This window comes from Tritonibacter multivorans (assembly GCF_001458415.1).
GTDB classification, from domain to species: Bacteria; Pseudomonadota; Alphaproteobacteria; order Rhodobacterales; family Rhodobacteraceae; genus Epibacterium; species Epibacterium multivorans.
Window position 1 is genome coordinate 2501 of record NZ_CYSD01000037.1, and the last position, 114129, is coordinate 116629.

The 114129-nt window shown below is 60.9% G+C and carries 104 protein-coding genes, 1 tRNA gene and 1 rRNA gene (2 of these 106 only partly in view); 46 read left to right on the forward strand and 60 right to left on the reverse strand.

The window, feature by feature from the left end:
- The 4 genes from TRM7557_RS11075 to TRM7557_RS11090 form a co-directional block, all read right to left on the reverse strand.
- Positions 1-7 (reverse strand): 16S ribosomal RNA (locus TRM7557_RS11075); it reaches 1451 nt to the left of the window's first position.
- 720 nt (positions 8-727) lie between these two features.
- The gene (gene msrQ / locus TRM7557_RS11080) at positions 728-1363 is read right to left on the reverse strand and encodes a protein-methionine-sulfoxide reductase heme-binding subunit MsrQ (RefSeq protein WP_058290284.1); all 636 of its coding nucleotides are present in this window, start codon (positions 1361-1363) and stop codon (positions 728-730) included.
- 1 nt (position 1364) lies between these two features.
- Positions 1365-2267 carry a protein-methionine-sulfoxide reductase catalytic subunit MsrP gene (msrP, locus tag TRM7557_RS11085; protein WP_058290285.1) on the reverse strand — a complete coding sequence of 301 codons (903 nt, stop codon included), beginning with the start codon at positions 2265-2267 and terminating at the stop codon, positions 1365-1367.
- A 104-nt stretch (positions 2268-2371) separates the two neighbouring features.
- Complete coding sequence (locus TRM7557_RS11090; RefSeq protein WP_074941789.1) at positions 2372-2872, reverse strand: winged helix-turn-helix transcriptional regulator; 501 nt, start codon at positions 2870-2872, stop codon at positions 2372-2374.
- Positions 2873-2942: 70 nt separating this feature from the next.
- Here TRM7557_RS11090 and TRM7557_RS11095 point away from each other — a divergent pair, with 70 nt between their 5' ends.
- Complete coding sequence (locus tag TRM7557_RS11095; protein ID WP_058290287.1) at positions 2943-3344, forward strand: hypothetical protein; 402 nt, start codon at positions 2943-2945, stop codon at positions 3342-3344.
- On the opposite strand, the gene TRM7557_RS11100 is transcribed toward TRM7557_RS11095, so the two are convergent.
- The gene (locus TRM7557_RS11100; protein ID WP_058290288.1) at positions 3317-4810 is read right to left on the reverse strand and encodes an FMN-binding glutamate synthase family protein; all 1494 of its coding nucleotides are present in this window, start codon (positions 4808-4810) and stop codon (positions 3317-3319) included. The genes TRM7557_RS11095 and TRM7557_RS11100 overlap by 28 nt on opposite strands.
- Before the next feature lie 246 nt (positions 4811-5056).
- On the opposite strand from TRM7557_RS11100, the gene TRM7557_RS11105 reads away from it, so the two are divergent.
- Positions 5057-5539, forward strand: coding sequence for a fasciclin domain-containing protein (locus TRM7557_RS11105; protein WP_058290289.1), 483 nt, complete (start codon positions 5057-5059; stop codon positions 5537-5539).
- A gap of 104 nt (positions 5540-5643) precedes the next feature.
- Here the strand turns inward: TRM7557_RS11105 and clpB are convergent, their stop codons facing one another.
- Positions 5644-8262 (reverse strand): ATP-dependent chaperone ClpB, encoded by a 2619-nt coding sequence (gene clpB, locus TRM7557_RS11110; RefSeq protein WP_058290290.1) that lies wholly within the window; start codon positions 8260-8262, stop codon positions 5644-5646.
- 220 nt (positions 8263-8482) lie between these two features.
- On the opposite strand from clpB, the gene pyrF reads away from it, so the two are divergent.
- Positions 8483-9193 carry an orotidine-5'-phosphate decarboxylase gene (pyrF, locus tag TRM7557_RS11115; RefSeq protein WP_058290707.1) on the forward strand — a complete coding sequence of 237 codons (711 nt, stop codon included), beginning with the start codon at positions 8483-8485 and terminating at the stop codon, positions 9191-9193.
- A 468-nt stretch (positions 9194-9661) separates the two neighbouring features.
- Here pyrF and TRM7557_RS11120 read toward each other — a convergent pair whose 3' ends face one another.
- Complete coding sequence (locus tag TRM7557_RS11120; RefSeq protein ID WP_058290291.1) at positions 9662-10072, reverse strand: NUDIX hydrolase; 411 nt, start codon at positions 10070-10072, stop codon at positions 9662-9664.
- Positions 10073-10178: 106 nt separating this feature from the next.
- On the opposite strand from TRM7557_RS11120, the gene TRM7557_RS11125 reads away from it, so the two are divergent.
- Positions 10179-11441 carry a DNA polymerase IV gene (locus TRM7557_RS11125; RefSeq protein ID WP_058290292.1) on the forward strand — a complete coding sequence of 421 codons (1263 nt, stop codon included), beginning with the start codon at positions 10179-10181 and terminating at the stop codon, positions 11439-11441.
- 6 nt (positions 11442-11447) lie between these two features.
- Here TRM7557_RS11125 and TRM7557_RS11130 read toward each other — a convergent pair whose 3' ends face one another.
- Positions 11448-12317, reverse strand: a complete 870-nt coding sequence (locus tag TRM7557_RS11130) for an N-formylglutamate amidohydrolase (RefSeq protein ID WP_058290293.1) — start codon at positions 12315-12317, stop codon at positions 11448-11450.
- 157 nt (positions 12318-12474) lie between these two features.
- Between TRM7557_RS11130 and TRM7557_RS11135 the strand changes: the two genes are divergently transcribed.
- The 5 genes from TRM7557_RS11135 to TRM7557_RS11155 all read left to right on the forward strand — a co-directional run bounded on the left by TRM7557_RS11135 (position 12475) and on the right by TRM7557_RS11155 (position 15640).
- Positions 12475-12549 (forward strand) — tRNA-Val (locus TRM7557_RS11135).
- 81 nt (positions 12550-12630) lie between these two features.
- Positions 12631-12756: a type B 50S ribosomal protein L36 gene (gene ykgO / locus TRM7557_RS11140; protein WP_008562923.1), complete on the forward strand. Its 126-nt coding sequence runs from the start codon at positions 12631-12633 to the stop codon at positions 12754-12756.
- Positions 12757-12940: 184 nt separating this feature from the next.
- The gene (locus tag TRM7557_RS11145) at positions 12941-13954 is read left to right on the forward strand and encodes an extracellular solute-binding protein (RefSeq protein ID WP_058290294.1); all 1014 of its coding nucleotides are present in this window, start codon (positions 12941-12943) and stop codon (positions 13952-13954) included.
- Between the two features lie 130 nt (positions 13955-14084).
- Positions 14085-14618: a GNAT family N-acetyltransferase gene (locus tag TRM7557_RS11150; RefSeq protein WP_058290295.1), complete on the forward strand. Its 534-nt coding sequence runs from the start codon at positions 14085-14087 to the stop codon at positions 14616-14618.
- Positions 14619-14779: 161 nt separating this feature from the next.
- Positions 14780-15640, forward strand: a complete 861-nt coding sequence (locus tag TRM7557_RS11155) for a CobW family GTP-binding protein (RefSeq protein ID WP_207382655.1) — start codon at positions 14780-14782, stop codon at positions 15638-15640.
- Between the two features lie 39 nt (positions 15641-15679).
- On the opposite strand, the gene TRM7557_RS11160 is transcribed toward TRM7557_RS11155, so the two are convergent.
- The 6 genes from TRM7557_RS11160 to TRM7557_RS11185 all read right to left on the reverse strand — a co-directional run bounded on the left by TRM7557_RS11160 (position 15680) and on the right by TRM7557_RS11185 (position 22455).
- On the reverse strand, positions 15680-17371 hold the full coding sequence (locus TRM7557_RS11160; RefSeq protein WP_058290297.1) for an ABC transporter permease: 1692 nt from the start codon (positions 17369-17371) through the stop codon (positions 15680-15682).
- 166 nt (positions 17372-17537) lie between these two features.
- Positions 17538-18755, reverse strand: coding sequence for a phenylacetate--CoA ligase family protein (locus TRM7557_RS11165; RefSeq protein ID WP_058290298.1), 1218 nt, complete (start codon positions 18753-18755; stop codon positions 17538-17540).
- A 15-nt stretch (positions 18756-18770) separates the two neighbouring features.
- Positions 18771-19610 carry an ABC transporter ATP-binding protein gene (locus TRM7557_RS11170; RefSeq protein ID WP_058290299.1) on the reverse strand — a complete coding sequence of 280 codons (840 nt, stop codon included), beginning with the start codon at positions 19608-19610 and terminating at the stop codon, positions 18771-18773.
- A gap of 66 nt (positions 19611-19676) precedes the next feature.
- On the reverse strand, positions 19677-20960 hold the full coding sequence (locus TRM7557_RS11175; RefSeq protein WP_058290300.1) for an ABC transporter substrate-binding protein: 1284 nt from the start codon (positions 20958-20960) through the stop codon (positions 19677-19679).
- A gap of 126 nt (positions 20961-21086) precedes the next feature.
- Positions 21087-22163, reverse strand: a complete 1077-nt coding sequence (locus tag TRM7557_RS11180) for a branched-chain amino acid ABC transporter permease (RefSeq protein ID WP_058290301.1) — start codon at positions 22161-22163, stop codon at positions 21087-21089.
- A 1-nt stretch (position 22164) separates the two neighbouring features.
- On the reverse strand, positions 22165-22455 hold the full coding sequence (locus tag TRM7557_RS11185; RefSeq protein WP_058290302.1) for a hypothetical protein: 291 nt from the start codon (positions 22453-22455) through the stop codon (positions 22165-22167).
- Between the two features lie 120 nt (positions 22456-22575).
- Between TRM7557_RS11185 and TRM7557_RS11190 the strand changes: the two genes are divergently transcribed.
- Positions 22576-23109: a hypothetical protein gene (locus TRM7557_RS11190; RefSeq protein ID WP_074941788.1), complete on the forward strand. Its 534-nt coding sequence runs from the start codon at positions 22576-22578 to the stop codon at positions 23107-23109.
- A gap of 18 nt (positions 23110-23127) precedes the next feature.
- Here the strand turns inward: TRM7557_RS11190 and TRM7557_RS11195 are convergent, their stop codons facing one another.
- The 3 genes from TRM7557_RS11195 to TRM7557_RS11205 form a co-directional block, all read right to left on the reverse strand.
- On the reverse strand, positions 23128-24114 hold the full coding sequence (locus TRM7557_RS11195; RefSeq protein WP_058290304.1) for a branched-chain amino acid ABC transporter permease: 987 nt from the start codon (positions 24112-24114) through the stop codon (positions 23128-23130).
- Between the two features lie 26 nt (positions 24115-24140).
- Complete coding sequence (locus TRM7557_RS11200) at positions 24141-24959, reverse strand: ABC transporter ATP-binding protein (protein ID WP_058290305.1); 819 nt, start codon at positions 24957-24959, stop codon at positions 24141-24143.
- Between the two features lie 75 nt (positions 24960-25034).
- Positions 25035-26999 carry an AMP-binding protein gene (locus tag TRM7557_RS11205; protein WP_058290306.1) on the reverse strand — a complete coding sequence of 655 codons (1965 nt, stop codon included), beginning with the start codon at positions 26997-26999 and terminating at the stop codon, positions 25035-25037.
- A 259-nt stretch (positions 27000-27258) separates the two neighbouring features.
- Here TRM7557_RS11205 and TRM7557_RS11210 point away from each other — a divergent pair, with 259 nt between their 5' ends.
- The gene (locus TRM7557_RS11210) at positions 27259-29172 is read left to right on the forward strand and encodes a hybrid sensor histidine kinase/response regulator (protein WP_058290307.1); all 1914 of its coding nucleotides are present in this window, start codon (positions 27259-27261) and stop codon (positions 29170-29172) included.
- A complete protein-coding gene (locus tag TRM7557_RS11215) occupies positions 29169-29885 on the forward strand; it encodes a response regulator transcription factor (protein ID WP_058290308.1) in 717 nt (238 codons plus the stop codon). Before TRM7557_RS11210 ends, TRM7557_RS11215 begins: the two co-directional genes overlap by 4 nt.
- 9 nt (positions 29886-29894) lie before the next feature.
- On the opposite strand, the gene TRM7557_RS11220 is transcribed toward TRM7557_RS11215, so the two are convergent.
- Complete coding sequence (locus TRM7557_RS11220) at positions 29895-30338, reverse strand: Lrp/AsnC family transcriptional regulator (RefSeq protein ID WP_058290309.1); 444 nt, start codon at positions 30336-30338, stop codon at positions 29895-29897.
- 105 nt (positions 30339-30443) lie between these two features.
- Here TRM7557_RS11220 and TRM7557_RS11225 point away from each other — a divergent pair, with 105 nt between their 5' ends.
- From TRM7557_RS11225 to TRM7557_RS11240, 4 genes are all read left to right on the forward strand, one after another.
- Positions 30444-31103 carry a LysE family translocator gene (locus tag TRM7557_RS11225; RefSeq protein ID WP_235811462.1) on the forward strand — a complete coding sequence of 220 codons (660 nt, stop codon included), beginning with the start codon at positions 30444-30446 and terminating at the stop codon, positions 31101-31103.
- A gap of 123 nt (positions 31104-31226) precedes the next feature.
- Entirely contained in the window at positions 31227-31454 is a 228-nt protein-coding gene (locus TRM7557_RS11230) for a WGR domain-containing protein (protein WP_058290310.1), read from the forward strand.
- A gap of 150 nt (positions 31455-31604) precedes the next feature.
- Complete coding sequence (locus TRM7557_RS11235) at positions 31605-32258, forward strand: histidine phosphatase family protein (protein WP_058290311.1); 654 nt, start codon at positions 31605-31607, stop codon at positions 32256-32258.
- Positions 32259-32275: 17 nt separating this feature from the next.
- Positions 32276-32887 carry a glutathione S-transferase family protein gene (locus TRM7557_RS11240; RefSeq protein ID WP_058290312.1) on the forward strand — a complete coding sequence of 204 codons (612 nt, stop codon included), beginning with the start codon at positions 32276-32278 and terminating at the stop codon, positions 32885-32887.
- Between the two features lie 325 nt (positions 32888-33212).
- Here TRM7557_RS11240 and TRM7557_RS11245 read toward each other — a convergent pair whose 3' ends face one another.
- The 7 genes from TRM7557_RS11245 to TRM7557_RS11275 all read right to left on the reverse strand — a co-directional run bounded on the left by TRM7557_RS11245 (position 33213) and on the right by TRM7557_RS11275 (position 41098).
- Positions 33213-33545 carry a DUF3775 domain-containing protein gene (locus tag TRM7557_RS11245; protein ID WP_235811463.1) on the reverse strand — a complete coding sequence of 111 codons (333 nt, stop codon included), beginning with the start codon at positions 33543-33545 and terminating at the stop codon, positions 33213-33215.
- Positions 33546-33727: 182 nt separating this feature from the next.
- Positions 33728-35143 carry a DNA recombination protein RmuC gene (locus TRM7557_RS11250; RefSeq protein WP_082626598.1) on the reverse strand — a complete coding sequence of 472 codons (1416 nt, stop codon included), beginning with the start codon at positions 35141-35143 and terminating at the stop codon, positions 33728-33730.
- A gap of 26 nt (positions 35144-35169) precedes the next feature.
- A complete protein-coding gene (gene mutL, locus TRM7557_RS11255) occupies positions 35170-37125 on the reverse strand; it encodes a DNA mismatch repair endonuclease MutL (protein ID WP_058290313.1) in 1956 nt (651 codons plus the stop codon).
- 77 nt (positions 37126-37202) lie between these two features.
- Positions 37203-38132: a metal ABC transporter permease gene (locus tag TRM7557_RS11260; RefSeq protein ID WP_058290314.1), complete on the reverse strand. Its 930-nt coding sequence runs from the start codon at positions 38130-38132 to the stop codon at positions 37203-37205.
- A complete protein-coding gene (locus TRM7557_RS11265; RefSeq protein ID WP_058290315.1) occupies positions 38129-39331 on the reverse strand; it encodes a metal ABC transporter permease in 1203 nt (400 codons plus the stop codon). The genes TRM7557_RS11260 and TRM7557_RS11265 overlap by 4 nt, the downstream gene beginning before the upstream one ends.
- A gap of 3 nt (positions 39332-39334) precedes the next feature.
- Positions 39335-40132: a metal ABC transporter ATP-binding protein gene (locus TRM7557_RS11270; RefSeq protein ID WP_058290316.1), complete on the reverse strand. Its 798-nt coding sequence runs from the start codon at positions 40130-40132 to the stop codon at positions 39335-39337.
- Positions 40133-40135: 3 nt separating this feature from the next.
- Entirely contained in the window at positions 40136-41098 is a 963-nt protein-coding gene (locus tag TRM7557_RS11275) for a metal ABC transporter solute-binding protein, Zn/Mn family (RefSeq protein WP_058290317.1), read from the reverse strand.
- 220 nt (positions 41099-41318) lie between these two features.
- On the opposite strand from TRM7557_RS11275, the gene deoC reads away from it, so the two are divergent.
- Positions 41319-42305, forward strand: coding sequence for a deoxyribose-phosphate aldolase (deoC, locus tag TRM7557_RS11280; RefSeq protein WP_058290318.1), 987 nt, complete (start codon positions 41319-41321; stop codon positions 42303-42305).
- A gap of 16 nt (positions 42306-42321) precedes the next feature.
- Positions 42322-44661: an aldehyde dehydrogenase family protein gene (locus TRM7557_RS11285; protein ID WP_058290319.1), complete on the forward strand. Its 2340-nt coding sequence runs from the start codon at positions 42322-42324 to the stop codon at positions 44659-44661.
- Between the two features lie 391 nt (positions 44662-45052).
- Here TRM7557_RS11285 and TRM7557_RS11295 read toward each other — a convergent pair whose 3' ends face one another.
- The 7 genes from TRM7557_RS11295 to TRM7557_RS11325 form a co-directional block, all read right to left on the reverse strand.
- Positions 45053-46357, reverse strand: coding sequence for a M16 family metallopeptidase (locus TRM7557_RS11295; RefSeq protein ID WP_058290710.1), 1305 nt, complete (start codon positions 46355-46357; stop codon positions 45053-45055).
- Positions 46358-46422: 65 nt separating this feature from the next.
- Positions 46423-47847 (reverse strand): M16 family metallopeptidase, encoded by a 1425-nt coding sequence (locus TRM7557_RS11300; RefSeq protein WP_110590797.1) that lies wholly within the window; start codon positions 47845-47847, stop codon positions 46423-46425.
- A gap of 226 nt (positions 47848-48073) precedes the next feature.
- Positions 48074-48583 carry a DUF3035 domain-containing protein gene (locus TRM7557_RS11305; RefSeq protein ID WP_058290321.1) on the reverse strand — a complete coding sequence of 170 codons (510 nt, stop codon included), beginning with the start codon at positions 48581-48583 and terminating at the stop codon, positions 48074-48076.
- A gap of 52 nt (positions 48584-48635) precedes the next feature.
- Positions 48636-49112, reverse strand: coding sequence for a signal peptidase II (lspA, locus tag TRM7557_RS11310; RefSeq protein ID WP_058290322.1), 477 nt, complete (start codon positions 49110-49112; stop codon positions 48636-48638).
- A gap of 10 nt (positions 49113-49122) precedes the next feature.
- Positions 49123-50712: a bifunctional phosphoribosylaminoimidazolecarboxamide formyltransferase/IMP cyclohydrolase gene (gene purH / locus TRM7557_RS11315; RefSeq protein ID WP_058290323.1), complete on the reverse strand. Its 1590-nt coding sequence runs from the start codon at positions 50710-50712 to the stop codon at positions 49123-49125.
- Between the two features lie 20 nt (positions 50713-50732).
- Entirely contained in the window at positions 50733-52490 is a 1758-nt protein-coding gene (locus tag TRM7557_RS11320) for a heparinase II/III family protein (RefSeq protein WP_058290324.1), read from the reverse strand.
- A 197-nt stretch (positions 52491-52687) separates the two neighbouring features.
- On the reverse strand, positions 52688-53962 hold the full coding sequence (locus tag TRM7557_RS11325) for an RsmB/NOP family class I SAM-dependent RNA methyltransferase (protein ID WP_058290325.1): 1275 nt from the start codon (positions 53960-53962) through the stop codon (positions 52688-52690).
- Positions 53963-54045: 83 nt separating this feature from the next.
- Between TRM7557_RS11325 and TRM7557_RS11330 the strand changes: the two genes are divergently transcribed.
- The gene (locus tag TRM7557_RS11330; protein WP_058290326.1) at positions 54046-54225 is read left to right on the forward strand and encodes a DUF1674 domain-containing protein; all 180 of its coding nucleotides are present in this window, start codon (positions 54046-54048) and stop codon (positions 54223-54225) included.
- A 43-nt stretch (positions 54226-54268) separates the two neighbouring features.
- On the forward strand, positions 54269-55072 hold the full coding sequence (locus TRM7557_RS11335; RefSeq protein ID WP_058290327.1) for a hypothetical protein: 804 nt from the start codon (positions 54269-54271) through the stop codon (positions 55070-55072).
- 162 nt (positions 55073-55234) lie between these two features.
- Here the strand turns inward: TRM7557_RS11335 and dapB are convergent, their stop codons facing one another.
- Positions 55235-56044: a 4-hydroxy-tetrahydrodipicolinate reductase gene (dapB, locus tag TRM7557_RS11340; RefSeq protein WP_058290328.1), complete on the reverse strand. Its 810-nt coding sequence runs from the start codon at positions 56042-56044 to the stop codon at positions 55235-55237.
- A 92-nt stretch (positions 56045-56136) separates the two neighbouring features.
- On the opposite strand from dapB, the gene rbfA reads away from it, so the two are divergent.
- The 7 genes from rbfA to TRM7557_RS11375 all read left to right on the forward strand — a co-directional run bounded on the left by rbfA (position 56137) and on the right by TRM7557_RS11375 (position 62041).
- Positions 56137-56583, forward strand: a complete 447-nt coding sequence (gene rbfA, locus TRM7557_RS11345; RefSeq protein ID WP_058290329.1) for a 30S ribosome-binding factor RbfA — start codon at positions 56137-56139, stop codon at positions 56581-56583.
- Positions 56580-57356, forward strand: coding sequence for a phosphodiester glycosidase family protein (locus TRM7557_RS11350; protein ID WP_058290330.1), 777 nt, complete (start codon positions 56580-56582; stop codon positions 57354-57356). Before rbfA ends, TRM7557_RS11350 begins: the two co-directional genes overlap by 4 nt.
- A gap of 81 nt (positions 57357-57437) precedes the next feature.
- Positions 57438-58352 carry a tRNA pseudouridine(55) synthase TruB gene (truB, locus tag TRM7557_RS11355; RefSeq protein ID WP_058290331.1) on the forward strand — a complete coding sequence of 305 codons (915 nt, stop codon included), beginning with the start codon at positions 57438-57440 and terminating at the stop codon, positions 58350-58352.
- Positions 58353-58422: 70 nt separating this feature from the next.
- On the forward strand, positions 58423-58926 hold the full coding sequence (locus TRM7557_RS11360) for a DUF1643 domain-containing protein (protein WP_058290332.1): 504 nt from the start codon (positions 58423-58425) through the stop codon (positions 58924-58926).
- A 116-nt stretch (positions 58927-59042) separates the two neighbouring features.
- Positions 59043-60179 (forward strand): calcium-binding protein, encoded by a 1137-nt coding sequence (locus TRM7557_RS11365; protein WP_058290333.1) that lies wholly within the window; start codon positions 59043-59045, stop codon positions 60177-60179.
- Between the two features lie 121 nt (positions 60180-60300).
- On the forward strand, positions 60301-61515 hold the full coding sequence (locus tag TRM7557_RS11370) for a helix-turn-helix domain-containing protein (protein WP_058290334.1): 1215 nt from the start codon (positions 60301-60303) through the stop codon (positions 61513-61515).
- Between the two features lie 169 nt (positions 61516-61684).
- Positions 61685-62041 (forward strand): hypothetical protein, encoded by a 357-nt coding sequence (locus TRM7557_RS11375; RefSeq protein WP_058290335.1) that lies wholly within the window; start codon positions 61685-61687, stop codon positions 62039-62041.
- Positions 62042-62054: 13 nt separating this feature from the next.
- On the opposite strand, the gene TRM7557_RS11380 is transcribed toward TRM7557_RS11375, so the two are convergent.
- Complete coding sequence (locus tag TRM7557_RS11380; protein WP_058290336.1) at positions 62055-63065, reverse strand: LacI family DNA-binding transcriptional regulator; 1011 nt, start codon at positions 63063-63065, stop codon at positions 62055-62057.
- A 155-nt stretch (positions 63066-63220) separates the two neighbouring features.
- Here TRM7557_RS11380 and TRM7557_RS11385 point away from each other — a divergent pair, with 155 nt between their 5' ends.
- Genes TRM7557_RS11385 through TRM7557_RS11400 form a run of 4 tightly spaced genes read left to right on the forward strand, consistent with a single transcriptional unit; the run spans position 63221 to position 69451 of the window.
- Complete coding sequence (locus tag TRM7557_RS11385; protein WP_058290337.1) at positions 63221-65533, forward strand: DUF1989 domain-containing protein; 2313 nt, start codon at positions 63221-63223, stop codon at positions 65531-65533.
- Positions 65534-65569: 36 nt separating this feature from the next.
- Positions 65570-66625 carry a quaternary amine ABC transporter ATP-binding protein gene (locus tag TRM7557_RS11390; protein WP_058290338.1) on the forward strand — a complete coding sequence of 352 codons (1056 nt, stop codon included), beginning with the start codon at positions 65570-65572 and terminating at the stop codon, positions 66623-66625.
- Positions 66622-68448, forward strand: a complete 1827-nt coding sequence (locus TRM7557_RS11395) for an ABC transporter permease (RefSeq protein WP_058290339.1) — start codon at positions 66622-66624, stop codon at positions 68446-68448. Before TRM7557_RS11390 ends, TRM7557_RS11395 begins: the two co-directional genes overlap by 4 nt.
- 49 nt (positions 68449-68497) lie before the next feature.
- Positions 68498-69451, forward strand: coding sequence for an ABC transporter substrate-binding protein (locus TRM7557_RS11400; RefSeq protein WP_058290340.1), 954 nt, complete (start codon positions 68498-68500; stop codon positions 69449-69451).
- A gap of 95 nt (positions 69452-69546) precedes the next feature.
- On the opposite strand, the gene TRM7557_RS11405 is transcribed toward TRM7557_RS11400, so the two are convergent.
- From TRM7557_RS11405 to TRM7557_RS11415, 3 genes are all read right to left on the reverse strand, one after another.
- Positions 69547-70554, reverse strand: coding sequence for an ABC transporter permease (locus TRM7557_RS11405; protein ID WP_058290341.1), 1008 nt, complete (start codon positions 70552-70554; stop codon positions 69547-69549).
- A 14-nt stretch (positions 70555-70568) separates the two neighbouring features.
- Entirely contained in the window at positions 70569-72074 is a 1506-nt protein-coding gene (locus TRM7557_RS11410) for a sugar ABC transporter ATP-binding protein (RefSeq protein ID WP_235811465.1), read from the reverse strand.
- Positions 72075-72164: 90 nt separating this feature from the next.
- Entirely contained in the window at positions 72165-73085 is a 921-nt protein-coding gene (locus tag TRM7557_RS11415; protein ID WP_058290343.1) for a sugar ABC transporter substrate-binding protein, read from the reverse strand.
- Between the two features lie 276 nt (positions 73086-73361).
- Here TRM7557_RS11415 and TRM7557_RS11420 point away from each other — a divergent pair, with 276 nt between their 5' ends.
- Entirely contained in the window at positions 73362-73832 is a 471-nt protein-coding gene (locus TRM7557_RS11420) for an RbsD/FucU family protein (protein ID WP_058290344.1), read from the forward strand.
- On the opposite strand, the gene TRM7557_RS11425 is transcribed toward TRM7557_RS11420, so the two are convergent.
- Positions 73822-74820 (reverse strand): LacI family DNA-binding transcriptional regulator, encoded by a 999-nt coding sequence (locus TRM7557_RS11425; protein WP_058290345.1) that lies wholly within the window; start codon positions 74818-74820, stop codon positions 73822-73824. The two genes, TRM7557_RS11420 and TRM7557_RS11425, sit on opposite strands and share 11 nt — an antisense overlap.
- A gap of 312 nt (positions 74821-75132) precedes the next feature.
- Between TRM7557_RS11425 and rpsO the strand changes: the two genes are divergently transcribed.
- The 3 genes from rpsO (at position 75133) to TRM7557_RS11440 (ending at position 77125) form a co-directional block, all read left to right on the forward strand.
- Entirely contained in the window at positions 75133-75402 is a 270-nt protein-coding gene (rpsO, locus tag TRM7557_RS11430) for a 30S ribosomal protein S15 (protein ID WP_058290346.1), read from the forward strand.
- A gap of 238 nt (positions 75403-75640) precedes the next feature.
- Positions 75641-76855 carry a GTP-binding protein gene (locus TRM7557_RS11435; RefSeq protein WP_058290347.1) on the forward strand — a complete coding sequence of 405 codons (1215 nt, stop codon included), beginning with the start codon at positions 75641-75643 and terminating at the stop codon, positions 76853-76855.
- A gap of 3 nt (positions 76856-76858) precedes the next feature.
- A complete protein-coding gene (locus TRM7557_RS11440) occupies positions 76859-77125 on the forward strand; it encodes a DUF6525 family protein (RefSeq protein ID WP_235811466.1) in 267 nt (88 codons plus the stop codon).
- 83 nt (positions 77126-77208) lie between these two features.
- Here the strand turns inward: TRM7557_RS11440 and TRM7557_RS11445 are convergent, their stop codons facing one another.
- Complete coding sequence (locus tag TRM7557_RS11445) at positions 77209-77676, reverse strand: BLUF domain-containing protein (RefSeq protein WP_058290349.1); 468 nt, start codon at positions 77674-77676, stop codon at positions 77209-77211.
- Between the two features lie 143 nt (positions 77677-77819).
- Positions 77820-79409 carry a BCCT family transporter gene (locus TRM7557_RS11450; protein WP_058290350.1) on the reverse strand — a complete coding sequence of 530 codons (1590 nt, stop codon included), beginning with the start codon at positions 79407-79409 and terminating at the stop codon, positions 77820-77822.
- 367 nt (positions 79410-79776) lie between these two features.
- On the opposite strand from TRM7557_RS11450, the gene pnp reads away from it, so the two are divergent.
- Positions 79777-81909, forward strand: a complete 2133-nt coding sequence (gene pnp / locus TRM7557_RS11455) for a polyribonucleotide nucleotidyltransferase (protein WP_058290351.1) — start codon at positions 79777-79779, stop codon at positions 81907-81909.
- A gap of 77 nt (positions 81910-81986) precedes the next feature.
- Here the strand turns inward: pnp and TRM7557_RS11460 are convergent, their stop codons facing one another.
- A complete protein-coding gene (locus TRM7557_RS11460; RefSeq protein ID WP_082626600.1) occupies positions 81987-82982 on the reverse strand; it encodes a polysaccharide pyruvyl transferase family protein in 996 nt (331 codons plus the stop codon).
- A gap of 91 nt (positions 82983-83073) precedes the next feature.
- Positions 83074-83892: a hypothetical protein gene (locus tag TRM7557_RS11465; protein ID WP_074941784.1), complete on the reverse strand. Its 819-nt coding sequence runs from the start codon at positions 83890-83892 to the stop codon at positions 83074-83076.
- 123 nt (positions 83893-84015) lie between these two features.
- On the opposite strand from TRM7557_RS11465, the gene TRM7557_RS11470 reads away from it, so the two are divergent.
- Entirely contained in the window at positions 84016-84765 is a 750-nt protein-coding gene (locus tag TRM7557_RS11470; RefSeq protein ID WP_235811467.1) for a hypothetical protein, read from the forward strand.
- A gap of 1 nt (position 84766) precedes the next feature.
- Positions 84767-85591: a hypothetical protein gene (locus tag TRM7557_RS11475; RefSeq protein ID WP_058290355.1), complete on the forward strand. Its 825-nt coding sequence runs from the start codon at positions 84767-84769 to the stop codon at positions 85589-85591.
- Between the two features lie 27 nt (positions 85592-85618).
- Here TRM7557_RS11475 and TRM7557_RS11480 read toward each other — a convergent pair whose 3' ends face one another.
- Positions 85619-86269 (reverse strand): peroxiredoxin, encoded by a 651-nt coding sequence (locus tag TRM7557_RS11480; protein WP_058290356.1) that lies wholly within the window; start codon positions 86267-86269, stop codon positions 85619-85621.
- Positions 86270-86542: 273 nt separating this feature from the next.
- On the opposite strand from TRM7557_RS11480, the gene TRM7557_RS11485 reads away from it, so the two are divergent.
- Both TRM7557_RS11485 and TRM7557_RS11490 read left to right on the forward strand, forming a co-directional pair.
- On the forward strand, positions 86543-87982 hold the full coding sequence (locus TRM7557_RS11485) for an aldehyde dehydrogenase family protein (RefSeq protein WP_058290357.1): 1440 nt from the start codon (positions 86543-86545) through the stop codon (positions 87980-87982).
- A 201-nt stretch (positions 87983-88183) separates the two neighbouring features.
- Positions 88184-88939, forward strand: a complete 756-nt coding sequence (locus TRM7557_RS11490; protein WP_058290358.1) for a helix-turn-helix transcriptional regulator — start codon at positions 88184-88186, stop codon at positions 88937-88939.
- A gap of 5 nt (positions 88940-88944) precedes the next feature.
- On the opposite strand, the gene TRM7557_RS11495 is transcribed toward TRM7557_RS11490, so the two are convergent.
- Both TRM7557_RS11495 and TRM7557_RS11500 read right to left on the reverse strand, forming a co-directional pair.
- Entirely contained in the window at positions 88945-89610 is a 666-nt protein-coding gene (locus tag TRM7557_RS11495) for an RluA family pseudouridine synthase (RefSeq protein WP_058290359.1), read from the reverse strand.
- A gap of 10 nt (positions 89611-89620) precedes the next feature.
- Positions 89621-90037: a winged helix-turn-helix transcriptional regulator gene (locus tag TRM7557_RS11500; protein ID WP_082626601.1), complete on the reverse strand. Its 417-nt coding sequence runs from the start codon at positions 90035-90037 to the stop codon at positions 89621-89623.
- Positions 90038-90133: 96 nt separating this feature from the next.
- Between TRM7557_RS11500 and TRM7557_RS11505 the strand changes: the two genes are divergently transcribed.
- On the forward strand, positions 90134-90739 hold the full coding sequence (locus TRM7557_RS11505) for an NAD(P)H-dependent oxidoreductase (protein ID WP_058290360.1): 606 nt from the start codon (positions 90134-90136) through the stop codon (positions 90737-90739).
- Positions 90740-90743: 4 nt separating this feature from the next.
- On the opposite strand, the gene rarD is transcribed toward TRM7557_RS11505, so the two are convergent.
- The 8 genes from rarD to TRM7557_RS11545 form a co-directional block, all read right to left on the reverse strand.
- Positions 90744-91655, reverse strand: coding sequence for an EamA family transporter RarD (gene rarD / locus TRM7557_RS11510; protein WP_058290361.1), 912 nt, complete (start codon positions 91653-91655; stop codon positions 90744-90746).
- 113 nt (positions 91656-91768) lie between these two features.
- Positions 91769-94222: a GcvT family protein gene (locus TRM7557_RS11515; protein WP_058290362.1), complete on the reverse strand. Its 2454-nt coding sequence runs from the start codon at positions 94220-94222 to the stop codon at positions 91769-91771.
- An 83-nt stretch (positions 94223-94305) separates the two neighbouring features.
- Positions 94306-95289 (reverse strand): GlxA family transcriptional regulator, encoded by a 984-nt coding sequence (locus TRM7557_RS11520; protein ID WP_058290363.1) that lies wholly within the window; start codon positions 95287-95289, stop codon positions 94306-94308.
- A gap of 5 nt (positions 95290-95294) precedes the next feature.
- The gene (locus tag TRM7557_RS11525) at positions 95295-96356 is read right to left on the reverse strand and encodes a zinc-binding dehydrogenase (protein WP_058290364.1); all 1062 of its coding nucleotides are present in this window, start codon (positions 96354-96356) and stop codon (positions 95295-95297) included.
- Positions 96353-98800: a GcvT family protein gene (locus tag TRM7557_RS11530; RefSeq protein WP_058290365.1), complete on the reverse strand. Its 2448-nt coding sequence runs from the start codon at positions 98798-98800 to the stop codon at positions 96353-96355. Before TRM7557_RS11530 ends, TRM7557_RS11525 begins: the two co-directional genes overlap by 4 nt.
- A gap of 153 nt (positions 98801-98953) precedes the next feature.
- Positions 98954-99523, reverse strand: a complete 570-nt coding sequence (locus TRM7557_RS11535) for a helix-turn-helix domain-containing protein (protein WP_058290366.1) — start codon at positions 99521-99523, stop codon at positions 98954-98956.
- A 112-nt stretch (positions 99524-99635) separates the two neighbouring features.
- A complete protein-coding gene (locus TRM7557_RS11540) occupies positions 99636-100088 on the reverse strand; it encodes a GAF domain-containing protein (RefSeq protein ID WP_058290367.1) in 453 nt (150 codons plus the stop codon).
- A gap of 97 nt (positions 100089-100185) precedes the next feature.
- Positions 100186-101358: a thiolase family protein gene (locus tag TRM7557_RS11545; protein ID WP_058290368.1), complete on the reverse strand. Its 1173-nt coding sequence runs from the start codon at positions 101356-101358 to the stop codon at positions 100186-100188.
- A gap of 96 nt (positions 101359-101454) precedes the next feature.
- On the opposite strand from TRM7557_RS11545, the gene TRM7557_RS11550 reads away from it, so the two are divergent.
- The 3 genes from TRM7557_RS11550 (at position 101455) to TRM7557_RS11560 (ending at position 104218) form a co-directional block, all read left to right on the forward strand.
- On the forward strand, positions 101455-101799 hold the full coding sequence (locus TRM7557_RS11550) for an STAS domain-containing protein (RefSeq protein ID WP_058290369.1): 345 nt from the start codon (positions 101455-101457) through the stop codon (positions 101797-101799).
- A gap of 31 nt (positions 101800-101830) precedes the next feature.
- Positions 101831-102283 carry an ATP-binding protein gene (locus TRM7557_RS11555; protein ID WP_058290370.1) on the forward strand — a complete coding sequence of 151 codons (453 nt, stop codon included), beginning with the start codon at positions 101831-101833 and terminating at the stop codon, positions 102281-102283.
- A gap of 396 nt (positions 102284-102679) precedes the next feature.
- Positions 102680-104218 (forward strand): gamma-glutamyltransferase family protein, encoded by a 1539-nt coding sequence (locus tag TRM7557_RS11560; RefSeq protein ID WP_058290371.1) that lies wholly within the window; start codon positions 102680-102682, stop codon positions 104216-104218.
- Positions 104219-104235: 17 nt separating this feature from the next.
- On the opposite strand, the gene hspQ is transcribed toward TRM7557_RS11560, so the two are convergent.
- Entirely contained in the window at positions 104236-104562 is a 327-nt protein-coding gene (gene hspQ, locus TRM7557_RS11565; RefSeq protein ID WP_058290372.1) for a heat shock protein HspQ, read from the reverse strand.
- A 222-nt stretch (positions 104563-104784) separates the two neighbouring features.
- Between hspQ and TRM7557_RS11570 the strand changes: the two genes are divergently transcribed.
- Complete coding sequence (locus TRM7557_RS11570) at positions 104785-105372, forward strand: transglycosylase SLT domain-containing protein (protein WP_058290373.1); 588 nt, start codon at positions 104785-104787, stop codon at positions 105370-105372.
- A 51-nt stretch (positions 105373-105423) separates the two neighbouring features.
- On the opposite strand, the gene TRM7557_RS11575 is transcribed toward TRM7557_RS11570, so the two are convergent.
- The 4 genes from TRM7557_RS11575 to TRM7557_RS11590 all read right to left on the reverse strand — a co-directional run bounded on the left by TRM7557_RS11575 (position 105424) and on the right by TRM7557_RS11590 (position 111995).
- The gene (locus tag TRM7557_RS11575) at positions 105424-106023 is read right to left on the reverse strand and encodes a LolA family protein (RefSeq protein WP_058290374.1); all 600 of its coding nucleotides are present in this window, start codon (positions 106021-106023) and stop codon (positions 105424-105426) included.
- A gap of 67 nt (positions 106024-106090) precedes the next feature.
- Positions 106091-109264, reverse strand: a complete 3174-nt coding sequence (locus tag TRM7557_RS11580; RefSeq protein WP_058290375.1) for a DNA translocase FtsK — start codon at positions 109262-109264, stop codon at positions 106091-106093.
- Between the two features lie 115 nt (positions 109265-109379).
- A complete protein-coding gene (locus TRM7557_RS11585; RefSeq protein ID WP_058290376.1) occupies positions 109380-110558 on the reverse strand; it encodes an aminotransferase class I/II-fold pyridoxal phosphate-dependent enzyme in 1179 nt (392 codons plus the stop codon).
- Between the two features lie 108 nt (positions 110559-110666).
- On the reverse strand, positions 110667-111995 hold the full coding sequence (locus TRM7557_RS11590; RefSeq protein ID WP_058290377.1) for an amidase: 1329 nt from the start codon (positions 111993-111995) through the stop codon (positions 110667-110669).
- 168 nt (positions 111996-112163) lie between these two features.
- Between TRM7557_RS11590 and TRM7557_RS11595 the strand changes: the two genes are divergently transcribed.
- Positions 112164-113390: a UbiH/UbiF/VisC/COQ6 family ubiquinone biosynthesis hydroxylase gene (locus TRM7557_RS11595; RefSeq protein ID WP_058290713.1), complete on the forward strand. Its 1227-nt coding sequence runs from the start codon at positions 112164-112166 to the stop codon at positions 113388-113390.
- A gap of 23 nt (positions 113391-113413) precedes the next feature.
- Here TRM7557_RS11595 and TRM7557_RS11600 read toward each other — a convergent pair whose 3' ends face one another.
- A complete protein-coding gene (locus tag TRM7557_RS11600; protein WP_058290378.1) occupies positions 113414-113611 on the reverse strand; it encodes a Trm112 family protein in 198 nt (65 codons plus the stop codon).
- Positions 113608-114129, reverse strand: partial view of an LON peptidase substrate-binding domain-containing protein gene (locus tag TRM7557_RS11605; RefSeq protein WP_058290379.1) — the 3' portion only. 108 nt of this gene lie beyond the right edge of the window; 522 of the gene's 630 nt are visible here — the last part of the coding sequence; its start codon lies off the right edge, out of view — the gene reads right to left on this strand; the stop codon is at positions 113608-113610. The genes TRM7557_RS11600 and TRM7557_RS11605 overlap by 4 nt, the downstream gene beginning before the upstream one ends.

A 114129-nucleotide genomic window follows, 5' to 3' on the forward strand; every position in this document is an offset into this window, starting at 1 on the left:
CAAGTTGAAATGCTCTTACAAGCATATCCTTGACGTTCGAACCTCTGCACATTTTTGAATGTCCTACCGCTTTCGCCACTTGAGGACGGGCCTCGCATAGCACGGCTTCGAACCCGGCTAGGAACTCGAAACGAACATTCATATTTCTCTGTCTGTTTGTGCTTGGTTTCAAAAGAAACCGAAGCCGAACAAGACAGTGAAGCTGACACTCTATCATCGAAACCCTAAGGCCTCTAAGAGCGCGATATGTACAGACGTTGATCCATCGAAATGAACCAAACCGCCCACATATCTCTTCAGTCATCCAACAATGTCAAAGAGCAACACCTTCAACGCCGACCTCCAGAGGTCAAAAACAGGACCGTAACGCCAATCTCTCAGCGCACCGCCTGCCATACATCAAAGATGCCCCAGTCTCTCCTGAGCGTCTGCAGTCTTTCCTGCCGTCACGATCGTCTTTCCGACCCGTCATCACCGTCTCTCCGATGTGTCCGCCTTGCGGCCAGTGCAGCGTCGCCGCCGCGCCCCGTAGCGCCTCAGCGCCGCCGGTGAAGGGGGTTCTAAGGTTATACCCCAATAGCCGCAAGCGGTTTCTGCACAAAAACGCAAACTTTCTTCCAAAAACCTATAAAGACAAACAAAAACAACAGCTTACATCGATGATTTTTTGATCTTTTTGATTTCAGACGCTCAAAATCCAGTCCGAACAGCCAATTCAGGCGCGCGATCACGGGTTTTGCAGGGAATCTCTGCGTGCATTGGCCCGGTCAGAGCGGATCAGGCAGGCTTTCCAATCCACGCGCGCAAGAACGAGGCCCAAGATCACAGCGAAATAAAGAAGCGGCTCTAGCTGAAAGCCTTTGGCCAGCATCACATAGTGCAGCCCCGCCAGAAGACCGACCCCATAGGTCAGGCGGTGGAGAACGCGCCAGCGTGCTCCAAGCCTGCGGATCGACCAATTGTTGGAGGTCACAGCCAGCGGCAGCATCAGGGCAAAGCCCAGCATGCCAATTGTAATATAGGGACGCTTCAGAACGTCAGCCACGATCTGCGTGACAATTTGCACATCCAGCACCAGCCACACCAGAAGGTGGCACAGCACCAGCCCAAAGGCCGTCAGCCCCAGCGCCCGGCGAAACCGCATCAGGTTCAGCCCGAAAAACCGCCGCAATGGTGTGACCGCAAGGCCCGCTATCAGCAGCTGCAGCGCGCGTTCGCCATAGGTATGTTCCAGCACCTTGACCGGATCCACGCCCAAATGCCCCTGAAGCCCTTGCCAGAACATCCACAGGACCCATGCCGCGACCAGGATATAGAGAGACCACGGCGGGATGCGGCGCAGGGCGCGGTTCACGGGTTCCATCTTAGAAGTGTTTCGCCAGATCCATCCCCTCGTAGAGGGATGCCACCTCGGCCTCATAGCCATTGAACATCAGGGTCGGCTGGCGTTTGGCAAAGAGCCCGCCACCAATCTTGCGTTCAGAGGCCTGGCTCCAGCGGGGATGGTTCACGTTAGGGTTCACATTGGAATAGAACCCGTATTCCCTCGCATTGGCCATATTCCAGCTGGTGGGCGGCTCCTGATCGGTCAGCGTGATCTTCACCACCGATTTGATCGACTTGAACCCGTATTTCCACGGCACCACCAGTCGCAGGGGCGCGCCGTTCTGATTGGGCAGCGGTTTGCCAAAGATCCCGGTGGCCATAATCGTCAGCGGGTTCATCGCCTCGTCCAGACGCAGCCCTTCGCGGTAGGGCCAGTCAATCACAGGATAACGCACGCCGGGCATCTCATCGGGGCGCAGCAGCGTTTCAAAAGCCACGTATTTCGCACCGTCCTGCACGCCTGCAAGGGCCAGCAGATCCGCCAGTTCGAACCCCTGCCACGGGATCACCATCGACCAGGCCTCGACACAGCGGAAGCGGTAGATGCGCTCCTCAAGCGTCATCGCCTCGAGGATCTGTTCAAACCCATAGGAACCGGGATTGTCGACCAGCCCGTCGATCTCCACCGACCAGGGCGAGGTGGTCATTGCCCCGGCATAGTAAGACGGATCTTCCTTGCCGGTGCCGAATTCGTAGAAATTGCAGTAGCTGGTGACCTCTTCCCAGGTGTTGGTCGCAAGCCCCTCTTCGGCCACAGCGCCCCCGGCGATGGAGCCCAGCCCAGCGCCTGCCATGCCAGCCAGCAGCTTGCGGCGGTTCCAGAACAGGGCTTCGGGGGTTACATCGGCAGCAGTAAGGTCATTGGTCCAGCGCTTGGCCATTGGGGAAAACTCCTATTGGTCTTGCACTGAACCTAGTTCGCGCGCGTTAACAGGAAAACCAAAGCTTTATAACAATGCCGTGCCGGACCTGTAACATGGCGCGCTCAGTTCGCGGGGGTGCGGGTCAACTTCACCTGCGTCAGGTCGGCGCGTTCGCCGGTTTCCGCATCCACCAGCATCAGCTTCAACCGCCGCCGTGTGGTGGCATCCACCGGGTGAATTGGGTCGAAATCTTCGGGAAAGTATTTGTTCCCCCACCCAAGAAGCGCCAGGAACGACAACCCCAGCCCTTCGCCCGCCGTGGACAGGTAATAGGCCTTGCGGGTGCGGCTGCCTGCCTCGCGGTAATCGCGGGTCTCAACCAGACCGGCCTCGATCAGCGCAGACAGCCGTGTGGACAGCACGGATTTCGGGATCTTCAGCGCCTCGCGCATTTCTTCAAAGCGGTGCGCGCCGTAAAACAGCTGCCGCAGGATCAGCAGCATCCAGCGGTCGCCCAGAAGCCGCGCCGCCCGCGCCAGACCGCAATCGGCCACAGGGAAATCGCTGTCGGCAATAACGGTTTCAGGAACAGAGGGCGACGCATGTGATTCTGAGTTTGACATGTGAACCCAGATAGCGCACCGTGAGCTAAGTTCAAAATTCAAACCTAGAATCATCAAACAGGGGACCATCATGGCTGATGTCTCAATGAACCCGCTTGCCCTGATCTTGGGGCTGAAGATCCTTGTCACGCTGGGGCTGACCCATCTGTTTCTGTTCGCGCCGCAAAAGCGGCTGAACGGTCTGATGGCGCAATATGGCGACAGCCCGCTGACCTATCGGCTCTATGGGCTGACGCTTTTGGTCTTGATCGGCATGTATATGTCAGGGCTGGTCGCGGCCCTTGGGGGCGCGGTCAGCCACGAGGTTCTGGCCCTTGGCATCCTGTCCAATGGGGGCGCTGCCGTATTGATGCAAACCTGGAGCGGCCACCCCACCCTGCGCCGGGCGTCCTGGGTGTTCGCCGCCATTGCACTGGCGCTGCTGGCCGCCCTGCTGTTCCCCAATCAGGCATTACTGCCGCTGCTGCCATAAGAGGGCTGGCGCACATTCATCGGCACCGAGACCCCGTCTTCGCCCATAATCCGCACATGGCGGCGACGCATCAGGCGGGGCTCGGTCACGCCAACCGAATGGGCAATGGTCTCCACCTCGTGGATCACACCATTGGCATAGGCCGCCACGCGGTGGCATTTCTCGGTCACCACCAGCCCCTGCTGGAATCGCGGGTCATGGGTGGTGATACCAGTGGGGCAGGTGTTCTTGTTGCATTTGAGCGCCTGAATACAGCCAAGCGAGAACATGAACCCGCGCGCCGAGGTGACAAAATCCGCCCCCGCCGCCAGCGCCCAGGCCACATCGCCGGGATTGACCAGCTTGCCGCTGGCAATCAGGCGGATCCGCTCCTTCAGCCCGTATTCATCGCGCAGGTCACAGACCAGTGGCAGCGCCTCGCGCACCGACATGCCCACCAGATCCATCAGCGGCATCGGCGACGCACCCGTACCGCCCTCGCCGCCATCCACGGTGACAAAATCCGGCACATCCTCGGGGCGCGCGGCAAAGTTCATGAACATCTCGCGCATGGCGGTCTCTGACCCTGCGACCGTCTTGATGCCCACCGGCTTGCCGGTCACCTCGCGGATATGGGCCACCATATCCAACAGCTGGTCATAATCGGCAATCTCCGGATGGCGGTTGGGCGAGATACTGGCCTCCCCTTCCTTGATCCCCCGGATCGCGGCGATCTCGGCATTCACCTTGGCCGCCGGAAGAATGCCGCCTTTACCGGGCTTTGCGCCCTGCGCGAGCTTCAGCTCAAACATCCGCACCTGCGGGTGGGCGCTGACGTCGCGCAGTTTGTCATCGCTCAAGCGCCCGTCTTCATCGCGCACCCCGTATTTCGCGGTGCCAATCTGGAAAACAATGTCGCAGCCGCCGTCCAGATGAAACGGGCTGAGCCCCCCTTCGCCGGTGTTCAGCCACACGCCCGCATCGCGCGCACCGCGACTAAGGGCCGTGACCGCAGGCCGCGACAGCGCCCCATAGCTCATGCCCGAGATATTAAAGAACGACGGCGCCATATAAGGCACCCGCGCGGTTGGCCCGATCTGCATCGGCGCAGTTTTGGCAGCCTGATTATCAAGCGGCGGAAAGGGCGAATTGACAAAGATCGGCGTGCCCGGCACGGACAGATTGCGGGTCGATCCAAAAGCAATCGTATTGCTTTCGCCCTCAGCGGCGCGTTCGATCCAATGCCGCTGTGCACGGTTGAACGGCAGCTCTTCCCGGTCCATGGCAAAGAAATACTGGCGAAAGAATTCGCCCAGCGCGCTGAACAGATGGCGGAACCGCCCAATCACCGGGTAATTCCGGCGGATCGCATCATGGGTCTGGGTCAGGTCCGCGACAAACATGATCACCGCAGCCAGCACCAGCAGCCCAATCGCAATGACAAAAACCACGGCCAGCCCCGACAACGCCTGCATTGCAAATCCCATCTTCCCGCTCCCTCTCCAGTGGCTGGCTCCTATCTAAGGCCTCGGTGCCGGAAACCTGCGGGGAACTCTGCGCGCAAAACATCACAAAATCGTGTGTGGAAATCTGATCGCGCCCGAGCTTAGGGCGAAAGGCCGCGATTTCCAGACAAATGATTGGGCGCAGAAGGTGAACCAGCCGGTTCTTTGGCGCGTAAGTCCCCTGAAGTTCCGGCACAACGCCGGGACCAGAACGGGAGGACCAAACCCATGAAACGCCGCTTTTTTCTGAGCCTGAGCGCCGCTGCCCTGACCCTCAGCGCCTGTGCCACTATGACCAAAGAACCCGATATTGTCGATATTGCCGCAGGCAACAGTGACTTTTCGACCCTTGTGGCTGCCGTAAGCGCCGCAGGTCTGGTCGACACGCTCAAAAGCGATGGGCCTTTCACCGTCTTTGCCCCCACCAACGCCGCCTTCGCCGCCCTGCCCGCAGGCACGGTCGACACGCTGTTGATGCCCGAAACCAAGGATCAACTGGTGAAGGTTCTGACCTATCACGTGGTGCCCGGTGCCGTGACCTCGGACCAGCTGGCAGGCCAGCGCCTATCGGTGGCCACCGTTCAGGGCCAGAATGTGCACGTCAACGGCACCCATGGTGTGAAGGTCAACGATGCCACAGTGACCAGCGCCGACATCATCGCCTCTAACGGGGTGATCCATGTGATCGACAAAGTGCTGCTGCCCAAGTAACGCCCCCCCCGCGAAATAGAAAAAGCCCCCCGCCGATCCACGGCGAGGGGCCACTCTATATATATGTGCGTGCGGCACGGTCCGTGCAGCGGGCAAGCGCGCGCTTAGTGCACAACCGCATCCTCCGGCCGCGGCCGATCCGAGGCGCCAACCCGGTCCCCGATCAACAGACCCTCAGCTCCGGCCCCGACGGACACACTGTCGCCTTCGCGAATGTCACCCGCCAAAAGCGCCTCGGCCAGCGGGTTCTGCAGCGCGCGCTGGATCACCCGCTTCAGGGGGCGGGCACCAAACACCGGGTCATAGCCTTCGTCGGCGAGCCAGGTCTTGGCGGCCTCATCCAGCTCCAGCGTGATCTTGCGACCCGCCAGACGCTTGAGCAGCCGCGCCAGCTGGATATCAACGATCCCGTCCATGTCCTCGCGCGCCAGACGATCAAAGATCACGGTCTCATCCAGACGGTTCAGGAACTCAGGCCGGAAATGCGCCCGCACCGCGTCCATCACATCGCGCTTGGCATCGCCGCTATCGGCGCCTTCCGGCAGCTGGCTCAGCGCCTGCGCGCCAAGGTTCGACGTCAGGATGATCAGCGTCTGCTTGAAATCCACCGTGCGCCCCTGCCCATCGGTCAGCTGACCATCATCGAGCACCTGCAACAACACGTTGAACACATCCGGGTGGGCCTTTTCGACCTCGTCAAACAGCACCACCTGATAGGGGCGGCGACGGACAGCCTCGGTCAGAACCCCGCCTTCGTCATAGCCCACATAGCCCGGAGGCGCGCCAATCAGACGGGCCACCGCGTGTTTCTCCATGAACTCCGACATATCGACGCGCACCATGGCGCTGTCGTCGTCAAACAGGAACTCGGCCACGGCTTTGGTCAGCTCGGTCTTGCCGACGCCGGTCGGCCCGAGGAACAGGAACGACCCCAGCGGGCGGTTTTCATCGTTGAGGCCAGCGCGCGCCCGGCGCACCGCATTGGCCACCGCCGTCACAGCCGCGTTCTGCCCGATCACACGGGAATGCAGCTCGTCTTCCATCCGCAGCAGTTTCTCGCGCTCGCCCTCCAGCATTTTCGACGTTGGGATACCGGTCCAGCGCTCCACCACCTCGGCGATCTGCTCGGGGCGGACCGCCTCATCAACCATGCGCCCCTCGGCCTCCTTGCCATCGGCTTCGGCCAACTGCTTTTCCAACTCTGGGATAATGCCATAAGACAGCTCGCCCGCGCGGGCAAAATTGCCCTCGCGCGTTGCAATCTCCAGATCCGAACGCGCGCGCTCCAGCTGTTCCTTGACCTCGGTGGCCGAAGCCATCTTGTCCCGTTCCGCCTGCCACTGCGCGGTCATCTGGGCAGATTGCTGCTGTAGATCGGCGAGTTCTTTCTGCAGCACCTCCAACCGGTCCCGCGACGCGCTGTCGTCTTCCAGCTTCAGTGCTTCTTCCTCGATCTGCATCTGCAGGATCTGACGGTCCAGCGCATCAAGCTCTTCGGGCTTGCTGTCCACTTCCATGCGCAGACGGCTCGCGGCCTCGTCCACAAGGTCGATGGCTTTGTCCGGCAGGAAGCGGTCGGTGATGTAGCGGTTCGACAGGGTTGCCGCCGACACCAGCGCCGCATCGGCAATGCGCACCCCGTGGTGCAGCTCGTATTTCTCTTTGATGCCCCGCAGGATGGAAATCGTGTCCTCCACCGTGGGTTCCTGCACCTGTACGGGCTGGAACCGGCGGGCAAGGGCCGCGTCTTTCTCCACATACTTGCGGTATTCATCGAGCGTGGTGGCCCCGATGCAGTGCAGCTCCCCGCGCGCCAGTGCCGGTTTGATCAGGTTGGCCGCATCCATGGCGCCATCGGATTTGCCCGCACCCACCAGCGTGTGCATCTCGTCAATGAACAGCACAATCTCGCCCGCGGCCTCGGTGACCTCGGTCAGGATGGATTTCAGACGTTCTTCAAATTCGCCGCGATATTTCGCACCGGCGATCAAGGCCCCCATGTCCAGCGCCAGCAGGCGTTTGTCGCGCAAGCTTTCTGGCACATCGCCATTGATAATGCGCAGGGCCATGCCTTCGGCAATCGCGGTTTTACCCACGCCCGGCTCCCCGATCAGCACCGGATTGTTCTTGGTGCGGCGGGACAAAACCTGCATGGAGCGGCGGATTTCCTCGTCGCGGCCAATGATCGGGTCGATCTTGCCTGCGCGGGCACGTTCGGTCAGGTCGATGGTGTATTTCTTCAGCGCCTCATAGGCGTCTTCGGCCGACGCACTGTCCGCCGTGCGCCCCTTGCGCAGATCATTGATCGCCTCATTCAGCTTTTGCGCCGTGACTTTGCCCGCCTCCAGCGCGTCCTTTGCCTTGGATTTCACCAGCGCCAGCGCCATCAGCACGCGTTCCACCGGGACAAAACTGTCGCCCGCTTTTTCCGCGATCTTTTGGGCCTCGTCCAGGACCTTCATGGTCTGGCCGTCCATATAGATCTGGCTGCCATCGCCCGACACCTGCGGCAGCTTGTTCACAGCCGCCTCCAGCACCTCGCGCACGCGCGCCGCATCGCCGCCTGCGCGGGCGATCAGATTGGCAGACATGCCCTGATCGTCATCCATCAATGCTTTTAGAATATGTTCCGGCACCAGACGCTGATGCCCTTCACGCAGCGCAATGGTCTGCGCCGCCTGCACGAATCCCCGTGCCCGCTCTGTGAACTTGTTCAAGTCCATCTTGTCTCTCCTTCTACAAGCGCCCGACGTGGTTGGCGGCGCCCGCTTTGCGGCACGCCCCGGTGTCAGGCCTCAGGCTAAGATTTGGGCATAAAACCCGCCTCTTCAAGAGGGGTATAGCAACAAGAGTTTCCGATTGCGTTGACAGATGTCAAATGCGCCCTTCCCCGATGTCCCCAATCCCTTTAGGAAGGCGAAAATCCCAGATGGAGAGTTCCCGATGCCCGTGACCGCTGATGACCGCCTGATCGTCGCCATGGATGTTCCCAATGCTATTCAGGGCCTGAAACTGGCCGAGCAGCTGGGCGATGCCGTATCTTTCTACAAAATTGGCCTTGGCATGCTGACCGGCGGCGGGCTGGCCCTGGCCAATGAGCTGAAAACCGAATTGGGCAAAAAGATCTTCCTTGATATGAAGCTTTTCGACATTGGCGCGACGGTCGAAAACGCGGTGCGTGGGCTGGCGCAGTTCGATCTGGATTTCCTCACCGTGCACGGTGACCCCTATGTGGTAAAGGCCGCGCAGGAAGGTGCCGCAAACAGCGAAATGAAAATCCTGGCGGTGACCATTCTGACCTCGCTGGACCGCGACGACCTGGACGGCGCGCTGATCAAACCCGGTGAGATCACCGATCTGGTGCAGGAACGCGCAGGCCGCGCGCTGGAGGCCGGCGCCGATGGCGTCATCGCCAGCCCACAGGAAGCCGCGCTGATCCGTGCGCTGCCCGAAGCGACCGGCAAGCTGATCGTCACCCCCGGCGTCCGCCCCGCCGGTGCCGCGCTTGGCGATCAGAAACGTGTCACCACGCCCGCACAGGCCCTGGCAAATGGCGTAGACCACATGGTCGTAGGCCGCCCGATCTGGCAGGCCGCCGACCCGCGCAAAGCAGCACTGGATATTCTGGCGGAAATGCAGGCCGCAACCGCCTGATCCCCGCAACAAACCGCGCCCCTTCCCCAGATGGAGGGGGCATATAGCCTTCGCTCCCAATATTTAGGCACCCCAACCGGCAAAAATCCGCCGACACTGACCCTGCGTAAACTTCTGAATTTTCCCAGCCCTACCACTCGGCAAGGCCCCGGAAGCACAGGAAAAACCTCAGGCTTCGATGTTCGATTTCGGAAATTTTTCTGAGGTTTTACGCGCGAAATCCGGCCAATCTCGCGCCTTGGGGCGCAGTTTTGCAAAACTTTGCTTTGCCAAACTCCCGCCGATCCCCGACTCTGGGACCCAGAGAGATCCCCAAGACCCTCTTTTTTGGCCCTGTTGCGGCCACAGGACATTTGGCCAGCTGGAACCAGCGGCCTCCTCGGTACACTCCCCAAGACGGGTGCCTTTACCAGCACCTCGTCACCTTCCCCCGCCATCAGTGCGGGGGCCTTTCTTTTTGGGGACAGCCTATCGCTGATCGAGGTAATCCTTAAGGCGGGACTGAAAATTGGGCACGCCCTTGGGGTGCTCACAATAGGCCGCAGGGGACATCAACTGCCAGCACTGGCCCTCATCGCCCAGCTCAATGTCCTGTGCCCGACTTGCGGGCAGATGGGCGGCAAAGAACCACGCGGCCTGCGACGTGGTCTGATGGCAGCGGGCATAGCTCAGGTCGTCTTCTGACAGATGCAGGCCGATCTCTTCGCCGGTTTCACGCAGCACGCAGGCCGCGGGGCTCTCTCCGTCTTCGCGGCCGCCGCCGGGAAAATCCCAATGGGCGGGAAAGGGAATGTCGGGTTTGTCGTCGCGCAGGATCACCACCAGTTCGACGCCAATGAACAGCGCCAGCTTGGCGCCAATGAAATCCTGATCGCTCATGGCTTGTTCCCTGCCCCTCAGCCCGTGTAACTGGACACATATAAATGCACACAGCCGCGACCCTAGCGTCGGGGCCTGTGTCGTCCACCCTTTTTGCGATGCCGCCATGCCCGCCCTTTGCCGCGAATGTCTGACCCCCCTGCCGGATGGCACCCGCCGCTGCACGCAGTGCCGCAGCCCCCGCGTGGTGTCCAACCCAGAGCTGTTCGATCTGACCATTGCGCATATGGACTGCGACGCCTTCTACGCCAGCGTGGAAAAACGCGACAACCCAGAGCTGGCCGACAAACCCGTCATTATTGGCGGCGGCACGCGGGGCGTGGTCTCTACCGCTTGTTATGTGGCCCGCATTCGCGGGGTGAAATCGGCCATGCCGATGTTTCAGGCGCTAAAGCTCTGCCCGGATGCGGTGGTCATCAAACCCCGCATGGAAGTCTATGCCGAGGTCAGCCGCGCCATTCGCGCGATGATGCTGGACCTGACCCCGGATGTGGAACCCCTGTCGCTGGACGAGGCGTTCATGGATCTCTCCGGCACCCAGCGCCTGCACGGCGCGCCACCTGCGGTGATGCTGGCGGGGCTGGTGAAACGGATGAAGGACGAACTGGGCGTCACCGGATCGATTGGCCTCAGCCACAATAAGTTCCTCGCCAAGGTGGCATCCGACATGGACAAGCCGCGCGGGTTCTTTGTGATCGACAAGGCAGGCACCGATGCGTTCCTGCGCGACCGCCCGGTGCGGCTGATCTGGGGCATTGGCCCGGCCGCCCAAGCCAGTCTGGACGCGGCGGGGATTCGCACCTTTGCCGATCTGCTGCGCTGGGAACGCGACGGACTGAATCAGCGGTTTGGGTCAATGGGCGAACGGCTTTGGCACCTGGCGCGCGGTCAGGACCGGCGCAAAGTGACCGCCCGCGCACCGGTGAAGTCGATCTCGAACGAGACCACGTTTTTTGAAGACACCGCCAGCCTCGAGGTGCTCGAGGGGCACCTGTGGCGACTGGCCGAAAAAGTATCAGACCGGGCCAAGGCGCGCGGGCTTGCAGGCCGCGTGGTGACCCTGAAGCTGAAACGCGCCAACCATCAGGCCCTGACCCGGCGCCTGTCCTTGCGCGAACCAACACAGATCGCTGACAAAATCTACCGCACCGCGCATGGGCTTTTGCAGCAAAGCGTCGACAAAGGCCCTTTCCGGCTCTTGGGCTGTGGCATCAGCGAACTGGTGGACGAAGGCGAAGGCGAACGCACCCATGATCTGCTGGATCCGGGCGCCAGCCAGCGGGCCAATGCAGAACGCGCCACGGATGCGATCCGGGCGCGCTTTGGCGATAAGGCCATTATCAAGGGGCGCGCGCTGCGCAAACGCTAAACCGCGCTACTCTGCCGCCAGCCGGTCGGCCTCTGGTGCGCTGCCCCCAATGCGCGCCACTTCGGCCAGAACCTGCGCCAGACGTGCGCGCATTTCCTCAAAACCCGAATGTGGCTGGATCGTTTCTTCGTCCATATAAAGCGACCGGTCGATTTCCACCTGCACCGCATGCTGGCGGCGCGACGGGCGGCCATAGGTCTGGGTGATATAGGCCCCGGCAAAAGGCGTATTGCGCGCCACCTCGAACCCCGCCGCGGCAAAGGCGGCTTCGATCTGTTCCACAATGCGCGCATCTGCGGCCACCCCAAAACGGTCGCCCAGAACAATCTCGGCCCGCTTGCTGCCACCGCTGCCCAGCGTATCCAGCGCCTCGCGGGGCATCGAATGGCAATCCAGCAGAACCGCCTCGCCCATGTGTGTGCGTGCGGTGTTCAACAGCCGCTGCAATTCCCGGTGATAGGGGTGCCAGACCAGATCCAGCCGCGCCGCCGCCTCGGCCTGGCTGATCTTGCCACTGTAAATGGGCCGCCCCTGCGCCACCACGCGGGGAATCACCCCAAGCCCCGAGGCCACGCGCGGGTTTTGCCCGCGCCGCGCCACACCATCAATGACTGCGGGGTCCAATTCTTGCACCGATCGGTTCAGATCCACATAGGCACGCGGCATATTCGCCGTTAAAAATGCCATCCCCAATGCGGGGGCTGCATCAAACAGCTGGTCCACATAGGCGTCTTCGCTGCTGCGAATCTCATGGGCATCCAGAATCGCCCGATCCAAAAACGCGCTTGGATAGTCCGATCCGCTGTGTGGCGAGGCCACAATAACCGGAGAAACCCAATTACGGGGCCAATTTACACTATAACCAACTGCCGACATGCACTGCTCCGCTTCCTCGCCTCAACATAAATCATAGAGTTTATATTTTTGTCGTCAAAAGCTCTTGCGCCCCCCCGCGACTCCTTTTATAGACCCCTTCACCGACACGGAGCGGGGCGCCACACGGCGCTAACAAACGCTTCACACTCGGCATCATGGGCGGTTAGCTCAGCGGTAGAGCACTTCGTTGACATCGAAGGGGTCACAAGTTCGATCCTTGTACCGCCCACCATGATTTCGCTGTCTTGAACATCTGTTCAGGATGCCCCGCAAACCCAGGCGCTGGTTCGCGCCGCAGAAAAGGAGATTGACCATGAAAGTCAAGAACTCGCTCCGCTCGCTGAAGAACCGGCACCGTGATTGCCGGGTTGTGCGTCGCAAAGGTCGCGTTTACGTGATCAACAAGACCCAGCGCCGGTTCAAAGCACGCCAGGGTTAATTCCCCGGGGCTAAGACCTAAGAGACCTTCAGGGGTTTCCAGAAAACCGCATCATCAGATGCGGTTTTTTGTCGTTTTAGGGCCAAGCCCAATTGAATTTCGGCCAAGATCCATTAATTGACTGTTTGACTAGGGAATTACCCCCTGCCGAATCTGACATGCCGAATCTAAACGGGATCACATCATGACGCGCACTTCTGTTCTGGCCACTCTGCTGGCCTCTGCCCTTGCCACCACCGCCGCTGCCGAAGGCGTGGTGAACATCTACTCCGCGCGTCATTATGACACCGACGAGAATCTCTATGGCGATTTCGAGAAAGCCACTGGAATCACCATCAACCGAATCGAAGGCAAATCCGACGAGCTGATCGCCCGTATGACGGCCGAGGGCGCGAACTCTCCGGCGGATATCCTGATCACCACCGACACCTCGCGCCTGACCCGTGCAAAACTGGCGGGCGTTCTGCAGCCCGTGGACAGCGACATCCTCGAAGCGCGCATCCCCGCCGCCCTGCAGGATCAGGACAACACCTGGTTCGGCTTCTCCCAGCGCGCGCGCATTATTTTCTATGCCAAAGACCGCGTGACCGATGTGCCGCAGACCTATCTGGATCTGGCAGACCCGAAATACAAAGGCCAGATCTGCATCCGGTCTTCCACCAACACCTATAACCAGACGCTGATGGCCTCTATCGTGACCCACCACGGTGAAGAGGCGGCCCGCGACTGGGCCGACGGCATCGTGGCAAATATGGCCCGCCCGCCCAAAGGCGGTGACACGGACCAGCTGCGCGGTCTGGTGTCCGGCGAATGCGACATTGCCGTGTCCAACACCTATTACTTCGCCCGCGCGATCCGCAAAAACGTTAAAGGCGTCAGCGACAGCCTCGACCAGATCGGTTGGGTCTTCCCCTCTCAGGACACCGTGGGCGCACATATGAACCTCTCCGGCGGTGGTCTCGCTGCACACGCGCCGAACCGCGACAATGCGGTGAAGTTTCTGGAGTACCTCGCCTCTGAGTCTGCGCAGAAATATTTCTCCTACGGCAACGACGAATACCCGACCGTCCCCAGCGTTGAACTGGCCGACAGCGTCAAACAACTGGGCGCGTTTAAAGCTGACGATGTGAACCTCTCCGAGGTCGCCAAAGCCCTGCCCACCGCGCAAAAAGTGTTTAACGAAGCGCGCTGGAAATAGTCCCACGCACGCCAAGCTTTAAAAACAGGCGCGGCCCGCTCCGCGCTTGTTTCTTTTTGTGCAATCGCCCTCCCCGCCCTTGGAGCGCGCCCCCGCCGCGCCTAGCATGGCTGCGAACAGGGGAGGCGCAATGCGTTTTGAAATTTCACGACTAAATCCGCAGGACACAAACGACAGTCTCTTGTGGGATGGTCTGGCCACTGTTCTGTGGGCCTGTGTTCACGGTGGGGCCAGTGTCGGCTTTGTGTTGCCCTTCTCCGAAGCAGAGGCCCGCGCGTTTTGGACCAATAAGGTTCTGCCGCAGGTCGTCGCGGGCGGCACATCCATGTGGGTTGCACATAGCGAAGGGCGGATTGTCGGCACGGTTCAGCTGCAACACGATCTGCCCCCCAACCAACCCCACCGCGCCGATGTGGCCAAGCTGCTGGTCCACCCCGATGCCCGCCGCAACGGCATGGCCCGCGCCCTGATGGACGCGCTCGAGGCCGAGGCCCGCGCCCGGAACAAACGCCTGCTCGTGCTCGACACGCGCAGCGGTGATCCCTCGCAAACGCTTTATGAACGCATGGGCTTTGCCGTGGCCGGGGCGATTCCCGGTTACTGCCTCAATCCCTTTGACAAGACGCCCGAAGCCACAACCTATCTGTTCAAAACACTGGCGTAAGATAACGGAAACTTTGCGCAAGCCGCAAAACAAGCCTTGGTTTTCCTAGACGCCCCTTCATGACGGCAATATAACACCTGCAAAATGGGTCTGGAAAACCAGACCCGTGGACCACTTGGGGGTGGATCAATGACTTTCATTTCTGCGAAAGGGGCGCGCTGATGCGGGTCCCTGTTACGATTTTCAGTGGCTATCTGGGCGCTGGGAAAACCACGCTGATCAATCGTCTGCTGCGCGAAGATCACGGTCTGCGGCTGGCCATTCTGGTCAATGATTTTGGCGCTATCAATATTGATGAGACGCTGATCAAAACCAAAGACGAAGGCGTGGTGGCGCTGCAAAACGGCTGCGTCTGCTGTGACCTCTCGCAGGAACTGGGGATGAGCCTGAACGGCATTATGACCCGTGCAGACACCCCCGACCACATTCTGATCGAAGCCAGCGGCGTCGCGGACCCGGTGTCCATCGCCAATGCCGCCAGCAATGACGCACGGCTGACCCACGGCGGCGTGGTCACCGTGGTCGACGGGCCGCAGCTGGCTGAACAGATCGCCGATGACACCATTGGCGCTCAGGTCAAAGGCCAGGTGGCCGCCGCGGATCTGGTTCTGGTGAACAAGGTCGATGCGCTGGATGACGCGCTGGAACAGCTCCTCTCTGAGCTTGGCGCGCGGACACCTGCCATCGTCCACAACGCCCCACTGGCGCAGATCCTGTTGGACATGGTGCCCCTGCCACGCCAAAAAACCCCTACACCACATCCGGCCTATGTGACCTGGCGCCATCAAAGCGATCGGGTGTTTGACCGCATGGCGCTTGGGGAAAAGCTCGCGTCGCGCCCCAAGGGGATGTACCGCCTGAAAGGGTTTGTGCTGACCAACCGGGGCGCCTACGAGGTCCACGCTGTAGGCCGCAATGTCGAAGCCAAACGGGTTGAGGCCACGGAAAACCTGCTGGTCGCGCTTGGCCCCAAAGGCCGCGTCACCACCGAAGAGATCGAGAGCTGGTGGACCGCCGAGTAACCCTCGGCCGCAGACCTCGGACGTATCAGCCGCCGCGTTTTAGCGGCGGTTTGCTTGTCGGCCCACCTGACGGCAGATCAGGATCACCGGCAGCAGCCCCACCGCCATAATCACCAGCGACGGCACCGCCGCGCCCTCCAGCCGTTCGTCCGCCGCCAGCCGATGCGCCTGCACCGCCAGCGTGTCAAAGTTGAAAGGCCGCAGGATCAGCGTCGCGGGCAGCTCTTTCATCACGTCGACAAAGACAATCAACAGGCCGGTCAGCAGGCTGGGCGTCAGGATCGGCAGGTGAATGCGGCGCAACATGCCAAAGGGGCTTTGCCCCAGCGACCGCGCGGCGGCATCCATATTGGCATGGACCGTCGACTGGCCGCCTTCGTAGGCCCCCAGCGCCGCCGCCATAAACCGCACCACATAGGCCATCACCAACAGCCAGATCGACCCGGTGATCAACAGCCCCGTGCGGATGCCAAACTGTTCGCGCATAAAGGCATCAAGCGCATTGTCAAATGTCGCAAAGGGCACGATCAGCCCCACCGCAATCACGCCCCCCGGCACCGCATAGCCCAGCCGCGACAGGTAATTTGCCATGCCCGAAATCCGGCCCGGCCGCAGACGTTGATAAAACCCAAGGCAGACCGCCGCGCCCAAAGTGATCAGGGCTGCAAGCCCCGCCAAGGTCACTGAATTTTGCAGAAAGGCGATATAGCGTCGGCTCAGCAGATCCTGCTCGCTTTCCAACCCCATCAGCGCCAAGGCTGCCAGCGGCACAAGGAACCCCAGCAAAACCGGCACCGCACAGAGCGCCACAGCCCCCCCTGCGGCAATCCCCTTCAGTTCTGCCGGGGCCATGCCGTCATGGCGTTTGCCCGCATGGTGATACCGCGCCCGTCCCCGGCTGACCCGTTCGGCGACCGCCAGCAACAAGGCAAAGCTCAGCAGACACAGCGCCAGCTGCGCCGCACCCGCCCGGTCGCCCATGGAAAACCAGCTGGTGTAGATGCCCGTGGCAAAGGTCTGCACGCCGAAATAGGACACCGTGCCGTAATCCGCGATGGTCTCCATCACCGCCAGCAACACGCCCGAGGCCACCGCCGGGCGCGCCATCGGCAGGCTCACCCGCCAGAACGCGCGCCAGCTGTTGTCGCCCAGCGCCCGCGCCGCCAGAAAGGCCGAGGCGCTTTGTTGCAGAAACGCCGCCCGCGCCAGCAGATAGACATAGGGGTAGAGCACCAAAATCAGCATGATCGCGGCGCCGCCAAGCGATCGGATCTCGGGGAACCAGTAATCGCGCGGCCCCCAGCCCGTCACATTGCGCAGGGTGGTCTGCACAATGCCCGGATGATCCAAAAGGAAGGTATAGGCATAGGCCAGCACATAGGCCGGAAAGGCCAAGGGCAGCACCAGCGCCACCTCGAACAGCCGCCGCCCCGGAAAGTCGCACATCGTCACCAGCCAGGCCGCACCAACCCCGATCAGCAGAGTGCCAAAGGCCACCAGCAGCACAAGGTAAAGCGTGGTCAGCGAATACTCCGGCAGCACGGTCGCGGCCAGATGGCTGATCGTATCGGTGCCACCTGTCAGCGCCGCGATGGCCACAGCGACCATCGGCAACAAACAGGCCAGCGCCACGCCCCAAGCGACGCCTGCAAACACACGGCTCCCCTGCCGCTGAGCCCGTTTCGACGTGCGGTTGGGTTTCAAAGCGGTGGATGGGCTGGTCTCGGTCATGTCTCAGGGGTGATAAAGCGCAGTTGACCCTGTCTCAACGATTTTAGTCGGGATTGCCAGCGGAAAGACGACACCCGCCGGTGAAAGCCTTTCGCGCACTGCCCTACGGGGCACGAAAATACCCGCCCAGACTGGCTGGACGGGCGTATAATCGGACCTTACAGGCTCAGTCGTAACTGCGCTGGTCTTCGATCACCAAACCGTCCTTCGGCAGGCTGCCCGGTGCCACCACAGACACCGCGCCCTTCAGCTTCAGTACGTCCATCACCGACCGGGCATAGCTGATCTCATCCCCGCCCGTTGCTTCGATCTGGACGCGCATCACGTCCATTTCCCCCTCGCGACTGGCAATGACGCGGGCTTTGACGATCTCGTCGTGGCGGTCGACCAGCTGCGCCACCTGTTCGGGGCGGACAAACATGCCCTTGATCTTGGTGGTCTGGTCCGCACGGCCCATCCAACCCTTGATGCGGGTGTTGGTCCGGCCACAGGGGGATGTGCCCTCCATCACCGCGCTGAGGTCACCGGTGGCAAACCGAATGAGCGGGTAATCCGGGTTCAGTGTCGTCACCACAACCTCGCCCACCTCACCGGGTGCCACGGGCGTGCCGGTGCCGGGGGTGACAATTTCGACGATGACATGTTCATCGACAATCATCCCCTCCATCGCAGCACTTTCATAGGCGATATTGCCCAGATCCGCCGTCGCATAACACTGCAGGCAGGAAATGCCGCGATCAGCGTATTCCTGACGCAAGCTCGGGAACAGCGCGCCACCGCCCACAGCGGCCTTTTTGAACCCCAGCTGCACGCCCATCGCGTCGGCTTTGTCCAAAATCACCTTCAGATAATCCGGCGTCCCGGCATAAGCTGTGGCGCCAACATCGCGCGCCGCTGTCACCTGCAGCTCGGTCTGGCCGGTGCCCGCAGGCAGCACCGCTGCCCCCACAGCGCGCGCGCCGTTTTCAAAGATCATCCCCGCAGGCGTCAGGTGATAGCCAAAGCAGTTCTGCACCACATCGCCTGCGCCAACCCCGGCCGCATGCAGAAACCGCCCCATGCGCCACCAGTCCTGATCCACCCCACCGGGTTCATAGATCGGCCCCGGCGACTGAAAGATATGCGCAAAACCCGAGGCGGGTTTCACGGTGAACCCGCCAAAGGGCGGATGCAGCTTCTGCGCCGTGGTCAGGTCAGACTTGCGCAAGACCGGCAGCGCCGCCAGTGCGGCAACCGAGGTCACCGCTGCCGGGTCCACCCCCCGCAGATGCGCGGCAAAGCCGGGAGCGGTCAGGGCACGGGCGATCTGTTCGGGCAGGGTACGCCCCAGATCGGCAGCGCGTTCATCACTCGAGCGGGTTTCCAGTTTGTCGAAATAGGTCATGTTCTCGCCCTCCCCTCAGCTCAACCACCGTTTGCGGCGGCGGTAGGACCGCACATCGCGAAAGCTCTTGCGCCCTTCCTCGGACATGCCGAGGTAAAATTCCTTCACATCCGGGTTCTCGCGCAGCTCGGCTGCGGGGCCGTCCATCACCACGCGACCCGATTCCAGAATGTAGCCGTAATGCGCATAGCGCAGCGCCACATTGGTGTTCTGTTCCGCCAAGAGGAAGGTCACGCCCTCCTGTTCATTGATCGACTTCACGATCTCAAAAATCTGTTCCACAAGCTGCGGGGCCAGCCCCATCGACGGCTCGTCCAGCAGGATCGTTTCGGGGCGGCTCATCAGGGCGCGGCCCATGGCGACCATCTGCTGTTCCCCGCCCGAGGTATAGCCTGCCTGTGACTTGCGCCGTTCTTTGAGGCGCGGGAAATAGTTATAGACCATCTCAAGATCAGCCTGAATATTCGCGCCACTGTCGCTGCGCGTATAAGCGCCGGTCAGCAGGTTTTCTTCGACCGTCAGATGTTCAAAACAATGGCGGCCTTCCATCACCTGAATGACGCCTTTCTTCACCAGATCTGCGGGGTCCTGCGCATGCACATCCGACCCACGATAACGGATCGACCCTTTGGTGACCTCGCCGCGTTCGGACAGCAGCAGATTGGAAATCGCCTTCAGCGTTGTGGTCTTGCCCGCGCCATTGCCGCCCAAAAGGGCCGTAATCCCACCCTTTGGCACGTTTAGGCTGACGCCTTTCAACACAAGGATCACATGGTTGTAGATCACTTCGATATTGTTGACCTCAAGCAGGGTATCCGCCTGCACGTCCCCGTCAGAATTGGCCGCATCCAGCATCTGGTTTGTCCTTCATATCCAAAGGGTGCGGCGACTGCCCGCCGCACCAAATCGCCTCAGCGCAGCTTAGTTGCAGCGTTCCGCGATATTGTTTTCCGCCGCATAGGCGCCCGAGTCCTCGGCCACCAGCGTACCGATCACCTCGCCATCGGTGGCGCCAAAGTCGGAAATCAGCGACCAGGTCTGGCTGGAGGCATCCCACTGCGTCATGCCCACAAGGCCGGGGCCGCCGTGGTTTTCACAGGACACATCAAAGGACGGGCCAAAGTTCGGCATGCCCAGCGCGGCCATCTTTTCCTCGTTGATGACCAGCGCTTCCATCCCGTCGCGCATCATCGCACCGGTGATGTCAGCAGTGCCGTGGATGTCCTGCGCGGTCTTTGCGGCCTCAACCGCCAGCATCGCTGCGTACATGCCGCGATTGTACAGAACCTTGCCGACATTATCGCCCGCACCCGCGGCCTTGCCTGCGTCCACGACATATTTCTGCATGTCGTCAAACACCGGGAAATCGCTGCCCACATTGTGGAAGGTCACGGATTTATAGCCATTGGCCTTGTCGCCTGCGGCCATCACGTCATGTTCCGCACCGGACCACCAGACCCCGATGAAGTTCTCCATCGGAAAACGGATGTTTGCGGCTTCTTGGATGGCCACCTGGTTCATCACACCCCAGCCCCACATGACAACATTGTCAGGGCGGTCACGGCGGATCTGCAGCCACTGGGATTTCTGCTCCTGACCGGGGTGATCCACGGGCAGCAGTTTCAGCTCAAACCCGTGTTTCGCAGACAGCTCTTCCAGCGTGCGGATCGGCTCTTTGCCATAGGCAGAGTTGTGATACAGCAGCGCGATTTTCTTGCCCTTGATATCGCCGCCATTGATCTCCAGCAGGTGGTTGATCACGCCGGATGCGCCGTTCCAATAGTTCGCCGGATAGTTGAACACATGGCTGAACACCTTGCCGTTTGCAGCCGAGGTCCGACCATAGCCCATCGTGTGCAGCGGGATGTCATCAGCGGTCACTTTGGGGATCAGCTGATAGGTGATGCCGGTGGACAGCGGTTGATAGATCAGCGCGCCTTCGCCTTTGGTGGCCTCATAGCATTCCACACCTTTCTCGGTGTTATAGCCGGTCTCGCATTCGACCACGCGCGCCTTCACGCCGCCAATGCCGCCGTCGCGTTCATTCACCAGGGTGAAATAGTCGTTGTAGCCATCCGAGAACGGGATACCGCCCGCCGCATAGGGGCCTGTGCGATAGCTCAGATCCGGGAATACCAGATCGGCCATAGCCGGGCCGGCGGCCAAAAGCGCGCCAAGCGCCACTGTTGTAAGCTTCGTCTTCATCACTTTTCTTCCTCCCTTAAAATACTCCGACGGCTCTTGCCTGTGTCGCTTCCGCCTATTGTCTTGTCTGCCTTTCCTATGGCTGGGGGTGCTCCTCACTTCACCCCCAGCCCGCTGGCCGATCCCCTAGTGGGGGAAAGGCCAGAGTCTCAGTTTTTCTTTTGCCACCCGCCACAGTTGGGCCAGCCCATGGGGCTCCAGGATCAGGAAGGTGACAATCAACGCGCCGACGATGACCAGCTGGAAATGCGCCACAATATCGGTGGGCCAGCCCAGCACATCGACGCCCACGACCTTCAGCACCACCGGCAGCAGCACCAGAAACGCCGCGCCCGCAAAGCTGCCAAAGATCGACCCAAGCCCGCCAATGATGATCATGAACAGCACAAGGAATGATTTGTTGATTCCGAACGCCTCGCCCACTTCCACCGCACCCAGATAGACCGAGAAGAACAGCGCCCCCGAGACCCCGATAAAGAACCCCGACACCCCAAAGGCCGACAGTTTCGCCTTCAGCGGGTTCACCCCGATGATTTCAGCGGCAATATCCATATCGCGGATCGCCATCCATTTGCGCCCCTGCGTGCCGCGCGTCAGATTGCGGGCAATCACGGCACAGCCGGTCAGGAAAATCAGGCAGAACAGATAGGTCGCCCAGGCCTGCGCATTGGGGCCGGTGATCAGAATGCCAAAGGTATCCCGCTCGGGCGCATTGATCTGGCCCGAGGCCGAATAGTTGTAAAACCAAGGCACCCGATTGAACAGCCAGACCAGAAAGAACTGCGCCGCCAGCGTCGCCACCGCAAGGTAGAACCCCTTGATCCGCAAGCTTGGCAGGCCAAACAGAATGCAGACCAGCCCGGTGATGCCCCCCGCCAGAACCACATGGATGAACATGGACACCTCGGGAAAAGCGGTCATCAGCTTGTAGCAGGCATAGGCCCCCACCGCCATGAACCCGCCGGTGCCAAGGCTCACCTGCCCGCAGTAGCCCACCAGAATGTTCAGCCCGATCGCTGCAATCGAATAGATCAGGAACGGCAGCAGAATGGCATTGGCCCAATAGTCATTGATGACAAAAGGGATGATGCCAAAGGCCACCGCCAGCACCGCATAATACCGATACCGGTCAAACCGGATCGGAAAGGTCTGGCTGTCCGCCTCATAGGAGAGTTTGAAATCCCCGGCCTCACGGTAGAACATCCTATGCCCCCTTCACTGTCTTGGAATTGCGTAACTCTGCGCCCCACTGCGCCTGCGCTGCATCGCGGGCCTCTTTCGTGGTGCGGTTGGATGATTTGGCATAGCCCGAGCGTTCGGAAATCCGCACCAATTTCAGATAGGCAAGGATCCCGGCAAACAGACCCGCCGCCGCCAGAAGGGCGGCAATGGTCACCTGCGCCGGGCTATAGCTCTCTCCGGTCAGCGCCAGATAGCCAAAGGCCCAAAACCCGGACCAGGCAATGACATTCAGGATTGCGATCAGCTTTGGCATACGCGGTCCCCCCAGTGCATGGTTATCGGCGCGTTTACCCTTTGTTTAGAAATCCGGCTTTTGCCACATTTCGCCCCAATCCCTTTGTCACCCTTGCGTTGGGAAAAGTGAGTGGGAAACATGACAGCAATGTTGCAAGAGATGCGCAGGCTCGAAGCTGCGCGCAGCCGGGGAGAGATCACCCCCGCACAATACAATGACATCCGGCGCCGGTTGTTGAACGCCGTGGAAGAGGCCCAAGTGGCCGATTCACAAATCGGCGGGCAGCGTCGCGCCCCCCGCGGCGTTGCGCCCAACGTCGCAGGCGCGCCGGGCGCACGACAGCGCGGGGCCGCAACCGCCCGCCCCGGCGCGACCGCCAGCGGGGCGCGTGCGGCAACTGCCGCAGGACCACGCATGAACATCTGGGGGCTCGTTGTGGTTCTGGTGGGGCTCGCCACTTTGGCGACGCTGCTCTTGGGCTTTGTGCTCGGGGATTTCACCATCGCCTTGACCCTGGCCGTCACCGTCTGTGCCGCGCTGATGGTGGCCGGTGCCAAAACCATCTTTGCACAGGACGCCGCCAAAGCTGCAGCACTTGAACTGCGCGCCCGGGCCATCCGCGAGGCGCAGGCCAAGGCCGCAAAGGGTGCAGAAGGCGCAGAACCCGCATAATACCTTTGGGGAGAGAGGTCAGACCCGTTCAATGATCTTCTCCCCAAACAGCCCCTGCGGGCGGAACACCAGAAACAACAGCGCCAGCACGTAGGCAAACCAGTTCTCGGTCGCGCCGCCGACCAAGGGGCCAATCAGGAACTCAAAGAGTTTCTCGCCCACGCCAATGATCAGCCCGCCGACAATCGCGCCGGGGATCGAGGTAAAGCCCCCCAGCATCAGAACCGGCAGCGCCTTCAGCGCAATCAGCGACAGCGAAAACTGCACGCCCGATTTTGTGCCCCACATGATGCCCGCAACCAGCGCAACAAAGCCCGCAACCGACCAGACCAGCACCCAGATAAAGTTCAGCGAAATGCCAACCGACAGCGCCGCCTGATGGTCATCGGCCACCGCCCGCATGGCGCGGCCCTGTTTGGTGTATTGCGAAAACAGCACCAGCCCGGCGACCAGAAGGGCTGCAATCACGGTTGCGACAATGTCCAGATTGTCGATGAAAAACCCGTAGCCAAAGATCCCGAATGTCGTCTCATCGATCCAGATGTTGATGCCCTGCGGCAGACCCACATCCAGCGTCTTGATCTCGGACCCCCACATCAGGTCGGCGACACCCTCAAGGAAATAGGCCAGACCAATGGTCGCCATAAACAGGATGATCGGCTCTTGGCCCACCAGATGGCGCATCACAATCACCTGCACAGCCCAGGCAAAGCCCACCATGACCACCACGGTCATCAGGATCGCAAACAGCGCCGGAACGTTCCAGCCAAAGTGATGCACATGGGTGCCAAACATCGCATTGATCAGATGCGCAAAGGGCACCTGCCCTTGCATGATCCCGACCAAGGTCATCGCCGCAAACAGCGCCATGACGCCTTGCGCATAATTGAATATTCCCGACGCCTTGTAGATGAGGACAAAGCCCAACGCGACCAGCGCATACAAGACGCCCGCCATCAACCCATTGAGCGTCACCTCCATGGCAAAGATCAGCTGATCAGACATCGCTCTTCTCCTCTTTGATCCGCTGTTCAGTCATGGCTCACCCCCAGATAGGCATCGATCACCGCCTGATTGTTGCGCACCTCATCCGGCGTGCCATCGCCAATCTTGCGGCCATAATCCATCACGACCACCCGGTCGCTCAGGTCCATCACCACGCCCATGTCATGTTCGATCAGGGCAATGGTGGTGCCAAATTCATCATTCACATCAAGGATAAAGCGGCTCATGTCCTCTTTCTCCTCGACGTTCATCCCCGCCATGGGCTCATCCAACAGCAGCAGTTTGGGTTCGGCCGCCAGGGCCCGCGCCAGCTCGACGCGTTTCTTCAACCCATAAGGCAGGCGCGCCACCGGGGTTTTGCGGATCGCCTGAATTTCCAGGAAATCGATGATCCGCTCCACCACCTCGCGGTTGGCGGTCTCTTCGGCCTCGGCCCGCCCCTTCCACAAGGCTTGCTGGAAGATATTGGTCTTCATATGGTTCAGGCGGCCGGTCATCACATTGTCCAGAACACTCATGCCCTCAAACAGGGCGATGTTCTGGAACGTCCGCGCAATGCCTTGGCGTGCCACTTCATAGGGGCGCAGAGGTTTGCGTTTGGCCCCATGAAACCAGACCTCGCCCTCCTGCGGCACATAAAACCCGGAAATCACATTCAGCATCGACGATTTACCGGCGCCATTGGGCCCAATGATCGCGCGGATTTCACCCTCGCGAATGTCAAAAGAAATATCCTTGATCGCCACCACACCACCAAAGCGCAGGGTGATGTTCTTCATCTCCATGACCACGCCGCCAATGGTGCGGCCGTCTTCGGTCACATAACCTTCTGCTGCATCAAACATTGTTTTCCTCCGGGCGGACCCTCATGGGACGGTGGGCGGGGCGAGGCCCGCAGGGCGAGCGCCGAACCAGCCGTCTCATTCCGCTGCCATCTTCTGAACCGAGACCACCTCGGCATCCACACACGCCAAGGTCGCGCTGATCGCCCCCTTGCGCCCGTCCTCATAAGTCACCTCTGTGGTGGTAGAGACCTCGGCCAACCCGCCATAAAGCGCGTCAATAATGTCGGCGAATTTCTCCTCCACGATGCGGCGGCGCACCTTGCGGGTCCGGGTCATTTCACCGTCATCAGCGTCCAGTTCTTTGTGCAAAACCACAAAGCGGTGGATCTGGCAGCCCGACAGCATCTCGTCCTGCGCGACAGAGGCATTCACCGCCGCCACATGGCCCGCAATCGTCTCGAGCACGGCAGGATGCCCCGCCAGCTCCTGATAAGAGGCATAGGCGATATTGTTGCGTTCGGCCCAGTTGCCCACGGCCACAAGGTCGATATTGATAAAGGCCACACAGGTCTCGCGCTCATTGCCAAACAGCACGGCCTCCAGAATGTCAGGGTAGAACTTCAGCTTGTTCTCGACGTATTTCGGCGCAAACATCGCGCCATTTGCCAGTTTGCCCACATCCTTGGCCCGGTCGATGATCCGCAAATGGCCCGAGGATTCCTCGATGAACCCCGCATCGCCCGTCGCAACCCAGCCCTCGGCATCCTTTGTGCCTGCGGTGCTGTCGGGATTGTTGAAATACTCTACAAACACACCGGGAGAGCGATAGAAAATCTCGCCCGTGTCCTCGATCTTCAGCTCCACCGCGGGCGAAGGCACGCCCACGGTGTCTGCCCGCACCTGACCGTCAGGCTGCTGGGTGATAAACACCGTCGCCTCGGTCTGACCGTACAATTGCTTCAGGTTGATCCCGAGCGAGCGGTAAAAGGCAAAGATCTCCGGCCCGATCGCCTCCCCCGCGGTATAGCCCACACGAATGCGGCCATAGCCCAGCGTGTCTTTCAGCGGACCATAGACCAGCAGATTGCCAAGGCTGTATTTCACCCGGTCCAGCAGCCCCACGGGGTTGCCGTCCAGAATGTCACCGCCGACCTTCTTGGCGTGCTCCAGAAAATGATGGAACATCCGCCGCTTCAGCGCGCCCGCATCTTCCATGCGGATCATCACATTGGTCAGCTGGCCTTCGAACACGCGCGGCGGCGCAAAGAAATAGCTCGGCCCGATTTCACGCAGATCGGTCATCATCGTATCCGCGCTTTCGGGGCAGTTCACGCAGAAGCCGCACCAATACGCCTGACCAACGGAAAAGATGAAATCCCCCACCCAGGCCAGCGGCAGATAAGATAGGATCTCTTCGCTCTGGGTCAGCGCATCAAAATCACCCGAATTCTTCGAGGTCTCGATCACATTGCGGTTGGACAGCACCACGCCCTTGGGCTTGCCGGTGGTGCCGGATGTGTACAGCATCACGCAGATGCTGTCGTAACTCAGCGCCCCTGTGCGCGCGGCCAGTTCACCCGACAGCTCATCGCGGGCCGCCCGGCCCTGATCCTGCACATGGGCAAACTCATGCAGCGTCCGATGGTCGTATTTGCGCAGGCCCCGCGGGTCCACATAGATCACATGCTGAAGGTTCTTCAGCCGATCCTGCACCTCGATCACCTTGTCGACCTGTTCCTGATCGCCCGCAATCACATAAGACGCACCGCAGTTTTCCAGCACATAGGCCATCTCTTCCGACACCGCATCCTGATAGAGCGGAACGGGCACAGCGCCAACGCTTTGTGCCGCAACCATTGACCAGTACAGCGACGGGCGGTTGCGCCCGATAATGGCAATGAAATCGCCGGGCTGAACGCCCAAGTTTATCAGACCCAGCGCCAGCGCCTCGATCTCTTCTGCGGTCTCGGCCCAGGTCCAGCTCTGCCAGATGCCAAACTCTTTCTCCCGGTAGGCCGGGCGGTTGGCAAATTGCGACGCATTGCGCGCAAGCAGTGCAGGGACCGAAGCAAACGCAGGGTTTGCGACAGGTTCCGTCACGGTAATCTCCTCCCAAGGATCTCCTCCAGACCGCGTCTGCCCCGCGATGCGCCCCTCCCCGGTCGCGTCGCAAGTCTCCTCCAGCGCCGTGAAGTCAATCTGCGGGATTAACCTGCGCTTAAATACTCACCGCATGTTGTCTCAAATCTTACGAATTGTAACAGCGCTCCGATCCTGCGGCGAAACGCGCCAAGCCGGCCGGCGCGTCAGGCTTTGACCTTTGCTTTCAGCGTGCTAGCCATGAGGTCAGGGAGAGAGAATGACGCAGACCAACAGTCAGCGCAGCAAGATGGTAGAGGCCGGGCTGAACCTGATCGCCCAGGCCCTGTCGATCTATGACCAGGACCTGCGCCTTGCCGCCTGCAACCGCCGCTTTCAGGAAATGTTCGATCTGCCCCGCGAATTGGTCAGCCCCGGCGCCAGTTTTGCCGACACCATCCGCCTGATTGCCGCCCGTGGTGATTATGGCGATCTGCCCGATCTGGATGACTTTGTCGCCCAGCGCGTCGCCCAAGCGCAGGCCTTCCAGCCGCATTATCTGGAACGCCGCCGCCCCAATGGGCAGATCATTTCAATCGAAGGGGCGCCGCTGCCGCAGGGCGGCTGGGTTGCGGTCTATACCGACATCACCCAGACCAAACGCGCCGAGGCGCTGTTGCGCGCCCGTTCTGCCGAATTGTCCGATCAGCTGTTGTCCCACGCCGAAGAGCTCTCGGGCACCAACCGCAAGCTCGCCGCCAGCATTTCCGCGCTCGAAGAGGCCAAGCGCCAACTGACCGAAACCGAAGCCCGCACCCGCCTCACCACCGAAATGATGCCCGCCCATATCGCCCATGTGGACGCCGAGGGCTGCTATACCTTTACCAATGGTCGGCTGGCCGATGTGTTTCCCAAACGCCCCGCCACCATCCTTGGCCGTCACATGCGCGAGGTTCTGGGCGACCACGCCTTCGCCCGCATCGAACCCAACCTCGCCGCCGCCTATACCGGCCAGAGCCCGGTGTTTGAATTCACCGAAGATCAGGACCGCCGCCGCCTGCGCGTGGCCTTTACGCCGGACGGTCAGGGCGGGGTTTACGTGCTGTCGATGGATGTGACCGAAGAAACCCAGGCCCGCGTCGCCCTGCAACAAAGCCGCCGCCGCGCGCTGGCCGCCCAGATGACCAGCGGGCTGGCGCATGATTTTTCCAACCTCCTGACCATTATCCTCGGCATGCAGGGCAAACTGGCCCGCATGGACCTGCCCGAGGACGCGCAGGAACTGGTCACCGCAACCCTGTCTGCGGCGGATCGCGGCGGACGGCTTTTGAAACGTCTGTCACAGGTCACCAGCCAGCGTGGCCTGCGCCCCGAGGCCTGCGATGTGCATGCCCTGCTGTCGGAACTCAAAATCCTCGCCTCCCCGGCGCTGCCGCGTGGGGTGGGCCTGTCGGTTCTGGACAACACCCCCGATCAGGCGCTGCTCTTGGACCCCGGTCGCCTGCAGGACGCGCTCTTGAATCTGATCCTGAATGCCCGCGACGCCTGCGGCGCTTCTGGCCAGATCACCGTTGCCGCGCATCTGGTCGGGCAGACATGGCTGGAAATTTCGGTCGGGGACACCGGCCCGGGGTTTTCGCAAGAGGCGCTGGAACAGGCGCTGAACCCGTTTTTCACCACCAAAGGGCAGGAAGGCTCGGGCCTTGGGCTGGCGATGGTCTATGACATGGTGAAATCCGCAGGCGGCGACATTCGCGTTGGCAACACAGTCTCTGGCGCCAATGTCACCCTGCGCCTGCCCTACCGCGTCGCGCCCGAGGTTTCGGGGCGGATGGTTCTTCTGGTCGAAGACACGCCAGAGCTGCGCGAAACCATCCGCGAATTGCTAATGGCCCTTGGCTGCGCGGTGGTCGAAGCCGCCAGTTTGGAAGAGGCCACCGCCCTTCTGGCCGACCTGCCCGACATTGCGCTGGTGCTGTCCGATATCCGCCTGCGCGGATCGGGCACCGGGGTTGATCTGGCCCGCCAAATCCCCGACGACGGCCCGCCCGTGGTGCTGATGACCTCGCTGCCGCCGGAAGACCCGCTGCGCCAGAACGCCGCCCGCGCCTATCCCGTTCTGCCCAAACCCTTTGACAGCAAACAGCTCTCTGCGCTGCTGATGCCGCAAGCCCGCCCCGGAGCCAAAACATGACCCAATCCGACACCGCCCCGCTGGTTGCCATCCTCGATGACGAACCCGAGATCCGCCAGATCCTGTCGGACACGCTCGAAGCCGCAGGGCTGCGCACGCAATGCTTTGGCCGCGCCCGCGATTTTGAGGCCGCCCTGGCCCGTATCACGCCAGAACTCTGCCTGATTGACCTGTCCCTGCCCGACAGCGATGGGCTTGCGCTGGTACATCGGCTGGCGTTGGAAAAAGGCGCCAGCGTTATTATCATTTCCGGGCGCAGCCAGGTGCAGGATCGGATCACGGGGCTGGAACTGGGCGCTGAAGACTACATCACCAAACCCTTCGCCCCGACCGAAGTGCTGGCCCGCGTCCGCGCCCGCCTGCGTGACACATCCCGCGCCCCCGCCCCCCAAGGCGACACGGCGCAGTTTTCCGGCTGGCAGGCCCATTTCGACCGCTATGTTCTGGTCGATGAGGCGGGCACAGAGGTCCCCTTTTCCCACGCCGAAGGCGCGGTGCTGCGGCTGTTTCTGGACAATCCCAAACGGCTGATTTCCCGCGCGCAAATGCAGGACAATCTGGGCGGCAGCGCCGGCGACAGCTTTGACCGCGCCATTGACGTGCGCATTTCCCGCCTGCGCGCCAAACTGGGCGAAGACCCAAAAAACCCCCGCCTGATCAAAACCATCTATGGCGCAGGCTATATCTTTGTGAGCGATGTGGACTGGGGCTGACCCCGGTCTTTACAGCGGTGGCACCCGCATGCGCACCGGGCTCGACTTCACAATCGAGGTATGAGTTGTCGCTAGACGGGCAAACGTCTCAAGAATAGGGTCTAGTTCTGCAATATCACGCAGCAGCATCCGAGCGACAAAGCCGTCTTCGCCAGTGACCTTGTCGCATTGCACAATCCGCTCATTCGCCTCGATCTGCTGTTCCAGCATGTGACGTTTTCCCGGCAGCGGGCGAAAACGCACAATCGCCTCCAGACCGTAGCCCAGCGCAGCCGCCGACAACTCAACCCCAAAACCCTGGATCACACCAAGATCCTGCAGCCGCCGCACCCGTTCGCGAATGGTGGGCGCAGAGACCCCGGCTTCTGCCGCCAGATCCTTCCAGCTCACTCGGCCATCCCGCACCAGTGCCTTCAGCAGCGTGCGGTCCAGCGCATCCAATGGATCTTTCATTCAAAGCCTCTTGCACAAAAATGCCAATGTATCGCTGGCATTTTCCCAATTTTTCCTTCGAAAGCAAAAGTACTTTGCCCATGGGCCTCCTTTAGTTTTCCACCATTGGATCACACGGAAAGGAAAGAACATGGGATGGTCGCTTTGGGCGTCTTTTGCATTGGTATCGGGGGTGAACATCATCACGCCCGGCCCGGCCCGGCCAACCTCAATACACTGCGTCGCGCGTTGCAATTGGGATGGGTCCGGGTGCTGCCGACAATCTTTGGCAATGCGCTGGGGTTGGCGGTCGGCGGGCTTGCCTGCGCGTTTGGAGCCGGGGCCTTGGTGCTGGCTTCGGATCTGGCGTGGGCCCTGCTGCAAGGGCTGGGTGTGGTCTATCTCTTGTGGCTCGGCGGGAAACTATTGATCACACATGAAACGCTTCTTGTCGACGGCGCGAACGACCCAGCCGCACCGCGCGCTGCGCCCCTGTTTCGCGAGGCCTTCCTGCTCGCGGTCACAAACCCCAAGGCGCTGCTGTTCTACCTTGCGCTATTGCCGCAATCCCTGGACCCAACAATGGGCGCAGGATGGGGGCTGGCCCTGCAGGCTGTCACCCTTGTCCTGACGTATTGCGCCCTGTCGATCCTATCGCTCAGCACCTATGCCGCACTTGCCAGCGCGCTGCGCAACCGGGTTATGACACAGGCGCGCTACACCGCGTTTCGCAGGGGGTCCGGCATTGTGATCCTCGCCTTCGCCCTGAAATTGCTGGTTGGCTAGGCCGTCAGTTCGTGCCCTGCCATGTTCTTCGAAACACCACCCAGACCACCCGAAGCGGTCGGCGCTGCTGGCGTTAAGATCAAAAATCTTGCGAGACCGAATCACCCTGCTAAAGTGAACGACATGACGACATGTCTGCTCTATCACCACCGCACGGCGCGGCGTGCCCGGTTCTACCGGGTGGAAATCGCCATGACGCTGTTTGACGAGGTCTCGGTCCTGCGCGAATGGGGCGTGGCCGGTCATGAGGGCACCACCTGCATCCAAACCTTCGACAATCTGCGCGAAGCCTCCGATGCAGCTGATGCCCATCGCGACCGCATGCTGCACCACGGCTACACGCGCCACTAACCTCCGGCGGACCGACCCTGCGGCCCAAACACCCGCTGCGCGGCATGCGGGTCGATGGCCTATTGCGTCGCATTTGCCCTTTTCAGCCCTTCCCGGCGCCCCTAGAACTCTGCTGACGAACGCAGCGCAGGCCGCAGGAAAGGATCGCCCATGACCCAGATCACATTGGTGCGCCACGGACAGGCAAACACAGAGGCCCGGGACGAGATCAGCTATGACCGCCTGAGCCCCCTGGGCCATCAACAGGCGGGCTGGCTGGGCGATCATCTGCGTGACAGCCGCGACTATTTCACCCGCGTCTACAGCGGCACGCTCAACCGCCATGTCGAAACCGCCACCTCCATGGGCTATGGCGATGGGCTGGTGCAGGATCCGCGCCTGAACGAAATGAGCTATTTTCCCCTCGCCGAGGCGGTGGAGGCCCAGTATGGCACCCCGATCCCGACCAATCGCGAAGGGTTCATTGACCATCTTCCCTATGTCTTTGACCTGTGGCAGCGCGACCAGATCGACGCGCCCTACGAGACATGGAACGATTTTGAGAGCCGCATCTCGGCCGCGCTGGTGGAAATCGCCGCAGGCGAAGGCCCGGCGCTGGTGGTGACCTCGGGTGGGCTGATTGGCATTGTCATGCGCCAGGCGCTGGGGCTGGACACCAAGGCGACCGCCCGTATGGTGCTTGCGGCCATGAACACCTCGGTCCATGTGCTGCATCAGATCGGCGGTCATTACACGCCGGTTCTGTACAATGCAGTCCCCCATCTGGCCGATCCTGACCGCCATTTTGCCCGCACCCATCTTTGAAAAAGAGGACCGAGACAATGCAGCTTTACTACGCCCCCAAGACCATCTCTGTCGCCGTTGCCATTGCGCTGGAAGAGGCCGGGATCGAATACGAGACCGTACTGGTGGATTTCGCCGCCAAGGAACAGACCTCGGTTGCCTATCAGCAGATCAACCCCAAAGGCCGCGTGCCTGCGCTGGCCTTTGATGGTGGTCTGCTGACCGAAACCGGCGCGCTCTTGGAATTCATTGCCGACCAGGACGGCAACGACCTGCGCCCAACCGACCCCATTCTGGCGGCCCGTATGCGCGAGGTGATGTTCTATCTGGCCTCCACCATGCATGTGAACCACGCCCACAAGTTGCGCGGCGCCCGCTGGGCGAAGGAACGGTCCAGCTGGAAGGACATGCAGAAAATGGTGCCCAGCACCATGGCGGCCTCCTGCGACTACATCAGCCGCGCGGGGCTCCGCGGGCCATTTGTGCTGGGAGAGACGGTCTCGATCGCGGACTGCTACCTTTATGTGGTCTGCACCTGGCTGGAGGGCGATGGTGTGACCCTTGCCGACTTCCCCAAAATCCAGGCCTTCATGCAGGCCATGGAAGCCCGGCCCAGCGTGCGCGCCGTGTACGAGAAAGCGATGCTCTGAGCGGTGAACGGGTTGGGGGCGCTGCCCCCGGCCTGCGGCCTCCCCCGGGATATTTTTAAAAAGATGAGTGAGGGCCGGACCGCATAGCGGCAAACGACGTGGGGCGTCGTTTGAGGCCCGAGCGGGCGGAGCCTTAGCCGGACCACGCAGTGGCAAACAGTGCGGGGCACTGTTTGAGGGGCGAACGGGCGGAGCCCAGCCGGACCACGCGGTGGCAAACAGTCTAGGGCAGAGTTTGTGGGGCCCTGCCCCGAGGGATCACACTGCAGGCCGCTGGTTCAGACGCGAGCTGCTCGGGTATCTGGGATAGAGGCTGTTGCGCGTCTCAGCGCCCCATCACGCTCTCGGCTTCCGCCGACACATTGAAGCCCAGAAGCTCCAGCCCGGCTTCGATGTCAAAGGCCAAATTGGGGGTCTGCAGCAGGTAGTCTTCGGCCGGGGTTGTTGCTTCCTGCAGCGCCAGATCACAGGCCTGGCTGTACTCGGATGCCTCAAAGGTGCCGCGCCCCAGCCAGACCAGAGCGACGAGTGCGGCTTTTTCCTCAATATTCAAACCCTGCAGAAACGCGCGCAGCTCGGGCTCTGCGCGCCCCAGTTCCCGCGCCATCAGCGCCACCTGTTCCGCCTTGTTCGGGGCAATGTCCATTTCCATGCTCATGTCCGTCTCTCCCGTGCCTAACGTGGTTTCACGGGACAAAGATGGCAGGCAACAGATCAGCCGTCCTTGATCTGCGACAAACCCCGCCCCAGGGGGCCGGGCCACGTGCGCCAACGCCCTTGGGCCCGCGCAAGAGCCACGCTGCAACAGACGGGCGCGGGCGTGCGGGCCTGCAACCGCCCTTAGGCGTCAGAGCTTTCGAGCAGGGTCACTTCGCGCGGTGGCACCTCAACGGGGCCTGGGTCTTCCAGCGTCGCACTGGACACCACGCCAAGGGCTTCGAACTTCCGGGCCGAGGGCAGCACCCGCGATTCCAGCGAGCCCACTGCCTTGTTGTAGTTGTTCACCGCCGAGGTCATGGATTTCCCCACCATCGCAAGGTTCTTCGAGAAGGTGGTCAGACGATCATAGAGCTCTTTTGCGCCCTTCTGCACCTCCAGCGCGTTTTCGGCCATTTTCTCTTGCTGCCAGCCATAGGCAATGGATTTCACCAGCGCCATCAGCGTGGTCGGCGTGGCGATCAGCACCTTATGTTCGAACGCATATTCGATTAGCCCCGCGTCAGCCTCAACGGCTGCTGAGACAAAGGTCTCACCGGGGATGAACATCACCACAAAATCCGGCGCCTCGCCCAGCGCCGATTGATAGGCTTTGGACGACAGCTGTTTCACATGAGTGCGCACATGGCCCGCGTGGCGGGTCAGCGCCGCCTGCTGCGCCTCGGGGGTGTCCGCCTCCAGCGCGTCCAGATAGGCCTCCAGCGGGGTTTTGGCGTCGATCACAATGCTTTTGCCGCCGGGGATGCGCACCACCGCGTCGGGGCGGCGCAGCCCTGCATCGGTGTCGACGGATTTCTCCAGTTCATAGTCCACATGTTCGGCCATGCCCGCCATGTCAAAGACCTGCCGCAGCTGCATTTCGCCCCAGCGCCCCCGGGTTTTCGGCGCGCGCAGGGCCTGCACCAGCTTGCGGGTCTCGCCGCCCAGTGCGGCTTGACCTTCGGCCAGATGGGCCACTTGGGTGCGGATCGCACCGTAAGCCTCGTTGCGGGCTTTCTCGATTTCCTGAATGCGCTCGCCAAACTGGCCCAGCTTTTCATCGAGCGGTTTCACCAGACTCTCGATCGCTTCGTGACGGCGTGCCAGATCCGCATCTGCGGTTTTGCTGTGGGCCTGAAACCGTTCACTGACCAGCGTCAGGAAATTTTCCGAATTTTGCTTCAAAACACCCGTGGCCAGATTGGCAAATTTATCCTCCAGCTGGCGGTTCATATGCTGCATTTCCTCAAGCCGCGCCTGATGTTCGGCGTGCAGGGCCTGAATTTGCGCCTCGGCCTGAAAGCGGGCGGCGCGTTCGTTTTCACTGGTGCGGCGCAGGGTCGACAGCTCGTCCAAAGCAGGCTCTAACCTTGCCACTTCGGCCCGCAATGCGACCTCTTTCAGACGCAGCCCTTCAACCTGCTTTTGCAACAGCGCGGCCGCTTTGCCGCGGCGGGTCGACGCCAGCGCCAGAAACAGACAGCCCACGGCCAGAAGGCAGCAAACAGCAATCGCATTGGGCAGGGTCAGGGCCTGTGCCGCGATGTCCAGCGGGTCCATGGGGCTCTCCTCAAATCTTTTTGTTCTTAGCTGCGGCCGAACAGGCGTTCGATATCCGCGAGTTTTAATTCAACATAGGTGGGGCGGCCGTGGTTGCACTGGCCGGAATGGGGCGTGGCCTCCATTTCCCTCAAGAGCGCATCCATTTCTTCGCCGCGCATCCGGCGGCCGGACCGGATCGAGCCATGGCAGGCCACGCGGGACAGGATCGCTTCGACCTTGGCCTGCAGCAGCTGGCTTTCGCCCTGATCGGCCAGTTCATCCAGAATATCGCGGATCAGCGCCTCGGCATTCACCGTGCCCAAGAGAGCCGGCGTTTCCCGCACCGCAATGGCGCTGCCGCCGAAGGGTTCGATCCCCAGACCGAATTTATACAGCTCGTCCGAGACATCCAAGAGCCGCGCTGCGTCGCCCTCGCTCAGTTCCACAATCTCGGGGATCAGCAACCCCTGCGTGGCGACGCCGTTTTCGGCCATCTGGTGTTTTAGCCGCTCATAGACCAGCCGTTCGTGGGCGGCGTGCTGGTCGACAATCACCATACCGTCTTGGGTCTGGGCAATAATGTAGTTTTCATGCACCTGCCCACGCGCTGCGCCGAGCGGCAGGGTTTCGGGGCTGACCACCGGTGTCTGTGGCGGGGCGCCGGGCGTTTCATGTGAAACGTCGGGCGTGTCGATCACCCGGCCCGAGTAGCTGCCTGCCAGTTCGGAGAACCCAGCCGCCGCCGCTGTTGCAAGCGGCGCATCCACGGGCGTGTCCTCCTGCGGGCCGGGCGCCTGCGCCGCATAAGACCGGTGCATGGCTTGGCGCGAGGGCCGGGAAGCCAGATCCATCTGATAGACACGCGGCGCGCCTGTGGCGGTGGGCTCTTCCGGGCGCATGGCCCCCAGCGTCGCGCCTGCCACAGTGGTCGAGGCCCGGTGGCCCGCCTCGCTCAATGCGTGGCGCAGGGACGACACGATCAGCCCGCGCACCAAGGCCGGGTCGCGAAAGCGGACCTCGGATTTCGCCGGGTGCACGTTGACGTCCACCAGCTCTGGGTCGCAGTCGATAAACAAGGCCGCCGCCGGGTGGCGGTCGCGGCTAAGGAAATCCATATAGGCCGCGCGCAGGGCGCCGGTGAGGGTTTTGTCTTTGACCGGGCGCGTGTTCACAAACAGGAACTGCGTCACCGCCGCGCCGCGCGAATAGGTCGGCAGTGCGGCATAGCCATAGAGGCGAATGCCCTCGCGGGTGTGGTCGATCTTCAGCGCGTTTTCTGCAAATTCGCGCCCAATGACCGATGCCAGCCGCCCATGCAGCGCGTCAAACAGATCCCCCGACAGCGGGTCGGCACGGAAGGTCACACGCCCCTCGCCCCCGCCCGAGACATCGCGCAGGGTGAACCCAATCGCAGGTTCTGCCATGGCCAGACGTTTGATCGTATCGCCAATGGCTTGGCTTTCCGCGCGGTCAGAGCGCATGAATTTCAGCCGTGCGGGCGTGGCAAAGAACAGATCGCGCAGTTCGACCACCGTGCCCTGACGCAGGGCGGCGGGTTTCACCGGCTCCATCCGCCCGCCCGCCACACGGATTGACACGGCATCCTGCCCTTTGACCCGGCTGGTGATGGTCAGCCGCCCCACCGCGCCAAGCGAGGGCAGGGCCTCGCCCCGGAAGCCAAAGGTGTGGATGTTCAGAAGGTCCGAGCCGTCGATTTTCGAGGTCGCGTGCCGTGACAGGGCCAGCGGCAGGTCGTCCGCCGTCATCCCGCAGCCATCGTCCGTCACCCGGATCAGCGTCTTGCCGCCATCGGCGATCTCAACCGTGATGCGGGTGGCGCCAGCGTCGATGGCGTTCTCCACCAGTTCTTTCACGGCCGAGGCCGGGCGCTCTACCACCTCGCCTGCGGCAATGCGGTTGATGGCGCTGTCGTCGAGCTGCCGGATGACAGGACGGGATCTGGTCGGATCAGCATTCATTTGGGGGTCTGGGGTGGACATACCGCTAAATCTAGCATGTTGAGGGACGATTCTGCCAGTTGGAATACGCCCCCTTGGCAGCCGCTGCAAGCGGTGCGTCAGACGCCCGCCGGCGCGCCCGCGCGGTGGCGGCAGGGGCCAAAGACCGCCGTCAGCGCAAGGATCACGCCCGACACCGTGGCGATCATGCCCGCCGCGCTCACCGCGTCATACATGCCGATCCACAGCGGGCCGTATCCGGCCAGAACATACCCAAGCACGGCAGAGAGCAGCGCAAAGGCTACGCTCCATGCAACCTGCACGCCCAGCCGGTTGGTCATCATCCGCGCCGCTGCGGGCGGGCAGATGAACATGGCGATCACAATGATCGAGCCCACCGCATCAAAGGCCGCAACCGCTGCAATGGCCGCGACCACCACCAACGCCAACCCCAGCGCTGTGGTGCGCAGGCCCAGCGTGCGGGCAAAGCCTTCGTCAAAGGTAGAGATCGCCAAAGGCCGCCAGAACAGCCACAGGAACAGCACCACGCCCAGCAACGTCACCGCAATGCGCGGCAGCTCGGGCGGGAGATGGCGCAGGGCGTCCCAGTCCAACAGGCTGCCCCAGCCGGTGGCATCCAGCCAGATCAGGCTTTCCAGATTGCCATAAAGCGCATGTTCCACATCCAGATGTACCGAGGACGTATCGGTCTGCTCCAGCAGCAGAACCCCACCTGCAAACATCGCGGTAAAGACAACGCCCATCGCAGCACCGGGTTCGATCCGGCCCAGACGGCGGATCACCTCGATCAGCACCACAGAAATCACCGCCGCGCCTGCCGCGCCAATCATCATTGGCCAGGTGGAAATCGCACCGGTGATCAGGAAGGCCACAACAATACCCGGCAAGGCCACATGGCTGATCGCATCGCCAATCAGCGCCTGACGGCGCAGCAGCAGGAAGTTCCCCGGCAGCGCACAGGCCACGGCGGCAAAAGCCCCGATCAGCAGCGGCGGCAGGGACAGCGGGACAAATTCCGATCCCATCAGATGGCCTCCTTCGGGGCACCAATGCGCGCATCCAATGCGGCGATCTGGTCGGCGGTCAGCACGGTCTCGATCCCGCGTAGGCCATCGTATTGCGCGCTTGCGGCCTCTTGTGCCTGATCGCGGCGCAACATCGCCCAGCGGGCCTCGTCCCGCAGCGCCTTGGCGGCCTGCGCGCGGCCATCGTCCGTCGCAACCCCATCGGCCCGCATGAGGCCCGCACGGCGCAACAGGCGGCGGGTCAGCGGCTCAAAGATCTCCTGCCCCTGCGCCAGCGCAAGAAGCCCTTGGCGCATGTGGACACGGGCCTGAAACCGGCGATGGCGCAGGATCGCGGCCAACACGCCACGACCGGGCGCCAACAGCAGCGACAGCAGGAACAAGGCGGCACTAAACAGGACAATAATCGGCCCCGTCGGCAGGTTTGGCGCGGTCGCAGACACCGCCGCCCCCAGATAGGCCGCCACACCACCAAAGGCGCCGGACAGGATCACCACCTGCCCTGCCCGTTCGCTCCAGAACCGTGCGGTCACGGCGGGAATAATCAACAGCGCAACAATCAGGATCAGCCCGACGATCTTCAGCCCCACAACGGTCACCGCCATCACCAGCGCCATCATCGCCATATCGACGCGGGGCACGTTCACCCCTTGGGCGGCGGCATATTCCGGATCAAAGCTGACCAGCAGCATCGGCCGCCGCATCACCGCGATCACCGCCAGAACGGCCAGCCCCCCCAGCGCGATAGTCACCGCATCCGCGAACAACATCCCCGCAGTAGAGCCTAATAAGAACCCCTCAAGCCCCGCCTGCCGCCCCACGCCCAGCGACTGGATCACGGTCATCAGGACCACGCCGAAACCAAAGAACACGGATAAGACCGCGCCAATGGCGGCATCCTCGGCCAGCCGTGTGTGGCGCGTCAGCGCGTTCATACACCACAAGCCCACCATGGCAGAGACGGCAGAGCCCAAAAGCAGCCCAATCAGGCTGCGCCCTTCGCCGCCCAGCGCGACCATAATCAGAAAGGCCATTGCCACCCCCGGCAGGGTCGCATGGCTGACCGCATCCGCGACCAATGCGCGTTTGCGCAAGAAAAGGAAGGTGCCGGTGATCCCCGCTGCCGCCCCCAGAAGGGCTGCGCCAATGGTCACCAGCGTGGCATTATACCCCAGCTGCAACAGCAGCGCCTGCGCCAGCATCCCTCAGCCTGCCACTTGTGCGATCTGCGCGGTTGCCAGACGGCCACCATAGGCGTCATGCAGCGTGTCAGCCGTGAAGGCCTCTGCCACTGTGCCTTCGGCCACCTTGCGGGTGTTGATCAGGAAAACATTGTCGAAATATCCGGCCACGGTGGCCAGATCATGATGCACGACGACAACGGTTTTGCCCTCGGCGCGCAGGGCTTTCAGCACATCAATGATCGCCTTCTCGGTCGCTGCATCAACGCCTGCAAAGGGTTCGTCCAGCACGTAAAGGTCTGCGCCCTGCGCAAGGGCCCGCGCCAGAAACACCCGCTGCTGCTGACCACCGGACAGCTGGCCGATTTGCCGATGGGCGAAATCTTTCATGCCGACACGATCAAGGCAGGCCTCGGCCTGTTTCACGTGGCGCCCGCGCAGACGGCCCAACAGGCCGACCTCGCGGTAAAGCCCCATCAGCACCACATCAATCACGCGGGTCGGGAAATCCCAATCGACCGAGGCGCGTTGCGGCACATAGGCAATGCGCCCGCGTTGCCGCGCAATCGGTTTGCCAAAGACCTGCACCCGGCCCGACACCGCCGGCACCACGCCCAATGCGGCCTTCAGCAGGGTCGATTTACCGGCCCCATTTGGACCAATAATCGCGGTCATCTTGCCGGCCTCCACCGTCATATCGACAGAGAAGACAGCCGGCTTTTCGCCATAGCTCACGGTCAGGCCACGGATCGCCAGCGGGCTGTCCTGCCCGCCCGGTTCAGTGATCTTTTTGCCGTCGCGGCTGACCAGAGCAATATCCATGGCTTAATGTCCTGCGCCCAGTTTGCCGTCCATGCCGCCTGCGGGGACATCCGCCCCAAGTGCCGCCGCAATGGTGGTAAAGTTGTGATCCAGCATCCCGATATAGGTGCCCTCGTAGGTACCATCGGCCCCCATCGCGTCAGAGTAAAGCTCGCCCCCGATTTTAACCGCGTGGCCTTTCGCCGCTGCCCCCTCAATGAGCGCTTTCATATTGCGGTCCGCGACCGAGGTCTCCACAAACACCGCGCCGACATTGCGGTTGACCAGCGTGTCGACCAGTTCGCCAATGCGGTTCAGACCGGCTTCGGACTGGGTGGAAATGCCCTGAATGCCCATGACCTCGAACCCATAGCCCTGCCCGAAATAGCCAAAGGCATCATGGGCCGTGACCAGCACGCGGTTCTCTGCGGGCACTTGTTCCAGCAGCAGTTTGCCATAATCGGTCAGGCGATCCAGATCCTGCAGATGCGCGGCGGCATTGGCGGCGAAGGTTGCAGCCGCCTCGGGGCGGGCCTCGGTCAGGGCAACCTGCACCGAGCCCACAACCTGTTGCCACAGCTCCGGATCCATCCAGACATGGGGGTCGTATTTATCGGCGTAGTCATCATGCGTGCGCAGCGCGTCCTTGGGCAGGGCCTCGGCCACCGCAACCACGTCGCGTTTGCGCTCAAGGTCGTGGAAGAAGTCTTCCATCTGCGCCTCGAGGTACAGCCCATGCCACAGCACCAGATCGGCGCGGGTCATGGCGACAATATCGCTGCGGGTCTGGCGATAGGCATGGGGATCGACACCGGGGCCCATCAGCGCCTTGACCGAAACCTCATCCCCACCGACCTGACGCACGGCATCCGCAATCATGCCGGTGGTTGCGACCACGCTCAGCGGCTCTGCGGCCTGAGCAACAGGGGCCAGCGCCATCAGCGCGGCGGTGGCAAAGCCCAAAAGAGTATGGCGGCGGTTCATCATGATCCCAGTCCTCGACTTGTTTGAAGGGAATATGAGAACGATTCTCAACTTCGTCAATCTATTTGCGAATTATTCGCAAGAAAAACCACAAACGGGTGCATTTTTTGTCCTTTTGGTAAAAAAATTGCCTGAATCTCGGGCACCCATGCTTGCATTGCGGCCTATGCCCGTGCGAATTTGCCGCAAAATCTGCCTCTCCATATTCATGAGGAATCTCCACATGGACAGCTCAAACGCCACCCAGATCCATACGGGTCATGGAACGATACCGCGCAACCCCGGCACTGACTTTGATCTTGATTGGGCGCTGAGCCTGACCGCCAATACCTCGGCCATTGAACGCCGCTGCGCCACCCTGCCCGGCCGCCGTTCGGTGAAGAAAGACTATCAGGCCGCGTGGCTCTTGAAGGCGATCAGCCTGATTGACCTGACCACCCTGGCCGGGGACGACACCGAAGCCCGCGTGCGCCGCCTCTGCGCCAAGGCCCGCCAGCCGGTGAACGCAGCGCTTCTGTCCCAGCTGGGCATGGACGGCCTGACCACCGGGGCGGTCTGTGTCTATCACGAGATGATCCCGGCGGCCGTCAAGGCGCTCAAGGGGTCGGGCATTCCCGTTGCAGCCGTCTCTACCGGCTTCCCGGCCGGCCTGTCGCCCTTCCACCTGCGCGTGGAAGAGATCCGCGAAAGCGTCAAAGCTGGCGCCGAAGAGATCGACATTGTGATTTCCCGCCGCCTCGTGCTCGAAGGGAAATGGCAGGAGCTTTATAATGAGATGCGCGCCTTCCGCGAGGCCTGCGGCGATGCGCACGTCAAAGCGATCCTTGCCACCGGCGAACTCGGCTCCCTGCGCAACGTCGCACGCGCGTCGATGATCTGCATGATGGCGGGCGCGGATTTCATCAAGACCTCGACCGGCAAGGAAAGCGTCAATGCCACCCTGCCCGTATCCCTCGTGATGATCCGCGCGATCCGCGAATATTTTGAGCGCACCGGCTATTACGTCGGCTACAAGCCCGCCGGTGGTATTTCCAAGGCCAAGGACGCGCTGGTGTACCTGTCCCTCATCAAAGAGGAACTGGGCGACCGCTGGCTGCAGCCTGACCTCTTCCGCTTTGGCGCGTCTTCCCTGCTGGGCGACATTGAACGCCAGCTAGAACACCATGTGACCGGGGCCTATTCCGCTGGCCACCGCCACGCGATGGCCTGATCCAAGGACTGAACAGATGACAATCAAAGAGATTTTCGAGACCATGGACTACGGACCTGCCCCCGAAAGCGCCGCTGACGCCCTTGCCTGGCTGGTCGACATGGGCGACCGGTTTGGCCATTTCATCAATGGCGAATTCACCGCGCCGGGTGATGGATTCGACAGCAAAAACCCCGCCACCGGCGAGGTGCTTGCAACCCTGAGCCAAGCCACCCAAGGCGATGTGGACGCGGCTGTTACTGCCGCCCGCAAGGCGCAGGGCCCCTGGGCCGCGCTGGGGGGTGCGGGGCGTGCGCGCTATATCTATGCCATCGCCCGGCTGATGCAGAAACACGCCCGCCTGTTTGCGGTGCTGGAGACCATGGACAACGGCAAGCCGATCCGCGAAGCGCGCGACATCGACATTCCGCTGGCGCAGCGTCATTTCTACTACCACGCCGGCATGGCGCAGTTGCAGGACAGCGAACTGCAAGGCCGCGAGGCGCTGGGGGTTTGCGGGCAGATCATCCCGTGGAACTTCCCGCTGTTGATGCTCGCGTGGAAAGTGGCCCCGGCGATTGCCATGGGCAACACTGTGGTGCTGAAACCGGCGGAATATACCTCGCTCACCGCGCTGTTGTTTGCTGACATCTGCCGACAGGCGGGTCTACCCAAGGGCGTTGTGAACATTGTCACCGGCGATGGCGCCGTGGGCGAGATGATCGTGAATGCCGACGTTGACAAGATCGCCTTCACCGGTTCGACCGAGGTTGGCAAGCGCATCCGCGCAGCAACCGCAGGGTCGGGCAAGGCGCTGACGCTCGAGCTGGGGGGCAAGTCGCCCTACATCGTCTTTGACGACGCGGATCTGGATTCTGCTGTCGAAGGTCTGGTCGATGCGATCTGGTTCAACCAAGGTCAGGTCTGCTGCGCGGGCTCGCGCCTGTTGGTGCAGGAAACCATCGCCGAGAAGTTCCACGCCCGCCTGCGCGCGCGTATGGACAAGCTGCGCATTGGCAACCCGCTCGACAAATGCATTGACGTCGGCGCCGTGGTGGACCCGGTCCAGCATGCGCGTATCAGCGAACTGGTCGGTGCTTGCACGGAAGGTGACATCCACCAAGCGGCGATTGAAATGCCCGCGAGTGGCTGCTTCTACCCGCCGACCCTGATCGAAGGGCTGACCCCATCCGACCCGCTGATGCAGGAAGAGATTTTTGGCCCGGTGCTGGTATCGACCACCTTCCGCACCCATGCCGAGGCGATCGAGCTGGCCAATAACACCCGCTACGGTCTGGCGGCGACGCTGTGGACGGAAAACGTGAACCTCGCCCTTGAGGTCGCGCCGAAGCTGGTTGCCGGTGTGGTCTGGGTCAATGCCACGAACCTGTTTGACGCGGCAGCCGGTTTTGGCGGCGTGCGCGAAAGCGGCTTTGGCCGCGAGGGCGGCTGGGCCGGGCTGATGGCCTATACCAAACCCGCTGGCAAGGTTGCGAAACTGGCCCCCATCGCGGCGTTTGAGGGCAGCAGTTCTGAGATGCCCGACGCCATCGACCGCACCGCGAAAATGTATGTCGGCGGCAAGCAGGCACGGCCGGACAGCGGCTACTCCAAGCCGGTCTATGGCCCCAAAGGCAAGCTGCTGGGCCATGTGGGCATCGGCAGCCGCAAGGACGTGCGCAACGCGGTTGAGGCCGCAGCGGGCGCAAAAGCCTGGTCCAAGACCACCGGCCATCTGCGCGCGCAGATCCTCTATTACATCGCCGAAAACCTGTCGGCGCGTGCCGATGAATTTGCCGCGCGCATTGATGCGATGACCGGCAAAAAGGGCGGCAAGGCCGAAGTGGAAGCTTCGCTCGACCGTCTGTTCTCGGCGGCGGCTTGGGCGGACAAGTTCGACGGCAGCGCCGCAGGTGTGCCGATGCGCGCAGTTGCGCTGGCGATGCATGAACCCGTTGGCAGCATTGGCGTCCTGTGCCCCGATGAAGCGCCGCTGCTGGGGCTGATTTCGGCCATGGCGCCGGCGATTGCCATGGGCAACCGGGTGGTGCTGGCGGCCTCTGAGGCCTTCCCGCTGGTGGCGACGGATCTGTATCAAGTGCTCGAGACCTCGGATCTGCCTGCGGGCGTGGTCAACATCCTGACCGGACCCCACGCTGATCTGGGCGACACCATGGCAAAGCACCTGAACCTGGACGCGGTCTGGAGCTTTTCCGGCGCCGACCTGTCGGCGAAACTTGAGGCGGCAAGTGCTGGCAACCTCAAGCGCACATGGGTCAACAATGGCACCGCATTCGATTGGTCCAAGGACCAATCGCGCCGCTTCCTTGAGGCCGCGACCGAGGTGAAAACCATCTGGGTGCCTTACGGCGAATAAAAACAACAAGTTCATACGACGACTGGCCCCGCGCATGTTTCATGCGGGGGATCAACTGGCCTGCGGGGGACCCTCGCAGGCCTTTTTCGTATCTGATGTGGCTCTGACGCGTGTCGAACAGAACCCAAAAAGACTGTCCAAAAAGACTGACGGCGCCGCCAAGGGCGGAACGGGCCTGCGGGACCTCCCCCGCAGCGGCCAATTCAATACGTATTGAAACAAGGGCTCCTCCTGCACCTTTGGTGGAGGTGGTCTTTGGAGATCCTGTTCCTGTGGTTTGGTCTTTTGGTGTCGCGACGCCCCGAGTGTCGGCGACAGAGGTTGAAACACAGAAAAAGGGGCGTGCGCCGATCGCGCAACGCCCCTTTGGGAAGTGGTCAAAACCCACAGCTTAGTTCGAGGTATCAAGCCCTTCGGGACGGCCAACAATGGTGAAATGCAGCCCTTCGGGATCATAGATCCGCGCCGCCACACGGTTGGCCTCCTCCAGCGTCACGGCTTCGACCTTGGCATTGCGGGTTTTCACATAGTCGAGCCCAAGGTCATCCATCTGCATTGCAACCAGGATCGAGGCGATCTGGCTGTTGCCCTTGAACCGCAGGGGATAGGCCCCGGTCAGATAGGTCTTGGCATCGGCCAGTTCGGCTTCGGTCACGCCTTCGGTGGCAATCTTGGTCCACTCCTTGCGGACAACCTCCACGGCTTCGGCCATCTTGTCATTGGCAGAGGCAAAAGAGCCCATATAGGTCGCAGCCAGATCGCGCGGCACGAGGTAGGAATAGGCCCCATAGGTCAGCCCGCGTTTTTCGCGCACCTCGGTCATCAGACGGCTTTCAAAGGAGCCACCGCCAAGGATCTGGTTCAGCACATAGGCGGCAAAGAAATCCGGATCATCGCGTTTGATGCCCACCTGCCCGAACAGGGCAACCGACTGCGGCGTGTCAAAGTCGACAATGGTGGTGCCACCGGCGATCTGCGGGTCGATGGGGCCCGGCATTGGCGCGCCGGTTTCCGGCAGCGCGCCCAGCAGATCATCGAGCAGAACACCCAGTTCCTCGGGCGTGATGTCCCCCACCGCACTGACAAAGAGCCGGTCACGGGCAAAGATCGCTTCATGCGCGTCGAACATGTCCTGACGGGTCAGGGTGGTGACCGTCTCTGCCGTGCCTTTGCCATCGGTGCCATAGGGGTGATCCCCAAAGGCCATTTCAGCAAAGGCGAGGCCTGCAATCGTGTTGGGATCCTTTTCATCCGACCGCAGCCCCACCAGAACCTGCGCCCGCACGCGGTCCAGCGCATCCTGATCAAAGCGCGGCTCCGTCAGGGTTTGACGCAAAAGCTCTGCGGCCTCGGCGCGGTTCTCGGACAGCATTTCGGCAGAGATCGACACCACATCCTTGGTGGCGTCATAGGAGAACCCGGCTGCCAGCCCTTCGAGTGCGCGGGCATAGTCCTGCGCGCGCATCTCGCCCGCGCCTTCTTCCAGAAGGCCGGTCATCAGATAGGTGGCGCCGCGTTTTTCTGGGGTATCCAGCGAGGTGCCGCCGCGAAAGCGCAGCTCCAGCGCCATAAAGGGGATCGAATGGTCTTCGACCAGCCAGGCAGAAATCCCACCCGGAGAGGTGACTTCTGTGATGTCGATTTCGGCGCGTGCCATGGTCGCCGACAGGGCGGCAATGGTCAGCGACAGCGCCATCAGAGCAGCCAGCCAGAGGTGGCGGACAGGGAAGGTCAGAACCTGCGAGGTCACAGCACGGGGCGTCATTGGGTTGCCTCCTCTTCCTTGCGGGTCAGATAGCCGGTCACGGAAACCTCGGGGCGCAGCACGCTGCGGGCGACGGCAATGATCTCATCCCCGGTGATGGATTGCAGCACGCGGTTCCAGTCTTGGACGTCCTCAACCGTGAGGCCCGAGGTCAGCGCGCGGCCATAGCGGTTACCGATCCGGTCCACATCGTCGCGTTCGTAGATTTCAGAGGCACGCAGCTGCAGTTTGATCCGGGCCAGCTGGTCTTCGTCCACGCCGTCCTCGAGGAACTGCGCAAAGCTCTGATCCATGGCGGCTTCGGCTTCTTCCAGGGTCACCCCTTCGGCGGGCACCACCACGAAGTCAAAGGTATTTGGGTCCAGCGAGGTGCCGCCATAGTAGGCGCCGGTGAACACCGCGACCTGCTGGTCAAACTGCAGCGCATTGGCCAGATACGAGGTATTGCCCCCACCCAGAAGCTGCGCCAGCAGGAACAGGGCTGCGGCCTCTTCCTGTTCGCCGGGGTTGCGTTCAGGCGCAAGGTAGGAGCGCTGCACATAGGGCTGCGCCACGCGCGGATCGCTGTAGGTGATGCGGCGGGCGGCGGTCTGCGGGGGTTCCGCGCTGCGGCTGCGCACCTCTGGCAGGTCCGGGTTCGCCGGGATCACGCCGTAATAGGTTTCAGCCAGCTTCAGCACCGCGTCGGGTTCCACATCACCGGTGACCACAAGGATCGCATTATTGGGCGCATAGTGCAGCTTGTAGAAGTTCAGCGCATCTTCGCGGGTCAGCCCCTCCATCTCATGACGCCAGCCGATAATGGGCTGCCCGTAGCGGTGGTTCAGGTACTGCATGGCGCGCATCTGTTCACGAAACAGGGCGCTGGGGTCATTGTCGGTGCGCTGGTTGCGTTCCTCGAGGATCACCTGCCGTTCGGTGGCGACCTCTTCTTCAGAGAGGCGCAGATTGCGCATGCGGTCGCTTTCCATCCGCATCATCAGCTCCAGCCGGTCGGCGGCGACACGCTGGAAGTAGGCGGTATAGTCATAGCTGGTGAAGGCATTGTCCTGCCCGCCATTGCGCGCAACGACAGCCGACAATTCGCCCGGCGCCAGCGTATCGGTGCCCTTGAACATCAGATGTTCGAGGAAATGCGCAATGCCGCCTTTGCCCGCAACCTCATCGGCAGAGCCAACGCGATACCAGACCATATGCTGCACCACCGGCGCGCGGTGGTCTTCGACAACCACAACCTGCATGCCGTTTTCCAGCGTGAATGTGGACACGGGGTCCTGAAGTTCATCTTGGGGTTCGTCTGGGGTTGAAACCGCTTCGATTGCGGTCTCTGGGGCAATCACCGTGCCGGATTGATCCGCCCAGAGCGGGTTAGCAGATATGCCAAGCCCCAGCGCGACCGCAAGTGCAAGGCTTGCAGACAGGCTGCGCCGTGTCACGGCGGCTGCCGTCATGACAGCCGTAATTTCAGGAAGGCTGATGCCAAAGGTCATCCAGATCACCTCTTTGTTCGTCCCTTCACCTGCCGCATTTTTTCAGGTCCGAGCACAGACAACCGGGCTCTGCACCTAAGGCGGCTTTGGCCCTAAGGTACGACCTTCCCCCGCAGCGACAAGGGCTAGGGTGATAAATTGGCAAGAAAGTGAAGGCTTAATCGTCCGCGGGCGGCGCGGAGGGGACAGGAACACCGGCCCGCTGATACCGCCCGGCCAATGCGTTCGGCTCTAGCGTGTCGCGTTCGTAGACCTCGGCGTAGCGGTCAACCCGGAACAGTTTGATATTGGCAAGGAAGGCATTGCGCTTGCGCAGCTTTGCATCGGCCTCGGCCAGTTCGGGACGAATGTCCTGGGTCACACCGTGGCGGCTGGCGGCTGCGACCAGGGCCGCATCTCCGCTTGGCACACCGCCTGCGGGCGCAACACGACCGCCCAGCGCGGCCACGGCCTCGGCGCTGGGGTCGCGGTCGGTCAGATTGGCGCCACCCGGTGTGGGTTCGGGCAGGCTGGCGTAAGAGGCCGGGGCCTCAAGCGGGTTGCTGGGCAGCACCAGAAATTCATCCGGGCTGTTGCGGCGCGCATCCAGTTCGCGCAGGCCCTTCTTCGCGCAGGCCGAAAGACCCGTCGCTGCGATCAAAACCATGACGCCAAATGTGAGCCGCATATCGCTGCCTCCTGCAAATTCTTCACTGACCTAGCGCAGGGCGCGCCAAAGGTCACCCGTGGTTTTTCGCCCGACTGTCGAAAAAGATCAATCCCGCAGCACCTGCGAAGATGAACACATCGGCGACATTGAACACAAAGGGGTTCTGAATGCCGCAGCAGGACATGTTGAGGAAATCCAGAACATAGCCATAAGCAACGCGGTCATAGACATTGCCCAGCGCGCCGCCGATCACCAGACCGGCTGCCACCTGCATGCCGCGATGGCGCCCGTGCGACCGGCGCACCCAAAGCGCAAGCGCGGCCGAAATCACCACCGACAGGCCGATCAGGATCCAGCGCGAGGTGTCGCTGTCTCCGCCAAAGAGGCCAAAGTTGATGCCGGTGTTTTCACCATAGCGGAAGGTCAGCAGCGGCGCGGCCACGTCAATGTAAAGACGGGTCACAAGATCCAGCCCGAAAACGACCCAGATCTTGCTGATTTGATCCAGGGCGAGGCAGAGCCCCGCCACCAGTACCATGAGACGCATACGCTTTGCCTTAGTGACGGAAGTGGCGCATGCCGGTGAAGACCATGGCGATGCCCGCGTCATTTGCGGCCTTGATCACCTCGTCATCGCGCATGGAGCCACCGGGCTGGATCACGCAGGTCGCACCTGCTGCGGCTGCTTCCAGCAGACCATCGGCAAAGGGGAAGAACGCATCAGAGGCCACAGCGGACCCTTTGGCGAGGCTTTCATCCAGTTCGAGCACATCCGCCATACGCTGCGCTTTGACACCGGCGATGGTGGCACTATCCAGACGGCTCATCTGGCCTGCGCCGACGCCCACGGTCTGGCCCGCTTTGACGTAGACAATCGCGTTGGATTTTACGTGTTTGGCGACCTTCCACGCAAACAGCAGATCCTGCATCTGTTCTTCGGTCGGGGCCTTCTCAGTGACCACTTTCAGATCGTCCATGGCGCGGTGGCCGACGTCTTTGTCCTGCACCAGCATACCGCCAGAGACCTGACGGGTGGTGAGGCCTGCATCCTGCGGATTGGGCAGCGCGTCGGTCAGCAGAAGGCGCAGGTTTTTCTTGGCGGCAAAGATTTCCTTGGCCTCATCCGAAGCACCGGGAGCGATGACGACCTCGGTGAAGATCTGGGTGATCTCGGTCGCGGTGTCTGCATCCAGCGGCTGGTTCAGGGCAACAATGCCACCGAAGGCAGAGGTGCGGTCGCAGTCAAAGGCTTTCTGATAGGCGTCCAGCAGGGTCGCGCCACGGGCCACACCACAGGGGTTGGCGTGTTTGATGATCGCCACGGCGGGGCCGTCGGCGGCGGGGAACTCGCTCACCAGTTCAAACGCCGCATCGGTGTCGTTGATATTGTTGTAGGACAGTTCCTTGCCCTGCACTTGGGTTGCGGTGGCAACGCCGGAACGGCCGGTGCCGTCGGTGTAGAACGCCGCCTCTTGGTGCGGGTTTTCACCGTAACGCAGGGTTTGCGCCAGCTGACCGGCCACCGCGCGGCGGCGCGGGGCCTCCAGACCAATGGCGCCTGCCATCCAGTTCGACACGGCCGCGTCATAAGCGGCGGTGCGGGCATAGGCGTTCTGCGCCAGCCACTGGCGGAAGGGATAAGAGGTCTGGCCGTCGTTCTGGTCCAGTTCTTCCAGCAGCACGCCGTAATCTTCGACGTCAACAACCACGTTTACAAAACCGTGGTTCTTGGCCGCCGCGCGGATCATCGCCGGGCCGCCGATGTCGATGTTTTCGATCATCTCGGCATAATCCGCACCACGCTTCAGCGCGTCTTCAAACGGGTAGAGGTTCACCACCAAGAGGTCGATGTCGCCAATGCCGTGTTCTTTCATCGCCGCGACATGTTCGTCATTGTCGCGCAGGGCCAAGAGGCCCCCGTGCACACGCGGGTGCAGGGTTTTGACGCGGCCGTCCATCATTTCGGGGAAGCCGGTCACGTCAGAGACGTCTTTTACATCCAGACCCGCGTCGCGCAGCATTTTTGCACTGCCACCGGTAGAGAGCAGCTCTATGCCGCGGTCAGACAGGGCCTTGCCCAGGTCGATCAGCCCGGTCTTGTCGGATACAGACAGCAGCGCGCGGCGGACGGGGTGGAGGTCGGTCATCTGGTCAGGGTCCCTTTAGGTCAGACTTGGTCTTCATATGGCGCGGGATCATCGTCCCGGTTCAGGTCGCGGGTGGCAATGCCGGTGTCCCGCGCCTTGGAAAGTGTCCAGCGGATCTGGGTGGCATATTGGATGGCACGACCCGACAAGACGATCTGCAAGCAGGCACGGGGCTTCAGGCGGGTCTTTTCCAGAAAAACGCTCGGCTCGAGCCGCAGCTCGCAGTGGCCGTCGTGGCGGAAGACCCAGATTTCCCCGCTCCTGAGCGCCATGGATACTGCTGTGCCGCCCAAGTCAAGGGTTGCGTCCACTTCCGGGTGCAAATGAAAGCGTAAATCGAACGCGAGCCCCTGCAGACCGCCTGCATCGACAGCTTTGTCGAATCGCTGTTTGGCGGGTGCGTCCAAAGCGACCAGCAGATCCGTGCCGCTGAGGCTGCGGCCGTCGTGGTCCAGATGCAGGCTGCGGCTGTGGGTCAGACCATAGGCCGCGCCATAGCCGTCATGGGCCGCTTCAACCATGGTGCCATTGGCATCTGCGCGCTGCTCCAGCTGCACCTGACTGGGTAGATCGGTCAGCAGTTCCTGCATGCCCGCACGCCCCGGCGCATTGCGCAGGCGGGCGCTGGATTGCCCTTCAAGCGTCAGGGTCGAATGCGAGGGCGTCGCCCGCCCGGCGCGGCGCCAGTCCTTGCCAAAGGTCACGCCCGACCCGCAGTTGACCACCAGCGGGCGCCGCCCAGAAGTCAGCTCAAACGCCAGCGTGGAGGCATGGGCATTGCCCGACGCCGCGCCCGAGGGCGGCACCGCCGCATCCATCAGAACCGTGGTGCGCCGGTGGCTGAGACGGCTGTAGCCCATCGCCAGCCCTTCCACCGCTTGGGCGGGCACATGGCTGTTGGCCAGCGCCTGATCCAGCCAGCCTTCTGCCCCGCGTCCGCCGCCGTGAAAGCGGGCAAGGCTTCCATCGCTGTGGCGCAGGGCGCGCAGCAGGGGGGCAATCCGTTCGATCGCCGCCTGATGGGCGGGGGCGACGCTGCGCCCGGCCTCGTGCAGGGCAACGGCCGCCCAGTTCAGCAGGGTGAACACCTCGAGCAGTTCTTCGGGGTTACGGGTTGGCAGGCCACCATCGGCACCAATCTGCGCCTCGCATTCTTCCGACAGCCCCCGCACGGCGGGGTCGGCCAGTGCCTCGCACCCCTTGAGCGACAGCCCCGCATAGATCAGCCCGGTCAGGGCCTCGAACCGGGGCAGGCCCGGCGTCGCCCCGCGCCAGCGATAGGCAAGAAACCCGGTCTGGCGCGACAGGCTGGCAAAGAAGCGATCCGATTGTTCTTTGTCCTGGGCGGCCAGCAGAAACAGCGCGTGGTTGATCCAGCGGATCAGGCGACGGCCGGTCAGATCCGGCGACCAGCCCGGACCGCGACCATTGCCGTAGGCGTCGATCCAGCCCCAGACCCAGGCCTGCGCCTTGCTGCGCGCGACCTTGTCGCCCACGGCCGCCAGATCATCAAGCCAGGCACAGCCCTGTCGTTCTGCCTCGAACGCCGCATCCGGGGCTGTGACCTCCCACAGGCCAGTGGTTTCGCTTTCAATGAGGTATCCGGCAAAGAGAAGATTGCCCGCCACCAGCTGTCGCCCTCGCGAGAGGCTGCCAATGGTGCGTGGTTCGGGTTGCGAAACAAAACCCGTTGCGGCCGGGCGCTTGCGGGCAACCCAGGCGTAATAGCGGTTTTTCAGGCGCGTCCCCTGGCCTGCCAAGCGATCTAATCTGGACATTGTCCCTGCCTCACCCCCTGTCAAAGCCGTCAGAATGGCCAAGGGTGTTTTGCCGCGACCCTACCGGCCTGCGCGCCGTAAGTCACTGCCCGGATGCAGGGTTTTGTATTCTTTGCGGCCGCCTGCGGTATTCGGGTCACCCGTCGCAGGAGACCGTCGCTGGCTGCCGTTGCTGGCTGCCGTCGCTTAGTCGCGCCTTAGTCTGCGGCTTTGCGCAGCTCGGCCATGTAGAACCCATCCATGCCGCCGCGATCCCCCCAGTAATCGGGACGCAGGCGCACCCCGCCTTCTTCGGTGATCCAACCCTGTTCGACCCACTCAAGCGTCGAAGCCTGCGTGCCGACGGACATATCCGGGAACATGTCCAGCGCGTCTTCGACCTGACATTCGCCTTCATCCGGCAACAGCGAGCAGGTGCAATAGACCAGCCGCCCGCCGGGTTTGACCAGCGACCAGGCATGGGCCAGCATCTGGGCCTGCAGCTCGATCAATTCGCCAAAGCCCGCGCCATCCTTGGCCTGCGGCAGGTCCGGGTGACGGCGGATGGTGCCGGTCGCGGAACAGGGCGCATCCAATAGGACGGCATCAAACTGCCCTGTGATTTCAAGCGCATCGCCGGTCACAATGGTGGCCGACAGGTCGGTCCGCGCGAGGTTTTCGCGCAGGCGTTCCAGACGCCCCTCGGAGACATCAACAGCGGTGACCTCGGCCCCGGCGGCGGCCATTTGCAGGGTCTTGCCCCCCGGTGCCGCGCATAGGTCGAGAACGGTTTCACCGGCCTGTGCGTTCAGAAGTTTCGCGGGCATGGCAGCGGCGGCATCCTGTACCCACCAATCGCCTGCTTTAAAACCCGGCAGAGCCGAAACCTGCCCGGCGTCGTGCAACCGCAAGCTGCCCGAGGGCAGCGCCTCGCCGCCAAGGGCGGACAGATCCGCACCGGGCTTTGCGGTCAGATCCAGCGGCGCACCGGCCAGATGGACGGCTTCCATAGCGGCCATCGCCTCGGCACCCCAGGCATCGACCAGCGGTTTGCGCAGCCATTTCGGCAGGCGCGGCACCCGCAGGCGGGCCCATTCGGTCGGGCCGTCGCTGGCCACTTTGCGCAGGACCGCATTCACCAGCCCCTTAAGCGCGCCGTGGCGGCGGTGGCGGGCAACCAGGTTCACCACATCGTTCACCACACCATGCGCGGCCCCGCCAGCGCAGAGTTCAACCGTGCCCAGACGCAGCGCATTGCGCACATGCAGAGGCGGCGCCTTGCGCAGGTGCTGAGCGAGGATTTTATCGGCACGTTCCAGATTGCGCAGCACCTCGAGCGTCAGACGCTGGGCGCGGGCGCGGTCTTCACCAGAGAGGCGTTCCAGCACCTGTGTCTGGCATTCTGCCATCAGGCGGCCTTCGCCAAGGACTTTGTCCAAAAGGGCAACGGTGGCGCGGCGGGCATCGGTTGCTGCAGAGGGGCGCTCGGCCATGGTGGGTCTCCGGAAACTGGTCAATATTGTCCCTTAGGGGTTTGCGGCATATATCATGGGGCAAGCAAAAAGGAACCCGGGCGATGAGTGACGAGACCAAAGACTTGCCAGAAGCCGCAAAACGTGCGCTGGCCGAAGCGGAAGACCGCCGCAAAGCAGCAGAGGCCAAAGCCGCCCCGCCCAAGGAACTGGGCGGTCGGGACGGGCTGGACCCGGCGCGGTACGGCGACTGGGAGAAAAAAGGCATCGCCATCGACTTTTAAGCGGTCCGCAGCTGCTTCACCTTCATTTCAAAGGGACTTTAGAATGTTTCCCAGATTATTGGGCGGCCTGAGCCTTGCCGTCCTGGCGGCTCTTTCGGTCTATTTTTTGTTTTTTCGCGCCAACCCACGCGACACTTTGGTCGCCGCCATGGAGGCCGCGCTGTCCGAGACCGAAGGGTTTGCGACATCGGTCACACTGGATCAATGCGATTTGCAGATCGATCGTCGCGGCGTGGCCCCTGCCTCGCAGAGCCTGTCGATTGCACGGCTGCGGGCAAATCTGACGGACTACCACACCCATTCGGTCAATCTGCGCCCGCTGAACGATGGGCGTATGGTTCTGACCCTGCAGCGCAAATCCCTGTCTGAGGCAAGTGTTCAAAATGGGGTGCAACTGTTGCGGCATCTCCCCCCAGCCATGGACACGCCTGATCCCAATACGCTGACTTTGATGCCTGAAAACGGGCTTACAACAAAGATCCGCCCTCTGGCGCAGCCTGCCAGCAAAATGTCACGGGCGGATGTGGAAACCCTTTTGCGTCAACCCAATGGGACGCTGAGCTTTCGGCTGGGCGTTTTGATCCCGGAAAACCCCGAGGATATCAAACCGCACAAAGACGCGCCCGCATTTCATCAGTTTGCCCATGCGGTCCTCGCGGATGCGGCGCTGCGTGAATACAGCGTTCAACTGGCCTATTTGGGATCAGACGCGGTGGCGGAGGCCCTGTTGATTGGTGGCCTGGTTGCCCCACCGGATGTTCAGTTTGTTCTGCCATCCGAGGAAGACGCCAAGGCTTTGGCGCAGGTATTGCTGCGATATGTCAGCAAGACTTGTCGGCGGTCTTGAACGCGGCGGGCGACGTGCGGGCGACGTCAGGGGCTCTGCCCCTCGCGCCAAAGGCGCTCACCCCGGGATATTTTTAAAAAAGATGAAGGACCAATGCGGCTGCCTTTCATCTTTTTTCAAATATCCCCGCCGGAGGCAGCCGCCCGAACGGGCGGCTTTCTTTCAGAGGCCGAGCACGTCGATCATGTCGTATTCGCCGGGTTTCTGGCCCTGCCCCCAAAGCGCGGCTTTGACGGCGCCGCGGGCAAAGATGGCCCGGTCTGTGGCCATGTGGCGCAGCACAATGCGTTCGCCTGCGGCTGCAAACAGCACGTCATGTTCGCCCACAATGTCGCCGCCGCGAATGGCGGTGAAGCCGATGTCGCCGCGTTTGCGCGCGCCGGTGATGCCGTCACGACCCGAATCGCGCACGTCGGCAAGTTTGACGCCGCGGCCTTCGGCCGCCGCTTCGCCCAGCATCAATGCGGTGCCCGACGGCGCGTCGACCTTGTGGTGGTGGTGGGCCTCGATGACCTCAATGTCGAAATCCTCGTCCAGCGCGGCGGCGACTTTTTTGGTCAGCTGAACCAGCAGGTTCACGCCCAAGGACATATTGCCGGCGCGCACGATCACCGCGTGGCGGGCGGCGGGCTCCAGCTGGGCGATCTCATTCTCGGTCATGCCGGTGGTGCCGATCACATGGGTGACGCGGGCTTGGGCTGCGAGTTTGGAGAAGGCAATGGTGGCCGCAGGTGCGGTGAAGTCGATCACGGCTTGGGCCTTGGAGAAGGCCTCGAGCGCGTCATCAGTGACGGTGACACCCACAGCCGCGCCGCCCATGGCGACACCAATGTCCTGCCCCACCCAGTCGTGGCCCGCGCGTTCGACGCAGCCCACCAGTTTGGCCTTGTCGCTCTCCAGTACCGTTTTGATCAACATCTGCCCCATACGCCCCGAAGCGCCGGTGATCACGATCCCTGTTTTATCCGACATGACCTGTCTCTCCTGATGAAAACTTTGCGGCTTTCCTCCTAACGTGGTCGCACCCGCTTGGCAAAGCCCTGCTTTCGGCATAGATCGAAAATATGGGTAAGAACAAATTTCATGATGGGCCCGGGCCCTCTCAGCGACAGCTGCGCGTTGGCGAACTTATTCGCCGCGCCCTTTCCGAGGTGCTTGCACGGGGTGACGTGCATGACATGGAGCTGAACCGCATGTCGATCACCGTGGGCGAGGTGCGCACCTCGCCTGATCTGAAAATCGCCACTGCCTTTGTGCTGCCGCTGGGCGGGCGTGGGCAGGAGGATGTGCTGAAACTGCTGGCGCAGAACAAATCCGAACTGCGCCGCGCGGTGGGCAAGAAACTGGGGCTGAAGTTCACCCCGGATCTGCGCTTCCGTCTGGACGAGACCTTTGACCAGATGGACGAGACCCGCCGCCTGTTTGCACAGGACGAGGTGCGCCAGGACATCGAAGACGGTTTCGATGGCGATGCAGACGGGCCCGACGGGCCCGACGGGGATGCGGGATGATCCGCGCGGCGCGCCTGATCGCGGGGGCCCTGATCGGGTTTTCGCTGGCCGCGCCGGCACTTGCGGTGGACTGCCGCAATGAAACCTATGGCGGCAATCGCTTTGCGGTCTGCGACGTGGATGCCGCCCAAGACGAGCTGCGCCTGTTCCTGCGCAACGACGACGGGGTGCCGTTTGGGCATTTCTCGACCATTGATACCGCGTTGGCTGAGTCCGGCGAGGCGCTGGTCTTTGCCACCAATGCGGGCATGTACCACAGCGACCGCGCACCCGTGGGCCTTTATGTGGAAGAGGGCGCGCAGGAGATGCGGCTGGTGACCAACGCGGGTCCCGGCAATTTTGGCCTGCTGCCCAATGGTGTCTTTTGCCTGCGCGAAGGCCGCGCCGATGTGATCGAGACCCTGCGGTTTGAGGCCGAGGCGCCTGCCTGCACCAGCGCCACCCAGTCGGGGCCGATGCTGGTGATCGACGGGGACCTGCACCCGCGTTTCCTTGAGGGATCTGATTCGCGCTATATCCGCAATGGCGTGGGCACCAGCGCCGATGGCACCCGCGCGGTTTTTGTGATTTCGCGCAATCTGGTGAATTTCTACGATTTTGCCAGTTTTTTCCGTGACCATCTTGGCCTGAACAGCGCGCTCTATTTCGATGGGAATATCTCGCGGTTTCATGCGCCTGCGCTGGGGCGGTCGGATGCGGGCTTTGCCATGGGACCGATTGTCGGGGTGGTGCGTAAAACCGGCTTGGGCGATGCAGAGGCTCTGGGCAACTGAGCGCGATCACACTCGCCGATTGACAGGCTGCGGGACGCGCGGTAATCGGCGCGCCTTATCAGCAATTCGAGGGCATATTCCATGGGACGCAAACGCAAGGGACGCGACATTTCCGGCTGGCTGGTCGTGGACAAGCCTGCGGGTCTGACCTCGACTGCGGTGGTGAACAAGGTTCGCTGGGCGTTTGATGCCAAAAAGGCAGGCCATGCGGGCACGCTCGATCCCGAAGCCACCGGCGTTCTGGCCGTGGCCCTGGGCGAGGCCACCAAAACCGTGCCCTACATCACTGATGCGCTGAAGGCGTATACCTTCACCGTGAACCTTGGGTCCGCCACCAACACCGATGACGCCGAAGGCGAAGTGATTGCGACCAGCGCGGCACGGCCCTCTGACGATGAAATCAAGGAAGCTCTGCTCGGCTTTATTGGGGACATCCAGCAGGTGCCGCCGAAGTTTTCGGCTGTGAAGATCGACGGTCAGCGCGCCTATAAGCTGGCGCGCGATGGTGAAGACATTGAGCTGGCCGCGCGTCCCCTTTGGGTCGAAGAGCTGGTCATGGTGGACCGTCCGAACCCTGATCAGGTGGTGCTGGAGATGACCTGCGGCAAGGGCGGCTATGTCCGGTCGATCGCACGGGATCTGGGCGAAAAGCTCGGCTGCCTTGGTCACGTTGAAAAATTGCGCCGCATCTGGTCCGGTCCTTTCGACGTTGCAGAGGGCGTGTCGCTGGAGTTGCTGGACGAACACGCCAAAACCACCGAGTTGGACCAGTACCTGCGCCCGCTGGAACAGGGTCTGGCGGATCTGCCCGAGCTGAAGTGCACCGAACAGGGCGCAGTGCGTCTGCGCAATGGCAATCCGGGGATGGTGATCGCGACGGACGTGGAATACGGCGATGAGGCCTGGGCCTCGCTCAATGGTCAGCCGGTTGCGGTGGGTATTTACAAGGCCGGCGAATTGCACCCGAACCGGGTGTTTGTCCTGCCCGAGGCCTAAGGGACTGGGGGCCAGTGCCCCCCTTCCTTCGCCCCTTCCCTCGCAGCGCGATTGCTGGCACAAGCCGGACATGATCACCCGCACCCACACCAAGGGCGATGCGCCCTCTTCGGCTCTCTATTCCGACTGTGAAACCTACCGCTATGCGCTGACCCGTGTCTGGGATGAGGCGCTGCCGAAGGTGATGTTTGTGATGCTGAACCCGTCCAAGGCGACCGAGGTTCAAAACGATCCCACCATTGAACGGTGCGAGCGGCGCGCGCGGGCCTTGGGGTTTGGCGGGTTTCGCGCCACCAATATCTTTGCCTATCGCGCCACCGACCCACGTGACATGCGCGCAGCAGAGGACCCGGAAGGGCCGGACAATGCGCAGGTGCTGCTGGATGGCATGGGCTGGGCCGACACGGTGATCTGTGCCTGGGGCACGCATGGCGCACATAAAGATCAGGGTCCGCGTATTGAAGATCTGCTGCGCGAAACCGGCAAACCCTTGTTTCACCTTGGACTTTCCAAGGCAGGCCACCCCAAACACCCGCTATATATTGCCTATAGCCAACAGCCCGAACGCTGGTAAGCCCCCTTATTGGCAAGCTTTGGTTCACCAATGTTCGCACTTTGTTTTGCTTCTTTGGGATCGGGCGGGCAGGATAGAATTCGGAAAAATATGTCTATCCCAAATGGGGTCTTTCGATGTTGTGGGTTGCAGGTTTAATCGGGGTTTTGGCGGCAGGCAGTGTTTCGCTCCTGTCCTTTGAGGACGAAGACGAACAGGACCAGGACGCCGAAGGCAGCACCGCCGAGGACGCGACCGCGGAGGAACCCGCGCGTGTGTCCCTGAGCCAGTTTCTCTTTGGCAATGACAGCGACACAGGCGATGACGAGGGCACCGCAGACAGCACTGGGGAAGACACCGGGGAGGACACCGTTTCTGGCCCGGTGATCGTCGATCCCCTACCGCCAAGCGAAGACCCATCTGCCCCCGTGACCGAAACCCCTGCGCCCGCCGGTGGGGTCACACTGACCGGCACTGACGCGCTGGATCAGATGGACGGCGGCGACGGGGACGACACCCTGACCGGCCTGGACGGCGACGACCAGATCAATGGCCGGGCGGGCGATGACAGTCTGAGTGGCGGTCTGGGCGATGACCAGCTTTATGGCGGCGCGGGCGCAGATAGCCTGGGCGGCGACGTGGGCGCGGATCTGCTGCATGGCGAGGCCGGCGCGGATACGCTGGCCGGTGGCGACGGCGAAGACACGCTTTATGGCCATTTTGGTGCAGACAGCCTTCTGGGCGGCGCGGGCGATGATGCGGCCCACGGTGGGCAGGACAGCGACACGCTGGACGGGGACGCAGGCGCAGATTCGCTGCATGGCAATGACGGTGATGATTTCCTTCGCGGCGGCAGCGGGCAGGATGCGCTGTTTGGCGGGGACGGCGATGACACTGTCAATGGCGCTGATGATGCAGAGGCTGATTTCGTCAATGGCGGCGATGGCGACGACCTGCTGGCTGCGGGCGCCGGTGATGTGGTCACGGCAGGGGACGGAGCCGACAATATTCTGCTCGGCGACTGGATCGCCGGGGGCACGGTGGAGCTGATCGATTTTGACGCCGCAGAAGATCAGCTGTTGGTGGTCTATGACGCGGCCCTCGGTGCGCCCGAGGTTGAGGTGGCAACGGATCCGGACAATCCCGATCAGCTGGTTGTATCGCTGGACGGGGAAACCGCCATGTATGTGCAGGGCGCAGGGGATCTCACGGTCGCGGACATTCTACTGGTTGAGGCCACGGACGAAGACTTTGCCTATCTGCCGCTGGGGTAACCGCTGCGGCCTGCCCTGTTTTCGGTTGTTTCCAATCCCGCGCTGACCGTCTAGTTTTACAGCGCGATCCTATGGCGGCCCTGTGGTCGCGGGCGCGGTTTGCAGGCAGACGGATTTGAACATGGATTTCTATTGGGAGCATTTCGGCCTCGCGGCGTCGCTTGTGCTGTCGATTTTTGTGCTGCTCGGTCTGGGTTTGCGCCTGCGGGACACGCCATCGCGGCGCATGTTCCTATGGGCAATGCTGGCCTTTTTCGCGATCAACACATTGGATGCGCTCGACTCCCTGGCCTATAGCCCGGTGTTTGGCGGCTGGGATGGGCTGTATCTGTGGCAGGATCTGTTGATCCCCGGTTTTATGGTCTCGCTCTATTTCTTTGTGCGCGGGCTGACCAGTTCGAACCCGGTGCTGTACCGGCGGGACTGGCTGCATCTGTTGCCGTTTCTCGCGGGCTTTCTGTGCCTGCTGCCTGCGCTTCTACTGCCCGGCGATGTGCGGCGTGGAGAGGCCGAGCCGGAGGCGCCCGAAGGTTATATGACGCTGGTTGAGATTGGCGAAAGCGCGTTCTGGCTCAGCTGGATTGTGGTGCTTGGAGTCTATGGCACCCTATGTGTGCGGCGACTGATGCGCCACAAACGCAATATTCGGGCGCTGTTTTCGGATCTGGATGGCAAGACACTGGTCTGGCTGGATGGTCTGGTGGCCACCATCCTGCTGATTGCAGTGTTTGTGATCCTCGACGAGGCGCGGATCCTGATGGGATATGACGAACTGCGCACAGGCGCGCTGGCGATGGTTTTTGATATTCTACTGGCGGCGTCTTTTGGGCTGTTTGCGCTGCGGGCAGAGCCCCCCCTGCCGCAGTGGTCAGACGGCGTATTGCCCCCCGAGGCTCACGCGCGCCCCCCAGAGACATCGCAAGACGCGCCTGAAACCCGCTATGCCCGGTCGGGTCTGCAGCCCGATGATCTGACGCGCCTGTCTGCACGGCTGGAGCAGCGGATGCAGGACGGGCAGCTGTGGCGGGACCATGCGTTGAACCTGCGGCGGTTGGCGTCTGAAATCGCGGTGCCTTCGATCCATCTGTCCGAGGTGCTGAACACGGAAATGGGCGTCACCTTCTATGACTATGTGAATCGCTGTCGGGTTGAGGATGCCTGCACCTTGCTGGGCACCACCGCGCTGACCGTGCTGGAGATCAGCGAAACCGTCGGCTTCAATTCCAAATCGACCTTCAACAGCAGCTTTAAGAAGGTCACGCAGCAGACGCCGTCCGAATGGCGCCGCGCGCAGCGGGGGACGCCGGTGGCAAGCCCCAGCGACAGCAGCCTTTAGGACACTGATTTCATTTATTTAAAAACGGCGAACGTACGAACAAGCCGGTTCGCACGTCCCCGCCAGCCGGTTCGGTCGCAGTTTTTGCGCCTGCGTCACAGATGAGCGCCATGCCGCCAGATGCGCGGATCTCATGACCCTTCTCCAACACGCTAAAGGACCTGAACCAATGAAATACTGTCTGTCTCTGCCCCTGCTGATCACTGTGGCCGCCTGCGCCGAACAGGGCGCAAAATACGAACCCGTTCTGGATGGGCAGCCGACCCCGACCTATTACGCCGACTTGCAAGCCTGCCAGTCGCTGGCGGCCAATCAGTCACAGTTTGACCGCAACACCCGTACCTCTGCCGCGATTGGGGCGGGGCTTGGCGCGGCGATCGGCGAAGCGGACGAGGATGATCCGCTGGGCGGCGCCATTGTTGGTGCACTAGCTGGGGGCGCGGCTGGTTTGTCCGAGGCCAATGACCGCCGCGAAGGCATCGTGGTGCAATGCCTGCGCGGGCGTGGCCACAAGGTTGTCGGCTAAGCCTGCCTCCGGCCTAGGTCTGCCGCGCCACAGAAGAGCTGCGGGCCGCCAGTTCGATCGGCAGCTCTTGGTGGTCGGGGCGAATACCATTGTCCAACCACTGCGCCAGCGCCTCGGCTGCCTGTTCGCCCATCCGGCGGACAGGCAGATGCACCGTGGTCAACGGCGGATAGAGGCTGGCCGAGGAGGGCAGATCCTCCATCCCGACAACCGAAAAATCCTGCGGCACCTTCAGGCCCAGACTGTGCAGCCTGTGGATCACCCCGCCGGCCAAAACATCGGTAAAGGCCAGAACAGCCGTTTCATCCCCGCGTTGCGCCAGCAGACGGGCGGCGGCCTCTGACCCGCCCTGAACGGAAAACGGCGCCTCGAAATAGCGAAACGTCAGGGCGCCATTGGCGGCGACCTCGGCCTGTTTCAGCGCCTCGAGGCGAATGCGCGTGCGGTCATTGTGCCCATGCGGGCCATGCACAACGGCGATCTTGTGATGGCCCAGCTGCATCAGGTGATCCAGCGCCAGCAACACCGCCTTTTGATTGTCATAGCCAATGGTCGGCAGCCAGGCATCCTGTTGAAACAGGGACACCGACACGGTGGGCACCATATGCCGTTCCACAAAGGCGCGGAAATCGGCGCTTTGGCTGGCGCCGGTGACAATGATCGCCTCTGCCCCAATATTGAGCATCTGCCGCGCGCGGGCCAGTTCGACCTCGGGGTCTTCGCCGGTGGTGGCGACAACCAGGGACAGACCGAACGCCCCCAATCGCGCTTCGAGCCCATCAGCAAACCGGGCGAAGGTGCTGTTTGCAAGGGTCGGCAGCAGGGCTGCGACGGTCTGGGTGCGGCCTGTATTGATCGCACGGGCCGCCGCGGAGGGGGTAAAACGCAGATCGGACATGGCGGCTTCGACCCGATTGCGCGTGTCCGGCGACACCCGCGCAGGCGTGTTCATCACCCGGCTGACTGTGGCCACAGACACCCCGGCCCGCTGGGCCACATCGCGAAGATTTGCGCGCTTCTTCATAATTTTTGCGTCCAGTCGTACCAGTTTTTTGCAAAGCGTGAGGCCAGTTCTACCCTCTTTCTTGACTCGTGTAACCAGTTACACACTTCATGTAACCGGTTACACGGAATTTTCTCTGTGGCCGTCTTATGGATTGCAAAAAGGTTGGCAGGGTCATGTCACTAGCGACCCCTTTGCGTGGGTTTTCAAACATCGGCTGGCAGGGTGTCGGGCGGAATTTTATCGGCTTCCCGGCCAAACCACCCTCACAGAACACAGAGCTGGGCCCGCGCGGGCTGGTGCGTCTGGATATGTGCACGGGCGATTTGGTGTCTTTTACCGGTGCGGCGGCGCAGGTCTGGTTGTTTGCATTTAATGACAAAGGCCGCGCGGCGCATGACGCGCTTGGCCTGGAAACTGCGACATCTGTCGATCTGGCTGCGGTCAATGCAGGCCCCTTGATCGGGTGGAGCCTTGCGCAGGGCGGCACCGCCCCGACCGCCGCAACCGAGATTGCCGTGTCAGATCTGCAGGTGTTCAAGGCCAGCGCCGCAGTGACGCTTTGGGTTGCGCTGCCGGTGGAAGGCGCGTGTCTGGCAGCCGGACAAAGCCAGCCGCATCTGACCGTCCACCTAAAGCAACAGGCGCCCGCACAGAGCAAGCTACCCCCGGTGCTGGGGCATGTGCATGACGAATTCACCGTCAAGCGCGGCAGCGCGCAGGCCTATGCGCTAAAGGCGGGCCAGATGCTGCAGATCATTGATGTCGAAGGGCAGCAATGTTCGGACTTCATGGCGTTTAACGCCGCCGCGCTGGACGCGGGCCACGAGATGATGATCGACAGCACCGCGACCCGGTCGATGGTGCATCGCAGCTACCCGGGGCCCGGCCTGTTCGACAAATTCTATGACCGCGATATGCGCCCGATGCTGCAAGTGGTGCAGGACACCTGCGGGCGGCATGACACCTTTGGTCTGGCCTGCACCGCGCGCGGATATGAAGAACGCGGCTTTCCGGGACACCTCAATTGTTCGGACAATATCTCTCATGCGATGGACCCCTATGGCATCGCGCGCCGCCCGGCCTGGCCTGCGATCAATTTCTTCTGGAACACCTGGGTTGACCAGCATTCGCACCACCTGATGACCGCCGAAAGCTATTCCCGTCCCGGTGACTATGTCGCCATGCGGGCGCTGGAGGATTTGGTCTGTGTCTCGACCGCCTGCCCCGATGATCTGGACCCGATCAACGGCTGGAACCCCACCGACATTCACGTTCGCATCTATACCCCCGAAGCCCCGATTCAACGGGCCGTGGCTTATCGCCCGAAAGAGGACGCCCCAATGACCGTCAGTCATGAATCCGCCTTTCACCCGCGCACCGGCGCGTTGACGGATGACTTTGCCCCTGCCCGCGATATCTGGGTGCCCGTCAGCTATCAGGGCATTGGCACCCTGGCCGAATATTGGGCCTGCCGCGACAAGGCGACGGTTCAGGACATGAGCGGCTTGCGCAAATACGATGTGGTTGGCCCCGATGCAGAGCGGCTGCTGCAGCTGGCGCTGACGCGCAATGTGGCCAAGCTGGCGCAGTGGCGCGGCACCTATGCGCTTTTGTGTGATGACACCGGCGCGGTGATTGATGATGGCACCCTGTTCCGGCTGGATCAGGAGATTTTCCGCTGGTGCTGTGGCCATGAAGAAAGCGCGCGGCATCTGAAGGACCTCGCTGACAGCAACGGGCTGCAGGTGCAGATCACCGATATGAACGAGGCGCTGGTCAATCTGGCGCTGCAGGGGCCGCGGTCGCGCGATGTGCTGCGCAAGCTTTGCTTTACCCAACCGCAGGTGCCTTCGGTCGATCAGCTGAAATGGTTCGGCGTCACCGTCGGCCGCCTGCATGACCGCGACGGCGCCGCCTTTATGCTGTCGCGCACGGGCTACACCGGGGAGCTGGGCTACGAGCTGTTCTGCGCGCCAAATGATGCCGTCGCCGTATGGGACGCGCTGATGGAGGCGGGCGCTGAATTTGGCCTGACGCCCATGGGCAGCGCCGCCTTGGAGATCATCCGGATCGAGGCCGGGCTCGCCGCATCGGGGGGGGAATTCCTGCCGGGTGTCGATGCCTATGAAGCCGGGCTTGGCTTTGCGGTGGATCTGAAAAAGACCGAGTTCATCGGCCGCGAGGCGCTGGAGCGCAATGCGAAGGATCCGCGCAAGGTGCTGAAGGGGCTGATCTTTGACGGCGATGACGTGCCCCATCACGGCGCGCCTGTGCTGATCGGGGAACGTCAGGTTGGGGTTGTGACCTCGGCCACGCGGTCGCCGACGCTGGAGCGCGCCATCGCCTTTGTGCGCCTGTCGGTAGAACACGCCGCGGTCGGCACGGCGCTGGAGGTGGGCCAGATGGATGGCCGCATGAAACGCATCAGCGCCACGGTGACCGAGATCCCGTTTGTCGATCCCAAACGCGAACGCGCAAGAGCATAAAAATGCTGAAAAACAGAACAAAAACAGGGGAATGCCATGACCGATACGGTCGTTGAACTGGAACATGTCTGGAAGGTGTTCGGCAATCGCGCACCCGAGGCAATGGAGGCGATCCGCAAGGAGGGGATCGGCAAGGCCGAGGTGCTGAGCCGCTATCAGGCCGTTGTCGGCGTGAAAGACGCGAGCTTTTCGGTTGGCCGGGGCGAAATCTTCTGCCTGATGGGGCTGTCGGGATCGGGGAAATCGACCCTTGTGCGTCACATCAACCGGCTGATCGAACCTTCTGCCGGCAAGATCCGCATTATGGGCGAAGACGTGGGCGCGATGAAACCCGAAGCCCTGCGGGCGCTGCGGGCCGACAAGATCGGCATGGTGTTTCAGAACATGGCGCTGCTGCCGCACCGGTCGGTGCGGGACAATATTGGCTTTTCCCTCGAGCTGAAGGGCATGGACGGCTACAACCGGGCCAAGCTGGCCGATAAGGCGCTGGAGACGGTGTCCCTGCATGGCTATGGCGACCGCCTGCCAGCAGAGCTGTCGGGCGGCATGCAGCAGCGTGTGGGGCTGGCCCGTGCGCTGGCGGCGGACCCGGAAATCCTGCTGATGGATGAACCCTTCTCGGCGCTGGATCCGCTGATCCGGCGCAATCTTCAGGACGAATTCCTGGGCCTGTCGACCCATCTGAAAAAGACCACGATCTTCATCACCCATGATTTGGACGAGGCGATCCGCATGGGCGACCGCATTGGCATTATGAAAGACGGCGAGATTGTCCAGATCGGCACCGCCGAGGACATCGTAACCGCCCCTGCCGATGACTATGTCGCTGATTTTGTAGCCGGAATTTCCCGCCTGAAGTTGGTTTCGGCTGCCAAGATCATGATCGACCCAGAGGAATACCAAGCCAAACACGGCCCCATCGACCTGAGCCGTGAACACCCCACCGCCGCCCCGACCGAGGATCTGGACACCATTGTCGGCCTGTCCACGGGCAGCGAGCTGCCGGTGCTGGTGAAAGACGCCGACGCCCTGATCGGCGTCATCAACAAAGACCGCCTGTTGCAAGGCCTGCAAGGGAGCGCGGACGTATGAGCGCAGTACAACCCTCCTCTGGCGCGGAACGCCGCGACGTGACCGAACGCGATGTCTCGGTCGAAACCTTTGTCGGGACCGGCGAAACCTATTACGCGCCGGTGTTTGAGAAGTTTCAGAAAGGCGAGCTGCCGCAGTGGCATCAGAACCTGCTGGCGCTGATCGCGCCGTGGTTCTGGGGCGCGTATCGCGGGCAGTGGCTGTTGTTCTGGCTGTCTGTGGCGCTGGACCTGCTGGCGCTGGTCTGCCTGATGCAGGTCTTTAAATACACGCCGCTTCTGGAGATCGCACAGCAGGATGCCGCCTCCAATCAGACGCTGATCGCGCGTTATTCGAACTGGATTACGCAATTCGGCTGGGCCGCGTTGTTGCTGTTCATTGGCGGGCGCCTCTGGCTTGGGAGCCGGGCAAACCGCTGGTATTTCAACCAATATTCCAAGTGGCGGATCAATTCGTCCGTCGCCCATGCGGTCAGCTGGCCACGTGTTGTGACAGGCGCTGTCATCATGGCCATTGTCATGCCACTGACCACCTATCGCGCGACACAGGTGCGCACGGATGAGCGCGCCTGTTTCAACCAGATGCGCTCGGGCGAGGTCACGCGCACGCTGATGGCGTCCTACGGGGCCCTGAACGCAGGTGCGCTGCTGGGCGACATGCAGGCCAAGAACAGCGATCTTCTGGCCCGGATGGAGGCCTTGGCTACCAAGGAAAGCCTGACCAGTGACGAGAAATCCGAACGCGCCGCGCTGCGCAAGGAAAGCCGGTCGCTGGGCCGTGACATCAAACAGGTCGAAGCCAATGTGGCGCTGACCGGTCAGGCCAAGTTTGACTGTTTCTTTGTCGATGATTTCCCGACCCTTGTGCGTCTGGATCCGCCCGAAGACGTGACCTACCGCCGGGTGCCGGATGAGGCCGCGATTGCCGCAGGTAACGAGGGCGCGACCATGCTGGTGCGTCAGGTCAAAGACGCCGTTGAGGGGCGCCGGGTGAATGTCTTCACCTATTCGGCTGAAAGCATCGACATGTCGATCAACTATCTGCGGGCGCAGTTTGCCGGGGCCTTTGATGCGATGACCGCCGCGCTGCGCCAGTCGCTGATCAAGGTCGAGGTGGCCTTTATGCAGACGCCCTGGGCGGTTGTGGCCTTCCTGTTCATTGTGCTGAGCTGGAAATTTGCCGGTCGTGGGACGACGATTTTTGTCGCCTCTTCGCTTGGGTTCCTGGCGCTGTTCGAACTATGGCAAGTGGCGATGCAGACCATGGCTTTGGTTGTTGTGTCCACGGGTGTCTGTATCTTTATTGGCCTGCCGATTGGCATCTGGATGGCAAAAAACAAAGTCGCCCGTTGGATCACCGAACCGATCCTCGACATTATGCAAACGATCCCGTCGCTCAGCTATCTGGTGCCTGCGGTGGCGTTCTTTGGCATCTCGCAGCCGCCTGCGGTGCTGGCAACCGTGATCTTTGCGATGCCGCCGATGATCAAGCTGACGGCGCTGGGTATTCTGCAGGTGCCCGAAAGCACCAAAGAAGCCGCGCTGGCCTTTGGCGCCTCGGACCGGCAGCTTTTGACCAAGGTCGAACTGCCCATGGCGGTGCCGTCGATCATGGCGGGTCTGAACCAGACCATCATGCTGGCGCTGTCGATGGCGACCATCTCGGCCTTTATTGGGGCTGAAGGTCTGGGTGCGATTGTCACCGCGTCGCTGGGCGATGCGCAGGCTGGCAAGGGCCTTCTGGCAGGTATCGCAATCGCGCTGGTCGCGATGATGATCGACCGCATTCTGAAGGGGATCCGCAATTCCTTCAGCCTGATCTAACCCAATATTTCCAAACGCATAACAACCACCACAACAGGGAGACTAGACTATGAAACATCTACTCACAGCGGCATCTGTTGCCGCACTGACACTGACGGGGGCGGCGGCCTCCGCGCAGGAGAAGATCACACTTTCTGACCTCAGCTGGAACGGCGCGCGGGCGATTGGCAATGTGATCGTGGCGATCATCGAAGGCCCCATGGGCGGCGATGCAGAGATCGTTTCGGGCATGAACCAGGCAGCGGTCATTATGGCCGGCATGGACAAAGGCGATGGCTCGATTGATGTCTATACCGACCTGTGGATGCCGAACCAGCAGGCGCTTTGGGATGAATATATCGACGGCAATGGCACCGTTCTGACCAACCAGCCCTATAAGGGCACCTCGAACATCTATGTGCCAAGCTACATGACCGACAAGGTCAGCTCGATCGAGGATCTGAACAACCCGGAAATCGCCGCGATGTTTGACACCGACGGCAATGGCAAGGGCGAATACTGGGCCGGTGATGTGACCTGGGCATCGACCAAGCGCTGGCAGATCAAGTTCAAATCCTATGGTCTGGACGAGCTGTGGGAGCCGAACATTGTCTCGGCTGACACGTTCAAAGCGGGCCTGGAAGCCGCCTATACCGCGTCCAAGCCGCAGCTGTTCTATTACTGGACGCCCGAAGCGCTGCACGTGAAATACGACCTCACCGCCCTGTCCGAGCCCGAGCGGTTCGATGGCTGTGAAGACGTGGATCTGGATGCGGAAAACTGGCTGGAAGTGTCGAACTTTGAATGCGTGATTGCACCCAATGACGTGTTTATCGGCTATTCCAAGTCGCTCGAATCCCGCAACCCTGCGGTGGCCAAGATGCTGGGCAATATCCAGTTCACCGGTGACGAGATCAACGGCTGGATCGTGGAGATGTTTGAAAACAAACGTGACCCGCAGGAAGTGGCCGAAGAGTGGATCGAGGACAACCGCGAGATCGTGGACGGCTGGATCAACGGCTAAGCCCAAACAAAAAGAGGTGCCGCGTTTTGCGCGCGGCACCTTTCAGTCTTTCGGGCCAGTCACAGACACCCGTCGGATTATTTTAGAACGCTCTTCTACGTCGTCGAGAACCGCGCGCGATAATAATCCACAATCACGGCCACAATGATCACAAGGCCGGTGATCATCTGCCGCATAAAGTCATTCAGCCCCATCAGGATCAGACCATTGGCCAGAACGCCAATGATGAAGGCCCCCATCAAGGTCCCCAGAACAGAGCCACGCCCGCCCGCCAGCGAGGTGCCGCCAATGATCACGGCGGCAATGGCGTCCAGTTCAAAGGCAATGCCCGCAATCGGCGAGGAGATGTTCAGCCGCGCCATATAGGCCAGCGCCGCAAGACCTGCGCAGGCACCACAGATGGCAAAAGCACCGACCTTGTAAAACATCACATTATGGCCCGCCAGACGCACGGCTTCTTCATTGTTGCCAATGCCATAGACCATGCGCCCAAAGACGGTGAAGTTCAGCACCACCCAGGCCACGGCCACCAGCGCCAGTGCCAGCAGGAACAGGATCGGCACGCCAAAGATCATAATGCTGCCGAACTCTTCAAACGAGAAGGGGAAGGAATAGATGGTCCGCGCATCGGCCACATGCAGCGCCGCACCACGGGCAATATTCAGCATCCCCAGCGTGATAATAAAGGACGGCAAGCCCCACCACGCAGAGATCAGCCCGTTCATCAACCCGCAGATCACGCCGGTGCCCAGACCGGCCAGAACCGCCATGGTGATCAACGTCCCGTCACTGAACCCCGAAAGCGTGATCACCTTGCCCGCCACAACGCCGGCAAAGGCCAGAACCGACCCCACCGACAGGTCGATCCCGCCGATCAGAATGACAAAGGTCATCCCCACCGCAAGGATCAGGTTGATGGTGATCTGGGTCAGGATGTTGGTGATATTGCCTGCGGTCAGAAAATGTTCGGACGCGATCGAAAAGAAGATCACCAGGATCAGCAGCGCCAGACCAATGCCCGCATGTTGCAGCACATAGCGCAGGGTCAGACGGTTGGATTTCAGATCGGGCGCATCAGGCGCGAGGTTTGTCGCGGTTTGCATCTTGGGGGTTCCCTTCACTGGGCTTGTCCGTAGGCGAACTTGAGAATGGCTTCTTCGGCGAAGCTGTCTCGTTCAAGCGTTCCGGCGATTTGGTGGTTTGACATAACGGCGATCTGATCCGAGAGCGCCATCAGCTCGGGCAGCTCGGAGGATACGATGATCATGGCCACCCCTTCGGCAGCCAGTTCGCGCAGGATTTTGTAGATCTCGAATTTGGCGCCCACATCGACGCCGCGGGTGGGTTCGTCCAGCAGCAGGACGCGCGGGCTGTTGGCCAGCCACTTAGAGAGCACAACCTTCTGCTGGTTGCCGCCCGAGAGCGACGCGGCTGCGTCCCCGGTCTTGCCGTATTTCAGGCCGAACTTCCGCCCATAGGTGGCGGCCTGATCGGCCTCTGTCCGGGCGGCCATCCAACCTTTGGGAAACAGCGATTTCAGGTTCACCATGCTGGTATTGGCGGCAATCGACATCTCGAGGATCAACCCTTCGAGCTTGCGGTCTTCGGTGACAAAGCCAATGCCTGCGTCAATGGCGTCCCGCGGGCCATGGAAAGACACCGCCGCGCCGTCCATCTGCACCGTGCCGCCTGCGGGCGTATCGGCGGCAAAGATCGCGCGCAGGAATTCGGTGCGGCCCGCGCCCACCAGACCGGCAATGCCAAGGATTTCGCCTGCGCGCACCTCCACGGAGACGCCGTGGCCAGTGGTATTTGCGCTGGAGATGAGGTTTTGGGTCGACAGCACAACCGCACCCAAGTCATGGGCGCGGGTTTCGCGTGCGGTGTGGTCCACATGGCGGCCAACCATATGCGCGACCACGGCCTCGGGCGAGGTCTTGGCGATGTCTTCGGTGGTCACCGTGCGGCCATTTCGGAAGACCGTGACCCGGTCGCAATGGGCAAAGACCTCGTCCAGATGGTGCGACACAAACAGCACCGACACGCCGCGCGCTTTGGCTTGTGCCACGATCTGGAACAGATTGTCCTTTTCGCGTTCGGTCAGGGTGGCGGTGGGTTCATCCAAAATCAGCAGATTGCTGTCGGTCTGCAAGGCACGGGCGATTTCAACCAGCTGTTTATGGGCAATGCCAAGACTGGAGATGGGGCGTTGGGTGGAGATGCCACCAAGGCCCACCAGATCCAGCGCCTGCACCGCACGGGCGCGCATCTCTGCCTTATCAAGGAACCCCCAACGGGTTTTCGGCAGGGCTTCGATCGAGATATTTTCGGCAATCGACAGATGTTCCAGCAGGTTAAACTCCTGATGGACCACCTGAATGCCGGCTTCTTTGGACCATTGCGGCTGGCCGGGCACAAAGCCTGCGCCTTGAAAGGTGATCTCGCCGTCGGTGGGAAAATGCAGACCGGTCAACACCTTGATCAGGGTCGACTTTCCGGCGCCGTTTTCACCGACAAGGGCGTGGACCTCGCCGGGGCGGATCTGCAGGTCAACACCATCCAGCGCTTTGACACCGCCGAAATGTTTCTTCAGACCGCGCACCGTCAGAAGCGGTGCGGTCATAGGGGTATGGGCGTTCATGGTGGCCTCGGGACTTGGACAGGCGTGAACGACCTGCCGCGCCAAAGGGCAGCGCGGCAGGCGGCGCGTGGTTTACTGGGTCACGAGGTCAATGGGGGTGCGCACCCAACCTTCGAGCTCGGGACCGCCGCGCACCACATCAATGGCCAGATCAATCGCGTTGGCCGCCATCTCGGAGCCGAACTGATCGATGGTGGCCAGCAGTTTGCCTTCGCCCACCAGCGCCTTGGCGGCTGGCACATTGTCAAAGCCCACAACCAGAATGTCGTCGCGCCCTGCCGCCTCGAGCGCCTGAACCACACCGATGGCCATGGAGTCATTTGCCGCCATCACACCCTGGATATCAGGGTTCGCGGTCAGCATATTGGCAAAAACGGTGTTGGCCTCTTCGGTTTCCCAATAGGCGGTGCGGCTGTCGAGCAGGTTGAGCCCATGTTCGGCGACAGAGTCTTCAAACCCAAGACGGCGTTGGGTGGCGTTATCGGCGCCCGGATTGCCTTCGATGATAACCACTTTGCCACCTTCGCCCAGAGCGGCGGCCAGCGCGTCACCGGCCATCTTTGCGCCCTGACGGTTGTCGGGGCCGACAAAGGCCAGCTCGACCCCTTGTTGTTTCTTTGCGTCTGCATCCAAGGCGACGTCAAAGTTCACAACGGTGATGCCTGCCTCCATCGCCCGTTTCAGCGGGCGCACCATGGCGCGGCTGTCAGCCGGAGCAATCACAATGGCATCGACGCCCTGGGTGATAAAGGTGTTGACCGCATTGATCTGCGATTCAAAATCGGTCTCGTTCTGCATGCCAACGGCCAGCAGTTCATAGTCGCCACGCTTTTCCGCATGGGCCTCTGCACCGACCATCATGTTCTGGAAAAACTCATTGGCCAGCGACTTCATGACCAGACCGACCTTCGGGTGGTCTGCGTCCGCATAGGCCGCGGTTGCAAGCAGCGACACAGAGGTCGCGGCGGCGGCAATAAATTTGGTGAATTTCATAATTTCCTCCCTACCCGCTTCACAGGCTTGGCTCCTCCGGCCAGCGAATGAAACGTTTCATGGTTGCAGGGCGACTTTGACCCAGGGGCAACGATGAAGTCAATATGAAACGTTTCATATTTTTGAATGCATTCATGATCGACTTCGGATAAGCAGGGGTAACATGCTGAAACAACCAATGAATTAAGGGGATCGCGCGGGGAATTCGGGCAGGGAGAGGGCCTGACGCGCCTTTCGCGAGCACATCAGCTAAGATGAAAACTGGGGAGGAACACCATGCTTAAAGGAATCGATCATCGTTTAAACGCCGAAGTTCTGGCCGCCCTGCGCGCGGCCGGCCACGGCGACCTGATTGTGCTGTGCGACCGGAACTTTCCAGCCGCGACCGTGGCTGCCACAACGCAGATTGGCCGCCCGTTGTTGATGGAGAACCTGACCAGCGCCGAGGCCGCAGCGGCGATTCTATCGGTCATGCCACTGGATACGTTTGTGGATGATTACGCCATGTCGATGGAGGTGGTCGGGGACGCAGGTCAGCGCCCGCCTGTGCAGCAAGAAGTCGACGCCTGCATTGCCAAATACGATGGCCGCGACCGGCCCACCCTGCAGATAGAGCGTTTTGCCTTTTACGAGCTGGCCAAATCAGCCTTTGCGATCATTCAAACCGGCGAGACGCGTTTTTTCGGCTGTTTTGTATTGCGCAAAGGGGTGGTGCCCCCAGAGGAGGTTGTGCAGGTCACGCCCTAACCTGCGTGGACTGGCGTTCGCAGAGACGGCCCATTGCCAAATGATCCGCGGCTTCGGTTTCTTCGGCGAAAATGGCGTCCATCGCGGCCGAGGCGATCGCATCCACCGGTTGGCGGATGGTGGTCAGTCGCGGCACCACGAGGGAAGCAAGATCAATGTCATCAAAGCCAATGACCGACAGTTCGCCCGGCACATCGATGCGCATATCACGGGCAGCGCGGACCACACCAATGGCGATCTGATCGTTTGCGGCCAGAATGCCCGTGGGCACGTCACCGCCCGACGGCCCCGACAACACTGCGCGGGCAATGGTCTCGCCACTTTGGAAATCAAAGGTGCCTTCGCGAATGTCGAGATTTAGGTCAATACCAGCCTCCCGCAGGGCACGGGCCTGAGCTTCGACCCCTTCGCGGCGCTGACGGCCGGTGATCGTCGTTTGCGGACCAGCGATATAGACCACCTGGCGATGCCCCAGATCGACCAGATGCTTCAGTCCAAGAGCCGCGCTTGCGCGCTGATCCACGCCAAAGGTCCGCAACCCCGGTGCCGGCCGGTCGAGCCCGTAGACCACCGTGCTGTCCGGCAGGTCAAACAAGCGCTGATCTGACGCGGGCACCAGCAAAATCGCCTTGGGCTGATGTTCCAGCAGTGCGTTGAACTGGCGGGCCTCAAATCGGGAATCATTGCGCGAACTGGAGACGATCAGCGCATGACCCCGCGCGCTTGCCAGCCCTTCCAGCTTGTCCGCAAGCTGCGAAAAGAAAGGATTGGTGATGTCGGGCACCAGAAGGCCAATGACATTGATGTGTTTCGCACGCAGGGCGCGGGCCGCAAAATTGGGTTTGTAACCAAGCTCTGCAATCGCCTTGTTCACCCGCTCTGCCAGCGGGGCTTTGACCGTGCTGTTTTTGGAAAGAACCCGAGACACCGTCCCGACCGACACCTCGGCATGGGCCGCAACGTCTTTGATTGTCACGGTTTTTGCCACGTCTCTCTCCTTCTTTTTTGGGGGCGCAATTGAAAACCTGAAACCGGCCTGTGCGCGATATGGGGCCCGTGCTAGTATGCTCTAGCGGGCGTGGCTTTCAATGTGAAACGTTTCATGTTTAGCGCCGCGGTCTTGTCCCCTGTGACGGCAAAGGGCTGCTACGGGCAAAGCAACCTTTGCAACTTGCCCTCAAATAGAGTAACAGCGCGCATCCGCATTGGAATCGATTGGTTCTGGCGGACACTCCATGGGCCTGTGCTGGACGACATCCCGGCCTGCGCCATCACCCTTAACCTTTTAAAGGAGACCCCGATGTCGATCACTGCTGAAGAAAAAGCACGCCTGATGAAAGAATTCGCAACCAAAGAAGGCGACACCGGTTCCCCGGAAGTCCAGGTTGCAATCCTGACCTCGCGCATCAACACCCTGACCGAGCACTTCAAAACCCACAAGAAGGACAACCACGGCCGTCGTGGTCTTCTGAAAATGGTTGCTCAGCGTCGTAAGCTGCTGGACTACACCAAAGGCAAAGATGTGGCCCGTTACCAGGACCTGATCGCACGCCTCGGCATCCGCCGCTAAGCGCGCCCGTCATTGTGACGATTGCGACACCCGCTCTTTTGAGCGGGTGTTTTGCTTTGCCCCCCGGCCATTACATCTGGAACGTGGGGCCCTTACACGGCAACGCACAGGCGACATTGGCCAAGCTGCATCAACAGCAGACCGCTGCCTGACGCGTCGGGAGAACCCTCCCAGCCTTGTAAATCCGGAAATGATGTGCTTGTTAGTTTATAACATCACCTATACCCCGGAGACATCAATGAGCGATTCTCGCCTTCCCGTCACCGTGCTGTCCGGTTTTCTGGGCGCCGGCAAAACCACCCTGTTGAACCGAATTTTGAACAATCGCGAGGGCCTGCGGGTCGCGGTGATTGTCAATGATATGTCCGAGGTCAACATTGACGCGGATCTGGTTCGCGAAGGCGGCGCTCAGCTGAGCCAGACGGACGAGACCCTGGTCGAGATGTCCAATGGCTGCATCTGCTGCACCCTGCGTGACGATCTGCTGCAAGAGGTCCGCAAACTGGCCGCTGAGGGGCGTTTTGACTACCTGCTGATCGAAAGCACCGGTATCTCCGAACCCCTGCCTGTCGCTGCCACCTTTGATTTCCGCGACGAACTGGGCGAAAGCCTGTCGGATGTGTCCCGTCTGGACACCATGGTGACCGTGGTCGATGCGGTGAACCTGACAGCGGACTTTGACAGCCATGACTTTATCTCGGATCGCGGCGAAAGCCTGGGCGAAGAAGACGACCGGTCGCTGGTGAACCTGCTGACCGATCAGATGGAATTTGCCGATGTGATCGTCCTGAACAAGGTCACCGACGCAGGTCCTGAGAACGTCGACAAGGCGCGCAAGATCATCCGGTCGCTGAACGCGGACGCCAAGATCATTGAAACCGACCGGTCGAACGTTGACCCGCAGGAAATCCTGAACACCGGCCTCTTCAACTTTGAAGAAGCCCATGAACACCCGATGTGGGCCAAAGAGCTGTATGGCTTTAAGGATCACGTGCCAGAGACCGAAGAATACGGCATTTCCTCGCATGTGTATCGTGCGCGCGCACCGTTTGATCCGGTCAAAATCCATGACCTGCTGGACGGTGACCTGCCCGGCGTGATCCGGGCCAAAGGCCATTTCTGGATCATCACCCGACCGGAATGGGTGGCGGAGTTCTCGCTTGCCGGGAAACTGTCGTCGGTCGCACCGCTGGGCACCTGGTGGGCAACCGTTCCGATCGAACGCTGGCCCGATCACCCGCAGGCGCGCGAGTATATGAAACAGCATTGGGAAGAGCCCTTTGGCGACCGCCGTCAGGAGATCGTCTTTATCGGTGCAGGCATCGACTGGCCCGCGCTGGAGGCAAAACTGGATGCCTGCCTGCTGAAGGATGCGACCATGGAAGACGTGGAGACCTGCGCAGGTCTGCCCGATCCTTTCCCGGCGTGGCGACGGGCTGACGAGGCAGCGTAATCTATGGCCCGGTATCACAAAAACCGAGCCAGCAACCTGCCAGCAAAGAAACGAAACGTCGACCCAATGGCGGCTTATGATGCCCTCCCACCAGAGCTGCGTGCCTGGCTGCAAGGGGCAAAGCTGCCGTGGTCGGCGCATTCCTGCAAGAAAATCTGGACCAGCGCCCGCGCAAAGGGCGCCAGTCCGCAAGAAGCGCTAGAGCGGTTGAACCGCATCGAGGATGCGACCCTTGCCCGCGACAGCCGCCGCACAGACGCGGCCGCATAGCAGTATCAGGCCCGACCGCGACCGGGCTGTTCTGGTGTCGACTGCATGCAGTCGGCACCTTTTTCTTTGCAAGCGCCTCTGTCTCAGGCGCTGGCGCGCTCACTGTACTGCGCCGTAATCAGATACCGTTTCAGGATGTCGATCACTGCCTGTTTGTGATCTTCGGTTTGGACATCATTGACCGAAGACAGGCGCGACTTGAGCTGATCCAATGTGATCAGCGACTTGCCGGCAGCGACCCGTCCCAGCGCAGGCAGTGCTTCGGGTTGTTCATAGCCCATAAACCAATCGGTGAAGAACAGCGTGTCGACCTCGCCCTCCATCCGCACCCAAACATCGCGGTGACGCGGGTCGCGGCGAATACGGTCGTAGCAGGCTTTGACCGGGGCTTTTTCGCCCTCCAGCACCTGCAGGATCATTCTGTTGTGATAGAGCAAAAGACCCGTGATCCCTTCGTCGGCATTGCGACGCCGCGCCGTGTTCAGGATCATATTGATGTCGTCAGCTGACAGATCTGCCGCAGAGCGGCTTGTGTAGACCAAACGGTACATGTGCACTCCTTCATAATTGGGACCATCTGAGGACAGTGTACAATTGGATACCGTTCCAGTTTTCTAAAATTTGAGGAAATGGTTAAGAGACAAAAAGGGCCGGAGTTTCCCCCCGGCCCTTGGTCTTCTTCGCCTGTTACGGCTTACATCTTGGCGCGTTCCGAGCGCAGCGCCGCATAGAGGCACAGGCACATGGCCAGAACCACAACGGTGAACGGGATCCCCATAGAGACCGCAGCCCCCTGGAGCGCGTTCAGACCGCCCCCCAGCAACAGGGCAATCGCCACCAGACCCTCGAAGGTGCACCAGAACACACGCTGTGCCACCGGCGCGTCGATCTTGCCGCCTGCGGTGATCGTGTCGATGACCAGCGACCCGGAGTCCGAGGAGGTCACAAAGAAGATCACGATCAGAACAAGGGTGATCGGGGCCACGATAGAGTACAGCGGCAGCTGGTCGAGCATGCGGAACAGCGCCAGTTCGGGCTTGTAGGCCGCAACGACCTCTTTCACACCGTCATAGCCACCAGCCATCTGGTCCATGGCCATGCCACCGAAGATGGTCATCCACAGGGCGCAGACCAGCGAGGGGGCGATCAGAACACAAAGGATGAACTCGCGCACGGTACGGCCTTTGGAAATGCGGGCGATGAACATGCCGACAAACGGGGACCATGCAATCCACCAGGCCCAGTAGAAGGTGGTCCAGCCATGCATGAAGCCAAGGTCTTCGCGGCCATGCGGGTTCGACAGCGGCACAAAGTTCACCACATAGTCGACCATCACATTGCCGAAGCGCCCCAGCAGGTCAAAGGTCGGGCCCATGATCAGCACGAACAGCAACAGAAGCGCCGCCATGGCCATGTTGATTTCAGACAGGCGTTTGACGCCTGCGTCCATGCCCAGAACAACCGACACCAGCGCGACCGCGGTGATCAGCAGGATCAGAACAACGATCAGGGTGGTGTTGACCTCCAAGCCGAAGACATCGTTCAGACCGGCCGCAACCTGCTGCGCCCCCAAACCAAGCGAGGTGGTCAGGCCAAACAAGGTTGCAAAGACCGCAATAATATCAATGACGTGCCCCGGCCAGCCCCAGACGCGTTCCTTGAACAGCGGATAGAAGGCCGACCGCAGGGTCAGCGGCAGGTTCAGGTTGTAGCCAGCGATGGCCAGCGACAGGCCCACAACCACATAGACCGCCCAACCCGAAATGCCCCAGTGGAACACGGTGCCAACGATACCCATGTTTTCATTGCCCGGCACCGACGGGTCCAGCCCCAGCGGCAGGGTGTTCAGCTCTGGCAGCGAGTAATACATCGGTTCCAGCACGCCAAAGAACAGCAGGCCAATGCCGATACCGGCGGAAAACAGCATCGCGATCCAGCCGGTATAGCTGTAGTCCGGCGTCGCGTTTTTGCCGCCAATGCGCACTTTGCCCAGGGGCGACAGCGCCAGAAAGAAGCAGAAGACCACCATAATGTTGACCGACCACATCAGGAACCAGTCAAAAGTGGAGGTGAGGTAGGGGCGCAGCCAGCCGAAGAGGGCGGCGCTGGCTTCCTGATTGGTCAGCGCCAGCACCACAAAGAGCACAATGCAGACGGCGGAAATCGGGAAGACGGGGTTATGCATTTCAAGGCCGAACGGTTGGATATTGTCCTGTCCGATCTCGTAATTTGAGTCAGTCTCGGTACTCTCCGAGAGTCCTCCTGAGGAGGTTGTGTCAGTCATCTGGGTCTCCCTGGTGACGATTTGCACGGAACCCCTGCTTTTTTGTTTTTTTGATTCACTTACGCGGGGTCTGCGCCCAACCTAGGGATCAGCGTCACAAAACCGACACGGAACACGACGGATTAGGGGGTATTCGCGCCAAAAACATCAGAATTCGAACTTTGGCAACGTGACCCTGGGGCACCCTCTCACAGTTTTCCCTGTTCCAAAACGACCCAAACTCCTGTATGCGCGGATTATCTGAGACGATGTGCCCAGACCCCGGCACGCGAAAGTAATGATAGTGTGGGGTCGGCGGCAATGGGGCCGCCAATCAATCGGGAGACCCGGGATACGCCCGCGAGAGCTCCCAATTAGGATACGACAGATGTTCAACGTCACCAAAAAATCGATGCAGTGGGGCGAAGAGACGCTCACGCTGGAAACCGGCAAGGTTGCCCGTCAGGCGGACGGCACCGTGATTGCAACGCTGGGCGAGACCTCGGTCATGGCCAACGTGACCTTCGCCAAAGAACAAAAGCCTGGTCAGGACTTTTTCCCGCTGACCGTGCACTACCAAGAGAAATACTACGCGGCGGGCAAGATCCCCGGTGGTTTCTTCAAGCGCGAAGCGCGCCCGACTGAAAAAGAAACCCTGACCGCACGTCTGATCGACCGTCCGATCCGCCCGCTGTTCGTCCCCGGCTTCAAAAACGAAGTTCTGGTGATGTGCACCGTGCTGTCGCACGACCTCGTCAATGACCCCGACATCGTTGCCATGATCGCAGCCTCTGCCGCCCTGACCCTGTCCGGCGCGCCGTTCATGGGCCCGATCGCTGGCGCACGTGTGGGTTACGAGGACGGCGAATACGTTCTGAACCCGACCGTCGACGACATGCAGGACCTGCGCCTGAACCCCGATCAGCGTCTGGACCTGGTTGTGGCCGGCACCAAAGACGCCGTGATGATGGTGGAATCGGAAGCTTACGAGCTGACCGAAGAAGAAATGCTGGGCGCGGTGACCTTTGCGCACGAGCAGATCCAGCCGGTGATCGACCTGATTATCGCCCTCGCGGAAGAAGCGGCAAACGAGCCCTTCGACTTCGTCGCACCCGACTACTCCGAGCTGTATGCTGTTGTAAAAGCAGCTGGCGAAGACAAAATGCGCGAAGCCTATGCAATCGCCGACAAGCAAGAGCGCGTTGCTGCGGTTTCTGCTGTCAAAGAAGCGATCATCGAAGGCCTGTCCGACGAGCAGAAAGAAGACGCGAACCTTGGTTCCGCGCTGAAGAAGCTCGAATCCGGCGTTCTGCGCGGTGACGTGGTCAAGAACGGCCGCCGTATCGACGGTCGTGCCCTGGACAAAGTCCGCGCGATTGAGTGCGAAACCGGCATGCTGCCGCGTACTCACGGTTCCGCCCTGTTCACCCGTGGCGAAACCCAAGGTCTGGTTGTCACCACCCTGGGCACCGGCGACGATGAGCAATTCATCGACGCGCTGCACGGCAACTTCAAATCCAACTTCCTGCTGCACTACAACTTCCCTCCCTACTCTGTGGGTGAAGTGGGCCGCGTTGGCTCCCCGGGTCGTCGTGAGATCGGCCACGGTAAACTGGCATGGCGCGCGCTGCAGGCGGTTCTGCCGGCACCGACCGACTTCCCCTACACCATCCGCGTGGTCTCTGAGATCACCGAATCCAACGGTTCGTCCTCCATGGCGTCCGTCTGCGGTGGCTCCCTGTCCATGATGGACGCGGGCGTTCCGCTGAAGGCACCGGTTGCAGGCGTGGCCATGGGTCTGGTTCTGGAAGACGACGGTTCCTACGGTATTCTGACCGACATCCTGGGCGACGAAGACCACCTCGGCGACATGGACTTCAAAGTGGCCGGTACCGAGGCAGGCATCACCTCCCTGCAGATGGACATCAAGGTTGCTGGCATCACGCCGGAAATCATGAAGTCCGCGCTGGCACAGGCGAAAGAAGGCCGTCTGCACATCCTGGGCGAAATGTCCAAGGCGCTGACCGAGGCCTCCGAGTTCTCCGAGCACGCACCGCGCATCGAGACCATGAACATCCCCACCGACAAGATCCGTGAAGTGATCGGTTCCGGCGGTAAGGTCATCCGCGAGATCGTGGAAACCTCGGGTGCGAAGGTCGACATCAACGATGACGGCGTGATCAAGATCGCATCTGCCAACGGCGAAGCCATCAAGAAGGCCTATGAGATGATCCACTCGATCGTCGCAGAGCCGGAAGAAGGCGCGGTTTACACCGGTAAAGTGGTGAAGATCGTCGACTTCGGCGCCTTCGTGAACTTCTTCGGCAAGCGTGACGGCCTGGTGCACGTCAGCCAGATCGAAAACCGCCGCCTGAACCACCCGTCTGACGTTCTGAAAGAAGGTCAGGAAGTGAAAGTCAAACTCCTGGGCTTTGACGATCGCGGCAAGGTGCGCCTGTCCATGAAAGTTGTGGATCAGGAAACCGGCGAAGAGATCAAGAAAGAGGAAGCCTCCGAGTAATCCGGTCTTCTCTTTTAAAAGCAAAGGCCCGGCGCAAGCGTCGGGCCTTTTTTGTTGGTTGTTAGGGGTGAGCGTCGTTATGTCCCAGCCGCGATCTGTGCAAACATCTTGGCTGCTTTGCCCTGCGCCTCAAAAAGCGCCGCCGCGATGCGGGACTGTTCGTCGGTGGAAAACGCCCAATCCGCCGCATTGAAAGGCTGGTTGAGATCTTCGATCGCAATCAGGCGGGACTTCGAAAGGCCAAGATCCTCGAGCAGCATTTCGATTTTCCAAGAATTGGACTGCAGAGCCAAGAAAGGCGTGCCCGTCAGCAAAGAAATGCACACGCCGTGGAAACGTCCGGTTACATGCAATTCGGCATGGGCAAGACGCGTTGCGTAATCATCAACGGTCTTTGCCAGATGCAGCAGCGGAAATTCTTTCTGGGTTTGAGCCTCAAAGCGCGCGATGTAACGGTTTCGAAGGTACCGCCCCAAACGCGTCCGCCCTTTGGGGCGTTTCAGGTGGCTCAGGCTTGGGATGTACTGCGCGTTTGACAGTTGCGCGTGGTCTTTAAGCGCCGCGGTGACCGAATTGTCGACACTGTCGCCCACAATGGTACCACTGCGTTTTGCGGGCAGGTCAACGATCGGACCGCCACAGAGTGTGAGATCAGGGATCATATCATCACAGCGCGCGCCTTGGTCTGTCAGTTCTTGCGCACTGCGGCTGTCACGCACCCAAACGCCGGAAAAGGACGAAAGCGGTGCCAGCCAGGAATCCGGGTTCTCTTGGTACAGCGCATTGACCAGGTACGTCGGCGCGCGGCAAGCCTTGTGTTCAACGACTTTCAACAGGTCCAAACCTGCTGGACGACCATGATGAAGGGTGCCTTCGCCATTGATCACAATGCGTTCAGCTTGCGCCATATGACCTAAGAAGTCTTGGTCCTCCCACCAGCGATGTCGCAACGGGCTGCGTGCAGTGATTGTCATCCCGTGCTCGGTCAAACCCTTTTCCAGAACGGTCATGACACGGGAACAGCCGTGGTGGAAATCCTCACGTGTATCGTTGAGTATTACTGCCTTTGTCATCGCTTCTCTCGGGTGGTTTTCTTCAGTTGTACGTTGGAAGGTTTCTTTAGGCACACGTATCACACTGTTGCGCCCAACGCAGACCGCGAACTTAAGAGACCAAGTCTTGGTTGTCTATAAGACGCCCCTGAAGGGCTGTCTCAACACAAGGGCCAAGCACAACTTCGGTTCCGGCTTTGCGCGCCTCAGCCACAAGCCTTGCAACAACTTCGCGTTCTTTGTCGGGGTCATGGTGCGACAGCGATTTGACACGTTGAACCGTGTCTTGGTCGGTCTGATCGCGTTCATCATAGCCATCCTGATATTTGGTTTGAAAGAACGTGAACCCTGCAATCACAACTTTCTTTGCGCCTGATTTCAAAAGGAAATCCAGACACACCAGCCCAGTCGTAGGGGACGCGCCCTCCAGTCGCTTTGTCAGTTTCCGATAGCTGTCAGGGTCTACAATCCGAACCACCCTGTTTTCCGTGCCCCAACTGCGCGCTGCCCATAGGGTTATAGGAAAGCGACCTTTGCCAGTTGTCCGGTGCACAAGACAACGCACATCGGCTGCCGCTAATGCCGCGGAGGTCACCGCCGGGATGTCATCCGTCAGACTGTGAAACAACACATCGCAACGCTGACTGTTTCCGGTTCCAAACGGCAGGTCGACCCATAAACCGTTGTTCATTTTGACGACGAGATCAAAATCGTCAGCGGACCAGGGGCTGAGGTCATCGCTCAGCGTACGTGCAGGCCCCGCTAAGAGAACTGTTTTCCCTTTGAACCGGCTCTGCTCCAACAACATTTTACGGGAGAAAAGACGATAGAGAAGCTTGTAGCGAAGCACCTCCAAGAATTTGGGTCGGAGCTTTCCGGGCATGTACTTTGTCATTTTAAAACCTATTTTGGAGGCTGCCTTGAAGGCCATGCCGTCCAAAGTACCCGCTTGCAGAAATCGCCATTTTCTGCGCAGTTCTTTATCAAATTGCGAGAGAATAGCAAAATGTCATCCCCTGCTTCGAACACGTCTGAACCGGTTTTGATCCTAACCATGAAATGGGGCACACTTTACGGGCCACATTACGTCAACAACCTCGCACGCGGTGTGGCGCGTCATCTGAAGCGGCCGCATCGTTTTATCTGCTTCACCGATGACGCAACCGGGCTGGATGATGGGATTGAGGCCCTGCCATTGCCAGACCTGGGTCTGCCCGAAGGCCACAGCGACACCCGCTGGCGCAAGCTGGCGCTGTTTCGCGCGGATCTGGCTGGGCTGAAAGGGACGGCGCTGTTTCTCGATCTGGACCTCGTGATTGTGGATGATCTTGAACCGTTTTTTGAGCTGCCGGGTGCCTTTCACATTATCCGCGACGACGATCTGTTCCGACCGAAACCCCTGCGCAAGATCAACCCGGAACGCGATGCGTTCTTGCACTCGGTCGGCAATAGCTCTGTCTTCCGCTATGAGGTTGGCGCGCACAGCTATATCCTTGATGCCTTTGTTGCAGATCCCAAAGCGGCCACGGCGAACTATGAGATTTCCCAGCAGTTTCAGAGCGCGCAGCTCGCTAAGGCAGGCAATCTGAATTACTGGCCAAAAGAATGGTGCGTCAGCTTCAAGAACCACTGTGTGCCCAAGAATTTCGCCAGCTACTTCGCTGATCCGACACTGCCCAAAGGCGCCCGGATCGTACTGTTTGCGGGCAACCCGAAAATGGATGATGCGCTGAATGGCCGGGGCGGAAAATGGTATCGCCGCATTGGCGATATTTCTTGGCTGAAATCCGCTTGGGAAGACTGAGATGCTGACCGAGGCCTTTCGCGCATTCAAACATCGCCGCCGCGTGCGCCGGGCCTTGAAGGAAATTGAAAGCCGTCAGGTGACCCCGCGCCCGCATGGGTTGGACAGACCGCTGGTTGTGACTCTAACCAGCTATCCGGCGCGGTTTGAAACGCTGGCGCCGACGTTGCGCGGCCTCCTGCGCCAAAATGTGGCGGCGGATGACACGCAGCTTTTCCTGACAGAGAAGGATGCAAAGCAGCTTCCCCAGGACGTACTGGAGTTGCAATCCCAAGGCCTGACGCTCAAGCTTTGCGAGGACTTGCGGTCTTATAAAAAACTGGTGCCCGCCCTTCGAGAGAACCCCGATCGTTTTCTTGTAACCGCAGATGACGATGCCTACTACGAAGCCGATTGGCTGGCGGATCTGGTTGCTGGGGCCAAAAATACGCCCGGTTGCGTGGTTGCTCATCGCTGTCACAGGGTTCAGCGCCTAAATGATGGTACGGTGGCGGCATACGGTACGTGGTCTCATAATATTGACGCCCCTGCCAGAAGCGCCGATCTCTGTGCAACAGGGGTGAGCGGGATCCTGTACCCGCCCGCCAGTCTGGATTCACGCGTTACAGACGCCGCTCTGTTTCAGCAGCTGTGTCCGCAGTCGGACGATTTGTGGTTTTACTGGATGGCCCGCTTGGCGGGAACAGAGGTCGCCAAAATCGGCGGGCGGCGTCGCATTTTGGAATGGCCCGGCAGCCAAACGGTCAGCCTGCGGTCGGACAACAGCAGAGCCGATGGCAATGATGCGGCCATTGCCGCGCTGAACGATGTATTTGGCCCGCCCTAACGGGCGGGCGCCTGAGCATAACCCAGATTATTCCGGCGCTTTGGTTTTGCGCAGGTAGGGGAAGATCGTGTCAAACTCGCCGAATTTGGCTTTTGCGTCTTCGTCAGACACGGACGGCGGGATGATCACATCTTCGCCGGGCATCCAGTTTGCGGGTGTTGCCACACCTTTGGACGACATCTGCAGACCATCCAGCGCGCGCAGGATTTCCGCAAAGTTGCGGCCCACAGTCATCGGATAGGTCATCGACAGTTTCAGCTGTTTGTCGGGGCCAATGATGAACACGGACCGCACGGTGGCGCTGTCGGCAGGGGTGCGGCCATCGGGCAGATAGGCTTCGGCGGGCAGCATGTCGAAAGCTTTGGACACGGCCAGTCCATCATCGGCAATGATCGGGAAACCGGCCTTGGTTTCGGCATAGGTTTCGATGTCACCCTTCCACTTCTTGTGGTCTTCAACACCGTCCACAGACACACCGATCACCTTGGTGCCGCGTTTTTCCCATTCGTCCGCCAACTGTGCCACGGCGCCGAATTCGGTGGTGCAAACGGGGGTAAAGTCCTTGGGGTGCGAAAACAGGATCGCCCAGCTGTCACCAATCCAGTCGTGGAAGGTGATTGTGCCCTGATCGGTTTCGGCGGTGAAGTTCGGCACCACCTCGTTAATGCGCAGGCCCATAAGAAACTCCTCTCTTTCAGTGAATCAGTTGTGCGTTATCTAAGCACATTACACGTGGCTTAAAGGAGCTGGCTGCGTATGTCTGTGGATCTGCCAAAAAAATATTCGCGGTCCAAGGGTTAAAAGCGGCAAATCCCGTGCCCATGTGCGACCTCTACCCCGGGTCGCGGAAATTTGGCCCGAAACGACACTTGCCGGTGCCAATCCGCCCTGACAATGTGTGCGCAAACAGCGGCCCCTTTGGGCCTCCGAGACTATGAACGGAGCGAATTCATGATCGAAAAGCGCGATTTCTACATCAACGGCGAATGGGTCGCCCCTTCTGCTGCCAATGACTGCGAAGTCATCGATCCCTCGACCGAGGCGCCCTGCGCGGTCATCACCCTTGGCGCGAAAGCCGACACCGATGCGGCTGTGGCTGCAGCCAAAGCCGCCCTGCCCGGCTGGATGGCAACCCCGCCCGCCGAACGCATTGCGCTGGTCAAAAAGCTGATCGAGGTGATCGAGGCCCGCGCCGAGGATCTGGCTCAGGCGATGTCTATTGAGATGGGGGCGCCGATCGACATGGCGCGCCAGCAGCAGGTGACTGCGGGCACCTGGCATCTGAACAACTTCCTGCTGTCCACTGAGAACTTCAAGTTCGACCAGCCGTTGGGCGACCACGCCCCGAACGACCGCATCATCTTTGAAGCGGTTGGCGTCTGCGCGCTGATCACCCCTTGGAACTGGCCGATCAACCAGATCACCCTGAAGTTTGGCGCGGCGGCGATTGCGGGCTGCACCATGGTTCTGAAACCGTCGGAACAGTCGCCGCTGAACGCGATGGTCTTTGCCGAGCTGGTCCACGAAGCAGGCTTCCCGGCCGGTGTTTTCAACCTGGTGAACGGCGACGGCATGGGTGTGGGCAGCCAGCTGACCACCCACCCGGATGTGGATATGGTGTCCTTTACCGGTTCGACCGGCGCAGGCATTGCGATCACCAAAGTGGCCGCCGACAGCCTGAAGCACGTGCACCTGGAGCTGGGTGGCAAAGGCGCGAACATCCTGTTTGACGACGCCGATGAAACCGCCGTGAAACGCGGTGTGCGCCACATGATGAACAACACCGGCCAAAGCTGTAACGCCCCGTCGCGGATGCTGGTGCAGAAAGGCATCTACGACAAGGTTGTGGCCGAGGCTGCGGCTGTTGCGGCGTCCATCGAAGTCGCGCCTGCTTCTGCTGAGGGGGCGCATATTGGCCCCGTCGTGAACGAAGCCCAATGGACCAAGATCCAGGGCCTGATCCAGGCGGGCATCGATGAAGGGGCTACGCTGATCGCAGGCGGCACTGGCCGCCCGGATGGTCTGGACAAAGGTTTCTTTGTCAAACCCACCATCTTTGCCGATGTGAACAACCAAATGACCGTCGCCCGCGAAGAAATCTTTGGCCCGGTTATGGTCATCATCCCGTTTGAGACCGAAGAAGAAGCCATCCAGATCGCCAATGACACGCCTTATGGCCTGACCAACTATGTGCAGACCGCAGACAGTGACCGCGCCAACCGTCTGGCGCGCGCTCTGCGCTCTGGCATGGTGGAAATGAACGGTCAGGCCCGCGCCGAAGGGTCGCCCTTTGGCGGCATGAAGATGTCCGGGTCGGGTCGTGAAGGCGGGCTTTACGGTCTGATGGACTTCCTTGAGGTCAAGGCCGTGAGTGGCTGGACCCCGGAATAACCTATCCCAAACAATGATTTAGGTGCCGCCCCCATTTGGGGGCGGTTCTTTTTTGCCAACACATCAAAAAATCTTCGCTGCAGTGCAGAATTTTCCACCCATTTTTTCGCGGAATCCTGTAACCTAAGTTTGTAGTGGCGTAACTCAGTGTTATTTCGTCTATATTCAACTGACACCTTCCGGTTGAGGAAAGGATGAACGATGAATTTCTTTCAGGCGCTTGGCCTTTCGCAGGACCTGATCAGCGAAACCGTTTTGGCGGGCCAGCCCGCTGCTGTGTCCGCGATCGACAGTGAACCGCCCGCCCCTCGCGGCGTTATCGCAGCGGCCTTGGTCAAGGTCCCCGTCCCAAGCGTCATCGCCGAGAAATTCACCCGTCTGGAACGTTTCTGCGCTGACGCAGAGCGGACAACCTTTGCACCCAGCGATGATGCCTTGGTTCTTCGCGGGGTGGCGGCCTCTGCCAATCCGGCCATGGCCCGGTTCAAGTTGGAAATACTGTGCACCCTATTGCGGCAGGCCGGATGCAGCGCGCCCGTGCTGAACCTGTCCGCTGCGGCAAAGGGCACAGGCCAGCCCTTCTCAATCTCTATGACGGATATGCCTGCAGAGCCCGAGCTTGACAGCAGCGCCTCTCCTCGGATTACGGACCATCTGGCCGCATTGATAGTGGCAGACCCGGCGCGCGCCTGGCGCATTGATGATGCGGCCACCCATCTGGGTCTGACCGGGCGCAGTCTGCAACGGTATTTGCTTGCGGAAAACAGCACCTTTTCCAAGGTGTTGCGCACCGCACGGACCAATGTGGCGCGCCGCCTTCTGGAAGGCAAAAGCCACAGCCTGGCTGAGATTGGCTTTTGCTGCGGCTATGCCGATCAGGCCCATTTTCAACGTGAATTTCGCAAAGTGGTGCAGGTCACCCCGCGCAAGTACCGGCTGGGACAGCGCGCCGCCTGAGCCCCTCAGAAATCCGCCTTGGCGCGGAACTTCAGGCTTTCGCCACTGTCGGGGTGTTTGATCCGCAGTTCTTCGGAATGCAGCATCATCCGCGGATGATCGAGCGCAGCACCGGTCGCATAAAGCGGATCGCCCAGAATAGGATGTCCCAGTGACAGCATATGTACCCGCAGCTGATGCGAACGTCCCGTCTGCGGGGTCAGGCGCATGCGGCTGGTTTCGCCTTCGGGACCGTCATTGTAGCGGATGACCTTCCAATCCGTGATCGCAGGCTTGCCAGTGTCGTGACAGACCATCTGGCGTGGCCGGTTGGGCCAGTCCACGATCAATGGCAGATCAATTGTGCCAGCGCGCGGTTCAACCCGCCCCTGCACCCGCGCCACATAGGCCTTTTTGGTGGTGCGTTTTTCAAACTGCATCGACAGATGCCGCTGCGCATGGGCCGTCAGCGCAAAGACCATCACGCCCGAGGTATCCCGGTCCAGCCGGTGCACCAGCAAAGCCTGCGGAAACACCGCCTGAATACGCGCGATCAGGCAATCGGCCAGATGTTCGCCCCGCCCCGGCACCGAGAGCAGGCCTGCGGGTTTATTGACCACCAGAATCTCAGCATCATCATGCAGGATCTCCAGCGGCACATTTGGCGGATTGTAGTCATTGGACAGGGTCATGAGGGCCTAGCTAGTCGCATTTCCCCCCTGTCGCAAGCGGTTGCTCCTCGGCGGACTGTACCGGCGGCAGATGCGCCTCGCTCCATTCACGCAGAGCATCCAGAAAGGTCAGCGCCGTGCGGCCGCGTTCCGTCAGGCTGTATTCCACCGACACCGGAGAGGTGGTCAGCACCTCGCGCAGGACCATGCCCTGATCTTCCAGATGGCGCAGGCGTTCGGTCAGCATTTTCTTGCTGGCCCCTGCAATCACCCGCGACAGATCATTAAACCGAAACGGGCCGTCCTGCAGATGCCACAGGATCGATCCGGTCCACTTCCCGCCAAGGATTCGCATGCCCTGTTCAATTGTACAGGGGGCATTGCAGCTGCGCGCGGCGTGGCGTCGGCCATTTTTATCTTCGATAAATCGGGGGCTTACGTTTTTCATAGGGAAAATCCACCAGGTTACCAAAAGTATACTAGTTGATATTCCCCCCCAGCACAAACAGATGCTTGAAGAACCCAAACCCAAAGGATCTTCCTTATGTCTCATGTTCTGATTATTAACGGCCACCACCCTTATCCCTTTTCCGAAGGACGCCTGAATGCGGCCCTGGTCGACCGGGCGCGCGCGTTTTTTGAAGCCCAAGGCGATACTGTCAAAACCAGCGCCACCGCGGGCGACTATGACCCGGAAGACGAGATTGCAAAGCTTCTGTGGGCGGATCTGGTGGTCCTGCAATACCCGGTGAACTGGATGGGCGCGCCCTGGTCGCTGAAGAAATTCATCGATGAGGTTTACACCGCAGGCATGGACGGCCGCCTGATGAATGGCGATGGCCGCACCAGCGAGGAGCCGACGAAAAACTATGGCATGGGGGGCGTGCTGCAGGACAAATCCTACATGCAGTCCGTCACCTATAACGCCCCGCGCGAGGCCTTCGACAACCCGGCAGAACCCTTCCTGCAGGGCGCTTCCGTGGATGATATGCTGCTGCCCATGCATCTGAATTTCAAGTTCATGGGCATGCAGCGCACACCGACCTTTGTGGCCTATGACGTGATGAAGAACCCTGACATCGAAGGGGATTTCATGCGGTTTGACGCCCACCTGAAGGCCAATTTCGCCAAAGAAGACGCGCTCGCTTAACCTGTCAGGCCTTCCTGCGCATCTGCCGGATCAGGGTGGTCGAATAGATCACCAGCGCCGCCCAGATCAGTGGGAAGGCCACCAGCTTGGCCCCGCCGAAGGGTTCTTTGAACACAAAGACAGCCGTCAGGAAAATCATCGTCGGCGCGATATATTGCAGGATGGCAATGGTCGACAACCGCAGCAGTTTCGCCCCATTGGCATAAAGCACCAGCGGAACCGTCGTTACCACGCCGCAGCCCATCAGCATCAGCAGATTGGACCAGCCGTCAAAGAAGTGGTTTTGGCCGGTCGCGCTCAGGTAGACAAAGTAAGCCAGCGCCGGGGGCGTGAGGATCAGCACCTCAAGCAGGAAACCCTGGTTCGGACCGATTGGCAGGGATTTTTTAGCCAGCGCATAAAACCCCCATGTGACCGTCAGGCCCAGCGCCGCAAAGGGCAGACGCCCCGCATCAAGCGTCAGGATCACCACCGCCAGCGCGGCCAGCCCCACCGCCACCATCTGCGGTCGGGTCAGACGTTCGCCCAGCAAAAGCGCACCCAGCGCGATGGAAAACAGCGGGTTGATGTAATAGCCAAGTGCGGCCTCAATCGCGAAGCCCGAGCTGATCGCCCAGACATAGATGCCCCAGTTCAGCGAAATCAGCGCCGCCGTGACGCAGCCCATCATCAGGGTACGTGGCGACCTCAGGGCCGCCATCAGATCATCCAGCCTGCGCAGGAACAGCAACAGCGCCCCGGCCAGCGGCAGCGACCACAGAACACGGTGGGTCACCACCTCGGCCGGGGGAATATGAGCCACCAGCTTCATATAAAGCGGCAGGAACCCCCAAAGGAAATAGGCCCCAAGCGCAAAGCCAAGGCCTTGCGGGCTGTCAGTGTTTTCCTGCTGTGCGGGTGTATTGGCTGCGGTCATAGGTTTGTCCTCCGCCTTTTGGATACAATACCCGCAAGGCAGAGGACATTCCGTTTCACGTCGTTTCAATCAAACTTTGCAGCCAATGTGATCAAAGTTTGTGACGGGTTTGTTCAAGCTTTGACGCGTTCCGACTTGGGATCATACATCGGTTTGATCGAAGCTTCGGCTTTGACGCGGGTGCCGCAGACGTCGATTTCATAGGTCGAGGCCAGCACATCCGCCGCTTTTTCACCGGCGCAGGGCACATAGCCAAGGCCAACAGCAGCGCCCAGCGTATGTCCGTAGTTGCCCGAGCTGAGGTAGCCCACATATTCGCCGTCGCGCAGGATCGGCTCATTGTGGAACAGCAGGGGTTCGCTGTCGGTCAATTTGAACTGCAGCAAGCGATTCTGCGGGCCGGTTTCCTTGCGCGCAATCACCGCCTCGCGGCCGATGAAGTCACAGCCCTTGTCGACTTTGACCGCAAAGCCAAGCCCCGCATCCACCACGTGATCTTCGCAGGTGATGTCATGGCCAAAGTGGCGGTAGCCCTTCTCGATCCGGGCGCTGTCCATCATGTGCATGCCACAAAGCTTCAGCCCCATGTCCTGCCCTGCGCCATGCAGGGTTTCGAACACATGGCCCGCTTGGTCGGCGCTGACATAGACCTCCCAACCCAGTTCGCCCACGTAAGTCACGCGGTGCACACGGGCGAGGCCCATGCCGATCTCGATCTCCTGCGCGGTGCCAAAGGGGTTGGCCTCGTTCGAGAAATCATTGGGGCTGACGGCCTGCAGCAGTTTCCGCGCATTGGGCCCCATGACAGCCAGCACGCCTTCGCCTGCGGTGACATCGGTGATCACCACGTTGAAGTCGCCCTTGTGACGCATCATCCAGGTCTGATCCGCCAGACGGGTCGCCGCCGGGGTGACCACAAGGAAGGCGGTCTCGGACAGGCGGGTGACAGTCACATCGGCCTCAATCCCGCCGGTGCGGTTGAGGAACTGAGTGTAGACGATCTTGCCGGTGGGCACATTATAGTCGCCACCGCCGACATAGTTCATAAAGGCCTGCGCATCCGGGCCTTCGACGCGGATTTTACCGAAAGACGACATGTCATACATGCCGACGTTTTCACGAATTGCGCGGTGTTCCGCAGCGGAGTTTTCAAACCAGTTCTGGCGTTTCCAGCTGTATTGGTATTCCGGCGTCTGGCCTTCGTTGGCAAACCAGTTGGCGCGCTCCCAGCCCGCCAGTTCGCCCATGACACCGCCGTGCTGCAGCAGGTGATGGTGGAACGGCGTGCGGCGGATGCCCCGCGCGGTGTCTTTCTGGCGATAGGGGAAGTGATCCGCGTACAACAGGCCCAGCGTCTCTTTGGTGCGTTCAAAGAGGTACTGTTTGTTGCCCTGAAACGGCTGCATGCGGCTGATGTCCACATCGCCCAGATCAAAGGGTTTGTCGCCTGTGTCCATCCAGGACGCCAGCGCCATGCCGGCGCCGCCTGCGGATTGAATACCGATGGAGTTGAAGCCCGCCGCAACCCAGACATTGTCCATCTCGGGCGCGAGGCCAAGGTGGTAGGCGTCATCGGGGGTGAAGCTTTCGGGCCCGTTGAAGAAGGTGTGAATACCCGCTTCAGCCAGCATGGGCACACGTTCGACGGCCATTTCAAGGATGGGTTCAAAATGGTCGAAATCTTCGGGCAGCTGGTCAAACTCGAAATTGTCGGGGATGCCCTTCATCGCCCAGGGTTTAGCGTTGGGTTCAAAGGCACCGAGCAGGATTTTCCCGGCATCTTCTTTGTAATAGGCGCATTCATCCGGCACGCGCAGCACCGGTAGCTGGGTCATGCCATCGATGTTTTCAGTCACAATATAGAAGTGCTCGGCTGCGTGCAGCGGCACGTTCACGTTTGCCATGCGGCCAACCTCGTGGCCCCACATGCCCGCGCAGTTGACGATCATATCGCATTCAATATGGCCCGAGGCGCTGCCATCATCCGCCACCCAATCGACGCCCGTGACAGTGCGGCCCTGTTTGACGATCTCGGTCACTTTCACGCGTTCTTTGACAATCGCGCCACGTTGGCGGGCGCCTTTGGCCAGCGCCAGTGCGATGTTGGCCGGGTCGCCCTGCCCATCAAGCGGCAGGTAAACCGCGCCTTTGACGCCGTCGAGGTTGATATGGGGGTACAGTTCCTGCACGCGTTCATTGGAGATCTCTTCGACCTCGACCCCAAAGGCCCGCGCCATGGCGGCCTGACGCAGGATCTCTTCGCGGCGTTCTTCCGTCAGGGCCACGGTGATGGAGCCATTGCGTTTGAAGCCTGTGGCGACGCCGGTTTCTTCCTCGAGCGAGCCGTACAGCTCTTGGCTATATCGGGCGAGCTTGGTCATATTGGCTGTCGCGCGCAGCTGCGCGATCAGACCGGCCGCGTGCCAGGTGGTGCCGGATGTCAGCTGTTTGCGTTCCAGCAGCACCACATCTTCCCAGCCCAGTTTGGTCAGGTGATAGGCCACTGAACAGCCAATCACACCGCCACCGATAATCACCACACGCGCTTTTTTGGGGAGTTCCGCCATCGTCTTGCCTTCCGGTTCACTGTTTCTGAGAGTGTGGCAGGAAGGCGCGGAACACATGCCACGATTTCCGCCAAAAATCTTCTCTAATCGGCCAAGGGAGCCTGCGCTCTTTCCCGCCGCAGGGCGGATGGCGTTTTGCCAAAGAAGGATTTGTAGACATTGGAAAACCCGCTGCCGAATCCACAGGCCAGACCCACTTCGCAAATCGACAGCGACGAATTCAGCAACAGGTTATTGGCCCGGTGCAGGCGGATTTCCCGGTAAAAGGTCACCGGCGAACAGCCCAGGCGTGATTTGAATTTCCGCTCTAGGGACCGCGGAGAAATGCCCAAGGTTTCGGTCAGGGCGGCAATGGTCAAGGGGTCTTCGATATGGTCCTGCATCAGACGGATACAACGGTCGAGTCCGCCGTCGCCAGTGGTCGGCAGCTGCGAGGCCATATTGGGTTGCAGCGTGCTGCCGTCGCGCACGGTGTCATGCAGCAACACATTGGCGACGCTGACCCCAACCGCCGAAGAGATATGCTGCCCGATCAGGGCAAGGACCACATCGACGGTTGCTTCCATGCCCGCGCAGGTGACAATGGTCCCCTTGTCGCTGACCAGCGTGTTGCCCACGTTGAACACCCCATGCTGTTCGCGCAGCAAATGAGAGTTCTCCCAATGGGTTGCATGGGCACCGTCGAGCCCGCTTTCGGCGCCCTCTTCCTGAATGAACCGTGCGGCGGCTTCGGCCAGAAGAAACACTTTGGCGCCGCTGTAGCGATAATTGCGCAGGACAGGTGCCACAGACAAATCGGGGTGTTCGGGATCGGAATTGCCCAGCACAAACAGGAAATCCGCTTGCGGCTTCTCGGGCACGGGCTGGGTTTCGACCATAATGCCAGCGCCGTTCCTGCGCAGCCCGCCATCGCGGGACAGGTAGGTCCAGGAATAATGCGGCTGTGCGGTGCTGCGATTGGCAATGCGCAGCGGATCCAGAACCGCAGCCAGCTCTGTCAGGACAAAGCCATCACACAACAGGATGTCAAAGTGCCACGTGCGATCTGTGTCTGCGCTCTTGGTCATGGTTCTTACTCCGGAGGCAGGAGCACAAGCTTTCCGGGCAGGGATTTCTCGGCGAAATCGGCCTGGGCCCGGGCAATGTCCTGCATTGGGTAGGTGCGCGAAATCAGCGGCTTTAGCCGGCCTGCGTTGATCATGCCCACCAGACGATCAAAGATCGCCGGGGCCTGATAGGTGCAGCCGTGCAGCGTGATATCGCGCAGGTAAATTTCGCGCAGGTCCGCGGTGACCATTGGCCCCGCAATTGCACCTGCAACCGCATAATGGCCGCCGGGTTTCACCGCGCGGATCAGATCCGGCCAGCCGTCGCCCCCGACCACATCGATCACCACGTCATAGGCATCGCGGGGCAGCTTGGCTGCGCGGTCCAGCACGTCATCTGCGCCCTGACCGCGCACGGCCTCGGCTTTGGAGGCACTGGACAGCGCCGTCACATGCGCGCCGCGCAAGGCGGCAAGTTCAACCGCAGCCAGGCCCACGCCCCCAGACGCGCCGGTGATCAGCACATGTTGACCTGCGGCAAGATCTGCGCGGCTCAGCAGACCTTCGGCGGTGCCAAAAGCGCAGGGGATGGCGGCGATTTCAATATCGGACAAGGGCGATGCGCTGACGTCGCGCAGATCGCTTTCCAGCATCAGACAATATTGGGCAAAGGCGCCGTTGAATTCCGACCCAATCACCGAAATCGCCAGCGGCGCGCCCGGAACCGGGCGGGGGTTGCCGTTCGGGCATGTGACCCGCGCGCCCAGGGGCAGACGCGCTGCCCCCGGTCCACGAGCCACAATATGACCACAGAGGTCGCCGCCCTGAATCAATGGGAAGGGCAGCGCACCGCCCCACCCGCCGGTCTCGACCTCTTGGTCGACACCATCCGTCGCCGAGGTGATCTCGGGGGCGTACCAGCCGATCCGGGTGTTGATGTCGGTGTTATTGACGCCTGCGGCGGCAACTTTCACCAGCACCTCACCCGGGCCCGGTTGTGGCACGGGGATGTCCTCGCGCCACGCCAGCATCTCTGGGCCGCCATGGCCCAAAAGATAAACCCCACTCATCACCTCAGGTAGCGTCATGCACGGATCCTTTCGTTGCTCGGATCCCACAGCGGTTGATCCGGTTGCACAACAGCCTTGTACCGTTTGCCGTAGATTTCAACCTCGACCTCGGTGCCGGGTTCGGTGAGATCCTGACGCAGCATGCCCAGCGCGACGGAGGCATTGACCCGATAACCCCAGGTGCTGGAGGTGGTTTCACCTACAACTTCGCCGTCTTTCCACAGGGTCGACATGTAAGGCGCGTCTGCGTCCCCGGCATCCACGATGAGGGTGACAAAGCCCTTCTTAGAGCCTGCTTCGGCCTCTGCCTGAAGGGCGGCTTTGCCCGGGAAGTCCTGCGGTTTGTCGAGTTTGACAAAACGGCCCAGACCACCTTCAAACATGGTGTAGTCGGTCGAAAGATCGCCTTTCCACGTCCGGTAGCCTTTCTCAATGCGCAGCGCATCCAGCGCGTACATGCCAAAGGGCACGGCCCCCTGCTCGCGAATGGCAGCATAGACTTCGGCTGCGACCTCTGCCGGGCAGTGCACTTCCCAGCCCAGTTCCCCCACAAAGGAGACCCGCGCCAGCATCACGTCGTGACCGGCCACTTTGGCCTTCTGATGGGTCAGCCAGCCAGAGGACAGATCGCCATCGGTGATCGGCGCCAGCATGTCGCGGGATTTCGGCCCCGACAGCAGCAGGGTGACAACGTCAGAGGAAATGTCCTTCAGCTCCAGCCCTTCGGGCAGGTTGCGCCACAGGAGTTCAAAGTCGTGCCACTGCGCCACGGCTGCGGTCATCAGCATAAAGTCGTCTTCGCCGTTTCGGATGATCGACATCTCGGTCACAATGCGACCCCGGCTGTCGGCGAAATAGGCAAGGTTCATGCGGCCCACTTTGGGCAAGGCGCCGGTGATCTGGCCACGCAGCCATTCTGCGGCACCGTCGCCTTTCAGTGTGTAGCGCGAGAAGCCGCACATATCGATGACGCCTGCGCTGTCACGCACGGCTTCGCATTCTTCCTTGACGCGCTTGGTCCAGGGGCCTTCGCGGTCCCAGGTCTCGGTCGCGGCTTCAGAGGTGTCGTCGCCGTCTTTGGCAAACCACACGGCCCGTTCCCAGCCGTTGAACGCACCCATCTGCGCGCCATCGGCGATCAGGCGGTCATGGTTCGGCGACAGTTTCTTGTTCCGCCCCGCGGGCCACTGGTGATGCGGGAAGTGCATGGCGTATTCGTGGCCATAGGTTTCCAGCGCTTTCTGCAGGACAAAGTCATGGTCCGCATGGGCGGTGTAGCGGCGGCTGTCCACGGCCCACATGTCCCATTCGGTTTCACCGTCGATGATCCATTCGGCCATACATTTACCGGCACCACCGGCCTGTACGATACCAAAGGTGAAGCTGTGCGCTTCAAAGGCGTTTTTGACGCCGGGCATCGGGCCCATCAGCGGCAGGCCATCGGGGGCATAGGGGATCGGGCCGTTGATATTGCGGCCAACACCGGCGGTGCCCAGCGGCGGCACCCGCTCCATCGCGTCCTCGATGTACCATTCCAGACGGTCCAGATCATCGGGGTAGAGCTGGAAGGAGAAGTCTTCGGGCATGGGATCGTCTTCGGTGATCCAATGGGCCTTACAGTTGCGCTCATAGGGCCCAAGGTTCAGACCATGGGTGTCCTGACGCAGGTAATAGGAGCTGTCCACGTCGCGGATCATCGGAAGCTTTTTGCCGTTCTCCTTGGTGAATTTCTCCACTTCGGGGATCATCTCGGTCAGGAAATACTGGTGGGACATGACCACCATGGGGACGTCACGGCCACCATAGGGTTTGAACCATTCGCCAATGCGCGCGGCATAGTAGCCGCCACAGTTGACCACATAATCACATTCAATGTCGCCCTTATCGGTGTGCACGATCCAAGTGTTGTCGTCCTTCTGGGTCACGCCAGTCGCGGGGCAGAAACGCTGGATCGTAGCACCCAGATCCCGCGCGCCTTTGGCCATCGCCTGGGTCAGCTGTGCGGGGTCAATATCACCATCGAGCGGATCCCAAAGGACGCTGTCCAGATCATGGGTTTCGAGGAACGGGTAGTATTCCTTCGCCTCTTCCGGGGTCAGCATGTCCATCTGCAGGCCCTGATAGCGGCCCATGGAGGCGACGCGTTCGAATTCCTGCGTCCGCTGTTTGGTGTGACCCAGACGCAGCGCGCCGGTCACGTGGTAGTTCATCGGATAATCCACGTCTTCGGCCAAGGTACGGTACATTTCCAGCGAATAACGCTGCATGTTCATCACCGCCCAGGAGGCCGAGAAGTTCGGGCAGTTGCCCGCCGCGTGCCAGGTGGAGCCTGCGGTCAGCTCGTTCTTTTCGAGCAGCACAGAGTCCGTCCAGCCTTTTTTGGCCAGATGGAAAAGGGTGGACACACCGATGGCGCCACCACCGATGATCACCACACGGGCTTTGGTTGGAAAATCTGACATGAGTGCCTCCCAGCAATCTTGAGCTTTGTTTGTGGCGCCCCCTGCCTGTGGCGAGGGTGCATGTTTCAAACCCGCTCCCCTTGGGGTGCAGGACGTCCCGGCACGGGGCCGAGGATGTGGCAAAAAGCAGAGCCCTTTGTCGGGGCTTTGAGGTTAGTAGACCGGTGGTGCGATGACCCAGATCAGCACGGCGGCTGTTGGATAGGGATTCGACCAGGTGTAGGGTTCATTGCGAATGCGGAAGCTGTCACCCGCTCCAACGGTGAAGCTGCGCGCGCCAATGGTAATGTCCAGCTGACCAGAAACCACATAGCCAACCTCTTGCGTCGGGCGGCAGACCGGTTTGGTCATGGCCGCCCCCGCAAGGAAGGTGGAATGGACCATTTCAAAGTCGTCGGTCAGATCAGGGGACAGCAGTTCTTCGATCAGACCTTCGTCGCCGGAGCCCATCGGTCGACGCGCGCTGGCGCGGACCACAAGCCCCTGTTCGTCAACGGGGGCTGCATCATGGGCAAAGAGCATCGACAACGGCACGCCCAAAGCCTGCGCCATCTCGCGCAGGTCAGAAATCGAAGGTTCGGATTTGTCGCGTTCAACCTGGCTCATCCAGCCGACCGACCGGCCAAGCTTGGCGGCCATATCGGCAAGAGTGAGGCCGCGCGCCTTGCGCAGCGCGCGAATATCAGCACCTAAAGTGCGGTTCGTGGGGGCGAGTTCAGTCAAAGGATCCTCAGGCACGGCGTTTGAGTCGTGAAATTTCGTAACGTAATTTCACAGTGCCTTGCTGGGGTGAAAAATCAAGATTTTTTTTCACGCCTTTGTCACGAAAACCTGCTTAGCCGCCAAAAACGACTGTCAAAATGGCGGCAAGCTGATCTGCATCTTCTTCCGTGAAAGCCGCTGGCTGATCGCTGTCGATGTCGAGAACCCCAATCACCTGACCGTCGATATTGCGCACTGGCAGGACGAGTTCGGACCGGGTTGAAGACGCGCAGGCGATGTGACCGGGGAAGGCTTCCACGTCCGGAACCAGCTGGACCTCGCCGGTGCGGGCCGCAGCCCCACAGACCCCACGCGAGAAGGGAATGACAAGGCAACCATGCCCGCCTTGATACGGGCCGATCTTCAGCGTGTCCGGCGACGTCACACGGTAGAACCCTGTCCAATCAAAGCGGTCGTCGCTGTGGTGTAGCTCGCAGGCGATTGTGGCCATCAGCGCGACCTCGTCCGATTCGCCTTCGGTCAGGGCTGTGATGGTTTTGCTCAGTGTTGAATAATCTGCGCGCATGGATGTGTCCTTTGTTTGGAACGGGAAAAGGGGCCCATCGGCCCCCTCTTGGCCCTTAGGCCAATTCACCCTCGAAGGTCTTTTTAGTCAAAAGAAATCAGGGGCGTTCAATTGCAATGGCTGTGCCTTCACCGCCGCCGATGCAGATCGCAGCAATGCCGCGCTTCAGCCCACGCTTTTCCAATGCGTTCAGCAGGGTCACCATAATACGGGCGCCGGAGGCCCCAATCGGATGACCCAGCGCGCAGGCCCCGCCGTTCACATTGAGCTTTTCGCGTGGGATGTTCAGTTCGTGCATGAAGGCCATAGGCACCACTGCAAACGCCTCATTGACCTCCCACAGGTCCACGTCTTCGACACTCCAGCCCAGATTGGCGAGCAGTTTTTGTGCCGCCGGAACGGGTGCAGTGGTGAACCAGCCCGGCGCCTGCGCGTGGCTGGCGTGGCCGCACACATAGGCGCGCACGGTGAGCCCCTGGTCTTTTGCACAGTCCTCCGAGGCCAAAACCATTGCCGCGGCCCCGTCGGAAATGGACGACGCATTGGCCGCAGTGACGGTGCCCCCGTCGCGGAAGGCCGGTTTCAACGTCGGGATCTTTTCCGGGCGGGCAGCTTTGGGTTGTTCATCTTCTGCGACCACGACCTCACCTTTGCGGGTTTTGAGCGTCACCGGCGTGATCTCATCCGCAAACGCGCCACTTTCCTGCGCCGCCAGCGCATTTGACAGCGACGTCAGCGCGTAATCGTCCTGCGCCTCGCGGGTGAATTGATAGTGTTCGGCGCAATCTTCAGCGAAGGTGCCCATGAGACGGCCTTTGTCATAGGCATCCTCGAGCCCATCAAGGAACATATGATCAATCACAGCGCCATGCCCCAGGCGCGCACCGCCACGCATTTTGGGCAGAATATAGGGGGCGTTGGTCATGCTCTCCATGCCGCCTGCGATCATCGTATCCGCATGTCCCAGCGCGATCTGGTCAAAGGCCATCATCGCCGCCTTCATGCCAGAGCCGCACATTTTATTGAGCGTGGTCGCCGGGACCTCTTCGCCCAGACCGCCTGCAAAGCCTGCCTGACGTGCCGGTGCCTGCCCCAGTCCCGCAGGCAGGACACAGCCCATCAGCACCTCGTCGACCGACTGCGCCCCGCTGCCGTCCAAAGCAGCCCGAATGGCCGCGCCCCCCAAGGCTACGGCGTCGCTGTGCCCAAAGACGCCCTGCAGCCCGCCCATAGGCGTACGTGCCGCTCCGGCGATGACGACCTTTTTCATATAATTCTCCTCCAATTTTCCGCTCTATCCTCATCGAATACTAAGGTTTAGTACTTAGGGTAGACGCAAATTTATTGACTATTCGAGAGACGACGAATGAGCCTCACTAGCAAAGTCACCGAAGACGTACAGATTGTAACCGTCAACGCCGAACGCATTGATGCAGCCATGGCCATCCAGTTTAAGGAAGACATGCGTGTCGAAACCGAAAGCGGCCCGGCGCGGGTGGTTCTGGATCTCTCCAGCGTCAACTTCATCGATTCCAGCGGTCTTGGCGCCATTGTGGCGGCGATGAAACAGCTGGGCAAGGACCGCAAACTTGACCTCGCCGGGCTGAGCCCTATGGTCGAGAAAGTCTTTCGCCTGACCCGCATGGACACGGTTTTCAACCTGTATTCAACATTGCCCGAAGCGTTGGAGCCGCAGCAGGTCGGTGGTTGATAGGTATGATCCTCTGCGGAGCTAAAGCTTTATGACAGAGACTTTTTCCTGCTCGTTCAGAGCGACAGAACTGGACGCACGCGACGGTATTCTGCGTGTGGTGGATCAGTTGAAAGCGCGGGGAATCCCCGACTTTCGGGTCGAAGAAGTGCAGATCGCCTTGGCCGAGGCGGTCAACAACGTGGTTGAACACGCCTATGCGGGAACCGCGCCGGGCGACGTGTTGGTGCGGTGCAATCTCCATCCCGACCAGCTGTGGGTGAACATCAATGATGCGGGCACCCCCTTTCCCAATGGCACCCTGCCAGAGGGAAAACTGGCTGAGATTGGCGATGATCTGGACAGTCTACCCGAAGGTGGTTTTGGCTGGTTCCTGATCCGCGAACTGGCCACCGACATCCGCTACCAGCGGGATGAAGACAAAAACCAACTCTCGTTGTGCTTCTCCCTGCAGCTGCAGGGACCAGACGTTCGCACAAGCTGACAGGGCTGCTCGCAGCTGCGATTCTTTGGCCCTGTCCACCTTTCTTCTGCATGCCATCACCCGGCGCAAATCCGCCCAAGTGATGAAAACTTTAGAGAAAATTCACCCCTCAGGCACCGCGGACAGATTTCCGCCACATTTCGGACGAATGCAGGCCCCAAATCCGGGCGATATCTTTTGCCATAGCAAATGATGCTTCCTCCGGTGCTGTGTGTTTCTGCCCCCACCAAGTGCACGGCACCGGGGCTTCCTTCCTGTCCTGATCGTGAAAAGAATCTTCCTGCAAGGACGTGTCACGTCTAGGCTGCTGGAAATTGAGGAGGAACAGATTTGCACACAGGCCAGCCGCGCGATTTTCATAGCCCCGGACGCTCTCCTACTTTGGCACAGAACGGAATGTGCGCGACCTCGCATCCCTTGGCAGCGCAGGTGGCCATCGAAACCCTGAAACGCGGCGGAAATGCGATGGATGCGGCGATTGCAGGAGCCGTTTTGTTGGGCATTTGCGAACCACAGATGACAGGCATTGGGGGCGACTGCTTCGTGCTGTATTCCCGCGCGGGTGAAAACACAGTGCGCGCCTACAATGGTTCGGGCCGGGCCCCCGCCGGGGCTGATGCCGCCGATCTGCGCGCGCGCGACCTGTCAGAGGTGCCGCCCATGGGCCCCGAGTCCGTGACGATTCCCGGCGCGATAGAAGCCTTCTGCCATCTGTCTGAAACAGAAGGGAAACTGGGCCTCGACGCCAGTCTCGCACCCGCGATCCACTATGCCGACGAAGGGGTGCCCGTGTCGCCGCGTGTGGCCTTTGATTGGGGCAAAGACGAACACCGGCTTCAGGGGGCCGCGCGCAGAGCCTATTTGCTGGACGGGCGTATCCCGCAAATCGGAGAGATTTTTCGCGCCCCGGGTCAAGCAGAGGTCCTGCGGCGGGTGGCACGCGACGGGCGCGATGCCTTCTACACCGGCGAAGTTGCCGAAGACATGCTGACCGTGCTGTCCACCATGGGCGGCGTGCACGACGCCCGCGACTTTGCCGCAACCAATGGCACAGAGACCCTTCCGATTTCAGGCCCCTACAAAGGGGTCGATCTGGTGGAGCATCCCCCAAACGGTCAGGGCGCAACGGCGATTTTGATGCTGAATATCCTCAGCCAGTTTGACCTTGCCGCCCTTGATCCCCTTGGTGCACAGCGCGCACATATTGAGGCAGAGGCAGCCAAGCTGGCCTATGACGCGCGCAACAGGTTCCTGGCCGACCCAGACCATGTCACGCGCCTGGACCACATGCTGTCGATGGAGACGGCCGCAAATCTGGCGGGTCTGATCGACCCGACCCGTGCAATGCGGGACCCCGCCTTGACCAGCCAACCCGTCCACGGCACCCCACATAAGGACACGATTTACATCACTGTGGTCGACAAAGATCGCATGGCCGTATCCTTGATTTATTCTATTTTCCAGGGCTTTGGATCAGGCATTGCCTCCGAAAAATTCGGTATCCTGCTGCAAAACCGCGGCGCAGGGTTCAGCCTGCAGGACGGACATCCGAACGAGATGAAAGGCGGCAAACGCCCAATGCATACGATCATACCCGCCATGTTGACCGAAGGCGGGCGCATCACCCTGCCCTTTGGCGTGATGGGCGGATCCTATCAGCCCTGCGGCCATGCCCGCGTGGTCACCAACATGATCGACTATGGCATGGACCCCCAAAGCGCACTGGATGCGCCGCGTGCTTTTGCCGAAAACGGCGCGCTGAAACTGGAGCGGGGATACAGCGACAAAACCCGCGCCACCCTCGAGGACATGGGCCACCGGATCACTTGCCCGGACACCCCGATCGGCGGCGCGCAGGCGATCCGCATCCACGACACAGGCGTTCTGGAAGGCGCAAGCGATCCGCGTAAGGATGGCTGTGCTTTGGGCTACTAAGTGCGAAACCGCGTCGGTCAGTTCAGCTGGTAATGCAGCTGGTAATTGCCATCATCGAAGGTTCCGAACATGTCGGGCAGATCGGGGTGGCTGACCGGTTCACCAGAATAATCTGCGATCAGGTTCTGCTCAGAGACATAGGCGACATAGTAGCTTTGGTCGTTTTCGGCGAGCAGATGATAAAACGGCTGATCTTTGGAAGGGCGGCTGTCTTCGGGGATGGATTCGTACCATTCTTCGGTGTTTGAAAACCGAGGGTCCACATCAAACACAACACCACGAAAGGGGTGCTTGCGGTGACGGACCACCTGGCCCAGGTTATATTTCGCGCGTGTCTTAAGCATTTTTTCTTGTCCCCTTATCCTTCTTATCTAGCGGTATACGAATGGATATGTCCAACCACCGGGGCCAAAAACCGAAGAAACAGTTTGTGATGAAACCCGTAACAGTCGGCTTTTACCCATGTTTTTCAGGCCCCCAGAGAATGTGAACGCACAGACGGCGCTTCAGGATGCTTTCCCAAACAGACTTTGCTAAAATGCCCAAAAACAATGAGGCAACAGAAAATGAGCAGAATCATAGGCGCTTTGGCGCTGCTGTTGGTGCTTGCATCCTGTGGCGGTGGTGATCGCACGCCGCCGCGCAATTTGGACAATGCCTGCAGCATTATTTCGCAACGCCCCCATTATCTGCGCGCCTTCCGAGCCGCGGAACGCCGCTGGGGTGTGCCGGTGCATGTGCAGATGGCGACGATCTATCAGGAAAGCAAATTCGACGGCGACGCCCGCACGCCCCACAAATATGTTCTGGGCGTCATCCCCATGGGGCGCGTGTCCAGTGCCTATGGCTATGGGCAGGCGTTAGATGGCACGTGGGACGACTACAAGAAGGCCACGGGTCGGCGTACCGCGCGGCGCGACCGGATTCAGGACGCGACAGATTTCATGGGCTGGTACATGAACGAAAGCAAGCGCCGCAATGGCATCTCGCTGCATGATGCGCGCAACCAGTACCTCGCTTACCACGAAGGCCACGGGGGGTATGCCCGTCGCAGCTATCGGTCCAAAGCCTGGCTTATGCGGGTTGCGAATTCGGTTTCTGCACGCTCTAACGCCTATCAGGCGCAGCTGGCCAGTTGCCGTAAGTTCCGCTGAGGCGATCAAACGCGTGATCTGGAAAAGGCGCCAAAGCGGCGCCTTTTTGCATTAACGATCCAGAACCGGGCGGTCTGGATTGAACAACGCACTTCGCAGAGTGTGCCCTGTTTCCATCGCGCCAAGGATCACCGTGGTGCGTTCTCCGGTTTCCCCTTCGACCACCCATTTGCGCAGTTCAACCGGATCGCCGGTAAAGCTCATCTCGATGCTGCCGCGTTCGGGGTGTTCGGGGTCTTGGGCTTTGACAATTGTCGATGTCCCATCAAACCCATGCCCAACCACCATATTTGCACGCGCCAGGTTCACCGTGCGCGCCAGAATAATCGACAGGGGCGTTTTGCTGAGGGGGTAGGTTTCGGGGCGCTGGTTCGATTTTCGGTCCACAACCGCCACCGTATTATTGCCTGCAACAACAACACCAAAGTTCGGCGGATCATATTCGAACCGCATCTTGCCAGGGCGTTTTATGTAAAGCGTACCCGTGGAAATGAACCCATCATCGCTGATCTGCGTGAACGCCGCCTCGGCGGTTTTCATGTCATTGAGATAGGCCGAGATCGCATTTAATCCGAGCTTCTCGGCCGCCTGCGCCGCAGGAGCAAGAAGAACAGCCGCGCCAAGCACGAGGGCAGAAAATGTCTGTTTCATAAGATATAGATATGTGTGACCCGCCAAAAGTGAAGAGGCCGGACCCAAAGGCCCGGCCGCGTGCGAATTATTGCTCAGGGACCAGAATTTCCCTTTTCCCAACGTGGTTTGCCGCAGAAACAAGGCCTTCGTCTTCCATCTGCTCCACCAACCTCGCGGCTTTGTTATAACCAATGCCCAGCTTGCGCTGGATATAGGAGGTCGAACATTTGCGGTCCTTGATCACCACGGCCACGGCCTGATCGTAAAGCGCGTCTTCACCGTTGGTGTTGCCACCGGTGTTCAGGCCCAGAACCGCGTCGATATTGTCGGCTTTCTCCTCGGGCGGGCCTTCCACCACGCCGCCGACATAATCCGCAGGGCCGAATTGCTTGAGGTGATTGACCACCTCTTCGACCTCTTCATCGGACACGAACGGGCCGTGACAGCGGGTGATCTTCGACCCGCCGGCCATGTACAGCATGTCGCCCATGCCCAAGAGCTGCTCGGCCCCCATCTCACCCAGAATGGTGCGGCTGTCGACCTTGGAGGTCACCTGGAACGAGATCCGGGTCGGGAAGTTTGCCTTGATCGTGCCGGTGATTACGTCAACCGACGGGCGCTGTGTCGCCATCACAAGGTGGATACCAGAAGCCCGCGCCATCTGTGCAAGACGCTGGATGCAGGCCTCGATTTCCTTGCCTGCAACCATCATCAAATCGGCCATCTCGTCGACGATCACAACGATATAGGGCAGCGCCTTGGGTTCGAACTCTTCCGTCTCAAAGATCGGCTCGCCGGTGTCCTCGTCAAAGCCGGTCTGCACAGTGCGCGAGAACATCTCGCCCTTGGCAAGCGCTTCTTTCACACGACCGTTAAAGCCCGCGATATTGCGCACGCCCATTTTGGACATCTTGCGGTAGCGGTCTTCCATTTCGCCCACCACCCACTTCAGCGCCACAACGGCCTTTTTCGGGTCGGTCACAACCGGGCTCAGCAGATGCGGGATGCCATCATAGACAGACAGTTCCAGCATCTTGGGGTCGATCATGATCAGGCGGCATTCATCGGGTGTCAGCTTGTAAAGAAGCGACAGGATCATGGTGTTGATTGCAACCGATTTACCAGAACCCGTGGTCCCCGCGATCAACAGGTGAGGCATCTTGGCAAGGTTGGCAACAACAGCGTCGCCGCCAATGTCCTTACCCAGCGCCAGCGGCAGGGCATGGTTGCCGTCACCATAATCACGGCTCGACAGGATTTCGCGGAAGGACACCATCTCGCGATTGTCATTGGGCAGTTCGATGCCAATGACCGAGCGGCCCGGAACCGTGGACACACGCGCCGACAGCGCCGACATCGACCGCGCAATGTCATCGGCCAGACCGATCACGCGGGAGGCTTTGAGACCCGGCGCGGGCTCCAGTTCGTACATGGTGACAACAGGGCCCGGACGGACCGAGACGATTTCGCCTTTGACACCATAATCATCCAGAACCGATTCCAGCATCCGTGCGTTCTCTTCCAGCGCCTCATCACTCAGATGATGGCGTTGGATCGCATCCGGGTTGGCCAGCAGTGACAGGGGCGGCAGCTCAAAGTCATCGCTCTCGCCTTGGAAGAAGGTCGGCTGCGCTTCGGCTTGAGCCCGGGTCGAAGGTTTCAGCACCTTGGGCTGCGGCTTCTCGACCACCGCTTTGCGCGGCTGTGCGACCGGGATTTCCATAGGTTCAGGGGCCGTTTGCGGGGCAACCGGTGCCACTTCAGGTTCTTCCAGATCAGACACAAAGGCCTCGGGCGTATAGGGCTCGGGCTGGTCTTCCACCGGGGTCGGATCTGTGTAGAACTCTGCCGGGGTCTCTTCGTAATAGGCCTCTTGCGGCACCGGATCTTCCGCGACCTGAGGCTCTGCGGCGTAAGGCGCTGCATCGGCAAAATAATCGGTCGGCAGATCCTCGGTCGGGACGTGATCCGGTGCAATTTCAGCTGCATATTCGGCGCGCAGGGGCACTTCTGGTGCGGGCACCAGCGGCGCTGCGGCTACGGCGGTTTCAACTGCATGCGCAGCTGTGAGCGGCGGTTCGGGCGGAAGCGCGGCTTCAATAGGCTGTGCCATTGCGGGCTGATGCTGATGCACAATCAGCGGTTCCGGGCGTTTGCCGCGTCCTTTGGTCAGGGGCAGGTTCGGGTCCGGTTCAGTCTGTGCGCGACGGATGCGCACCGCATTGGCGATCTTCTGCGCGATGCGCTCATCGCCCGGCAGGTCCTCGGCCAGATTGTCAGGCAGGTCTTCGGCAGCCGCAGCCAGCGCGGGTTCTACCAGTTCGGGCTCTGGTTGTGGGGCGGGGTCTGCGCGGCGGATCAGGCTAGAGGCACGGCCCAGAAGGCCCGTTTTTTCCTCCACTGCGGGGACGGTCGGCTCTACTTGGACAGGTGCAGGGGCCATACCGAACTGCGGATGGGACTGTGCATAGGCGTCATAGTCTTCGTCATCCAGCGGATCCGAGAAAATCAGGTCATCTTCGCCCATTTCCGCGACACGTTGCTGGTCTTCGCGTTGCGCGGCGCGGCGGGCCTGCAGTGCTCGTGCAGCAGCCACCCCATTGCTTGCGCCACGCCCCAGCAGGGTCGCCGCTGCGCCATAGGCCAGCACCACGCCAAGCAGCAGGAAGCGGCCAATCCGCCCCAGTTCTTCTTTGGAGAACCCCATCACAATCGCGCCAAGCGCGACAGCGCCAAGGGCGGTCAGGAAGGACAGGAATTTCACAAGGAAGGCCAGCCCCCCGGGCAACAGCGCCAACAGCCCGCCAAGGGCTGTGTTGCCGATCATCCCACCAAGGCCAAAGCTGTGGAAATTGCGCCATTCTGCATCGGGCACCAGCGTTTCAAAATGCAGCGCCACAAGGATCAGCCACGGCAGCAGCATCAGCGACGACCAGACCACGCGCTCTTCGCCGCGGTGCATCAGGAACCGTGTACCCCAGCCGATCGCAAAGACCGACAGGCCCCAGCTGCCCAACCCAAGGAAGGTAATCAGCAGGAACGACAACGACGCGCCCGTCTGCCCCAGCCAGTTCTGAACCGGCGCATCCGAGGACACCATCCAATTGCTGTCATCCGGCGTGTAAGACCCGATCATGGCGGCCACAATCAGGCCAAAGCCGATGGCCAGAAGGCCAATCAGCTCTTTGCTGCGCTTTTCAATGGCGGCCTGCGTCGTGCTGTCAAGCAACGGATCGCGGCTTCGTGACTGGAATGCCATGCCTACCTCGGTTCCCTTTCGCGGGCTGTGGGTGGTTGTCCGCCTCTGTCAGCCTCGCAGGTTATTGTTTCATTCTTGCCTTTGGTCGCGGCCCCCAAAAGGGCCAGGACGAAAATCAGTACAGGCAGCTGCGCAGGGTGGTCAGCGCGCTGCGAGTTTGGTCCGCGTCCGCAACCAGCGCCACACGGATGAACCCGTGACCGGGGTTTTCCGCCCCTTCGCCCTGCGCCAGATACGCGCCGGGCAGGACCTTGATGCCTGTCTCGGTCCAAAGCTTGGTTGTCGCCGCTTCGCCATCCTCAACAGGCAACCACAGGAAAAAGCCTGCTTCGGGGGCCATATAGCCATTCAGGCCCGCAAAGACCTCGTCTGCGATGCGGTATTTTTCCTGATACATCTCACGGTTGGCGATGACGTGGTCTTCATCGGCCCAGACCTTGGCCGCAGCCGCCTGCAGCGGCGAAGGCAGCGGCGCGCCAGAATAGGCGCGCAGCTTCTTCACCTGTTTGATGGTCTCGGGACCACCCGCAATCAGACCAGAGCGCAGCCCCGGCAGGTTCGACCGTTTCGACAGCGAATTGAACAGCACCACGCGTTCCGGGTCACAGCCCAGCTCATCCGCGACGGTCAAGGCGCCGGTCGGGGCCACGTCGCGGTAGATCTCGGAATAGCATTCATCCGCAAAGATCTTGAAATCATACTTTTCGGCCAGCTGGATCAGCTCGGCCCAGTACTCGCGGCTGGCAACCGCGCCCTGCGGGTTTGCGGGCGAACAGATATAGGCCACAGCGGTACGGTTCAGCACATCGTCCGGCAGGCTGGCATAGTCCGGCAGGTGGCCGGTCGCGGCGGTTGCGGGCACAAACACAGGGTCCGCAGCCACGGAAATCGCGCCGATCATATAAACCTGATAGAAGGGGTTCGGGATCAGAACCACCGGCTTCTGACCGCCCTTTTCCTCGGGGCAGAGCGCCATCGCCGCATTATACAGCCCCTCGCGGGTTCCGTTCAGCGCCATGACGCGGGTGGCCGGATCCAGTGTCACGCCATAGCGACCAGCAATCCAATCCGAGATCGCGCCGCGCAGCTCGTCGCTGCCGTCATTGGGGGGGTAATTGTTGAAGCCCGCCGCATTGTCCATGATGACCTGTGTGACCCAGTCGGGGAACTTATGCTTGGGTTCGCCAATGGTCAGCTGCACAACATCGCCGCCCGGTGCCAACGGGTCGAGAAGCGCGCGAAGGCGCGGAAACGCATAGGGCGGCAGGGATGCAAACCGCTCGGGAAACTTCATGTCATGCCTCAAGTGTTCGGGGTCTGTTGCGCCCCGTTTGGCCCTTAATCTACAGGGCGATGGGGGATGCGTCCAGACGGGTTTGGTTCGGCGGCGAAGGTGTTGCCTTCACGCAAGGGCGGCCTCGGCCGCCACGCCGATGCGCAGCAGCGCCTCTTCGCCATCCGGTACGCCCAACAGCTGCAGGCCGCAACTCGGAACACCCGTCGGCAGCGACAGACCGCTGAGGCCCATCAGATTGCCAATGCGGGTGTTGCGCAGCGCCAGCAGGTTCGCGCGCACGTAGTACTCGTGATCCGTTTCAAGCCGCGCAATATTGGGCGGCAGGATCGGCGCGGTCGGGGTCAGCACGGCGTCAAAGCCAGCCACCGCAGCATCCCAGGCCTGTCGGCACAGGTCGAGCTTGGCCCAGGCCGCGACGTAATCAACCCCGCTGTGATCGGCCCCAGCGCGGAATCGGGCAAGGATTTCCGGGAACATCTTTTCAGGCGCGGCTTCGATCACTGGCTTCCACAGGCCATAGGCCTCCGTGGTGTACAAAACCCCGCTGAGCGCCATTGCCTCTGCCAGTTCCGGCACCTCCAGATCCACAATCGTGGCCCCAGCTGCGCGCAGTTTTTCCAATGCGGCAGCATGGGCGCCAGCAACTTCGGGCGCGAGGTCATCTTGGGCCAGGGTCACCAGATTGGCAAAGCGCGCGCCGTCCAAGGTCGCGCCGCGCAGATCCGCGGGTTTAGCCTGCCCTTCGATCAAGGCCAGCATCAACGCGGCATCTTCCACGGTGCGGGTGATGGGGCCAACGGTATCAAACTTCAAGCACAGGGGCACGGTGCCCTCGAGGCTGACCCGGCCCGAGGTGGTTTTCAAACCGACCAGATCATTCCAGGCCGCAGGAATGCGCACCGATCCGCCGGTGTCCGACCCCACGGCCGCAGGCGCCAGGCCAAAAGCAACCGACGCCGCAGCCCCCGAAGACGACCCCCCCGGCGCTGCCCCTGCATCATTCACACAGGGCGGCGTTGCGGTTATCGGGTTCACCCCAAGGCCAGAAAACGCCAGTTCGCTCATGTGGGTTTTGCCCAGACAGACCGAACCCAGCGCCGTGGCATTGACCAGAACCTGCGCATCATGGTCCGGCACGCGCCCCTCCAGCAGGGCAGAGCCGGACTCGGTCGCGGTGCCTGCGCTGTCAAAGAGATCCTTCCAGCTGACCGGCACCCCATCTAAGAGCGACAGACGCAAGCCTGCCTTTGCCCTATCACGGGCCGCCACCGCCTCGGCGCGGGCGCGTTCGGCTGTCACTGCACTGTAGATCCTTGCGGCATCGGGGTGATTGGCCATGCGGTCCAGATAGGCTTCGGTCAGATCCACCGGGTCAATCTCGCCCGCTGCGATACCGCGTCCCAGCTCTGCTGCGCTTTGACTTGAGATGTCCATCTGACCACCGCCCTTTTTCCTGCCGTCTGTTGCGCCGACGGTAGCCCTGCGGGCGGTGTTTCACAATGGGCGGCGTGCGGCTGCGTGCGACAACCTAGCGCTGAGAAGGCGACGGCAAATCCGGGCTAAGCCATGGACAAATCACTGCACAGCCGCATATTGCGAGGCATGACACAGAGAAGCCAGATCCTCATCACCGGCGGCGGCCTGAACGGTGCAACTCTTGCGCTGGCACTGGCCCAATGCGGCCATGCGGTCACGTTGATTGACGCCCTGCCCCGCGCAACCCGCGAAGAGCGCGGCTTTGACGGGCGGTCCTATGCGCTGGCGCTGGCGTCGACCAAACTGTTGGCGCAGATCGGCATCTGGGATGAGCTGGCGGACAAGGCCCAGCCAATGCGCGAAATCAAGGTGAGCGACGGTCAGGCCGGACAGGGCCCCTCACCCTTTTTCCTGCATTTCGAGGAAAGTGATCTGGACGAAGGCCCGATGGGCTACATGGTCGAAGACCGCTACCTGCGCCGCGCGCTGCTGGAGGCGCTGGAGGCAGAACCCAACATTACTGAAGTCACCGGCCACACGGTTCTGTCCCAGACACCGACCGCAACCGGGATTTCGGTGACGCTGGACAATGGCGAAAATCTGACCGGCGATCTGCTGGTAGGTGCGGATGGGCGTCGCAGTGGCACCGCCGCACGTGCTGGCATCAAACGCACCGGTTGGGATTACGGCCAGACCGCGCTGGTCTGCGCGATTTCCCATGAAAAACCCCATGACGGCATTGCGCATCAGTTCTTTATGCCGCCCGGCCCGCTGGCCATTCTACCGCTGACCGGCAATCGCAGTTCGATTGTCTGGAGCGAAACGCACGCCCGCGCCCGCGCGATCAATGCAATGGACACCGAAGACTACCTGAAGGTGTTACGCCCGCGTTTTGGAGATTTCCTTGGTGACATTGACTTGGAAGGCGACCGTTTCACCTATCCGCTGGGCCTGAGCCTTGCGAATGCCTATTTCGCAGATCGGGTGGCGCTGGTTGGCGATGCCGCTCATGGGATGCACCCAATTGCCGGACAAGGGCTGAATGCTGGGCTACGGGATGTGGCGGCCTTGGCCGAGGTGCTGACTGAGGCGACGCGTCGCGGCGAAAACGTGGCTTCCCCACTGGTGCTGGAGCGCTACCAGCAATGGCGCCGGTTCGACACTGCCACGCTGGCGCTGGCCACGGATACGTTCAATCGCCTGTTCTCCAACGACAACCCGCTGCTGCGGCTGGGCCGGGACATTGGTCTTGGCATCACCGGGGCAATGGGCGGGCTGCGCCGCGGATTTGTACGCGAAGCCGCCGGGCTGACCGGCGACCTGCCAAAGCTGATGCAAGGGCGGGCGATCTAAGTCGCCCAACCCGCAACGCTGGATTAGTCCAGCTGACGCGCCTCGTCACGCAGCATCACCGGAATGCCATTGCGGATCGGAAATGCCAGATTGGCGGCTTTGGAGATCAGCTCTTGGGCCTCAGCATCATATTCCAAAACTGTTTGGGTCTGCGGGCAGACCAGCGCCTCGAGCATGCGGCGATCAAAGGCGGGCGCGGCGCTTGGCTGGGATTCGGTCATTGCATTTTCTCCTCGGACGCACTGCCGCGCAGCGCAAATTCAATCAGGGTGACCAGTGTCTCGCGGCGGCGGGTCAGGTTTTCCGCCTCAAGCAGCGCCTGCTTGTCTTCGGCCGGAAAATCCAGATGCATCGCCAGCGAATTGATCAGGGTTTCATCACAGGCTGTTTGCATGGCTTCCCAATCGGTGGAAAGCCCTTTGAGTTCAAAAAACCGCTCTAGCAGCTCCATCAGGGGCACGCGATCAAACCCCGGCAAAGGGCTGCCGTTGCGCAGGCTGTCGTCACAGTTCCAAGTCACCCGCGCCCGGCGGTAGGGGGTGAAACCCTCGACTTCTTCTTCGATGGTGAACCGCGACACGCCGGTCAGCGTGATCAAATACCGCCCATCATCGGTTTCAGAAAACTGCGTCACACGGCCCGCACATCCGACCCGATTGGAAATATCGCCCTGCCCACGGGGCTGAACCATACCAATCAAGCGCTGCGGCGACTTCAGACTGTCTTCGAGCATCTGGAG

What these genes read in the sequence shown, in the direction of transcription:
- dapB (WP_058290328.1), bottom strand. Translation starts at nt 56,044, where the DNA reads ATGTCGGATAAAACAGGGATCGTGATCACCGGCGCTTCGGGGCGTATG.
- TRM7557_RS11295 (WP_058290710.1), bottom strand. Translation starts at nt 46,357, where the DNA reads ATGGCGCTGTCGCTGACCATTGCCGCCCTGTCGGCGACCATGGCACGC.
- TRM7557_RS11460 (WP_082626600.1), bottom strand. Translation starts at nt 82,982, where the DNA reads ATGACAAAGGCAGTAATACTCAACGATACACGTGAGGATTTCCACCAC.
- TRM7557_RS11415 (WP_058290343.1), bottom strand. Translation starts at nt 73,085, where the DNA reads ATGAAATTCACCAAATTTATTGCCGCCGCCGCGACCTCTGTGTCGCTG.
- TRM7557_RS11305 (WP_058290321.1), bottom strand. Translation starts at nt 48,583, where the DNA reads ATGCGGCTCACATTTGGCGTCATGGTTTTGATCGCAGCGACGGGTCTT.
- TRM7557_RS11270 (WP_058290316.1), bottom strand. Translation starts at nt 40,132, where the DNA reads ATGGATATTGCTCTGGTCAGCCGCGACGGCAAAAAGATCACTGAACCG.
- TRM7557_RS11145 (WP_058290294.1), top strand. Translation starts at nt 12,941, where the DNA reads ATGACGCGCACTTCTGTTCTGGCCACTCTGCTGGCCTCTGCCCTTGCC.
- TRM7557_RS11370 (WP_058290334.1), top strand. Translation starts at nt 60,301, where the DNA reads ATGGATTTCTATTGGGAGCATTTCGGCCTCGCGGCGTCGCTTGTGCTG.
- TRM7557_RS11150 (WP_058290295.1), top strand. Translation starts at nt 14,085, where the DNA reads ATGCGTTTTGAAATTTCACGACTAAATCCGCAGGACACAAACGACAGT.
- rarD (WP_058290361.1), bottom strand. Translation starts at nt 91,655, where the DNA reads ATGACCGCAGCCAATACACCCGCACAGCAGGAAAACACTGACAGCCCG.
- TRM7557_RS11190 (WP_074941788.1), top strand. Translation starts at nt 22,576, where the DNA reads ATGACAGCAATGTTGCAAGAGATGCGCAGGCTCGAAGCTGCGCGCAGC.
- TRM7557_RS11285 (WP_058290319.1), top strand. Translation starts at nt 42,322, where the DNA reads ATGACAATCAAAGAGATTTTCGAGACCATGGACTACGGACCTGCCCCC.
- TRM7557_RS11125 (WP_058290292.1), top strand. Translation starts at nt 10,179, where the DNA reads ATGCCCGCCCTTTGCCGCGAATGTCTGACCCCCCTGCCGGATGGCACC.
- TRM7557_RS11500 (WP_082626601.1), bottom strand. Translation starts at nt 90,037, where the DNA reads ATGAAAAACGTAAGCCCCCGATTTATCGAAGATAAAAATGGCCGACGC.
- TRM7557_RS11410 (WP_235811465.1), bottom strand. Translation starts at nt 72,074, where the DNA reads ATGACCGCACCGCTTCTGACGGTGCGCGGTCTGAAGAAACATTTCGGC.
- TRM7557_RS11365 (WP_058290333.1), top strand. Translation starts at nt 59,043, where the DNA reads ATGTTGTGGGTTGCAGGTTTAATCGGGGTTTTGGCGGCAGGCAGTGTT.
- TRM7557_RS11215 (WP_058290308.1), top strand. Translation starts at nt 29,169, where the DNA reads ATGACCCAATCCGACACCGCCCCGCTGGTTGCCATCCTCGATGACGAA.
- TRM7557_RS11555 (WP_058290370.1), top strand. Translation starts at nt 101,831, where the DNA reads ATGACAGAGACTTTTTCCTGCTCGTTCAGAGCGACAGAACTGGACGCA.
- TRM7557_RS11185 (WP_058290302.1), bottom strand. Translation starts at nt 22,455, where the DNA reads ATGCCAAAGCTGATCGCAATCCTGAATGTCATTGCCTGGTCCGGGTTT.
- TRM7557_RS11360 (WP_058290332.1), top strand. Translation starts at nt 58,423, where the DNA reads ATGATCACCCGCACCCACACCAAGGGCGATGCGCCCTCTTCGGCTCTC.
- deoC (WP_058290318.1), top strand. Translation starts at nt 41,319, where the DNA reads ATGGACAGCTCAAACGCCACCCAGATCCATACGGGTCATGGAACGATA.
- TRM7557_RS11465 (WP_074941784.1), bottom strand. Translation starts at nt 83,892, where the DNA reads ATGGCCTTCAAGGCAGCCTCCAAAATAGGTTTTAAAATGACAAAGTAC.
- mutL (WP_058290313.1), bottom strand. Translation starts at nt 37,125, where the DNA reads ATGTCCACCCCAGACCCCCAAATGAATGCTGATCCGACCAGATCCCGT.
- TRM7557_RS11505 (WP_058290360.1), top strand. Translation starts at nt 90,134, where the DNA reads ATGTCTCATGTTCTGATTATTAACGGCCACCACCCTTATCCCTTTTCC.
- TRM7557_RS11375 (WP_058290335.1), top strand. Translation starts at nt 61,685, where the DNA reads ATGAAATACTGTCTGTCTCTGCCCCTGCTGATCACTGTGGCCGCCTGC.
- TRM7557_RS11475 (WP_058290355.1), top strand. Translation starts at nt 84,767, where the DNA reads ATGCTGACCGAGGCCTTTCGCGCATTCAAACATCGCCGCCGCGTGCGC.
- TRM7557_RS11200 (WP_058290305.1), bottom strand. Translation starts at nt 24,959, where the DNA reads ATGTTTGATGCAGCAGAAGGTTATGTGACCGAAGACGGCCGCACCATT.
- TRM7557_RS11160 (WP_058290297.1), bottom strand. Translation starts at nt 17,371, where the DNA reads ATGACCGAGACCAGCCCATCCACCGCTTTGAAACCCAACCGCACGTCG.
- TRM7557_RS11515 (WP_058290362.1), bottom strand. Translation starts at nt 94,222, where the DNA reads ATGGCGGAACTCCCCAAAAAAGCGCGTGTGGTGATTATCGGTGGCGGT.
- TRM7557_RS11540 (WP_058290367.1), bottom strand. Translation starts at nt 100,088, where the DNA reads ATGCGCGCAGATTATTCAACACTGAGCAAAACCATCACAGCCCTGACC.
- purH (WP_058290323.1), bottom strand. Translation starts at nt 50,712, where the DNA reads ATGACCGACCTCCACCCCGTCCGCCGCGCGCTGCTGTCTGTATCCGAC.
- lspA (WP_058290322.1), bottom strand. Translation starts at nt 49,112, where the DNA reads ATGCGTCTCATGGTACTGGTGGCGGGGCTCTGCCTCGCCCTGGATCAA.
- TRM7557_RS11470 (WP_235811467.1), top strand. Translation starts at nt 84,016, where the DNA reads ATGAAATGGGGCACACTTTACGGGCCACATTACGTCAACAACCTCGCA.
- TRM7557_RS11400 (WP_058290340.1), top strand. Translation starts at nt 68,498, where the DNA reads ATGAAACATCTACTCACAGCGGCATCTGTTGCCGCACTGACACTGACG.
- clpB (WP_058290290.1), bottom strand. Translation starts at nt 8,262, where the DNA reads ATGGACTTGAACAAGTTCACAGAGCGGGCACGGGGATTCGTGCAGGCG.
- TRM7557_RS11320 (WP_058290324.1), bottom strand. Translation starts at nt 52,490, where the DNA reads ATGTCCAGATTAGATCGCTTGGCAGGCCAGGGGACGCGCCTGAAAAAC.
- TRM7557_RS11405 (WP_058290341.1), bottom strand. Translation starts at nt 70,554, where the DNA reads ATGCAAACCGCGACAAACCTCGCGCCTGATGCGCCCGATCTGAAATCC.
- TRM7557_RS11545 (WP_058290368.1), bottom strand. Translation starts at nt 101,358, where the DNA reads ATGAAAAAGGTCGTCATCGCCGGAGCGGCACGTACGCCTATGGGCGGG.
- TRM7557_RS11330 (WP_058290326.1), top strand. Translation starts at nt 54,046, where the DNA reads ATGAGTGACGAGACCAAAGACTTGCCAGAAGCCGCAAAACGTGCGCTG.
- TRM7557_RS11245 (WP_235811463.1), bottom strand. Translation starts at nt 33,545, where the DNA reads ATGAGCATGGAAATGGACATTGCCCCGAACAAGGCGGAACAGGTGGCG.
- TRM7557_RS11130 (WP_058290293.1), bottom strand. Translation starts at nt 12,317, where the DNA reads ATGTCGGCAGTTGGTTATAGTGTAAATTGGCCCCGTAATTGGGTTTCT.
- TRM7557_RS11550 (WP_058290369.1), top strand. Translation starts at nt 101,455, where the DNA reads ATGAGCCTCACTAGCAAAGTCACCGAAGACGTACAGATTGTAACCGTC.
- TRM7557_RS11380 (WP_058290336.1), bottom strand. Translation starts at nt 63,065, where the DNA reads ATGAAGAAGCGCGCAAATCTTCGCGATGTGGCCCAGCGGGCCGGGGTG.
- pnp (WP_058290351.1), top strand. Translation starts at nt 79,777, where the DNA reads ATGTTCAACGTCACCAAAAAATCGATGCAGTGGGGCGAAGAGACGCTC.
- TRM7557_RS11585 (WP_058290376.1), bottom strand. Translation starts at nt 110,558, where the DNA reads ATGAAGTTTCCCGAGCGGTTTGCATCCCTGCCGCCCTATGCGTTTCCG.
- TRM7557_RS11570 (WP_058290373.1), top strand. Translation starts at nt 104,785, where the DNA reads ATGAGCAGAATCATAGGCGCTTTGGCGCTGCTGTTGGTGCTTGCATCC.
- TRM7557_RS11100 (WP_058290288.1), bottom strand. Translation starts at nt 4,810, where the DNA reads ATGGGATTTGCAATGCAGGCGTTGTCGGGGCTGGCCGTGGTTTTTGTC.
- TRM7557_RS11420 (WP_058290344.1), top strand. Translation starts at nt 73,362, where the DNA reads ATGCTTAAAGGAATCGATCATCGTTTAAACGCCGAAGTTCTGGCCGCC.
- TRM7557_RS11095 (WP_058290287.1), top strand. Translation starts at nt 2,943, where the DNA reads ATGGCTGATGTCTCAATGAACCCGCTTGCCCTGATCTTGGGGCTGAAG.
- TRM7557_RS11590 (WP_058290377.1), bottom strand. Translation starts at nt 111,995, where the DNA reads ATGGACATCTCAAGTCAAAGCGCAGCAGAGCTGGGACGCGGTATCGCA.
- TRM7557_RS11560 (WP_058290371.1), top strand. Translation starts at nt 102,680, where the DNA reads ATGTGCGCGACCTCGCATCCCTTGGCAGCGCAGGTGGCCATCGAAACC.
- TRM7557_RS11105 (WP_058290289.1), top strand. Translation starts at nt 5,057, where the DNA reads ATGAAACGCCGCTTTTTTCTGAGCCTGAGCGCCGCTGCCCTGACCCTC.
- TRM7557_RS11325 (WP_058290325.1), bottom strand. Translation starts at nt 53,962, where the DNA reads ATGGCCGAGCGCCCCTCTGCAGCAACCGATGCCCGCCGCGCCACCGTT.
- TRM7557_RS11180 (WP_058290301.1), bottom strand. Translation starts at nt 22,163, where the DNA reads ATGTTCTACCGTGAGGCCGGGGATTTCAAACTCTCCTATGAGGCGGAC.
- rpsO (WP_058290346.1), top strand. Translation starts at nt 75,133, where the DNA reads ATGTCGATCACTGCTGAAGAAAAAGCACGCCTGATGAAAGAATTCGCA.
- TRM7557_RS11485 (WP_058290357.1), top strand. Translation starts at nt 86,543, where the DNA reads ATGATCGAAAAGCGCGATTTCTACATCAACGGCGAATGGGTCGCCCCT.
- TRM7557_RS11155 (WP_207382655.1), top strand. Translation starts at nt 14,780, where the DNA reads ATGCGGGTCCCTGTTACGATTTTCAGTGGCTATCTGGGCGCTGGGAAA.
- TRM7557_RS11390 (WP_058290338.1), top strand. Translation starts at nt 65,570, where the DNA reads ATGACCGATACGGTCGTTGAACTGGAACATGTCTGGAAGGTGTTCGGC.
- TRM7557_RS11385 (WP_058290337.1), top strand. Translation starts at nt 63,221, where the DNA reads ATGTCACTAGCGACCCCTTTGCGTGGGTTTTCAAACATCGGCTGGCAG.
- TRM7557_RS11120 (WP_058290291.1), bottom strand. Translation starts at nt 10,072, where the DNA reads ATGAGCGATCAGGATTTCATTGGCGCCAAGCTGGCGCTGTTCATTGGC.
- TRM7557_RS11240 (WP_058290312.1), top strand. Translation starts at nt 32,276, where the DNA reads ATGCAGCTTTACTACGCCCCCAAGACCATCTCTGTCGCCGTTGCCATT.
- TRM7557_RS11195 (WP_058290304.1), bottom strand. Translation starts at nt 24,114, where the DNA reads ATGTCTGATCAGCTGATCTTTGCCATGGAGGTGACGCTCAATGGGTTG.
- TRM7557_RS11520 (WP_058290363.1), bottom strand. Translation starts at nt 95,289, where the DNA reads ATGACCAAGAGCGCAGACACAGATCGCACGTGGCACTTTGACATCCTG.
- truB (WP_058290331.1), top strand. Translation starts at nt 57,438, where the DNA reads ATGGGACGCAAACGCAAGGGACGCGACATTTCCGGCTGGCTGGTCGTG.
- TRM7557_RS11450 (WP_058290350.1), bottom strand. Translation starts at nt 79,409, where the DNA reads ATGACTGACACAACCTCCTCAGGAGGACTCTCGGAGAGTACCGAGACT.
- TRM7557_RS11580 (WP_058290375.1), bottom strand. Translation starts at nt 109,264, where the DNA reads ATGGCATTCCAGTCACGAAGCCGCGATCCGTTGCTTGACAGCACGACG.
- TRM7557_RS11165 (WP_058290298.1), bottom strand. Translation starts at nt 18,755, where the DNA reads ATGACCTATTTCGACAAACTGGAAACCCGCTCGAGTGATGAACGCGCT.
- TRM7557_RS11530 (WP_058290365.1), bottom strand. Translation starts at nt 98,800, where the DNA reads ATGTCAGATTTTCCAACCAAAGCCCGTGTGGTGATCATCGGTGGTGGC.
- rbfA (WP_058290329.1), top strand. Translation starts at nt 56,137, where the DNA reads ATGGGTAAGAACAAATTTCATGATGGGCCCGGGCCCTCTCAGCGACAG.
- TRM7557_RS11575 (WP_058290374.1), bottom strand. Translation starts at nt 106,023, where the DNA reads ATGAAACAGACATTTTCTGCCCTCGTGCTTGGCGCGGCTGTTCTTCTT.
- TRM7557_RS11440 (WP_235811466.1), top strand. Translation starts at nt 76,859, where the DNA reads ATGGCCCGGTATCACAAAAACCGAGCCAGCAACCTGCCAGCAAAGAAA.
- TRM7557_RS11495 (WP_058290359.1), bottom strand. Translation starts at nt 89,610, where the DNA reads ATGACCCTGTCCAATGACTACAATCCGCCAAATGTGCCGCTGGAGATC.
- TRM7557_RS11250 (WP_082626598.1), bottom strand. Translation starts at nt 35,143, where the DNA reads ATGGACCCGCTGGACATCGCGGCACAGGCCCTGACCCTGCCCAATGCG.
- TRM7557_RS11350 (WP_058290330.1), top strand. Translation starts at nt 56,580, where the DNA reads ATGATCCGCGCGGCGCGCCTGATCGCGGGGGCCCTGATCGGGTTTTCG.
- TRM7557_RS11395 (WP_058290339.1), top strand. Translation starts at nt 66,622, where the DNA reads ATGAGCGCAGTACAACCCTCCTCTGGCGCGGAACGCCGCGACGTGACC.
- TRM7557_RS11480 (WP_058290356.1), bottom strand. Translation starts at nt 86,269, where the DNA reads ATGGGCCTGCGCATTAACGAGGTGGTGCCGAACTTCACCGCCGAAACC.
- TRM7557_RS11170 (WP_058290299.1), bottom strand. Translation starts at nt 19,610, where the DNA reads ATGCTGGATGCGGCCAATTCTGACGGGGACGTGCAGGCGGATACCCTG.
- ykgO (WP_008562923.1), top strand. Translation starts at nt 12,631, where the DNA reads ATGAAAGTCAAGAACTCGCTCCGCTCGCTGAAGAACCGGCACCGTGAT.
- TRM7557_RS11090 (WP_074941789.1), bottom strand. Translation starts at nt 2,872, where the DNA reads ATGTCAAACTCAGAATCACATGCGTCGCCCTCTGTTCCTGAAACCGTT.
- TRM7557_RS11335 (WP_058290327.1), top strand. Translation starts at nt 54,269, where the DNA reads ATGTTTCCCAGATTATTGGGCGGCCTGAGCCTTGCCGTCCTGGCGGCT.
- TRM7557_RS11175 (WP_058290300.1), bottom strand. Translation starts at nt 20,960, where the DNA reads ATGAAGACGAAGCTTACAACAGTGGCGCTTGGCGCGCTTTTGGCCGCC.
- TRM7557_RS11595 (WP_058290713.1), top strand. Translation starts at nt 112,164, where the DNA reads ATGACACAGAGAAGCCAGATCCTCATCACCGGCGGCGGCCTGAACGGT.
- pyrF (WP_058290707.1), top strand. Translation starts at nt 8,483, where the DNA reads ATGCCCGTGACCGCTGATGACCGCCTGATCGTCGCCATGGATGTTCCC.
- TRM7557_RS11525 (WP_058290364.1), bottom strand. Translation starts at nt 96,356, where the DNA reads ATGACGCTACCTGAGGTGATGAGTGGGGTTTATCTTTTGGGCCATGGC.
- TRM7557_RS11275 (WP_058290317.1), bottom strand. Translation starts at nt 41,098, where the DNA reads ATGATGAACCGCCGCCATACTCTTTTGGGCTTTGCCACCGCCGCGCTG.
- TRM7557_RS11445 (WP_058290349.1), bottom strand. Translation starts at nt 77,676, where the DNA reads ATGTACCGTTTGGTCTACACAAGCCGCTCTGCGGCAGATCTGTCAGCT.
- TRM7557_RS11220 (WP_058290309.1), bottom strand. Translation starts at nt 30,338, where the DNA reads ATGAAAGATCCATTGGATGCGCTGGACCGCACGCTGCTGAAGGCACTG.
- hspQ (WP_058290372.1), bottom strand. Translation starts at nt 104,562, where the DNA reads ATGCTTAAGACACGCGCGAAATATAACCTGGGCCAGGTGGTCCGTCAC.
- TRM7557_RS11230 (WP_058290310.1), top strand. Translation starts at nt 31,227, where the DNA reads ATGACGACATGTCTGCTCTATCACCACCGCACGGCGCGGCGTGCCCGG.
- TRM7557_RS11210 (WP_058290307.1), top strand. Translation starts at nt 27,259, where the DNA reads ATGACGCAGACCAACAGTCAGCGCAGCAAGATGGTAGAGGCCGGGCTG.
- TRM7557_RS11600 (WP_058290378.1), bottom strand. Translation starts at nt 113,611, where the DNA reads ATGACCGAATCCCAGCCAAGCGCCGCGCCCGCCTTTGATCGCCGCATG.
- msrP (WP_058290285.1), bottom strand. Translation starts at nt 2,267, where the DNA reads ATGGCCAAGCGCTGGACCAATGACCTTACTGCTGCCGATGTAACCCCC.
- TRM7557_RS11490 (WP_058290358.1), top strand. Translation starts at nt 88,184, where the DNA reads ATGAATTTCTTTCAGGCGCTTGGCCTTTCGCAGGACCTGATCAGCGAA.
- msrQ (WP_058290284.1), bottom strand. Translation starts at nt 1,363, where the DNA reads ATGGAACCCGTGAACCGCGCCCTGCGCCGCATCCCGCCGTGGTCTCTC.
- TRM7557_RS11265 (WP_058290315.1), bottom strand. Translation starts at nt 39,331, where the DNA reads ATGCTGGCGCAGGCGCTGCTGTTGCAGCTGGGGTATAATGCCACGCTG.
- TRM7557_RS11435 (WP_058290347.1), top strand. Translation starts at nt 75,641, where the DNA reads ATGAGCGATTCTCGCCTTCCCGTCACCGTGCTGTCCGGTTTTCTGGGC.
- TRM7557_RS11235 (WP_058290311.1), top strand. Translation starts at nt 31,605, where the DNA reads ATGACCCAGATCACATTGGTGCGCCACGGACAGGCAAACACAGAGGCC.